The sequence below is a fragment of the Chitinibacter sp. GC72 genome (assembly GCF_009760905.1).
Classification (GTDB): domain Bacteria; phylum Pseudomonadota; class Gammaproteobacteria; order Burkholderiales; family Chitinibacteraceae; genus Chitinibacter.
In genome coordinates this window covers 1-84,205 of the sequence record NZ_VIRW01000013.1, presented here as the reverse complement: position 1 = coordinate 84,205, position 84,205 = coordinate 1, and the positions used below count along the sequence as shown (strand labels likewise).

Sequence of the window (84,205 nt, the reverse complement as noted above, 5' to 3'; positions counted from 1 at the left end):
ACGCGACAGTGCATCACCATTTTGATGAAGAGGTGGTCAATCGTTGGTTGGTGGATCATCGTTTTGTGGTGATGTACTTGCCAGCGTATAGCCCTGAGCTCAATTTGATCGAGATCGTGTGGAAACACGCCAAGCATTTTTGGCGTAGCTTCAAGTCGTGGAGCAAGGATAAATTGGTCGAAGAAGTCCACACCCTTTTATCCGGCTTCGGTTCGAAATTTAAAATTAGTTATGCGTGATTACTTAGCTCCGATAGAGCATAGCGAAATCGGAGGCAAGCGCGTAATCGTACGAATGAAACCGCCAATTTTGGCGGTTTTTATTTGCCTGCGATGTTTAATTCACGGGCATTGGCGGCTATGCGCCGCGGCACTTACTTCTCTTGCTTCGCCAAGAGAAGGTAAGCAAGAGAAGGCGACCCCTCATCTGCGTCCCGCTACGCGGGATTCCCTCACTGCGGACAGTCGAGGCGGCGGTTGCGCTTAACAAAACAGGCGCAACCGAATTCCCGCCCCGCCTGTTCCTCGCTCGGCGCTGATGCAGGGGGATCCGCGCGTCCAACGATATTCGTACATACATGTCATGGTGTCACTCTGTAGACCAATTATGGATTGATTTTCACGGGTATACCTACGTAGAACCGGCTTTGGTCGACATTTTTGTGATTGACCTTGGTCGGCTAAAGCCGGCTCTACGTTTTGATTTTCAAATTCGTTTTATTAGTGAAATACGCTGGTCGAGCTGATGCTTGCTCCCCTTTCATCAAGCCGAGCGAGGAACAAGCGGGGCGGGGTTTCGCTTGCGCCTGTTTTGTTAAGCGCAAGCGCCGCCTCGATTGTCCGCAGCGAGGGCATTTCGCGCAGCGAAACTTGATGAAGGGTCGCCTTTCTTTTACTTACTTTTCTTTTGGCGGAGCAAAGAAAAGTAAGTGCCGCGGCGCATAGCCGCCAATTCAAGAGAGAAAAATCGCAAGTGGCTTGTCGGAACGCTCATCCCAAAAACTGGCGGCGTAGCTGCTTAAAACGTGGGTGTAATTCTCCACTTTCACCCCGGTATGTTGGGCTAGGTAGCTTGGCGCCAAGCACAAATACTTTCAGCTTCGGGGTCTTAGTTACCCAAACACGCAGGCACACAACTTGCTCGCTCCAAGCTATCTCCTCAGCTCAATCGGACTAGCCAATGCGCATCATCGTTGACGATCTCAGCCACCCCAAAGTCGCCGCATTATTGAATGAACACCTTGCGGGCATGTATGCCAGCTCGCCTGCCGAGTGCGTGTATGCGCTGGATATTGCAGCCCTCAAAGCGCCGGAGATTACTTTTCTCACGGCGTGGGATGGTGATGAGCTGCTCGGTTGTGGTGCATTCAAATTGCTGGATGCACACCATGCGGAGATTAAATCGATGCGTACGGCGGCGGGGCATTTGCGCAGGGGCGTTGCCCGGCAAATTCTGCACGCAATTGAGCAGATGGCGGCTCAGCGGGGCGTGCGTCGGATCAGCTTGGAGACTGGTACGGGCGATGCTTTTCTGGCCGCCCATCGACTCTATCGGGATTTTGGCTTTCTTGATTGCGGCCCGTTTGCCGATTACCGGCTAGACCCTTTTAGCCACTTTATGAGCAAACCATTGCCTGCCGCGCACCCAGCGGCCTGCGCGGCGACCTAAACGCCATATCTTGCCGTTCCCCGCCGCTGGAGTTTGATCCAGATACAAAGCGCTGCAATCAGCAATAGGTGGGCATTTGCCCCGGTGTATGATGGGCGCTGTGTTGACTGGGATGCCAAAAGCTCGGAAATTCGGGCCATTTGGCATCCCGCCAGATGGGCGCTAAGTACCCGTACGAAAATTTTATGGCAAGGCGTCGAAGCCGCAGGCAGTACTGAAGTACGACAAGGCGAGACAACGATGCAAGAAAAATTTTGTCTATCTACTTAAAGGGATTTTTATGAGCAAGCTTGCCGATTCTTCTAACCGATTATCCAGCCCCGCGCTGGCCTTGCTGTGGTTTGGCGCTGCCGTGTCGCTGGCCGAAATCATGACTGGTACTTTTCTGGCGCCGCTGGGCTTTGAGCAGGGTGTGAAGGCCATTTTGCTCGGCCATGTCATCGGCGGCGTGCTGTTCTGGCTTGCGGGTTACATCGGCGCTAAAACGGGCAAACCGGCGATGGAGACAGTGAAACTGTCTTTTGGACAACGCGGCAGCCTGATTTTTTCGCTGGCCAATGTGGTGCAGCTGGTCGGTTGGACGGCGATTATGGTCGCCTCCGGCGCGGCGGCCGCCAAATATCTGGTGCCGCAGCTGGGGCTGGCGGCGTGGTCGCTGGTGATCGGTGCGCTGATCGCGCTGTGGATTGCGCTGGAATTAAAAAACATGTCGCGCCTGCAATCGGCGATGGCTGTGTTGCTGTTGCTGCTGACCATTGCGCTCAGCTTTGTGATTTTCTCGGCGCAGGCAGTGGCTTTACCAGTGGAGGCAGCACAAACGCTGTCGTTTGGTGCTGCGGTTGAATTATCGGTCGCGATGCCGCTGTCGTGGTTGCCGCTGGTTAGCGACTACACCCGCTCGGCACGCCGTGCTGGCTGGGGAACGACCAGTGCGACGCTGGCGTATTTTGTCGGTAGCTGCTGGATGTTCATTATCGGCTTGGGGGCGGCGCTGTTTGCCGGATCGGGGGACGTGGCGGTGATCATGGCCTCGGCAGGCCTGGGGGTCGCGGCGGTTCTGATTGTGGTGTTTTCTACCGTCACCACGACCTTTCTGGACGCCGCTTCGGCTGGTATTTCCGCCGCCAGCATCAGTCCCAAATTGAACGAGCGCCACGCCGGTATTACCGCCGTTGCGCTGGGCACCGCGCTGGCGATTTTTGCGCCGGTGAATAACTTTATGGATTTTCTATTCCTGATCGGCTCGGTCTTCGCACCCATGATCGCCATATTGTGCGTGGATTTTTTCCTGCTCAAACAGGACGCCTCGCAGCAAAGCGTGAACTGGCGCAATCTGGCCTTGTGGCTGGGCGGCTTTGCGCTGTATCGCTATTCGATGACTTGGGATTTTGTGCTCGGCAATACCTTGCCAGTGATGCTGATCGTCGCCACCGCCACGCTGGCGATTGGCCTGCTGATGCGCAAATTGCGGCCAGCAGGTGAGGTGGTGTTGGCGGGGCAGGATTAATCTGGCGCGAACAGCTGTCGCTAAGCCTGCTGCGCAGGCGATAAACCGGCCGTTTCGCCGGCCAGACGAGCAAGGGGAGGTCTTGCTCGTCCCCTTGCAACCCCAGCGCGCCCGATCGCCGCGAAACCCCGCTTGAAAAAGCCACGGCGAGGCGCCGCTACAACTCGCGTTGCGCTAACGTCGCGACGCTCAAACACTACGCGGCTTAAAACCTCGCCGAGTCATTTTCAATCGGCGCGGCTCCACGGGCAATCTGTACTAATCAGCAGTAACCGTAGGGTCGGCTAAAGCCGATCCTACAAAAATGGCATGGGTATATCGATGAAGATCAATACCAAATTGATCTCCAGAGCAACACATAGCCATGTATATACCGCAATGGTTGGCCTGCATGGATTCCCCTGCAGCTGCGCCGAGCGAGGAACGGGCGGGGCGGGGTTTCGGTTGCGCCTGTTTTGGTAAGCGCAACCGCCGCCTCGATCCGTCCGCAGTCGAGGGCATCAGCGCAGCCGACGCGGATGCCGGGGGCTGCTTTGGGGTGAAGGGGTATTTGCAGAAGCAAATACCCCTTCCCGTCAGCGGAGCGGAGACCAACGGAAATCCCCTTGCGGGAAACGCGCATAAAAACACCGTGCCGAAGGCACTGAAAATCATTACAATCGTTGAAATCAAGCGACTGGCGGCAATCGGCCAGAAGCGGACCTTGGCGCATTGATATTCCATAGGATTCACGGCACGATGCACCGATGAACCAACTTTTCAAATGGCTTAATTAGTGCTCGCATGTTGAAAGTTCTTCAAATCATCAAAATTACCTTGGCCGCCTTTGTGGCAGTCATTCTTGCTGTCGGTAGCTACATCGCTTGGTCGTTCTATTACGGAGTAACTGCGGAGCGCACCACGTTTTCACCGACAGCCTGGAAAGAAAAAGCAAATGTGTATGAACATAGCAGCGACCCCGGCTGCGTTCGTGGCGGCATGGCAATCGACATCGTTACTACCAATCTACTTCGAGATAAGTCAATCACCGAAGTCAAATTGCTGCTTGGTGAGCCAGACGTAACAAAGGAAGCGAAGGTCTACTATGAGCTTGGTCAATGCTCCGGTCACGGATGGCACAACTCAGTATTACTTGTCAGCTTTCAGGACAACCAGCAGGTTTCCAGTGCAGCTATTCTGCGGAACTAGCCAATACGGTGCTCAACCTTGTTCGCTCTGGTGCTGGACGGGCTGAGTAAAGCCGTACAGCGTCGATTGGCTTTACGCTGAAGGTCCGCTTTCCTGAGCGGCGAGCTGCCGCTTTGGGTCGAAAGCCGCCTCATTCCAATTAACTCCAAAAAGCCCACCCCATGCTCGCTATCACCGCCATCAATCATCAACTCCAACTCACCGACCATCCCATCCCAAACCCAGCTTCGACGCAGTTGCTGGTGAAAGTGGCTGCGGCGGGGGTGAATCGTGCTGATCTGATGCAGGCGCAGGGCAAGTATCCGCCGCTGCCGGGGGAATCGGAGATTCTGGGGCTGGAGGTGGCTGGTGAGGTGGTGGGCATCGGTGAGGCGGTAAGCGATTTTAAACTTGGTGATCAGGTTTTTGGCCTGGTGGCCGGTGGAGCTTATGCGGGGTATTGCTTGCTAGAGCAATCACTATCTATTCTGCAGCCCAATACCCTTGATGCCGTCTCAGCAGCCAGCTTGCCGGAAGCGTGGATGACAGCGTGGTTGAATCTGGTCGAGATCGGCCAGTTGCAGATTGATCACCACCAAGCGGGGCTGCCCGCAAAGCGGGTGCTGATTCATGCCGGGGCCAGCGGGGTGGGCGCGGCGGCGATTCAGCTGGCCAAATCGCTGGGTGCCTGGGTGGCGGTGACGACGAGTTCGCCGCACAAGCAGGCGTTCTGCCGCGAGCTGGGGGCCGATCTGGTGATTGATTATCGCGCGGCGGATTTTGCCGCCGAGGTGAGAGCCGCTGGTGGCGCGGATCTGATTCTGGATACCGTGGGCGGTAGTTATCTGGCCGCGAATCAGCGCTGCCTGAATCGTGACGGCCTGATGGTGGTCATCGGCCTGCTTGGCGGTGTAGAGGCGCAGCTTAATTTAGGCGTGCTGCTGGTCAAGCGCCAGCGGATTGCCGGATCAACGCTGCGCAGCCAGCCGCTGGAAAGCAAAGCAAGGCTGGCGCAGGCTTTGCGCGAGCAGATTGTGCCGCGCATTGTGAGCGGTGAGTATCGCGTCACGCTGGATCGCACTTTTGAGCTGGCGCAGGCGGCGCAGGCGCACGCCTATGTGGCGGACAATCAGAATCTGGGCAAGGTGGTGCTGCGCGTTGCAGAGTGAGGGCTGATCGCTGCCCATGAAAAAAGCCACCCGCTGGTGTGCGGTGTGGCTTGGGCTAAGGGCTGCGCTTGCGTTTAGCGCGATTTACGCAAGGCGGCAATTTGCCGGGCGAATAGACCCCGGCGGATCAGTTCAAGTTGCATCAGGCTTTTCAGGCGGCGGGCGGTTTGGTAGAGGTAGCTTTGTGGTTGGGCTTGCTGCATTACTGCTGTGCTTTGTTCTTCAATGGTAATCAGCTCGATTGGTTCCAGAGATTTAGGGTTCATCGCGCACTCCAAATTAATGACGGTACGCTTAAGTATATGAATGGATTCTGTTTTGTTGGTGTAAGCCGATGTGCGGTGACGATGCACACCGGCTGTCGGAGATCTGGGCCCAGGAGTGAAAAAAGCGTCGCTCGGGTAGATCAATCGCCACCATCGACCTTGACGCGGGCTTTATCAGCGTTTAGTCATCGTTCAGCGCTAAATTGCTTGCCATCCACCAGCCTTGCCACCGTTTTCAATGGCCCATCAGGCCGTGGTGCTCAGGCCCACTGTATCGCCAGTGGGCAGGCCTTCTTTTTCCCAGCGATCAAATTCGCCCATGATGGCTTCATAAGTTTTCTGGCTGATTTCCGGCAAAGTGCCGCCCAGCACCTCTTTGGCAGAGTCAAAGCCTTCCTGCACGGCGGCGCGGATTTTTTCCAGATTGGCCGGGTCATCGCCAATGGCGAATTTGGCAAAGCTTAAAATCCGTTCGGCGACTTTTTTCACGCCAAACTCGCCATCTTCGCCAATCGCTGCTTTGGCCGCGTCAATGGTGGATTGATCGGCATTCAGTTTTTGCTCGCCGCTGACCACCAGTGTGAAATCCAGTCCTTGTTCTTCAACCAGATTGCGCACCAGGTTGATCAGGCTTTCGGCTTGCTTTTGCGATTGCGCCAGCAGGGTTTCCAGATCGGGCGGCACAATGCGCGGGTTTTTGCTATTGGCACTGCCGGGTTTGTCGTAAGTCAGCGCCTGAGCGGGCTCGCCATTGAGCTCTACTTTTTCCTGCTCAACCGGGCTTTCCTTGGTGGCCGAGCTGGTCTGGCTACTGCGCAGCGTAACAGTGTTGCTGCTACTGACATTCACGTTGAGATTGCTGATTGTGCTGCTCATGATGACACCTCATCGATATGGCTTGGGTTCTCTGTGATTATCGGCAGTTTTAGGAGCAAACTAAGGCTGAAATTGGCTAGGCCGGTCTTATTTGCTGCTTTTTGGCGATTTGTTCTGACCAGCGGCAAGCGGGTGGTTCAGAATGCGTTGAACTTCAAAGTCGGGCAGGTAGCGCCCCAGAATCCGCTCCAGTGTGCCATCGTCGCGAATCTCGCGCAGCAGCGCGTTCCATGCCTGAATATCCTGGGTGCTGAAATGCTGTTTAGAAAAAACCAGCCTGGCCGCAATGCCCCGATCGGCGGGTGCCCAGTCACGAATCGCCGGGCGGTGATCAAACGGGATATGACGCAAATAATAGGTATAGGCAGCAGGATGGGCTAAAATGCCTTGCACCTTGCCTGCTCTGAGCCATTCAAACAGCTGCTGGCTGTCTTGCGCTTCATCAATCCGCTGCTGGTTGGTCAACTGGCGGATAAATGGCTCAAGCTGCTCGCCGTGCAAAAAAGACTTCACCTTGCCCCAGCGCAGCTTGGGCGCGGCCAGAAAATCTTTCGGCTCGGGGTATTGCGCTGCAATTGCTGCGGGCAGCACGGCCATGTTTTTCTGGATCAGATAGGGTTCGCTAAAGTAAACAAACTGCTCACGGTCTACCGCTTGCAGGCCAGACACGCTCATCATCAAGCTGCCATTTTTAAGTTCGTGCCAGATCTGTGCGCGGATCAGTACCTGGATATTGAATTCACAACGGCTACGGCGGGCCAGCTCCTGTACCAGATCGGCGTCAATGCCTTTGTTTTTATGAAAAAACAGGCCAAATTCATGCAGCCCAATGCTGATGGCTTGCGGGCAGCGCGGCTGCGCGCCAAGCAAGCTGGAATATAGCAGGATGATTAGGGGTATATAGGTGCAGGCTTTATTTATCATGGCTTTCCTTGATATACATCCCGGTGTATTTGCCGTGTGCCGCGAAACTATTTCACTATAGATTCAAGACCTTGGCCGGGAAAATGCCGATCCGCTGTAAGGTCGGTGCTGCTGCGCATCCAGCTTGCTCAATTTGTAGAACGAACGTACACTTTGATGTTGTGGCGTATCGGCTGAGACAGGAGGAGTGGTGCGCAAAATTATTCATATCGACTGCGATTGCTTTTACGCGGCGGTGGAAATGCGCGATCGCCCCGAGCTGCGCGAATTGCCGATTGCCATTGGCGGCGCGCCCGAGCAGCGCGGCGTGATTTCAACCTGTAATTATCCGGCGCGCAAATTCGGCATTCACTCGGCGATGCCGACTAAATGGGCACTACGGCAATGCCCGAATCTGATTTTGCTGCCACATTCATTCGAGCGCTATCGCGATGCTTCGCGCCGCGTGCACGCGATTTTTGCTGATTACACCGAGCGCATCGAGCCGCTGTCGCTGGATGAAGCCTACCTTGACGTCAGTGGTCTGCCGCATTGCCACGGCAGCGCCACGCTGATGGCGCAAGAAATACGCGCGCGGATTGAAGCTGAAGTTGGCATTACCGCCAGCGCGGGGATTGCGCCCAATAAACTGCTGGCCAAAATCGCCAGCGATTGGCGCAAACCGAATGGGCAATTTGTGATTACGCCCGATGAAGTTGCCGCATTTATGCCCAGCTTGCCGGTGGGCAAACTCTGGGGTATTGGCAAAGTGACAGCGGGCAAGTTGGCCAAACTGGGCCTCAATACCTGCGGTGATGTGCAAGCGTGGTCGCATGCCGATTTGCTGCGGGTGTTGGGGCGCTTGGGCGAGTCGCTGTATTGGCAATGCCGCGGCATCGACGAGCGGCCAGTGGCGCGTAGCGACAAGCGTAAATCGCTGTCGGTGGAGCATACCTACCATCAAGATCTACCCGATTTAGCCGCCTGCATCGCCAAGCTGCCCTCACTGTATGCCGATTTTAGCCAACGCCAGAGCCGCTCACAGCGCGATACCCCGCATAAAGCCTTTGTTAAAATCAAGTTTCACGATTTTACCCAGACGACGATGGAATGCATTTGCCCCACGCCCGATCCGGCGATTTTCGCCTCACTGCTCAATCAGGCCTGGCAACGTGGCGCCAAGCCGGTGCGTCTGCTGGGGGTTGGTGTGCGTTTTGCCGAGCAGCGCGCCGCTGCGCCACAAAATCTAAGCTTGTGGTAAGCGCTGTGTGGCTGGCTGGTAGATTAAACTCAGCGCGCACAGCAGGCTGCTGGCGAGCAGATAGCCCGCGATGACGTCGGTAAAGTAATGCACGCCCAGTACCAGCCGGGCAGCGCCGGCTGCCATTGTCCAGCTGGCGGCCAAGGCCCACCACAACCATCGTTGCTGCGGCCAGTGCCGATTCATGATCAAGGCCAGGGCGAAAGACAGCGTTAGCGCTGCCATCGCATGCCCGCTGGGCAGCGAATAGCCGCTGGCATACACCAGATGCTCCCAGGTCGGGCGGCTGCGCTCGTAATGATTTTTCAGCAGCGAGTTGAGCAGCCAGCTGCCCAGCCCGGCGGCCACCAGAAATGCCACGCCGCGCGTATCCCGATATTGGCGGCCAAGCAGGGCGCTTGCCGCCAGTATCAGCAAAACACAGCCCACACCGCCGCCAATCTGGCTAAGCCAGCGGCTCAATTGCACGGCTGCATGGCTGTGCGCATACGCCCATTGCCCCAGCAGAGCGTCGAGCTGGGCCAGTGAGGTGTAATGCTGTAAGAGCAGCCAGCAAGCCAGCGCAGTGCTGGCGCTGGCAATCAGGCGGCGGGGTGGGTAGAGCGTGGTCACGGTGAAGTCTTCGGCTGGGAATGGGCGCAAAAATTAACTGCTTTTGCGCGATTTGACCCGGTATTTTTCACGCCTGAATAATGAACACGGTCGGGCGCTTGTTGATATTGGGCTCAGCGCGTTTTTTCCACTGGGTGGCTTCCAGCGTCAGGATTTCCTGTGCTGGCAAGGTCATATCGCACGCCACCGTGAGGCGGGTGCTGCCTTTTAGCCCATCACGCAGCGCTTGAAACAGCGCCAGATTGCGGTATGGCGTTTCGATAAAGATTTCAGCCTGATTCTCTTTGGCCGAGCTCGCTTCCAGCTGGCGCAGCGCTTGCAAGCGGCCTGCGGTATCGGATGGTAGATAACCATTGAAACGGAATTTCTGCCCGTTTGCGCCCGAGCCCATCAGCGCCAGCAGCAAGGACGAAGGGCCAACCAAGGGGGCGACTTGGATGCCGCGCTGATGTGCCAGCTGCACCAGCCGCGCGCCCGGATCAGCCACGCCAGGGCAGCCCGCTTCGCTCATCAGGCCGACGTCAAAGCCTTCAAGCAGCGGCTTGAGCAGCGCCGACACTTCATGATCCTTGGTGTGCTCGGATAGTTCCTGCATCCACAGGCTGCGCAGCTCGTGCGGTGTGTCGAACATTTTCAAATGCGCACGCGTGGTTTTGGCGTTTTCAACGACAAAGTGTGTTAATTGCCTAGCGGTTTGAATCACGTCAGCGGGCAGAATATTACTCAAGGTGTCGCCGCCCATCGGAACGGGGATTAGGTATAAAGTACCGGCCATGAAAATCTCATTGTTGAATGTTGGGTATATGCATGAAGTCGTTGAATGACATTGGTTTCATGGCAATACCTATGTGTTGTATGTAAAAGCTTTGCCGGATTATAAAATGGCAAAACCTTCCTTGTTGAGCATCGTCACCAGTGCCATCAGCGGCAGGCCGATAATCGCGCTTGGGTCGGTCGATTCGATTTTCTCTATCATCACAATCCCCAACCCTTCGGTTTTGGCGCTGCCCGCGCAGTTATAGGGCTGTTCGCGCTGCAAATAGCGCTCGATCTGCTCGTCGCTGTAGTTGCGCATGGTGACGCGGGTCATATCGACGATGCTCTGGTGGGTGTCGCTGGCGGTGTTGTACAGCGCCAGCGCGGTATGAAAATCAATGCTCTGGCCGCGCATGGCCTGCAGCTGCCGGACCGCACGTTCATGGTTGCCCGGCTTGCCCAGCTGTTCGCCATTGAGCAGTGCGACCTGATCCGAGCCGATGATTAAACTATCTGGAAACTGCCCGGCCAGTGCGCGGGCTTTGGCAATCGCGAGGCGTTCGCTGGTTTGGGCGGCGCTCTCACCGGCGAGCGGTGTTTCATCCAGATCAGGTATCGCCACGCTGAACGCAAGCCCCAGGCGGGAGAGCAGTTCTTTGCGATAGGGCGAGCTTGAGGCCAGCACAAGGCTTAAATGGTGAGTGGCTTGTTTTTTCATCAGAAATTAATGCTTCCCGCGGTTGCGCTGCAATTGACACAAGTAGGCGGACGATTATATCATGCGCGGTTTCCGGTTCTACGCCCCAGCCTATATGACTGTGATACATAGCGCGGAATTTGCGCAAGAAGCTAGAGAACTCAAAGGCTCTATACCGCTTGCCCAACTTACCCGGCTTGCCGATCAGTTGGCCGATACGTCAGGCGAAGTATTCTGGCATATCGAAAGTGGTGTAGATCGCTTGCAGCGCCCTTGGCTTTATTTGGAAGTAAAGGGAGCCCTGCAGCTGGTGTGTCAGCGTTGCCTTCTGGGCGCGCCCTGGCAGCTCCACAGTGAAACCGTGTTGACTCAGTTTGCCAGCGAGGAACAAATCGACGAAGCCGAAGCGCTCGACGAAGACCTTGAAGGCATCTTGATCGATCCGGAGCTGGATATTGAAGCACTGGTTGAAGATGAGATTTTGCTCGCTTTACCCGTAGCGCTGACGCATGAAGTATGTGGTGGCGACGAAGCGCTAGCCAAATTGGCGAGCGATAAACCTAATCCGTTTGCAGTCCTGGCTCAGTTGAAAACCAGGAAAGCGGAATGACAACTGAGTATTAAGGAGTTTTAACATGGCAGTTCAACAGAATAAAAAATCACCTTCAAAACGTGGCATGCACCGCGCTCACGACTTCCTGTCTGCACCAGCTTTGTCTGTAGATGCTGCGACTGGTGAAGTTCATCGCCCGCACCACATTTCTCCAAACGGCTTTTACAAAGGCCGTCGTGTGATCAAGGCCAAAGGCGAGTAATTCTGTCGCGAATCATTCGCGCTTTAGTGCCTCTCTAAGCTTTGCTTAGCCTTGCGGCGCAAGTGAGACCCCTCGCTTGCGCCGTTCGTCGTTTTAGGATCAGAAATGGATATTACCGTTGCAGTTGATGCCATGGGTGGCGATCACGGCGCGCATGTTACCGTGCCGGCAGCCCTGCGTTTTTTGCGCGATAACCCCGATGTGAATATTGTCCTGGTGGGCTTGACCGATGCGCTGGAGGCTGAATTGAAAGCCCGCCAGGCGCAAACCGGGCCGCGCTTGCGTATTCATGCGGCATCCGAAGTGGTGGCGATGGATGAATCACCGCAGCTGGCGATGAAAAATAAGAAAGATTCATCAATGCGTGTGGCCATCAATCTGGTGAAATCCGGCGAAGCCAATGCCTGCGTCTCGGCGGGTAATACTGGCGCGCTGATGGCGACCGCGCGATTTGTGCTCAAGACGATTCCGGGTATCGACCGCCCGGCCATTGCCAGCCTGATGCCGACCATGAAAGGCAGTCAGACGCTGATGCTCGATCTGGGCGCGAATGTCGATTCGACGCCAGAGCAGATTACCCAGTTTGCCATTATGGGCTCGGCCATGTTTGCGGCGATCAAGCAAAAAGACGCGCCGACTGTCGGCCTGCTCAATGTCGGCTCGGAAGACATCAAGGGCAATGAGGTGGTTAAAGCTGCCGCCGAAATGGTGCGCCAGACCCGGCTGAACTTTGTCGGCAATGTTGAAGGCAATGACATCTACAAAGGCACGGTCGATGTGGTGGCCTGTGATGGCTTTACCGGCAATATCACGCTTAAGGCTTCGGAAGGCGTGGCGCAGATGTTCAATACCGCGATGAAGGCCGAATTTACCCGCAACTGGTTTACCAAATTGCTGGCGCTGGCGGCGATGCCGGTATTGAAAAGCTTTAAAAACAAACTGGATCCGCGCCGTTTTAATGGGGCGTCTTTTCTGGGTTTGCGCGGCATTGTGGTTAAAAGCCACGGCGGTGCAGATGAAGTTGCGTTTTACTGGGCGCTGGCTCAGGCCGTTGAGGAAGCCCGCTCCAGCCTGATTCAGCGTATTACCGATCAAGTGCAGCATGAATTGCGGCATTTTGAAGCCACAGATGCCGGTGAGAAATCGGCAGCGGAACAGTCCGCCTGATTGGGCGCGCCAAGCGCCGATTGATAATCAGGCTAAGGAGTGGGTTGTGATTTATTCGCGTATTGCAGGCACTGGCTCGTATTTGCCAGAGCGTATTTTGACCAATGATGAATTGGCAAAAATGGTCGACACCAGCCACGAGTGGATCGTGAGCCGTACCGGCATTTCTTCGCGCCATATCGCCGCCGACGATCAGTTAACGTCTGATCTGGCGCTCATCGCCGTCGAGCGTGCGATCGAAAGCGCTGGGGTTGCAAAAGAAGATATCGATTTGCTGATCGTTGCCACGACCACGCCGGATAATATTTTTCCGTCGACCGCGTGTTTATTGCAGAACAAACTCGATGTGCATGGCTTTCCGGCCTTTGACGTGCAGGCCGTCTGTGCCGGTTTTGTCTATGCGCTGACCACTGCCGATGCGATGGTAAAAAGCGGTGCAGCTAAATGTGCCGTGGTGGTTGGGGCGGAAAAGCTATCCAATCTGATCAATTGGCAAGATCGTGGCACCTGCATTCTGTTTGGCGACGGCGCGGGTGCAGTGGTACTCACTGCATCGGACGAGCCGGGCATTCTGGCGACCAAACTCAAAGCCGATGGCCGCTACAACGGCATTTTGAAAACTGCCGCACGCCCTAAACAGGGCGTGCTCGATGGTGAGCCGTGGATTTATATGGAAGGCAATGCGGTCTTCAAATTTGCCGTGCGCGCACTAGCCGATATTGCCGAAGAAACACTGGCTGAAGCCGGTCTGGAAAAAACCGATATTGACTGGCTGGTGCCACATCAGGCCAATGTACGCATTATCGAATCGACCGCCAAGCATCTGGGCATGGCGATGGATAATGTGATCGTGACGCTGGGTGAGCAGGGCAATACCTCGGCGGCATCGATTCCGCTGGCGCTCGATCACGGTGTCAAGTCGGGCAAGATTCAGCGTGGCCAGACCATTCTGATGGAAGGAATTGGTGGTGGCTTTGCTTGGGGTTCTATTCTCGCCAAGTTTTAACAGGTTGATCAAAACGGCGCAGACAGCGCCGTTTTTATTGCAGTGAAACAAGTGTTTTAGGAGTTTGCGATGTCGTTAGCATTTGTATTTCCCGGTCAAGGTTCACAATCGATTGGCATGATGAATGGCTGGGCTGATTCAGCGCATGCTGCGCTGGTCAAAGCCACTTTTGACGAAGCTTCCAGTGTGCTGGGGCAGGATTTGTGGGCCATGGTGAACGATGGCCCGGCCGATGAGCTGAATGCCACCGTGAACACCCAGCCGGTGATGCTGACCGCCGGTGTTGCGGCATGGCGGGCTTATCTGGCCAGCGGCGGCGCAATGCCGGTGGTGATGGCCGGACACAGTCTGGGCGAATACACCGCGCTGGTGGCGGCGGAAGCCATCAGTTTTGGCGATGCTTTGCAGCTGGTTCGCCTGCGCGCCGAAGCGATGCAGCAAGCCGTGCCAGCGGGTACTGGTGCGATGGCGGCGATTCTGAATCTGGCCGACGAAGAAATCATCGCTGCGTGTGCTGAAGCGGCGCAAGGTGAAGTGGTGCAGGCGGTCAATTTCAACTCGCCCGGTCAGGTGGTGATTGCCGGTAGCAAGGCCGCGGTTGAGCGTGCGTGTGAAGCGTGCAAGGCGCGCGGTGCGAAACGTGCTTTGCTATTGCCCGTGTCGGTGCCATCGCATTGCGATCTGATGAAGCCTGCAGCAGAAAAGCTGGCGGCCAAACTGGCAACCCTCACGATCAATGCGCCGATTGTGCCTGTCTTGCACAATGCCGATGTGGCTGCGTATAGTGACGCCGCTGCCGTGCGCGATGCTTTGGTGCGTCAGCTATATCAGCCAGTGCGCTGGGTAGAAACCGTGCAGAAAATGGTGGCTGATGGCGTCAGCGTGGTGGCCGAATGCGGCCCAGGTAAAGTGCTGGTGGGTTTGAATAAACGCATCGCTGCCGATTTACCTTCGTTTGCGCTGCTGGATGCATCCTCGCTGGATGCGGTGAAAGCGGCCATTTAATCAGAATGTATTAATAGGGGTATATGCTTGTAGAGAATAGCTGATAGGCGCTCTAGGCATATACCTGCTAATCATTGAGAGGTGTTTATGAGTTTGCAAGGTAAAGTGGCGCTGGTAACGGGTGCATCACGCGGGATTGGTCAGGCAATTGCACTCGAGCTGGCTAGCATGGGCGCAACTGTGATTGGTACGGCGACCAGCGACAGTGGCGCTGTCGCGATCAGCGACTACCTGAAAGCGGCTGGCGCAACTGGCGCGGGCTTGCGTCTGAACGTGACCGAAGAGGGTGCCTGTGACGCCATCGTGGCGCAAATCGAGAAAGAATTTGGCGCGATTGCGATCCTGGTCAATAACGCCGGTATTACGCGTGATAACCTCTTGATGCGCATGAAAGACGAAGAATGGGATGCCATTATGGATACCAATCTGAAACCCGTGTACAAATTATCCAAAGCCGTGATGCGCAATATGATGAAAGCGCGCTGGGGCCGGATTATTAATATTGCCTCCGTGGTGGGCGCTACCGGTAATGCCGGTCAAACCAACTATTCGGCAGCCAAAGCGGCTTTGTTTGGTTTTACCAAATCATTGGCCAAAGAGATCGGCAGCCGTGGCGTGACCGTCAATGCCGTCGCACCAGGCTTTATCGATACTGATATGACCAAAGGCCTGCCGGACGAGCAAAAAGCACACCTGGTGGCTAATATTGCGCTGGGCCGCTTGGGCGATCCGCAAGACATCGCCGACGCTGTAGGCTTTTTGGCCTCGGATAAGGCGGCGTACATCACAGGCAACACCATCCATGTAAATGGTGGGATGTTTATGAATTAATCGGGTAAAATCGCCAGCGATTGCGATTTTGCCGGATCGGTGCAGTAAAAAAAACCGCTCGCGCGGTAGCAAAATTACTCAAAAACAAGTAAATTTGCGCTTTATTGCACCATGTAACTGTTTGCACCGCCAAATTATTGGTAGAATGCGAACGCATTTTTCAGAAATTAAGCTAACAAGGCTTGGGAACTAAATCCATGGAAAACATCGAACAGCGCGTGAAGAAGATTGTTGCTGAGCAACTGGGCGTGCCAGAAACTGACGTTAAGATTGATTCTTCGTTCGTTAACGACCTCGGCGCCGACTCACTCGACACCGTTGAACTCGTTATGGCCCTCGAAGAAGAATTCGAATGCGAAATCCCTGACGAGGACGCTGAAAAAATCACTACCGTTCAACAAGCTGTTGACTACGTTAACGCTCACCTGAACAAGTAATCTCGGTGATTCCAGACCTCCGCTATGGCTTGCTGTAGCGGGGGTTTTATTTTATCTGGCGCAGCTAAAACATCTGTTTGAAATAGCGCTTTGCACACTGGCAAAGCCCGTTTTCACAGCTGATTTTGCCTAGGCGCCGGTTTTGAAGCGGAGTACCCCCACGTGTCTAAACGCAGAGTAGTTGTTACCGGTTTGGGTCAAGTGTCCCCCGTCGGCAATGATGTTGCCACTGGCTGGGCCAACCTGCTTGCTGGCAAGTCTGGCATTGGCATGATTACCCGATTTGACGCGAGCGACCTGGCTTGCCAAATCGCCGGTGAAGTAAAAGATTTCGATATTGCTCAGTACATCAGCCCGAAAGATGCGCGCCGCATGGACGTATTTATTCATTACGGGATTGCTGCAGCTTTGCAAGCGGTAGCTGATTCTGGCCTGGACGACGTGGCCAATCTGGATAAAACCCGCGTTGGCGTGAATATCGGCTCAGGTATTGGTGGTTTGCCACTGATCGAAAACACCGGTGTTGACGTTGTTCACGGCGGCCCACGCAAGATTGGCCCGTTCTTTATTCCCGGCTCATTGGTCAATCTGATTGCTGGCCATGTGTCGATTATCAAAGGCTATCAAGGCCCGAGTTACGGCATCGTGTCGGCGTGTACGACTGGCGCGCATTGTATTGGCGACTCGGCACGGATGATTCAGTACGGTGATGCCGACATTATGGTTGCCGGTGGTGCTGAAGGTGCAATCTCCAAACTGGGTATTGGTGGTTTTGCTGCGATGAAAGCGCTGTCAACGCGCAACGATGATCCGGCAACATCATCGCGCCCATGGGACAAAGGCCGTGATGGCTTTGTGATGGGCGAGGGCGCCGGCGTATTGGTGCTGGAAGAGTACGAACACGCTAAAAAACGCGGCGCGAAAATCTACGCTGAGCTGGTTGGTTTCGGTATGAGCTCGGACGCGCACCATATCACTGCACCGAATGCAGATGGTCCGGCACGCGGCGTGCAAAATGCTTTGCGCGATGCAGGCTTGAACGCCGATGCGGTTGATTATGTGAATGCACACGGTACATCAACACCACTGGGCGACGCGAATGAAACCAATGCGCTGAAAATCGCTTTGGGCGATCACGCCAAGAAAGTCGTTGTCAATTCAACCAAGTCGATGACCGGCCACTTATTGGGCGGCGCGGGTGGTGTTGAAGCGATTTACTCGATTCTGGCGCTGCACAATCAGGTTTCGCCACCAACGATCAATCTGTTCGAGCAAGACATCGAAGCGGGTTGCGATTTGGATTACTGCGCCAATACTGCGCGCGATATGAAAATCGACGTGGCAATCTCGAATAGCTTCGGTTTCGGCGGCACGAACGGTACTCTGGTGTTCAAGCGCGTATAAATATTCCGTGCTTTTAATGCCAAAAAGCCACGCCCTGAACGGCGTGGCTTTTTTACGTCTTCAAATCGCTTATTTACCAAGAAAACGGCCACTCTGTAGCTAAAAATATGCCATTGGTCGGCTTGCACTGATCTTGATCGCGTCTTTGTCAGGAAATCCTTACAATGTGTTCCACTAAAAATAGAAACAAGTTCGCCGTATCTGCTTAAATGATGTGAGCCGAACTTTGCGCAAAAAATTGGACAATTTATGGATCGGAATGACTTGCTCACGGCGACACGTGGGGCGTTTTTACGCGCCTTTAATGCCGTATTGCCAAACCTAGTTTCTCACAGCGCAGATACACTTTTTCTGCGCGCTGACCGCGCGGCCAACCTGAGCGAGCAAAGGCAGATGCTCGACGCCCGTGCCGCGCTGATGACCCGCGAGCAGGGCTGGCTGCAAGAGCTGGCCGATGGTATGGACAGGCTGCTCAACCGCAGCTACCAAACCGCCTACAGCACTTTCCGCCCCTCATTTAGCGAATCTTTTTCTGCCGACAGCCTGTCGCTGGTTGATGCCAGCGAGTTTGACGGCGAGCTGAAAATCGACGAACTAACCGCTAGGCTCAGAAACGCGGCTGAAGAGCAATTGCGTGATCTGAATATCCGCATGGCCATTCTGTTTGATCAGGACGATATCAATGAGCGGGAAAATCCTTTCCGGCCTTATCTGATGTCGCGCTGTCTGAGCATGGCCGCCGAGCGCCTGAATATCGAGCCTGAGTTGCACGAGCTATTGTGCGAAACGCTGGCCGAGCAACTGCAGCAGCATGTGATCGGCATTTATCAGTCTTTGAATCAGCTACTGGCGCAACACGGCATCGCAGCGCAGCTACAATTGCGGGTCAGACAATTGCCCGACCCGAGCACGCTGCGACATATGGTGGCCGATCCGATGGAAGAAATCCAGAATTCGGCACAGGCGCACAGTGATTACATTGACACCAGCGCTGCAATGGCCGCAGTGCCAGCCAACGAAGTCATTCACCCGCTTGGGCGACTAGGGCAGTGGTCCGCACTGATTCGACAGCAAGCCGTGCAGGGGAGTGATGAAGCCTGGGATGCTGAAGAGCCCACCGGATTGGCCGCGCCCAACGCTGCGGCACATGCTGGCTGGCTGGGTACGGTCAAACAGGTCGGATCGGCGATTCGCCAGCTGTTTCGCGGTCAGGCCAGCGTGCAGGTTCAGCCGCAAGTACTGAGCCAGGGCTTGTCGCAATCGATCGATCAGATGAGCCAGCCGCATCTGCAGGGCGTTCAGCTCGATGAGCGCGGCCAGGTGCGTAATCTGATTCTGGAGCAAAGGGCTGAGCTCAATGCCGCCAGCAATGACATCAACGAGCAGATGATTGTTGATATTGTCGGCATGCTGTTCGAGTTTATCCTGCGCGATGGCCAGGTGCCGGCCGAGATTCGCGCCCAGCTCGGCCGCTTGCAATGGATCGTGCTCAAAACCGCGCTGCAAGACCCGGCTTTGTTTTCACAAAAACATCATCCGGCGCGCATGCTGGTGAATCGCATCGGCTCCATTGCCCAGGGTTTGCAGCAGCTGGACCCCAAAGCCGAGCGAATGACGGCGGAAATCCGCCGGATTATCGAAGCCTTGTTGCAGGAAGAGGAAGAAAGTGCCGCGCTGTTTTCCCGCATGCTCGACGAGCTGGATCGCTTTATCGCACGCGAGCTGCGCGCCGCCGACGAGCAATCCGAGCTGGCGTCGCAAGCGATGGAAAACGCCGAAAGCCGCACCCTGCGCTTTGCCCGGATTACCGCGCAGACGGCGCAGGCACTGGCCGAGTTCACGCTTGATAATCTGCTGCATGACTTTTTCATCAATACCTGGCCGTACGCGATTGAATGCGCCGAGCGCCAGGATCAGGTGCAAGCGCTGCGCTTTCGCATGTTTGTGCCAGAGCTGATCTGGAGCATTGCGCCCAAAGCCGAGCGCGCCGAGCGCCAGCAATTGCTGGGCATGATTCCGCGCCTGATTGCCGTGCTGAACGAAGGGCTGAAATTTACCCCCTGGGACGCCACTCAGCAGCAGCAATTTAAAAGCTATATGATCGATGCGCACCGCACGGCGATTGCCGGCTTGGCGGCCAGCCAGATCGAAGTGCCCAGCATGGAAATGTTGCGCGCGCAGCTGGCCGAATTTATCGGTGCCGTTGCGGCCGATCCCGATGCCAGCCAGCTGGCCGCGCTGGATCAAATCAACCCGGTGCTACTCGATCGGGCCATCAGCGAATTGAAAGTTGAAATCGGCTTTATTGATCGCCAGGTGGAAGCCGAGCTGGCACAGCCCGGCACCGCCGCGCTGCATGACGATACTGCTGCGCCAATGAGTAATGAAGCTCTGTTTGAACGGCTGCGCAGCGGTGTGCCGATTGAAGTGAATCTCACCGGCGAATTGCGCCCGGCACGCCTGTGTTGGATGAGCCCGAATGAAACGCGGCTGATGCTCAAACTGGAAGAAGACGCCGCGCCATCGGTGATTAGCGTCAGCGTCTTCAAGCGTCTGCTGCAGAGCGGGCGCGCACGCTGGACGGAGCAAGCTTTGCTGTTCGAGCGGGCGATGGAATCGCTGCTCAATTCCGCCGATATTATGGATGCTCAGGCTGCCTGATGGGTATGGCGCTACAGGCCAATCATAGTATGGTTTGTAGCGCTATACCTGCTTATTGCTGTCGAGTGTAATCAAGCTGGCGTAGATCATAGCCCTGATCAATCGCGGCTTTTTGCGCGGCTTGCAAGGCGGGTTCTGACAGTTTGGGCGTGCGTGACAAAATCCACAGATACTTGCGCTCCGGATTGCCCACTACCGCCCATTGGTAGTCGGTATCGAGCCCGATAATCCAGTAGTCCGATTTAAACGGCCAGAAAAAGCTCACTTTCAATTGCGAATTTTGCGTGTTGTCCACCGCGGTGGCTTTGCCTTCGGCCTGTTGATATTCGCCCGATTCCTTGCGGCAGCGATTCACGACTTTAATACTGCCATCGGGATTTTTGCTGTAATTGGCCGTGGTATCGGCCACGCAATTGCGCTGGAAATACATCGGAAATTTCGCGATTTCATACCATTGCCCCAGATAGCGGTTCAGGTCGACTTCCGCCACGGTGCGTACCGGCGCTGCAGGTGTTGCATCCGCCGCCCAGCTGGCGCAGCTGATCAGCAGCGCACTGCATACAGTGATTGTTTTGAGCATTAATTGATCGTCCTTTTATGTCCAAGCATGAATCAGTCCAGGCCCGCAAGCTGCGGGATCAAGCCATATCGTGTTTGCACCCGATTGCCATTACAATGCGCAAATGCCTAAATATCTTACCTCGACTCTCGATTTTGTTCCTGACTTGATTGCGCTTGCTGCGACGCAGCCGCAGGCTTTTCCTAGCCTGCTGCAATCTGCACGCACGCAAGGCTGGGATATTTTATTTGGATTGCCGCAAACCCAGCGCATCTATCGTGCTGATGAAGGCGCCGCTTTTGTCGCTGACTTGGCCGCGCTGCTTGTTGATCCGGGTTCAATTGCCTCCGCCTCCGGCGACGTCTTGGATGAGGCCGAATTTCCATTTCATGGTGGCTGGCTGATGTATGCCGGCTATGAGCTCTTGGAGACTTTCGAGCCCACAGTGCCGCCGCGCTTTAATCGCACTGAAGCGGAGCAAGCCACAGGTGCGATCCGAGATTTTCCGCTGGCGGCCTTGATTCGTTGCCCAGCGGCGGTGTTGTTGCAACGCGAAACTCAGCAAGCCACGCTGATTGCCGAAACCGCCGAGCAATTGGCGCAGCTGCAGGCTTTGGTGAAGGCCGATGTGGCCTGGTCGCCTGCCGCCTTGAAAATCGCCGCGATTTCCGAAGACGAGCCGCAGGCTTTTCTCGCCGGTGCTGCGCGGGCCAAACAGTATATTTATGACGGCGACGTGTTTCAGGTGAATTTATCGCGCGGCTGGGACGTGACGCTGGAGCAAGGTGAGCCGCTCGACGTGTTTGCGCATTTGCGTCAGGCCAATCCGGCGCCGTTTTCGGCTTATGTGAATTTGGGCGACGACGTCGGCCAGATCGTCAGCAGTTCGCCCGAGCGTTTGGTCAGCGTGCGCGATGGCGTGGTGCAGACCCGCCCGATTGCCGGCACGTTTGCCCGCTCGCTAGATCCGATCGAAGACGCTGCGCTGAAAGAGCGACTACTTAATACGCCGAAAGAGCGCGCCGAGCATATTATGCTGGTCGATCTGGAGCGCAATGATCTGGGGCGGATTGCGGTGCCCGGCACGGTGAAAGTTGACGAGCTGATGGCCGTTGAGACGTATGCCTTTGTACATCATATTGAATCTAATATTCGTGCGCATACCCGTGAGGGTATTAATGCGGCCGATGTGCTGCGGGCGCTGTTTCCCGGCGGTACGATTACCGGCTGCCCGAAAGTGCGCTGCATGCAGATTATTCGCGAGCTGGAAGATCGCTCACGCCTCGCTTACACCGGCTCGCTGGGCTATATCAATCGCGATGGCAGCATGGATACCAATATTTTGATTCGCACTTTTGTGCAGCAAGGCTCGCAGCTGTATTTCCGCGCTGGCGCAGGCATCGTCGCTGACTCTGATCCCGAACGCGAATTGCAGGAGACACGCCATAAAGCGCGCGGTTTGCTGCGCGCCTTGGGAGATCATCAGGCATGAGTGTCAGCAAGCTCGTCAATGGCCAGCCCGCCGAGACGATCAATCTGGCCGACCGCGGCCTGCAATTTGGCGACGGCGTTTTTCGCACGATTAAAGTGCTCAATGGCGAGCCGATTTGGTGGGCGCGGCATTACGCTAAGCTCGCGCATGATTGCGCGACGATTGGCATCGTCGCGCCGACCGAGGCGAGCTTGCTCGCCGATATTGAGCAGCTTCACCCTAACAACAACACGCTCAAAATCATTGTCACCCGTGGCGAAACTGCGCGCGGCTATATCGCGCCAGCCGATTTACCGCCCAATCGCATCGTGCAGATTGCACCCTTGCCCGCGTATTCGCCCGATTTGGCGACGCAGGGCGTTACGCTCAGAACTTGTGCAACCCGCGCCAGTTGGCAACCCGCGCTGGCGGGCATCAAACATTTAAACCGGCTGGAAAATATCCTTGCGCGGCGTGAATGGTCTGATCCGAGTATTTTTGATGGCTTGATGTTTGACCGCGACGATCATCTGATCGAGGGCGTGATGAGCAATGTGCTGGTGCTGCTCGATGGCGTACTGTGTACGCCGGATTTATCCGAATCTGGTGTAGCTGGGGTATGCCGTGATATGACCTTGCTGGCAGCGGCTCAGCTGGGTATACCAACGGCAGTATGTAAAATCAAACGCGAACAACTATCCACAGCTAAGGCGCTGTGGGTATGCAATAGTCTCGCTGGCCTGCTGCCGGTGGTCGCGCTTGATGATTGGTGCTGGCCGGTGTCGCCGCTGCAGCACGATTTGCGCACTACATTATTTGCACTCAAGGATTAACAGATGAATATCGGTCTTGGAATGGCCATCTTATTACTGGCCGCGGCGGCGAATGCCGAGCAATACTATCAACCCGATCCGGCCAAGCTGGCCCGGCTGGAAGCCGAGCGCTGCGCCAAGCTGCAAAAAGAAGACAGCCTGATCACCCGTCGTCTTGGCGGCGGCAGCAATAAATCCTACGACATTGAAAAAATGAAGGCGCGGCAGAAAGTCGTGCAGGGCGATTATCAGCGCTTCTGCAGCAAGAAATAAGGCGTGTCGGCGGCTTTGCCCGCTGGCGCTGCCGTCTGGATTGCCGTGATGCAATCCGGGCTTGAAGCATGCGGTGGTGTATCTACACTGAAACCTTCTGAAAGGGGGTGGAGATGGAAATGGCTACGGATGATGTCGCTCAACGTTTGCTCGAACTGCTCGGACCCGCCGATTTGCCCTTGCATCTGGCGGAAAAATACCCGCATCTGGCCGAAAGGCTGCTCAATAGCTGGGGAACGCCAGCGCTCAATATTTTTCTGAACGATTTGTTTTTTGATCGCCGGGGTGGCCGACAAGGCTTTGAGCCCGAGGTCATGCACGAATTGTTCAGCATCTCGAGTCGGCATAACCAGCTTTTTCCCCAAAATGAACGCAGCGAAATCTGGTCAGAAAATGAGCTTGGTGTTGAAGAGCAACGCGCCGATCAGCGGATTTTTGATGCCCCCACGCTGATGGAAGCGGCCAAGGTCGGCAATTTGGCGCTGATCAGCGATGCGCTGGCATCGGGTATCCCTATCCCGATTGACAGGCTCGATAGCGACGGGCTGTCGATGCTGTGGTGGGCGTGCCGCTACGGGCATCGCGAGCTGATTCTGACCCTGCTCAGGGCACGGGCCTCGGTCGAGGTGGCCGATGAATTTGCATGCCGTCCGCTGCATTGGCTGGCAGCACAGGACCTGGTGAGTACCATCGAAGAATTGCACCGCTATGGCGCAAAAATCGATGTGCAGGATATCGATGGCATGAGCCCGCTGATGTACGCTGCGAGGCGAAACAGGGTTGCCGCAGCGGGCTGTTTACTGCAACTGGGAGCCCAAGTGAATCTGCAAGACGCGAAAGGTTGGTCAACATTACACTATGCGGCTGAAGCCGGATCGGCTCGTATCTTGGAATTATTGATCGCCTATCACGCTGACAAAAGCTTACGGGATCATCAGCAAAGAACAGCCGAGGACATTTTGCGCTACAAGCCCGGGGCCGAGCGTTTGATCGCCTATCTAAACTGAGATCATGATCTTGTCCGATAAAAAACCCCTGCTTGTTCAGGGGTTTTTTACTAGCTCGGCAGAATGCTTTTTTTGCCGCATTAAATTAAACATTTTGAAAGTATTTAGTTAATTATTCTTTCTTGCTACTGTCTTTTTGTGCTTTGTTTTACGCTGTTTTTGCTTAAATATTAGACAATTCTGATGCCGAAAAAGCATTTTTTGTTTGTAGTTTCAATGAGATGCAGGCACAATGCGCCCATTCTTACAAAACACTAGGTCGGCATGAAGAGATTTTTGGTCGCGCTTTCTACGCTCTTATTATTTGCCTGTGGCGAGTCGGATCAGACCCGCGCACAGCAGGTATTGCCGTGGGCAGAAACCAAAGAACTGGTGGTGCTGGTGCAAAATGGCCCGACGGCGTTGTATGTGAATGCCGCTGGTGATTATGCAGGTCTGGAATACGATCTGATCACGCAATTTGCCCAGCGCAACAATCTGAAAGTCAGATTTCTGGTGAGCAGCAACTACACTGAGATGCTGGCCCGCCTGAAGCGTCGCGAGGCGCATCTGGCTGTGGGTGGCCCGCGCGATGATGTGGCTGGCCTGATTTACGGTGCCAGCTATCAGGATGTGGATGCGCGGCTGGTCTTCTCGGCCAAAACCAGCGAAGCCACTGCACTGAAGGCGCTCAAGGAAGGGCTATCGACGCTCAATACCTTGCCGCAATACGTTTCGGCATTGCACAAATTGCAGCAGGCCTCGCCAGCGTTAAGCTGGCAGGTGATTGACAATGGCGATAGCGAGTCGCTGATCGAGCAGGTCTCGCAAGGCAAGCTTGAATTTGCACTGGTTGACTCGCACGCCGCCGAAGTGGCGCAAAACTACTACCCGAATATCGCCACCTCCAGCGTGATTTCCAGCCAGCAGCAGCTGGCCTGGGCCATGCCGGACAATGATATCCAGCTGCAAATCCTGATTGGTGCTTTTTTCCAGCAACAGGTGGCCGATGGCTCGCTGCGTCGTTTGCTCGACCGCTACTACGGCCATGTAAACCGGGTTGACCAGCTCGATGCGCTGGCCTATCTGGGGCGCATTCAATCGACTTTGCCGCGTTATAAAAACTGGTTTCAGGAAGCCGAGCAGCGCACGGGGCTTGATTGGCGGCTGATTGCTGCGCTGTCGTATCAGGAGTCACACTGGAACCCCGATGCGGTGTCGCCCACCGGCGTGCGCGGCATGATGATGCTGACCAATGAAACGGCGCAGCGCATGAATGTTGATCGCACCAATCCCTATCAGAGCATTATTGGCGGCGCCAAATATATCCAGCTGCTGAAAGACACGCTGGCTGATCGCGCGCCCGAACCTGATCGCACCTGGCTGGCGCTGGCCGCGTACAACGTCGGCATGGGTCATCTGATCGATGCGCGTACTTTGGCGGTGCGGATGAAAAAAGATCCGAACAGCTGGGCCGATGTGAAATCGGTGCTGCCTTTGCTGCGCAAGCCTGAATATTTCAGCACGCTCAAGTATGGCTACGCCCGCGGTGGCGAGCCGGTGATTTTTGTTGAAAGCCTGCAATCGTATTACGACATTTTGGCGCGCTTTCAGCCGCCGAGTAAAACGGTGCTGCCAATGACGTCCGATTCGGTCATCGTGCACAATCCGGAAAATCTGCAGCTGGAAATCAATAGTGTGCTCAACCCGATGGCAGTTGAAAAGCTGGCAGCTGCCTGGTAGGTATATCCCGCTAGCCCAATCCTGATCTGCTCTAGCGGCAAATACATGGCCTGTGTATTTGCCGTTTTTGCTAAGGTCTGTGGACCTTGCCGCATCGAAAAATTCGTGCCAGCGCGACGGCAAACCAAAGGTCAACAGACCCCAAGGTCTGCGTTTTCAGGCATTTACGGTACAATGGCGCTTTCGCTATTTAGCCGGATTTGCTCGATGACTGTTCGTACCCGTTTCGCCCCTTCACCTACTGGTTTGCTGCACATTGGCGGCGTTCGTACCGCGCTGTTTTCTTGGGCCTATGCCAAAAAACACGGCGGCCAATTTATCTTGCGGATTGAAGATACCGACCTTGAGCGCTCGACGCCTGAATCGGTCGCGGCCATTCTGGATGGTATGCATTGGGTGAATATGGGCTATGACGAAGGCCCGTTCTACCAAATGCAACGGATGGAGCGTTATAAAGAAGTCATCGCGCAATTGCTCGCTAATGGCACTGCTTACTATTGCTATTGCAGCAAAGAAGAGCTCGAAGCCCAACGCGCGGCGGCTGAAGCCAAAGGTGAAAAGCCACGTTACGATCGTACTTGGCGCCCAGAGGAAGGCAAAACCTTGCCCGCGATTCCTGCCGACATCAAACCCGTCGTGCGTTTCAAAACGCCGATTGGTGGCTCGGTCGTCTGGGAAGACCAAGTCAAAGGCCGCATCGAGATCAGCCATAACGAGCTCGACGATCTGATCATTGCCCGCCCCGATGGCACACCAACGTATAACTTCTGTGTGGTGGTCGACGATGCCGACATGCGCATCAGCCACGTGATTCGCGGCGACGACCATGTGAATAACACGCCACGCCAGATCGTGATCTACGAAGCGATGGGCGTACCAGTGCCGGTGTTTGCGCATCTGCCGATGATTTATAACGATCAGGGCGTGAAACTCTCCAAACGCCGCGACGCGGTATCGGTGGTCGATTACGATACGCAAGGTTTTCTGCCTGAAGCGCTGCTCAATTATCTGGCGCGTTTGGGCTGGGGTCATGGCGACGACGAAATTTTCTCGTTGGCGCAATTTGTTGAATGGTTCGATCTGAAAGACGTCAGCGGCAGCCCAAGCCGGATGGATCGCGATAAATTGCTGTGGACCAATGCGCAATACATCAAGGCGGCTGATCCGGCGCGTCTTGCTGCGCGCGTTGCGGGCTTCCTGGCTGACAAAGGTATTAACACCGAGGGTGGTCCAGCGCTGGCGGATGTGTGCGCCTTGCTGAAAGATCGTTGCCAGACCTTGGTCGAAATGGCCGATCAGGCTGAATATTTCTATCAGCCACTGACGCCAAGCGCCGAGATCGTCGAAAAGCACCTCGATCCGGAATCGGAAGAACGCCTGAAAGTATTTGCCGCTGAAGCGGCGAAGTTGGAGAGCTGGGATGCTGCGACGATTGGCGCTTTCATCAAGGATTTCGTCAAAGCGCAAGGCGTCAAAATGCCGCAAGTGGGCATGCCGCTACGCGCCAAAGTCTGCGGTATCACCAACACGCCATCGGTCGATGCGGTATTAGCCTTGATTGGCCGCGAAGAAGTTTTACGTCGTTTGGTGGGATAAACGGCTGCACGGCGGCACTTAATAGGATCATCATGCATTGCGGGTCTCGGCAAAGCCGAGCCCTAGATGCTTGGGGGTAAAGCCCGCCGCCTCATGTTTTATACCCACACCCCCCGCCCTCTCCTTGAGAGGGAGCCTCGCTACGCGAGTGGCTGCTTTAATTACAGTTACTAAGGGTACTCTGGCGACTATGCAAATTTCCTCTGAACTCCGTGCGCAAATCGGCCAGCTGGTGATGGTTGGCTTCGATGGTTTTGTGCCCAATACCCATATTGAAAGCCTGATCCGCGAGCAGCGGGTGGGCGGGGTGATTCTGTTTCGCCGCAATATTGAATCGCCCGCGCAAGTGGCGGCGCTGTGCCGTCGCTTGCAGGAAATCAATGCCGAAGTCTCGGACATTCCGCTGCTGATCGGCATCGATCAGGAAGGCGGCATGGTGATGCGGATTGAAGAGGGTGTCACGCCGTTACCGTCGGCGATGGCCTACGCTTCGGGCTATGCCTCGCATGCCGTGGCCGGTTGCAGCCCAGCGGATTGCGAACAATTGCACCGCATCGGCGCGGATGAACTGCGGCAGATGGGCATCAATATCAATTTCGCGCCCAGTCTGGACATTAACAATAATCGCAATAATCCGGTGATCGGTGTGCGCTCGTTTGGCGAAAATTCACCGACTGTCACCGTGTATGGTCTGGCGGCAATGCGCGGCATTCAGGCGGCGGGGATTGCGGCGACGGCCAAGCATTTTCCGGGGCACGGCGATACGGCCAGCGATTCGCACTACGCCTTGCCGGTGATTGCCCACGATAAATCGCGGCTTGACGCGGTTGAGCTGGCACCATTCAAGGCGGCGATTGCCGCAGGCGTCGATGCCATCATGACGGCGCATGTGGTTTTTCCTGCGATCGAGCCCGATACCGCCACGCCCGCCACTTTGTCGCACAAAGTGCTCAGCGGCCTGCTGCGCGAGGAGCTGGGTTTTAGTGGCGTGATTGTCACCGATTGTTTGGAAATGGACGCGATTTCTGATGTGAGCAAAGGCGGTGCCGGTACGGCGCAAGGCGCGGTGAGGGCGATTCGGGCGGGCGCGGATATTGCGCTGGTCTCGCATCGGATTGACCGCCAGCGCGAGGCGGTGCAAGCGATTGCCAACGCGGTTGAGCAGGGGTATTTGTCGGTAGATCAGGTAAAGGCTGCTGTTGAGCGAATTACCCATATGAAGTATGTCCGAGCCATGCAGCACTGGCGTGATTTACCGCTGGTGCCGCAAAACCTGCAGGCCGAGAGCGCAATGGCGCTAGCCAGACAGGTGCAGGCACTGGCGATTCGCCATCAGGGCGCGCCGCTCGATCGCACGCAGCCGGTGCTGCTGGTGACAGTCGAGCTGTTGGCTCGCACCGAAATCGATGAAGTGGCGCTGGGTGCGTCGATCAGCGCGCGCGGTACTTTGCTGCCGTTCTTGCAGGCGGAGGGTCTGGCCGTTAGCGAAATGATCGTTCCGCCCCAAGTTGGCGAGGCTGATTTTGCGGCGGTGCTCGCGGCGGCCAATTCGGCGCCGCAAGTGGTATTCCAGAGCTATAACGCGACGCGTTTTCCTCGCCAGAGCGAGCTGATTGCTGCGATTGATCCGGCCAGACTGACCTTGATCGCCGGGCGTAACCCTTATGATTTTGATCTGGTACCCAATGCACGTGCGCGCCTGGCTGCGTGCAGCAACCGCCCGCCGGTCTTGCAATTGATGATGAAGTATTTACTGCCTAATTAGGGGTATATGGCTGTAGACTAATTAAATATTGCTCTATATGGCTATACCCATGGTTATATTTAGGTGTTCTTCAATTGACGGCGATACCGCTCGGGTGATACACCGGTGTGCTGGCGAAACATGGCGATAAATGCCGATGGGTTGCCATAGCCCAGCTGCCAGGCAATATCCTGAATGCTGCCGCCGTCTTTGAGCGCGGCTTGCGCGTTCAAGAGGCGCAGGCGGTTGCGCCATTGCACAAAGCTGAGCCCCATCTCGCGCTGGAAATGCCGGGCCAGGGTGCGCTCGGTGGTGTGCACTTGAGCCGCCCATTGGGTCAGCGTGGTGGTGTCGCCCGGATTGTGCCGCAGTGCGTCCAGAATCGGGCGCAATTGTTTGTGCTCGCTTTCGGGTAGATAGCAGCGCTGATGGTCGGCGGCGAGCAGCAACTCAAGCAATAAACGCGCTTGCGTTTGCTCGCCATCGCTGCAGGCGTGGATTTGCCGCGCGGCAAAATCGTCAAACAGCGCACGGATTAGCGGCGTTTGCGCAATCAGGCAAGCGTAATCGGGTAGACGCTGCGCCCATGTGTCGCTGACATAGGCCGAGGTGTAGGCCAGTGCCTGCCGGATATAGGCCGCGTGCGCGAGCTCCGCTGGCACCCAGACGATGTAATCGGCCGGCGCAACCAGATTAAGCTCGCCCGCGCTGATTTCCAGTAGCCCCAGATTGATCCGGTTAAGCTGCCCCCACGGATGCCGGTGCGGCGCATAGCCGGTGTGCGCGTCAACTTGCTCGTAGCGAAAATACAGCGGCGCGGGTTCGGGCAGCTGTGCGTCCTGTGCGCTATAGGGTACGTTCATCGGGGCTCCAGTCGGAAGACAAGCTGTGATCACAATGCCCGCAGCAATCTGTCCGGATTTCGTGATTGGTTTGTCTGTTTTGCATTATAAACATCGAATCGGACGGAGATACACTGCTGGTATCGAATTTACTCCCCGGAGGCCATGATGAACTGGCTTTTTCCTGTACTTGCCGTGCTGATCTGGGCGGCCAATACCGTGGTGTCCAAGGCGGCCGCAGCGGTGATCGACCCGGCAGCAATTTCGCTATATCGCTGGCTGATTGCCGCACTGGTACTCAGCCCGGTGATGGCGCCACAATTGCGGCGGCAATGGCCGCAGCTTCGGCCTTATCTGGCCAAATTTGCTGTGCTTGCTTTGCTGGGCATGGTGCTGTATCAGTGCCTGGCTTATTTTGCCGCGCACAGCACCAGCGCGACCAATATGGGCGTGATTTGTGCGCTGATTCCGCTGCTCGGTGTGCTGCTCAATAGTCTGCTCTTCAATTTCAAACCCGCGCCAGCGGCAGTGCTGGGTGTGCTGGTTTCGCTGGCGGGTGTGCTGTATTTGCTGGGGCAAGGGCATCCGGCCAGCTTGCTTGCTCACGGGGTTAATCGTGGCGATGCGCTGATGCTGGTCGGCTCAAGCGCTTACGCGCTGTATGGTATTTTGCTGCGCCGCTGGGCGCTGCCTTTTGCGCCGTGGCTGATTTTATATGTGCAGGTTTTGCTCGGTGTGCTGATGCTGATTCCGGTGGCGGCCAGTGCGCACAGTCTGGCGATTGTGCCTTCGGCGATCGGCTTGGTTTTGTTTGCCGGTATAGCCTCGTCCGTGTTGGCAGCATATTGCTGGATGATCGGCGTGCAGCAACTGGGCAGCGAGCAGGCGGCGATTTTCATGAATATGCTGCCGCTATTTACCGCCCTGATTGCCTCACTGGTGCTGAGCGAAACCATCCATGCCTATCACTGGCTGGGTGGTGGCCTGATATTGTCCGGCGTTGTGCTGGCGCAGGGCAGAGGGTGGATATTGCGGCGGCAAGCGGCTTAGAGCTTGAAGCGCCCAATCATCTGACGTAATTGTTCGGCCAGCTGATTCAGATTGCCGATCACATCGCGCGCTGCCTGCAGTGACTGATTGCCATCCTGCGCCATGCTGCTGATGCGCTCGGCTGATTTGGCCATATCGGTGGTGGCGCTCGATTGTTCGTGCGTGGCTTCGGCAATATCCTGAATTCGCGCCACGACTTCCTGCATTTGCTGCTGGATCTGGCTGATGTCGCTGGCGGCTTGCTGTGCTCGCTGTACGCTATTGTGTACGGCGTCGTGCGTATTACCCATATCATGACTGGCGCGGTGCGATTGCTCGCGCATCGCACCAATTTTGGCGCTGATTTCCACCGCAGCCTGGCCCGAGCGTTCGGCCAGTTTGCGCACTTCATCGGCGACAATCGCAAAGCCCCGGCCTTGCTCGCCAGCTCGGGCTGCTTCAATGGCGGCGTTGAGCGCCAGCAGATTGGTCTGGTCGGCGATTTTCTTGATGACGCTGACAATGCTGCTGATCTGCACCGAATGCTGCTCCAGTTCGTCCATCGCCCCGGAGAGCTGGCTCACCTGCCGGGCAATATCGTTAACTTCATTGGCCGCATTGATCACCGATTCGGCCGCGGCCTGCGATTGCCGGCCGGTGTTTTGCACGACGTTTTCCGCGTCCTGCGTATTCTGGGCGATGTGATTGATGCTAACGGTGATTTCCTCGATGGTGGCCGCAGTGGCGGTGGCCATTTCACTTTGTTGCTGGGCGTCGTGACTGAGGCGCTGGGTCATCTGGTCGATGGTGTGTACTCCGCTGGTCAGTTTGACCGTTTCATTGTGTACCGTTAAAAACATCTGCCTGAGCTGGCTCATAAAGGTGTTGACGTGCGTAGCGATCTGGCCGATTTCGTCGGCCGATTGCACTGGCAACTGTATGGTCAGATCGCCCTGGCCGGTGGTCAGCGAGTGCATCATGTCGCGCAGGCGGCGCAGCGGTTGCGCAATCATATTGCCCAGCAATAGCGAGACCATGATCGCAATGATCAGCATCACCAGGCCGGTGGCGGCAGCGGACCACATGGCTGCATGCACTTGCTGGCGCACAACATTGGCGTCAACGTCCACGCCGACAACATACACCTCGCCACCGGGGCTGGTCACCGGCATCAGAATAGAGCGCAAAAAACCATACTCCGGGTTGTCGTTTTCGCTGAACTGCGCCTGCCCGCTTTGTTTGGCCAGCCGGGTGGCCGGATCGGTTTCCGGTACATCGCTGGGCTTGAGGTAGAAATCGACAGTCGGGTCGCGCAATTGCTCGTCGGACAGCGAGGCGGTGGTATAGATCACTTGCTGCTCACGCACAATAAACGAATAAAGGTAATTCACACCCATCTGCCGCGCAGCCTGCGTTAGTCTTTCGGCTTCGCGGCGCTTTTCGCGCAGATCAACATGATCGCGCGCAGGTAGCTGGTCGTGATACTGGCTGCCGATAATATGAATGTAAGCGCGCGCGGCGGTTTCCAGCTTGGCGTTGATCGTGGCCAGCGCGTGCTGCTTGGCGCTGAGGATGGATTGAGTGGTAAAAACGGCGATGGTGAGTAGCGAGACCAGCAGAAAGGCGCTCTGCAATTTGAGTCTGATATTGAGGCCTTGAATGAAAGTCATGACAAATTCCGCTGGGCTGATTTCTTACTTATTGTATGTCATTCGTCGGGCATCACAAGCCTGACGTTTCCACGCAAAAAAAACGCCACATGGTTACCCATGTGGCGTATGTCTTCGCAGATCAGGCTGGATAATTACTTCAGAGTAATACCCCAGTTGGCTTCCACACACTTGGTGTATTGGCCGTCGATCAGTGCATTGTATGGCGTCTGGTAGCTGACGAGTTGACACTTGTTATCGCCGCCCACTTTCCAGTCTTTTTCCCAGTAAATATTGAACGCGGCCGATGAACCACCATCGAAGCGACCCATGCCTGAGCATTTCATCGATTCTTTGTTGATGTCCCAGCCCAGATCGCGCGCAAACTCGGTGTAGTAGTTGATGCGGTTTTGCGCAGCCGGTTTGGTTGGGGTGTCCTGGCATTCAGCATTGATAATCTGGATCGTCGTTGGGAAGTCATTGCCCAATTGACGCGATTTATCAAACTCGTTTGGCACCCAAGTACCGTCAATCACGTGCAGCATGGATGGTTTTGGTGGCTGTGGGTAAACAAAGAAGAACACTGCTGACGCGAGGTTCAACCAGCTTTCCGCTACCAAGTCTGGGTTTTTCAGCAACACAGATTGGTCGCCATCAAACATGGCTTGGCTAAATGGGCCGTAGTTGTAGTTGTAAGACAACTGTTTCGCGCCACGACCGAAGTACTTCAGGTAGCCGCCTTTCGCATCGGTGCCGCAAGTCCAGACTTTGTTAAATACCGGGTCAGCACATTCGCCGTTGTAACCGCAGTTGGTGCCTGAGTCGGTACAACCCATTTCGCGTACATGTACCAGCGCTTGCAGCCATTCCGGATTGCCGTATTGCTCTACGCTATGGCCACCAGTTTCTTGGGCGAAGTGCGCAAACGAAGCGGCCAGTGAGCGGCGGCAGATTTCATCGGCATTGCGGCCATCAGTGTAATCACCACAGAACGCTGGGAATTTAGCCGTGGCTTGCAAGAAACGGGTGTAGGTGTAGCTTGGGTGCGCTTTCGAGAAGTAGTAATCCCACTTCGCTTTTGGCAAGATCGCTTCAACGCGTTTCACGTTACTTGGGTTAGTCATCAGGCCAGGCGCAACGGCTTCCACCACTGAGTTTGGCATTGTGCGAACTGATGCTTTGACTTTGCGGAAGATATCGCTATTGGTCAGTGTGGCTGCGTAGGCATCGGCTTCGGCTTTGGTCGGTACGCCGCCCGTGCTGCCGCCACCGCCCGGCGGTGGGGTGGTCATGCCTGTTGCGTCACAGGCACCAGCTGCATTCCATGCGCCATCTTTGCCTGGTTCGGCACCGGCATTGGCCCACCATTTGGCCGTGTAATTCACAGCGTTAAAGCTGACTTTTGCGCCGCCAGCATAAGAGCTGCCAGCGTTCCATGCGGTATCACATTTTGGCAAGCCTGAACCTGGTGTAGTGGTTACGCTTGGCGTTGGAGTCGGCGTAGGTGCAGTGGTCGGTGCGGCGGTGACCACGGGTGTTGCGCTTGGCTTGGCCGTTGGTGCAGCAGTCACCACTGGCGTTGCAGTCGGCTTGGCAGTTGGTGCTACGGTTGGTTTTGCAGTTGGCGCCACTGTTGGCGCGATGGTAGGTGCTGCGGTTGGGGCCGTGGTTGGTTTGACTGTTGGCGCAGGTGTCGCGCCGCTAGCGCCAAGCAATTGCCACGGACCCCACTGGCTGGCACCTGGTGCTTCACCGGTCGTCCACCATTTGGCTTTGTAATCTTTACCTTGATAGGTAACGACGTCGTTGGCCAGATAAACCGACGAGGCATTCCAGTCTGCTGCCCATACGCCTGCGCTCAGACATAAAGCTGCCACCAAAGCCGAGATTTGAAACTTGGTATTCATAGTCCCACTCCATCGAGGATTTTGGCCGGTCAAGAGCTGCGCTTTCCCCATTAACGCCGCTGGCACTTTTATGTCCACTGACTGCTAAGCGGTCTCAGTGGTTGTCTTCAATCCTGAAACTGGTATTAAAGGATTTCCGTAATCCTACCATTCGTAGTCTGGGCGTCAATCACTACAAGCTAGGGAAATCACGTATTTATGACAAATAATTTTTAGGGAAAGGAATATTTGATTTAATTGTAATTAAACTTTCCTATTGCTGACTTTTGTCTTCTTTTTGCTCTGTTTTTAAGCGTTTTCTAATGTTTAAATATCCTTTTGACGCTGTCAGGGCGGGGTATAATGTGCGGCGCAGTTTTGATGATGAAAAAGGTTGAATCGGGATGCAGAATTTTTTGCGAAGCATGGCAGTTTTTGTGAGCTCAGTGGTATTAGCAACCAGCACAGTGTGGGCTGAAGATGCACCATTACCATTTGATAGCCCTGACGCAGCACCACCGATTGCCAAGCGTGCGCCTGCTGCCAGCTCGCAACGTACGAATGTACAATCTGCGCCCAAAGCCAAGGCCGCCAAGGTCAGCAAGAATAAAAAAACCAGATACAAGAAAACGGCTCAAAGCGTGAAGCGCAGCAAAGCCGCCAGCAGCAAAAAAGCCCGGACGCAAAGCGTGCAAAAAGGGAAAAAAGGCAAGGTCAGGGCGGTGCCATCGGCCAAGACCAAAAAATCCCGTGTGAACACCACGAGCAAGCAGCGCAATTTGAAAAAAGCCAGCCAGAAGCGGCAGAAGGCGGGTGCTGTGAAATCCGGCAAAGCCGGAAAAGCAGCGAAGTCACGCCATAAAGCGCGGGCAAGATAAGCAAAACCGCCCCAGCTTTAGGCCATTCAAGTCAACTTGAGCAGTCTGAAGCTGGGGCGGTTCTGGCGGCATTGCGCGCAATGCCGGGCGGCCCGGGCTATTGGATACTCAGGCTTTGTTGATGCGCGAGAGCTCTTCAAAGTAAGTCGGGAAAGTTTTAGCCGTGCATTTCGGATCATTAATCCGCACCGGCACGCCACCCAGCGCCACCAGCGAGAAACACATTGCCATGCGATGATCGTCGTAAGTGTCGATTTCGGCGTTGGCGATCAGCTGCTCAGGTGGTGTCACCGAAATCCAGTCCTGACCTTCCTCGACCAGCGCACCGACTTTGCGCAATTCGGTCGCCATCGCCGACAGGCGATCAGTTTCTTTTACCCGCCAGCTTTCGATATTGCGAATGGTCGTTTTGCCGTTGGCAAATAGCGCGGCAATCGCAATCGTCATTGCCGCATCCGGGATGTGGTTCAGATCGACGTCGATGGCTTGCAGTTGGCCATTGCTTGGCGGCGCCGCTTCAATCCAGTTTGGTCCCCAGGTGATTTGCGCGCCCATCTGCTCCAGCGTCTCGGCAAAGCGTTTGTCGCCCTGAATTGACTCGCTACCGACGCCCGTAACGCGAACGGCATCGCCACCACGGCCTGCGCCAGCAATCGCTCCGGCGGCAAGGAAATACGACGCGCTCGACGCATCGCCTTCTACAAAAATCTCGCCCGGTGATTGGTACACTTGGCCAGCAGGGATAAAGAATTCGTTCCAGCTTTTCTTCTCGACTTTCAGTCCGAATTTGGCCATCAGGTTGAGCGTGATTTCGATATACGGTTTGGAAATCAGCTCGCCGACCACTTCAATCGTCGTATCGCGATTACTCAATGGCAAAGCCATCAATAAGCCGGTCAGGAATTGGCTAGACACATTGCCTTTGACTTGGACCTTCGAAGCTGTCTCTGCAGCAACGACGCCCGGCTTGATTTGCAGCGGAGGGAACCCTTCATTGCCCAGATAATCGATCTGGCAACCCGCTTGGCGTAGCGCATCGACCAAGTCGCCAATCGGGCGCTCGTGCATGCGGGCCACGCCGTGCAGATGATAGCTGCCGTTCGATAGCGCCAGCGCTGCCGTGAGTGGACGGAAAGCCGTACCGGCATTGCCCAGAAACAGATCGGCCTCTTTATTCGGGAAGTTGCCAGCGCAGCCATGCACGATGAAATCGCGGCTATCACCTAGCTGCTCAACTTTGACGCCCAGTGTATCCAGCGCCTCCAACATCCGTTGTGTATCGTCCGACGCGAGCAGCCCACGCACCGTGGTTTGGCCTGCGCACAAAGCGGCGAGCAGCAAAGTGCGGTTGGAAATGCTTTTCGAGCCGGGCAGCGCAACAGTGCCAGCGACTTTGGCGATGGGGGCGAGGTCTAAAAATTCCATGCTGATTATTCCTTGGTGATTTCTTTTAGCGCCTTCATCACATAATCCGGCGTCAGTTTATTGAGGCAATCCATATGCCCAAGCGGGCATACCCGCTCGAAACATGGGCTGCATTCCAGATCGAGCGTGACAATTTTGGCTTTTAAGGTCAATGGGGGCGTAAACGATGGTGAGCTGGAGCCAAAAACGGCGACCAGCGGCCGACCCAGCGCCGCCACCACATGCATCAGCCCCGAATCATTGCAAACGGCCACGTGCGATAAGGACAGCAAGTCTATCGCCTCGGCTAGGCTGGTTTTGCCCGCCAGATTGATCACCTGCGGGGTCAGGGCTGCAATTTCGGCACAGATTTCATTGTCCTTGCCCGAGCCAAACAGCCACACCTGCGCGCCATCGGCGATCAGCTGACTGGCCAGCGCGGCCGCGTGTTTTGCTGGCCAGCGCTTGGCTGGGCCGTATTCGGCGCCGGGGCAAATTGCAATCATCGGTTTGTCGGTGCTCAAGCCCAGTTTGGCGAGCGCAGCCGCGCGTGAGTCTTCGCTAATCGTCAGCACCGGATGCGGAATCACGCTGATGCGCGGGGCGTCTTTCTCGTCCGCGAGCGAATAAAACCGCTGCACCATTTGTGGCAGTTTGATTGGGTCCAGCGTGCGAATATCGTTAAGCAGGCCGTAACGCATTTCACCTACCCAGCCGGTCCGTACCGCAATACCGGCAAAGGCGGGCAGCAATGCCGACTTGATCGAATTGGGCAGCACAATCACTTGATCGTAGCCACGTGCTTTCAATTGCCGTGCCAATTTCCAGCGCTCGCGCAATTTCAGCTCGCCATGGCCGAACGGTGCATCAATGGCTTCGCTGATTTCGCTCATGCGCGCATGCAAAGGGCGAGTCCACGCCGGAGCGAGTACGTCGATCTGTGCAGATGGGTAGCGCTGCTTGAGGCGCGCATACATCGGCTGCGCCATGATGGCATCGCCCACCCAGGCCGGGGCGACAATCAGAATTTTGTTCAAGAAATACTTCCTGATAATTAAGTGCTCGTGCAAAAGTTTTATGGCAAGGCATCGAAGCCGCAGACAGTACATCGAGTACGACAAGGCGAGACAACGATGCAAGACAACTTTTGCTTAACTACTTACACCGAAAAAAGCAGAAAAGCGGCGACCAGGATATTCTGGTTCGCCGCTTCTTGTGTTTGGCTCAATTAATGGCCTTTGATCACTTCGCCTTCTTTCAATTTGTACTGCGTGCCACAGTATGGGCATTGCGCTTTGCCAGTTTTCGCGATGTCGAGGAAAACGCGTGGGTGCGAATTCCATTTCAACATGTTCGGCATCGGACAGTGCAAAGGCACGTCGTGCGCGGTCACTTCGATTTCTTTTTGGGTGTTGTCGATCAGGCTCATAGTGTCCTCTTTTGATTCTCGTAGGGTGGGTTAGCCGTAGGCGTAACCCACCAGTTATCAGCCACGGTGGGTTACGCTGCGCTAACCCACCCTACGGTTTTTATACCAGTGTCAGCCAGTCTTCGTGTTTCGGATCCAGCCCCTTTACGCAGTCGAAATAACGTTTTTGCAAACGCTCAGTGATCGGGCCACGTGTGCCAGCGCCAATTGGGCGATTGTCCAGCTCGCGGATTGGTGTGACTTCAGCAGCCGTGCCGGTGAAGAACGCTTCGTCAGCGGTGTAGATTTCATCGCGCGTGATGCGTTTTTGCACCACGGTAAAGCCTTCTTCAGCGGCCAAAGTCAGCACCGTATTGCGCGTGATGCCGTCCAGACATGAGGCTACGTCTGGTGTGTAGATGATGCCTTTTTTCACGATAAACAGGTTCTCACCCGCGCCTTCGGATGCGTAGCCTTCGGTGTCGAGCAGCAGCGCTTCATCGTAGCCGTCAGCCGCCGCTTCCTGATGCGCCATGATCGAATTGATGTAGTAACCGCTGGCTTTGGCACGCACCATCGACACATTCACGTGGTGACGGGTAAAGCTCGATGTTTTAACGCGAATGCCTTTGGTCAGGCCGTCTTCGCCCAGGTAAGCGCCCCAAGGCCACGCAGCCACGATGGTGTGGATGGTGTTATTGGTCGCGGCAATGCCGAGCTTTTCGCTGCCGATAAACGACAATGGGCGCAAATAGCAAGATTTCAGCTTGTTCTCGCGCACGACGGTTTTTTGTGCTTCGTTCAGCTCTTCTGCGCTGTAGCCAATATTCATCTGGAAAATCTTGGCCGAGTTGAGCAGACGCTCGGTATGGTCTTGCAGACGGAAAATCGCAGTGCCTTTGGGCGTTTCGTATGCACGTACGCCTTCAAATACACCCATGCCGTAATGAAGGGTGTGCGTGAGGACGTGGGTCGTCGCGTCGCGCCAATCTACCAGTTTGCCATCGTACCAAATGACGCCGTCGCGATCTGCCATTGACATGCTGAAGTCTCCTGCTGCTGTATTCGGGAAAACGACGATTGTAACCGAAGTTGTGCGTTTTCTGTTGGACTTAGTGCATGCACTACAGCGCCGCTGGTGCGGGCGCTGCAGCGGCTTGCAGCAGTATTACGGAGGTATATTTCAGGCCGTTTCGGGTAGTGGGTTCAGCAGCTTTTCCAGCGCCGGATGCAGGATTTTTTTCGGGCTGTAAATGGCATGATACTGCGCATCGACGCCGCTCAGCTCGCCGACGATATGCAAGTCATTCACAGGTATTGCTCTGGAGGGGATGACAGGTGCTGGCTGCAGGCCGATACCTGCCTTGGCAAAGGTGTGCATTAATTCACTGTCGGAAAATTCGCCCACAATATCAGGGTAGATTTGCCGCTCGGCAAACCAGGCATCCAGCTGCAGGCGCAGCGCAGTATTGCGCGTTGGCAGCAATAAGGGCGCACCGCTCAGGCTGTGCGGGAAGTGCGGCTGGTATTGTTCAAGCAGTTCGCGCGTGCCTTGCAGCATGATGGGCGCGGTGGTCAGCGGCTGGCTACGCAGCTGTAGCGCTTCGGCGTTGAGCAAAGGGCGGTCGGCCAGAATCAGGTCAAACTGGTGCAAAGTCAGTTTGGCCAGCAATTCGTTCAGATCGCCATCGACCTGGCACACCAACTTGATCGTGCTGTGCGACGATGGCGATGTTTGCGACGATTGAAGCAGCGGGCTTAAGAGCTGCAGCGCATTGCTTTTGGGGATCATATCAACGATGCCGATATTCAGCCGCGCCCGCAAGCTGTCGCCGCGTTCCATCGCTTGCTGCAATTCCTGGCCGAGCAGAAAAATCTGGTCGGCATAGTGCAGCATGGTGCGGCCCGCTTCGGTGAGCTGCAGATTGCGCCCCACCTGGCTAAACAGGCTTTGGCCCATATCCTGTTCGAGCAAACTCACCTGGCCGCTAATCGTTTGCGCCGTAATCCCCAGCTTGCGTGCTGCGGCGCTAATGCCACCTTCTTTGGCGACGACCCAGAAATAATGCAGGTGTTTGTAATTGAGCGCTTGCATGGCCATCTTTCGAGAAAAACTGAAGGTTTGTCAATGTAAGCCTGATGTTTGATGCAGTAAAGTTTTTTATACTGCGGGTAGCGTTGCTTGCGATTAGCGCGGCGGAACTTCAATCGCATCAACGATATCTAAGCAGTCAACAATGTGGCATTGCGTGCACACGCTGCAAAAGCATACTGTGGCGCCAAGCGCCTCACTTATAATGAGCGCAAATTTTACAAGGAGTGACAAGTGAAACGGACGATTCTATTAATTGCGACCAATATCGCCATTATGGTGGTGTTGGGTATTGTGGTTAGCGTGCTGGGGCTGAACCGTTTTATCAGCGCCAACGGGCTTAATTTGCCGATGTTGCTGATGTTTGCCGGCGTGATGGGTTTTGGCGGTGCTTTCCTGTCACTGGCCATGTCCAAAACCATGGCCAAATGGAGCACTGGCGCACAGGTGATCGAGCGCCCACGCAATCAGGATGAGCAATGGCTGTTTGATACCGTCGCCCGCTTGGCGCAGCGCGCGCAAATCGCGATGCCCGAAGTGGCGATTTACGAAGGCGAGCCCAATGCCTTTGCCACAGGCCCTTCCAAAAACAACTCGCTGGTGGCCGTGTCAACCGGCTTGCTCTACACCATGACGCACCGCGAAATTGAGGCAGTGCTGGCGCACGAAGTGGCACACGTGAAAAACGGCGATATGGTGACGCTGACGCTGATTCAGGGCGTGGTGAATACTTTTGTCTTCTTCCTAGCTCGCGTGGTGGGTTATCTGGTCGATTCATTCCTGAGAAAAGACAATGAAGAATCGTCCGGCCCCGGCATTGCCTATATGGTGACGGTGATTATCTGTGACATTCTGTTTGGTATTTTGGCTAGCGTGATCGTGATGTATTTCTCGCGTCAGCGCGAATTCCGGGCCGACGCCGGTGCTGCGCAACTAATGGGCGATACTGCGCCGATGGTTGATGCTTTGCGCCGCCTGGGCGGGATGGAGCCGAGCGCCTTGCCAAGCAATATGGCGGCCTCGGGTATCGCCAATAAATCAGGCTGGATGTCTTTGTTCAGCTCGCACCCATCAATGGAAGAGCGCATTGCTGCTTTGCAAGCGATGCGTTAATCGCTAGGGGTATGGCTCCGCGAACAAGAAAGGGTATTGCCTGCCGGGCAATACCCTTTTTTTTGGCCATATTCAAAATTCATCGCTAAATCATCCTATTCGGCCATCTCACCTCTCAATCTGAATATTGCACTTTCACTATGGGTATGTGCTTGAAGTAACTGTTGATATTGATTTTTGGATCAATACATTGGAGGTGTATGAGCGGCTGATTTCAATCGGCTGCCAAAGTGAATGCCAAGACTTGTCATCCAATTGTAACCAGGCCAGTCTACAGTCCTTGCCATCGATGGTTTTTCCGATGGTATCCGTATGAAAATTGCAGCACAGCTCAAGCTAGGTAGTGTGCTTACAGGTCTGGCTCTGGGTCTGGCCGTTTTGCTGGCTGCGGGCAATCTGCAGCGGCTCAAGCACAGTTTTGATAGCTACCGCGACGCGCAGCGCTCGGCCGAGCAGCTGGTGCGGCTGAAGGTCGATATGCTGACCCTGTCGCGGCTGGATGTGATGCAGCCCGATATTGGTAATCAGCTGACGCAGTACGAGCAAAGCATCAAGCAATCAGCCGCTGCTGTGCAGCTGCCTGCAACGCAGCAAACGCAGTTTAACCAGGCGATGGGCGAACACTGGGCACGTTACCTGACGCAATTTCGCAATGCGGTGCTGATTGCCGAAACCTCGCCCGAAGACGCGTTGGCGATACCCGAGCAGATTTATCGCAACGATCTTTCCCCCTTGCTGCTGGTACTGGAAAAACTGATGGTCAGCGAGGGTGCGCGCGCTAGCGACGCCGAATCGGTGTTTGGGCAGCAGTTGGCGCAAACATTCTGGCTGGTGCTGATACCGCTGTTGCTAGCGGCAGCGATGATTATTGGCTTGTCGCTGTTTTTCTCACGCCGATTACAAGCCAGTCTGGCCGAAATGGCCGAAGTGGCGCAGCGCCTCTATGCGGGCGATCTGACCATGCGCATGCCAGAAGGGCAGGACGAGCTGGGCGGGCTGGGCAAGGCGATTAATCACTTTTTGCTGCAATTGATGCAGATTCTGGCGCAGGCCAAATCGGCAGCCCAGCACACGCGCCGTGATGCGGTGCATATTACCGAGCTGGCTAATCAGGCCTCGCACAATATGGGCGAGCAATCCAATCGCGTGGGCGAAATCAGCCTGGCGATGCATGAAATGACCGAAACCGTGCATTACGTCGGCGAATTGGCGCAGATTGCCGCCATTGCCGCCGGGCAAGCCAAGGCCGCGACCAAGGAGGCCGATCAGGCTGGGGCGACCACGGTGCAAAATCTGCAAGCGCTGTCGGTGCATTTTGCTTCGGTAGAACAAGCCATGAACGAGCTGGGGCTGTCGTTTGGCAAAATCGTCACGGTCAGCGGCACAATCAAGGACATTGCCGATCAGACCAATTTGCTGGCGCTCAATGCCGCCATCGAGGCGGCCAGAGCGGGCGAGCATGGCCGTGGTTTTGCTGTTGTGGCCGACGAAGTGCGCAAGCTGGCGCAAAGCACCAGCGATTCAACGCGGATGATTGCCAATATTCTGGATGGCACGCGGCAATCGACCGAGCAAACCGGCAAGGCCGTACTGGCGGCCGGGCAGTATCTGTCGGCGTGCAATCGCGACGGTGAAGTGGTGGCGCTGGCGCTGAACCGCATTCATGGCATTAGCGAGACAGTGGCCGAAAAAATGAACGGCATTGCCACCACGGTGGACGAGCAAAGCCGCTCGGCCAGCGCCATCAACCAGCAACTGGCCGATATTGCCCAAGGCCTGAATCAGACCTCACAAGGTAGTAACAGCATTACGCAGGACATGCGCCAATTGCAGGATGTGGCCAACCGGTTGGAAAGCAGCATGGCCACACTGCGCACGGCTTGATCTACTTGCTAGGGTATTGCCCTAAAGTGCTTGCTGGATATTGAGTGCAGGCCAATACCCCAATATCTGTGCGTATTTAGAGTAATTGAACAAGTTTTTCGCACTCGTTCCCCTTTCATTGAAGGGGGCTAGGGGGGCATCAAGAGCAATATTTGAGTACTCAAATAGAGCGAAATCCCCCCTAATCCCCCTTTTACAAAGGGGGAAACGACTGCGCGAGCACAACTTGCTCTGTTTTAAGCCAGCAGTGGCGTTGTGTAGATATTCATACCCTTAAGAGCGAAGAAGTGGCGGCGGCGATCCATTAACCCTATCAACACCAATTGCGAACATGCCAACAATGAAGCGGGCTATTTCGACTATTTGCCCTTCAGCGCTTTGCCCAGGCTGCCCAGTAGCGTGAAGTCGGCGTCGTCCTGGGTGATTTCCCAGATCATGATGCCGCCGAGTTTCTGCTCTTTCACGTATTTGGCTTTTTCCGCCAGCGAAACAGGGTCGTCAAAGCTAATCAGCTCTTTTTTGTCGGCGTGATACAGATACGGCGACTGGCCTGATTCCTTATTGCGGTAGGCTTTCCAGCCCGGTGCTTTGGTGTATTTGGCTTGCAGATCAGCCCAGCTCACCACGCCCGGTTCGGCTTCGCCTTTCAGCCCCGGCCCGGACATGCTTTGCGCCAGTCCATCCCCTTTGGGCCCAGCGGCCACATTGCCCAGTCCGCGCGCGTAAAACGGCACGCCCAAGACCAGTTGGGCGGGCTTGGCGCCCAGCGACAGAAAATAATCCACTGCCTTGCTGCTCGATAAAATCTGCCCATCCGGATCGTTGGGCACGCTGTGCAGGCTGGCGTGCAGCGTGGCCGTTTTGCTCCACCCGCCGCTGCGGTCGTAGGCCATCAGATTGACCCAATCCAGCAGCGGAAAAGCATTTTTCAAATCGTAGCCCTGCATCACCCAGCCGCCGTTATTGGCTGGTACGGCAACGCTGAGCCGATATTGTTTCTTATCGGTTTTGCCCGCGGCATCGAGTGCCTGGCGAAAATCGCGCAATAGGCTGACCCAGTTCTGCAGATCGGCCGCGCTGGCATCGGCAGCGTATTCGCCCCCCGTCACCGGGTGTTCCCAGTCCAGATCAAGGCCGATGCAGCCTGAGTCGCGCATAATCGCCACCGAAGTTTTTACCAGCTTGGCGCGACCCGCTTCGGTTTGCGCGGTTCTGGCGATATTTTTAGAGCCTGTCCAGCCGCCAATCGCCCACATGCACGCAAAGTTCGGATTGCTCTTTTTGGCGGTTTTAAATTGCGCCTGCCACAAAGCAGCACCGGCCTTGGTCGCCGCAGGTAAATACGCTTCACCGCTGGCGTTGACTTCGATAAACGACAAAATACCGTAATCGAGCTTGGCCAGCTGCGGCCCGGTTTTGCTCACCACGCTGGCGTCTCGCCAGGTGGGCAGATAGGAAATCAGTGCATCGTTGGCAAAACTGCTGCCGGGCAGGGCGAGTAGGCACAGGGTGGTGGCGATGTTTTTCATCAGTCATCCTCGTTGGGGGTGTGATCGGCGATGACTGCCGACTTGTCCACGCAGTATACGACTGCGGCGAAGGTGGGGAAATGGCCGAAACTGCTCTCGGCCTTGTCCTTTTCTTGCATCGCGCAGCGGTGGTTTGTTACGAGGATTGCTCGATGATGAGTTGGATTGGCTTGGGTATATGTCTGAAAGCTATTTACAGATTGCCCTGCAGAGTAATACCCTTGTAGATAATAAAAATGCCCGCCGAAGCGGGCATTGCAGATGGATCAAATCCGGGCTTATTCTTTCTCGAACCACGCGATGCTTTCCACATGCGCGGTGTGCGGGAACATATTGATAATGCCTGCCGATTTGAGCGTGTAGCCTTTGACATTCACCAGCACATCGGCGTCGCGCGCCAGCGTGGACGGGCTACAGGAGACGTACACAATCCGTTTCGGGCCGTTTTCTGCCGAAATGGCGTTGCACAGCGAAATAGCGCCATCACGCGGCGGATCGATCAGCATTTTGTCGAAATGCCCCAGTTTTTCCAGCCATTCAGGTTTCATATCGAACAGATTGGCCATGGTGAAGTCGGTTAGATGATCTAGGCCATTGTGTTTGGCGCTCTCAAAAGCGCGCTCCACCAGCTGTTGGCTGCCTTCCATGCCCAGCACCTGGGCGCCGCTACGTGCAATCGGCAGCGTAAAATTGCCCAGACCACAGAACATGTCGGCAATGCGCTCGCCCGGCCGCGGGTCTAGCATGTTGATGGCGCGCTCGACCATCACGCGATTGATGCCGTGGTTCACCTGGGTAAATTCGGTGGGTTTGAACGGCATTTCAATATTGAATTCGGGCATTAGATAGCTGAGTTTGGGCGCGTCCAGCGGGTAGAGCGGGTAGGCGCTATCCGGGCCTTTGGGTTGCAGCCAGATCTGTACTTTCCACTCGTCGGCGTAGGCTTTGAACAGCGCAAAATCAGCATCGTTGATGTCTTCCATATTGCGAAACACCAGCACGGTGATATTCGCGCCCACGGCCAGCTCGATTTGCGGCATCCGGTCGAAAATCGACAGGCTTTTGACCAGCTCGCGTAGCGCAGGCAATTGCGCTGACACATGCGGCACCAGCACATGGCATTCGCGCATATCGGCAATAAAGCTGCTGCGCTTTTCATGAAAACCAACCAGCACCGTGCCTTTTTTGGCAACATTTTTGGCCGACAGGCGCGCACGGTGGCGGTAGCCCCAGGCAGGGCCGTAAATGGCGGGCAGGATGGATTGGGCTTTAACGTGGCCAATGCGCTCCAGATTGTCCTCCAGCACGCGTTGTTTGGCGGCAACCTGCGCGCCAAATTCCATGTGTTGTAATGAACAGCCACCACAGACGCCGTAATGCGGGCATTTTGGTTTTACGCGCATAAAGCTGTCATTATGCACGCTGATCGCTTGCGCATTTTCAAAGCTTGGTTTTTTGCGAAAGCTACTGTAAGTTACGGTTTCGAAAGGCAGCGCGCCATCGATAAAAATCGTTTTTCCATCGACATGTGCAATGCCATGGCCTTCGTGACTGAGTGATTCGATCTGGGCGGTAGGATTGTTCATCTTGAGTCAATCAATATATATAAGCAATTGGGCGCAATTATAACCGAGCCGGACAGTGTTGACGCTGTGTTTGCAATCGGTAAAGCAAACGATGGTCAGCCTGCACACTGGCAGCACCCATGCACCACTTTGCCATTTAGGTTTTCTTATGAAGCTCGAATCAGTACTGCACCTTTCTACTTTGCTCAAGGCTCAGACGTGGGACGCGTTTGCCGAGGCGCTGGTTGGCGCTGTGCGTGATTCGTTTGATGCCAAGCGCACTTTTCTAGTGCTGCCTGACGATGACAAAGGCCTGCTGATTCATGCTCAGGCGGTCGTTGGGCTACGCTCGCTGTGTTTTGCCGAGCCGCAAAACCCCGATGCATTTTTTGGTCTGGCGGTGGAAGAGCTGCACTGGCAACTGAGAGAGCCCGCTTTGTCGGTACGCCCGGTGGATTTTCAGGTGGAGGACATCTGGGAAGTCGAGGGCGACAGCATTCCGCAACTGGTGCGCTGGATTTTGCCGCTGGAATACCACGGCAAACTGATTGCCTTGCTGTACGTTGAGCTGGCCAACGTGTCGCGTTTGAAATCCTATCTGGAAACCGCGTCATTCCGGGTTGAATGCGAGGCACTCGCGGGCATGCTGGCCGATCGGATCGAAGCCTTGCTGACCGGGGGCGTCGTCGAGCGCGACGAAATGACCCGCCGCTTGCAAAGCAGCTTGCAGCGCGCCGAAGAATACCGCGAGCTGCTGCAAAAATTGCACGAAGTCACTTTGCGCCTGACGCAAACCCCCGATCTGGACACCTTGCAGCGCGAGGCGGTGAACGCGGCGATTACCGATCTGGGAATCGATCGACTGGGTTTGTTCGCGGTTGATCACGACAAGGGGCTGATGCTGGGCACCTATGGCACTGACAATGATGGTCGCCTGACTGACGAGCACTGGTACAGCACGACCATTCCGCAGCACCAGATTTTTGCCGCCGCAGCCGAGCAGCCGGGCGAGGTGATCGTCAAGGAAGACGCGCCCATTTATTACAATAAAGTCGTCGTTGGCCGGGGCTGGAATTCCCTGGTGGGGCTCTATGCCGACGGTATTCATCTGGGCTGGATGGCGGCCGATAATTTCCTGCGCCGCCGCACCCTGATGCCGTATCAGCGTGAGGTGATGAAGCTGTTTGCCGCAATTGTGGCGCAGCTGATCCGTGCCAAGCAGGTGCAGCAGGAAATGCATTTGCTTAATGCGCGGCTATCGCAGCAAACAGCAGCGCTGGCGCATGCCAAAGATCAGGCTGAGGCCGCCAGCCGGGCCAAATCGGATTTTCTGGCCACCATCAGTCATGAAATCCGCACCCCGCTCAATGGCGTGCTGGGCTTTGCCCAGTTGCTTGCCGATACGCCGCTGAATAAAGAGCAGGGCGAATACGTGGGCAATATCCGCAAATCGGGCGATTCGCTGGTGCTGCTGGTGAATGATTTACTGGATTATTCGAAAATCGAAGCGGGCAAATTCGAATTGACGCCGGATTTTTTCAATCTGCAGGAAGTATTGGAAGACTCGTGCAGCATGCTCGCCTCGCGGGCTGTCGAGCGCCGGATCGAGCTGGTGCTCGATATCGCGCCGGTGTTTCCGGTGCGCTACTTTGGCGATGGCTTGCGCTTAAAGCAGGTCATCACCAATCTGGTGTCCAATGCGCTGAAATTTACCGAACAAGGCGGGGTTTATCTGAGCGCCAGTGTGCAGGGCGGTGCGATTGAATTGCGGGTGAAAGACAGTGGCATCGGGATTAGCAAGGCGCAGCAGGCGCTGCTGTTCCAGCGTTTTTATCAAGCCGATTCGGGCTCGACGCGTCGTTACGGCGGCACCGGGCTGGGGCTGGCCATTTGCAAACTGCTGCTTGAATTAATGGGCGGTACGATTACCGTTGAATCGGCGCTGGGGCAGGGCTCGTGTTTTATCGTCCGTTTGCCGCTAGGGGCTGATGACACGGTACGCCAGCGTGTGTTGCCGACGCTGGCCAGCTTGCAGGGGAAAAAAGTAGCCTGGCTGGGTGATGGTGGCTGGAGCCAATCGTGGATCAAGCGCCTGCTTACCGCCTCTGATGTCTGCTGGCTCGATGCCAGCCCGGCTGCATTGTGCGAGGCCGAGCTGCTGATTGTCGATGAAGACTCAAGCAATCTGGCCGCGTTGAATGTCGATTGCCCCGCGCTCTTGCTCGGCTGGCATTCGGCGCAGCAGGCGCTGCGCGGCGCTGGCGCGCGAGGCTTTCTGGGTAAACCGGCCTTGAGCGAAGTGGGGCTGATTCGTGGCCTGCGCAAATTGCTGGATGTACGCAGTACTTTGCTGCCGCAGCAAGCCGGCTGTGTGCGTTTTCATGGCCATATTCTGGTGGCCGAAGATAACCCGATGAATCAGCGGGTGGTCAGCGCCTTTCTGGCCAAGCTCGGCTGCACGGTGCGGATTGCCCACTCGGGCCAGGAAGCCGTGGCGCTGGCGCAGCAGGAAGCGTTTGATCTGGTGTTGATGGATTGGCAAATGCCGGAAATGGATGGCATTGAGGCGACGCGTCTATTGCGCAGCCAGCCGCAATTTCAGAATCTGCCGATTATCGCGCTGACGGCGAACGCCTTCGAGAGCAGTGAAGAGCAGTGCCTCAGTGCCGGAATGGATGGATTTTTGTCCAAACCGCTGGAGTTTGCCCGTCTGCAGGATATGCTGGCCTACTATCTGGTCGAGCGCGTCGACGAGAATTCCTGCCTGCCGGGCTAGTTGGGGAAATCAGCGGGCGGCAAGCTTGCCATTTTCCCGTATCCTGAAACGCCCCGTATTGCGATTGGTTGAAAAGAATGACTTCGAAGTTCAAAGACGCCCGCCTGCTGGGCCATTTGCTGGTGCTGTTCTGTGTGCTGGTTTGGGGTATTACCTTTGTATCGACCAAAATCCTGCTGCAATGGCGCAGCCCGGTAGAAATTGCCCTTGATCGCTTTGTGCTGGCCTATCTGCTCTTGTTGCTGATGCAGCCGGTTTTCAAACGGCCAAACTGGCGCGAAGAGCTGTATTTTTTCGGCCTTGGCCTGTTTGGCGTCACGCTGTATTTCCTCACCGAAAACATCGCGCTGCAATATACGCAAGCCTCCAGCGTGGGTTTGCTGGTCTCGTCCGCGCCCTTGCTAACAGCCTTTTTTGCCCATTTCACCACGCATGACGAAAAGCTCAGCCGGCGCCTGATTATTGGTTCGCTGATGGCGCTGGCTGGCGTCGCGCTGGTGATGTTTAACGGCAGCGTGATTTTGCAGCTCAATCCGCTGGGCGATATTCTGGCGCTCTCCGCCGGGGCTGCGTGGGCGGTGTACTGCCTGCTGCTCAAGCGGGCAGGGCAACGCTATGGCTATCTGTATCTGACGCGGCAGATCTTTTTCTACGGGATTTTCACCTTGCTGCCCGCCGCTTGGCTGATGCACTATCGCTTCGATTTATCCCTGTGGCTCGATCCGCTGCAAGGCGGCAATATGCTGTTTCTGGGCATTGTCGCTTCGGCGCTGTGTTATGTGGCCTGGAATAAAGCCGTTGGGATTATTGGCGCGGTCAAGGCGAGCAACTACATCTATCTGATTCCGCTGGTGACCATGCTCACCGCCGTGGTGATTTTGAATGAGCGCATCACCCTAGTGGGCGCATCAGGCGCTGCCATGATCTTGCTTGGGGTATACTTCGCGGAGCACGGCCTGGGCTTGCCTGGCAGGAATTAGAGGGGTAGGGTATTTTGACCTGCTTGATCGCCGCGTGCGAGAGATTGCAGGTCAAAATGCACCGGAAGGAATTAAAACTATGAAGCTGATTGTCGTCACCGGCGCACAAAAAAGTGGCAAAAGCCGCTACGCCGAAAACCGGGCACTGGCCCTGTCTGCACGTCCGGCTTATCTGGCTACCTCGCGGGTATGGGACGACGATTTTGCCGAGCGTATCGCGCGGCACAAAAGCGCGCGCGACGAGCGCTGGGTGAATCTCGAACAAGACACCGATCTGGCCGCGCACGGTTTTGACGGCGACGTAATCGTGCTCGATTGCATCACCTTGTGGCTGACCAATCTGTTTACCGATTGCGAATACGATCGAGACGCCACGCTGCTTGATGCCAAGAAACGCTGGGCTGAATTTGCCGCCACCACCACCCAGACCGTCATCGCCGTGGGCAATGAAATCGGCTGGAGTCTGCACGCCGAAACCCAAATGGGCCGCCATTTTGTCGATCTGCACGGCAGCTTTATGCAGTACATTGCCGCACAGGCAGAAGAAGTGGTGCTGATGGTGGCGGGCTTACCGCTGAAAGTGAAGTAGGGGGTATTACTCTGCAGCGATTTGCTGAGTGGTGCTGCAGAGTAATACCCCTGGATTTTGTGCAATATTCATTAATGCGTGTTGATCCGAACCTCGCTGGAGGATCTAGGGCTTGAAATCCCCTGTCGCCCATCGCCGAGCGAGTGGAGCGAGACAAACAGCTTTATCGTTTGGCTCGCGACCGACCGAGGGAAGCCCGGAGGGCCGCAGGCGGGGGTCGCCTTCTCTTGCTTACTTCTCTTGGCGAAGCAAGAGAAGTAAGTCCCCGTCGCGGATTGCGACTGTAAAACAGCGCGCCGAAGGCGCTAAAAACGACCAACACGAATTCAGAACATTGTAGTTCTTTAGATTATTTCTTTTAAAGCATTAATCAGCGCTGTGCATTCCGCATCTGTGCCAATCGAAATGCGCAGGAATTGCTCGATCCGTGGCGCTTTGAAGTGGCGAACCAGAATGGCGCGTTCGCGCAGGCCTTGGGCCAGGGTGGCGGCATCATGCTGCGGGTGGCGGGCGAAGATGAAATTGGCTTTGGATGGCAAGACTTCAAAGCCCAGTTCAACGAGATGCCCACTTAGGGTATCGCGACTAGTGTTAATCGCTGCGCAGGTTTGCGCGAAATACTCCTCGTCTTCAAAGGCAGCTACTGCACCGGCTAGTGCCACGCGATCAAGCGGGTAGGAGTTGAAGCTGTTTTTAACGCGCTCCAGACCGGCGATCAGATCAGGGTGACCTGCGGCAAAACCGACGCGCAGGCCAGCGAGCGAGCGTGATTTGGACAGCGTTTGCACGACCAACAGATTATCGTAGCGCTGGATCAGGCTGATGGCGCTGTCCCCGCGACTGTCACTGAAGTCGACATACGCTTCATCCACGACCAGCACCTGATCGGGATGCGCTTGCAGCAGCGCTTCAATCTGTGCCAGCGGCAGCAAAATGCCGGTGGGGGCATTCGGATTCGGGAGAATAATCGCGCCGCCGCCAACGTAATCGGCCGTGTCGATTTCAAACGCGGCGTTCAGCGGCACCGTGCGATAGTCAATGCCGTACAGGCCGCAGTAAACCGGGTAAAAGCTGTAGCTGATGTCCGGGAATAGCAGCGGTTTGTCGTGCTTGAGCAGTGCCTGGAAAGTGTGTGCCAGCACTTCATCCGAGCTATTGCCAACAAAAACATGAGCGCGGGTTAGCGCATGTTCGCGGTGATAGTGCGCAATCGCGTCCTTGAGTACGTCGCCATTCGGATCGGGATAAAGGCGCAAATGATCATTCACTGCCGCCTGCATGGCCGCAATCGCTTTGGGCGACGGACCGTACGGGTTTTCATTGGTGTTGAGTTTGATCAGATTGGTGATCTTGGGCTGCTCACCCGGGGTGTACGGGGTGAGTGTGTGTACGACAGGGCTCCAGAAACGGCTCATGGCAATGATCTTTGGTGAGTTGATCGAGGCAAAGATCGATTTTATCAAGAGCGCCTGTCTTATGGGGAGATTGGGCGAAAAATAGCCGCTTTAAGTGCTAAGCCAAAAATGCTCATGCATCGCAACTTTGCTGTGTCCTACTTCTTTGTACGGTCTTTCGCTCAGTGCTTTGCCTGAAAATTGTCCACCCACTTACTCTGTTGCCGCGGGTAGATCCTGCTCCTGATCCCAAGGCAGCGGTACGGCAATATCGTTCAGAATGAATTTTCCGCCCTTCAGTGAGGCCTTGGCCGACAGCAGATCACCCTCTACGCGGATCAGGTTCTGATCGGACAGTTTATTGATCTGACCTTCGACAAACTGGCTGGCCAGAAAATCAATGTCTTCATGATTGATCTGGCTTTCCTCGGCACCGGCAAACATATTGCGCGCCTGCCACATCACCAGCGTTTCAACGACTTTGCGCGGAATGGCAAAATCGGCTTGCGCGTCGAGCTTGCTCACCAGCGAAACCGGTTTGTCCAGATCGGCCTCGACAAAACCTTTCAGCCCCACCGAGCCGGCAAAGTGGATTTTGCCGTCTGGTAGCTTCACTTCGAGCTTTTTGATGGCAAATTCGGGATCATTTTGCAGCAAGGGCAAGCCATGCTCTTTGGCCAGCTTGCTCAGCGCCTCGGTCAGCTGCTCGCGATTGAGCTTCTGTTTTTGCAGCAGCGTGATTTCATCGCTGATTTTGGCCAGTGTTTTGCCATGCAGGTGGTTGGCCTCGGCAATCATGACCGCCGGGCCGTAGGGTTTGTCATTGAGCAGCAGCTTGCTCAGATCCAGCTGGGCGCTGCCGTTAATAAACTGGCCATCTTCATTCACTTTGCCTTGATAAACCAGATTTTCCAGTTTGAGCTTCAGCGGATTGCCTTCCCGCATGTCGAGGTCAAACTGGGCGACTTTGGCCGTATTGGTGCCGATCATAATGCCATTGGCGCCTTTGCTCTGGTTCAGGCTGACGCTCAACCCCTGCAGGGCAAACGAGCCTTTTTCCTTGGCCTGACCCGACAGACCGGGCACGCTGGCTTCAAACTGGACGCGGTTAAAGTCGCCGCCATATGAGAGCGTGGCGTCCAGCCCCTGCCATTTGGCTTTTACGCCAGATAAGGCTTCTTCATAATCAAAGCTGGGCACATTGATTTTCATTACGCCATCGTCGTTAAATGCGATGCGGTTTTCAATGGTGATCGGTTTTTGTTCACCAAAGAATTTGGCCAGAAACTTCTCGGTATCGGCCGAATATTTGAATTCGGTGCTCACCACCGCCTTGTATGGCAGCGGGTTAAAGCGCAGCAGCAAAGGCAGTGGCCCGTGCTGGATATGATTGGTGTAGGTCACCTCGAAGGTCTGCAGCTTTTCGCCTTCTTTTTCCAGCAAAAAGCGATACAGCTCGGGGTTAACCTGCAGCGTGGTGACTTCGGTCGAGCTCAGCCAGTTGCGCTGGTAGCTGTGCGATTTAACGATAAAGTAGGGCAGCTTGCTGATCCACTCGTGCTGCTTGAGCATGGTTTGCTCAACGGCTTGCCCAGCATAATAGCTGCCACCTAAGTAGCCTGTAGCCAGAACAATCAGGCCGAGTGCGCTGCCAGCGATTACTTTACGTTTCACCGTGAAACTCCAAATTGAATAGTCATTTTACCGTCGTTGATTATATCTGATCGACGTAAAAACAGGCGCCGAAGCGCCTGTGATTATTCAATAAATGCAGTAAAAAGCACATCGAGAGAAGCGAGGCTCCCTCTCAGGGAGAGGGCGGGGGGAGTGGGTATAGAACATGAGGCAGGCCAATTGCCCTATCGTGGATCTAGGGCTCGGCTTTGCCGAGACCTACCATCATGTTCAATCCACTGAGCGCCTGCCGTTAAATGCGGCGCGCAAGTTCCTCGGCGGTGCCAAGGTAGCTGCTTGGCGTCAATGCTTTCAGGCGATCTTTAGCGTCTTGCGGGATTTCCAGCCCGTCGATAAACACCGCCAGCGCTTCCTTGCTGATGCCGGTTTTGCCGCGCGTCAGCTCTTTGAGCTGCTCGTACGGGTTAGGTACGCCATAGCGACGCATTACCGTCTGGATCGGCTCAGCCAGTACTTCCCAGTTATTGTTCAGATCCGCCATCATCGCGTCGCGATTGGCCATCAGTTTGTTCAGGCCTTTGAGCGCCGCTACAAACCCAAGCAATGAATAACCTAGGCCAACACCCATATTGCGCAATACGGTCGAATCGGTCAGGTCACGCTGCCAGCGTGATACCGGCAGTTTCTGGCTCAGGTGGAACAAGACGGCGTTAGCAATACCCAAGTTACCTTCGGAATTTTCGAAGTCGATCGGGTTTACTTTGTGTGGCATCGTTGAAGAGCCCACTTCGTTCTTGTTCACTTTCTGCTTGAAGAAGCCCAGAGAGATATAGCCCCAGATGTCGCGGTTCATGTCGATCAGAATCGTGTTCGCACGCGCGAAGTCGTCGTACAGCTCGCTCATGTAGTCATGTGGCTCGATCTGGATGGTGTACGGGTTAAAGGTAATGCCGAGGCTTTCCACAAAGCGGCGGCAGAAGCCTTCCCAGTCGAGTTCCGGATACGCCGACAAATGCGCGTTGTAGTTACCTACCGCGCCATTGATTTTGCCGAGCAATTCAACATTGGCAATGCGGCTCAGTTGGCGTTCCAGACGGAAAGCCACGTTGGCCATTTCCTTGCCCATCGTTGTTGGCGTGGCTGGCTGGCCGTGCGTGCGGCTCATCATTGGCGCGTCGGCCAATTCGTGCGCCAATTCTTTCAGTTTGGTGATGATTTCGGCCAGTTTTGGCAGCATCACACCTTCACGCGCGCCTTTGAGCATCAGTGCGTGCGACAGATTGTTGATGTCTTCTGAAGTGCAGGCGAAGTGGATAAATTCGCTGGCGGCTGAGACTTCGGCATTGCCCGACAGACGCTCTTTGAGCCAGTATTCAACGGCTTTCACGTCGTGGTTGGTGGTGCGCTCGATGGTTTTCACTTCCAGCGCGTGTTCGGTACTAAATTGCGCAACCACGGCGTCGAGTTCGGCAATCGTGGCGGCCGAGAATGGTTTGATTTCTGTCAGCGCAGCTTCGCTGGCCAGCGCTTTGAGCCAGGCCACTTCGACGGTAACGCGATTTTTAATCAGCGCGTATTCACTGAAATGGGCGCGCAAATCGGCCAGTTGTTTTTCGTAGCGGCCGTCTAGCGGCGAAAGCGCGGTCAGTGCTGAAAGTTCCATAATGCCAACCCGTCCGTAGGTCTTAAATCGATCAAAGGCGAGATTCTAGCACAGCCCTTTGTGACTGACTTAGCTGATTGCCTATCACGATCACCACAGATCGACTAGTCTTTTTAGCATTGTGGCAAAAGGCTTGTGACGTTCGTGACGAATCTGGGCTTTTGCGTGTAAGAAAGAGTGACAAGGCCTCTTTTCACATGAATAATGTAAACACCTTACAAAGTGCTCGCGACCCGGATTTACAGGGCGACGAGGCGAACACGCCCGGTTCTGTTGGCCTTGAGTCGATCATGTACCGCGGCGATCCGCAAGACAATGGATGGAGAGGCGTATTGCAATGAGCGGTTTTACCCAAATCACCCCCGAATGGCAGGACTGGATTATCGAAAACCTGCAGCGCGGCTGTCAGGCGCAATCGATTGTGGAAATCATGATCGAAAAAGGTTTCGATCCGATGTTTGCCAATGCGGTGGTCTTCCACTTCTCGAGCAGCCCAACCGAGCGCTATGCTGAATCTGCCAAAGGGGCCGATTCGGCAGTGTGAGTTGCCAACATGCAGTGAAGGCCAGTAAAGGCGATATACCCAGTTAGGTATATCGCCTTTTTTATTGTCTAGTCTGCCCTGGCGGGCAATACCCCTTCTTTATTTACAAGCCCAATTCGGGCTGCTGGACTATCCCCTGGCGGACTTCAACGCTAATTTTCTCGTCGGCAAAACGGATATTCAGCGCATCGCCTGCGCGCACTTCCAAGGCGCTGCGCACCAGCTGGCCATTGGGGCGGCTCACCAGCGCGTAGCCGCGCGATAGTACTTGCTGCGGATCCCACGGGCTGAGCTGTAGCTGCGCCTGTTTCAGGTGTTGCTGCTCTTGCTCGAGCTTGCGCTGCATGGCTCTGTGCAAACGCTGCTGCTTTTGCTGCAGCAAAGGTAATAGCTGCGCGACGTGTGGACGCACATGCTGCAGCTGCAGCGCCCGCCGCGACAAAGCCTGCACACGCTGTTGCTGGCTAAAGCGCAGACATTGCTGCAAACGGCGCGCCTGATTGCTCAGCGCGATTTTCTGTTGGCCCAGTCTTTGCCCCGGATGAATCAGCCGCCGCGCCAGCTGATCCAGCCGCTGCATGCGTTGTTGCAACTGCTGCTGCAACACCCGGCTTTGCCGCTGTTTCAGCTGCTGCAGGCGCTGCAATAATTCGCTGCGATTGGGGCTGACCAGCTCGGCTGCTGCCGTGGGTGTGGGCGCGCGCACGTCGGCGACAAAATCGGCCATCGTAAAATCGGTTTCGTGGCCAACACCGCTCACGGTCGGAATCGGGCAGGCGGCAATCGCGCGGGCGACGATTTCTTCGTTAAACGACCACAAATCTTCTAGGCTGCCGCCACCACGGCAAATAATCAGTGTATCGACTTCATTGCGGCTGGCGGCCTGGCCGATGGCGCGTGCAATCTGTTTGGCCGCATCGGCCCCTTGTACGGCAGTGGGATACAGAATGACTTCAATATTGGGCATGCGGCGGGCCAGCGTGGTGAGCACATCGCGCAATGCGGCCGCGGCGGGCGAGGTGACAATGCCGATCCGGCGTGGAAAGTGCGGCAGCGCCTGCTTGCGCTCGGCGGCAAATAGCCCCTCGGCGGCCAACTGCTTCTTCAACGCTTCAAAGCGCTCGAACAAAGCCCCTTGCCCGGCGAGGCGCATGGCCTCGATGGTGAGCTGAAAATCGCCTCGCGCTTCGTACAGCGACACCACGGCGCGCACTTCCACCTGCAAGCCTTCGCGCGGCGCAAAGTCCAGCAGCGCCGCCCGGCCACGAAACATCACGCAGCGTACCTGCGCATTGGCGTCCTTTAGGCTGAAGTAGCAATGGCCCGAATCATACCGCTTGAAATTGGAGATTTCCCCGGCCACCCACAAGCTGGGAAAGCCGGTTTCTAGCAACAATCTCACATCACGATTCAGTTGTGTGACAGACACTACAGCTTTTGAGGGGCTTGACAAATCAAGATTCACGCCGAAAACACCTTGAGTAATCCACAAAATCCAGCTTCTAAGCCCTGTGTAGGCATGATTGAAAGTTGTAGTTGATAAAAATTATTTAAGTGTTTGAAAATAATAGAGAATATATTTTTGCTATAAGCCGGTAAAAACTGATTATATGCAGCATTCATGCCGCCTTTGGCCGGGTTTTACGCACTTGCTCACAAAGTTATCCACAGTTGTGTGGGCGAAAACATTGTGCGGTCGCCAATCTGTTGCTTGGCTTGTCCGGCGTAATCATAACCTCTTCCCCCGGCTGCAAATAGCGGCTAAAGTTACGCGGTTTTCTCGAAAGACTTCAGATTCACTTTTCACCTAAGGTTCAAACCACTATGTACGCCATCATCCAGGCTGCTGGCTGGCCGATTTGGCTGATTATCGCCGCCTCTGTCGCCACTGTAACCATCATCATCGAGCGCTTGCTGTCGCTGCGTAAATCCCAAGTGTTGCCGACAGGCCTGCTTGCCAAAGTGGTACAGGATTTTCGCGCCCAGGGCGTCAATGCCGAGGGGCTGAACAAACTGGCGGCCAATAGCCCGCTGGGCCGCGTACTGGCTGCGGGACTGAAAAACGTGAAAAGCTCACGCGAAATCATGAAAGAGTCAATCGAAGAAACCGGCAGCGCCGTCGCGCACGACCTGAACCGCTATCTGTCTACCCTAGGCACGCTGGCCGCAGTGACGCCGCTGCTGGGTCTGTTTGGTACTGTCATCGGTATGATTGAAATTTTCGGCTCGCAATCGCCCACCGGCGGCGGCAACCCGGCTGCGCTGGCGCATGGTATCTCGATTGCGCTGTACAACACCGCCTTTGGCATTATCGTGGCCGTGCCTGCGCTGATGTTCTACCGCTACTTCGCGAGCCGCGTGGATGACTTCGTGGTCGAGATGGAGCAGCAGGCGATTAAGCTCGTTGAAGTCGTTCACGGCGAGCGCCACCATTAAGTCCAACGGGCTACGAAGCCCAAATACTGCGTTATGAAAGCGGCTCAAAATCCTCATTTACTACTCGTAAACTCCGATTTTTCGCCGCTTTCAACCTTGTCTTTGGGCTTCTCGCTCCGTTCTTGAGGCCTGTTGAGGTTAGAAAATATGAAATTTCGTAAAGGGCGCGAACGCGTCGAACCCGAAATCAACTTTATCCCGCTGATCGACGTTTTGCTGGTGATTTTGATTTTTCTGATGGCCACCACCACGTATTCCAAATTTGCCGAGCTGAAAATCAATCTGCCAACGGCCGATGCGGAAAAGCAGGTCGAGCAGCCTCAGACCATTCAGGTCGCCATTTCGGCCAATGGCCAATATGCGATCAACGGTGAAACCACCGTGTTCGCCAGCCCGGATGATTTCTCCGTCCAGCTGCGCCGCGCCGCGGGGAATAATTCTGACCCGATGATTGTAATTAACGCCGACGCACAATCTAGTCATCAGGCGGTGGTGAATGTGATGGAAGCGGCCAGAACGGCAGGGTATGGAAAGTTGACGTTTGCGACGCAGACGACTGGGAAGTGATTGGATTGATTAAAAAACGGCGCGTAGGCGCCGTTTTTGTTTTCTCAGATTGTTAAGAAAATGTGATGAAAGGCTTTATTGTGAATGAATATCAAACTGATCTTGAACAATACGAGTTGCTTCAGTTAGCCCTCACAGGTGAAGGGCCTCTAAGTATAGGCGCAGAAATTCGTTCTTTTCCGAGGCAAGCAAAGAAATGCATGGATAATCAGCTTTATTTAGCGGCGTGCCTTTGTTTTGTAACTGGAATTGAATCTGGATTGAGGTATCTTCTCAATGGCTTCGATGATGATGGAACTATTGCGAAATTAAGCAGTGGGAATATTAATAACTGTCTAATAAAAAAAGTTGGTGAGCTTGGTGTCGATATTTCAGTTTTAAAGCTTGTTGGGTATGAATATTTTGATTCACTTTGTAATGATGCGATAGAGTTTAATAAAAATATCAATGATGCAACCAGCAGTAAGGTTAATGGATCCAGTAAGCCTGTTGGAATTGTTAAATTAAGGAATGATCTCTGTCATGGCAATTTAGAATTTGTGCAAAAATATCATTCGCATGATACTGCGAGCAGTAGAAGCTGTGCGAAAACAATTGAAATGCAGAGCTTGGAGGCTATGGCCAACCTTTTAAATAACATATCTGACGCCTTTATTTCCGAGATAGAGAAGCTACGCTGCCCTGACTTTTTCGAGCCTTGTGCAGAGAATCAACTTATCTAGCTGTAAATTGGGCTAAGCAAAGCGCAGCCCGTCATCACAATGTGATTGGAACCAATGAGCAGGCATTGGCGGCTATGCGCCGCGGCACTGACTTTCTTTGCTTCGCCAAAGAAAGTCAGCAAAGAAAGGCGACCCCCGCCTGCGGCCCTCCGGGCTTCCCTCAGTCGGTCGCGAGCCAAACGAAAAACTGTTTGTCTCACTCCACTCCTTCGGCGATGGGCGACAGGGGATAAAAGCCCCAGACCACAGAGCGCGAACTAAACGAGCATGGGTATATCGTTAAAGAGCAGCATCATAATGACACATAGAGCAACACCCAGGCAGGTATATACCACCATCGTCGGTCTGCACTGTGCCCCCTGTATCAGCGCCGAGCGAGGAATAAGCGGCAAGGGGTAAGCGGCGGGCTCTGTTTTGTTAAAGCCCGCCGCCTTGCCGATTATCCGCAGTGAGGGCATCGGCGTAGCCAACGCAGATGCGGGGTTGCCTTCTTTTGCTTACTTTTCTTGGGCACTGAATTTATAAAGTCCCAAGAAAAGTGAGTCCCCGTCGCGGATTGCGACTGTAAAACAACGTGCCGAAGGCACTAAAAACATGAAGATCGCTGAAGCGGAAACACAAACAGCAGCGTAGGGCGTAGTTGCCGTAGGCACTACGCCGCAATTTAATTGATTACTTTCCGGCGTATTGCCGCTGCGCAGCGAATGCGCCCAACATTATTTATGAACCTCGAATCCCTCATTCACCGCATCTGGTATCACCGCCGCCTCTCGGTGGGGGCGGCTTTGCTGTGGCCGCTGTCGCTGCTGTTTGCCGCCATCGCAGCGCTCAATGCCGCGCTATTCAAGCTTGGGGTTAAGAAATCGATTCGGCTGTCCGTGCCGGTGGTGGTGGTCGGCAATATTACGGCTGGCGGCACCGGCAAGACGCCGTTGACGATTGCGCTGGCGCGGCGTTTGAGCGGGCTGGGCTGGCGGGTGGGGATTATTTCGCGGGGTTACGGGCGAGCCGATGATGACGGTGTGGCGCGTGCGGTTGAGTTGGCTAGTTTGCCGCGCGAGGTGGGTGACGAGCCGCTGTTGATGCGGCGCTCGCTGGCTAATTTGAATGTGCCGGTGTTTGTTGCGCGCCGCCGCGCAGAGGCGGGTAGGGCGCTGCTGGCGGCGTATCCGGCGGTGGATTTGCTGCTGTGTGATGATGGTTTGCAGCACTATGCGCTGGCGCGCGATTTCGAGATTTGTGTCGTCGATGCAACGCGTGGCCTCGGCAATCACTTGCGCTTGCCCGCCGGGCCATTGCGTGAAGGTGTGGCGCGGCTGGCTACGGTGAATGCGGTGGTGACCAATGGGGTATTGCCCGCTGTGCAAGATAATGATTGCTCTATAGAGCAATACACTGATGGGTATGTATCACACCATCAAATGCAGCTACTGGCCGAGCGCTGCTATCGGCTGGATGATCAGCACGACACGCGCACTGCGGCTGATTTTGCCACGTCTTTGCATGCGGTGGTCGGCATTGGTAATCCGCAACGCTTTTTCAATACGCTTGCAAGCTTGGGGTTTAGCTACCTTGAGCAGGTTTTTCCTGATCATCATGCGTTTAAGCTGGCCGATTTGCCTGCCGCTGGCGAGATCATTGTCACTGAAAAAGACGCGGTGAAAATTGCTGCGCTGCTTAGCGCGGCTGACACCGAGCGCGCATGGGGTGGTAGAATCTGGGTTTTGCCGGTTCAGGCGGTGATTTCACCCGACCTGGCGCAGCGCATTGATATTCATTTGAAAAAATTGAACCCAAAAAGGTAAATCATGGACGCCAAATTGCTCGAGATTTTAGTCTGCCCGGTATGCAAAGGCCCCCTGGTCTACAACAAGGCGACGCAAGAGCTGATTAGCAAGGGCGCCCGTCTGGCGTATCCGATCAAGGACGGGATTCCGGTGATGTTGGAAAGCGAAGCGCGCCAACTGGCCGCCGATGAAGAAGTTTAAATCTACCCGCCCCCGAGATCGCCGCCCATGAGTTTCATCGCCATTATCCCCGCCCGCCTGAAATCGACCCGCTTGCCCAATAAACCGCTGGCCGATATTGGCGGCCAGCCTATGGTGGTGCGGGTGGTCGAGCAAGCGCTGAAATCGCAGGCCGCACAGGTGGTGGTGGCCACCGATGAGCAGGCCGTGCTCGATGCCGTGACGCAAGCGGGCTATCACGGCCAGCTGACCCGCAGCGACCATCCCTCTGGCACCGATCGTTTGGCCGAAATGGTTGAGCTACTGCAATTGAGCGACGAGGCGATTGTGGTCAATGTGCAAGGTGATGAGCCGCTGATTGATCCGGCGCTGATTGATGCCGTTGCGGCGCAGCTGGCGGCCAATCCAGCGTTGGCGATGGCCACCGCTAGCCACACCATTGAGAGCGCCGAAGACTTCTTTAACCCCAATGTGGTTAAAGTGGTGTGCAATGCCGCGGCCGAGGCAATGTATTTCAGCCGCGCGCCGATTCCGTGGGATCGCGATTCTTTTGCCGATGACAATAGCGATGAAGACTGGGTATTGCCCGCCCAGCTAGATGCACAAAGGCATATCGGCCTATACGCCTATAGGGCGGGTTTTTTGCGCGCCTACGCGCAGCTGGCGGCATCCAAATTGGAAGACATTGAAAAGCTCGAACAGCTACGGGTGCTCTGGCATGGCTATAAAATCGGCGTTTACCGCGCGGCGCAAGCGCCAGCGGCGGGCGTCGATACACCCGAAGATTTAGCACGTGTGCGGGCAGTATTTGCGCAGGCGTGATGAAGCAAAAATACAATTAAAACAGCAGCAGATCACGGTTTTAAGTAGATAGACAAAAGTTCGCAGGCTAGGTGATAGGTGAGACAGCCAAGCAGGGGAACTTTGGGTTTTATATTTATTTTTTATGACACGATGGGGAACAAGCAATGCGATTAATCCTTCTGGGCGCACCAGGCGCTGGTAAAGGCACTCAAGCTAACTACATCCGCGAAAAATTCAATATTCCACAAATTTCGACCGGCGACATGCTGCGCGCTGCTGTGAAAGCGGGCACACCGCTGGGTCTGGAAGCGAAAGCGATTATGGATGCGGGTGGTTTGGTGCGCGATGACATCATCATCGGCCTGGTGAAAGAGCGCATTGCGCAGCCGGATGCGGCCAATGGTTTCCTGTTCGACGGTTTCCCACGCACAATTCCACAAGCTGAAGCGATGATCGCTGCGGGCGTGGATATTGATTATGTCGTTGAAATCGACGTACCGGACGCGAACATCGTTGATCGTATGGCAGGCCGCCGTGTACACGTGGCGTCTGGCCGCACTTACCATGTGAAATACAATCCACCGAAAGTGGAAGGTAAAGACGACGAAACCGGCGAAGAGCTGATCCAGCGTGATGATGATAAAGAAGAAGTGGTACTGAAACGCCTGGGCGTTTACCACGAGCAAACTGAAGTACTGGTCGGCTTCTACGGCAAAATGGCCGCGTCTGGCGCAGCAAATGCACCGAAATACATCAAAATCGACGGCACCCAAGCGGTTGAAGCCGTGCGCGACGAAACACTGAAAGCACTGGGCGCGTAATTAATTCGCTCCGCCAGAAAAGCCGCATCAAATGATGCGGCTTTTTTTATCTGCGGCAGCTGAGGGCATGTCGCACAGAAATCGCTGATTTTTAGTGCTTTTCTAGCTAAAAAGGAGAAACTGCGGAGGTCGCCATGTACCTGGGTCTCACTTATATCAGCCATTCAAAAAAGCACCTGACCGAAGACATGCGCATGCAATTAATGCGCGAGTGTCAGGTGCGCAATGCCCACAACAATATCACCGGCTTGCTGCTCTATCAGCAAGGCTTTTTCCTGCAATACATCGAAGGTGAGCCCGAGATGGTGCGCACCGTATTTGCCCGGATCGAGCGCGATCCGCGCCATGAAAATGTCGAACTGATGAGTGAAGACGTGCTGATGGCGCGGCGCTTTCCCAATTGGACGATGTTTTTTCGCGATTACGATTTTATCTACCCGCATATTCGCCAGGATTTTGCCGAGCTGACCACGCTGGCGCTGATGGTTGAAGCGCTGGACGACAACCCGGAGCTGCAAAACACCATGTTTGCTTTTCTGCAGATCAGCCATGATCAGGCGCTTGAATAAAGACAGAGCACTCGCCAGCGAAAGCAATCGTTAATTTCAGCATTGAGCCCTTTATACCCCTTGCCGTATGATGCTGTAGCTCAATCCTGCCAACTCTAGTGGGGCAATACCCATGGAAAAAGTCATCTTTGAAATGTTTGCCACGGTGCTGGCCACCATATCGGCGCTACTGCCGATTGCCAACCCGCTGATGACAGTGGCTATTTTGCCCGGCATGGCTGCACACCTGTCTGACGCCGAGCGCGAAGTGCAGGTCAAGCGCGCCTGCATCTATATGGCCGGCATTCTGGTGACGTTTTTGCTCGCTGGCGCGCTGATTATGGATTTTTTCAGTATTTCCATCCCCGGCCTGCGCATTGCTGGCGGGCTGATTGTGAGCTACTTCGGCTTTGACATGCTGTTTGCCGAGCCGGGCGAACATGACGTGGCACCGGACGATAAAGGCAGCGGCAAAGGCAAGCGCGATATTTCGTTCACGCCGCTGGCGATGCCATCGCTCTCGGGCCCCGGCTCGATTGCCGTGGTGATTTCAATGTCTACGGGCGTGCACACGCAAACGGCTTTGCCAGTATGGCTGGGCTATATCACCGTGGTCTGCGGCATTTTGCTGGTGGCGTATATCTCGTGGCTAACCTTGCGCGCATCCGGCAAGCTATACCGCTTTCTGGGTGAGGACGGCATTAACGCCATCTCGCGCATTATGGGCTTTTTGCTGATCTGCATCGGCGTGCAGTTTGTGATTAACGGCATCGGCAATCTGCTACACGACCCAGCCTTCTGGCCCTTGGCGCGCTAATTGCAGCGCGGTGGTGAAAACAGGGCAGGTTGATCGCTTGCCCTGATTTTTCTGACGCTGCTTACGGTAAAAATGTGCGAACCAGCTTGAGTGCCTCTGCAGACATCTGTGTACCGCTGCAATCGATGGTCTGCAATTGTTCCATGCTGCGCAGCCAGGTCATCTGCCGTTTCGCCAGTTGCCGGGTCGCGGCGATGCCTTTCTCTCTACTGGTTTTCAAGTCTATTTCGTCATCCAGATATTCCCAGGTCTGGCGGTAGCCGACACAGCGCATTGAGGGCAGATCGAGATTGAGCGCATATTTTTCGCGCAGCATGTTCACTTCATCAATCAGGCCTCCGGCCAGCATCGCGTCGTAGCGCGCCTCAATGCGCTGGTGCAGCACGGCGCGATCCGATGGTAGCAAGGCGATTTTCAGCAGATTGTAGGCCAGCGTGTCTTGCGCCGGTTCAGCCAGTATGGCCGACATTGGGCGGCCGGCCAAAATGCAAATTTCAATCGCGCGCTCGATGCGTTGCGAATCATTGGGCGACAGGCGCGCGGCGGTAATCGGATCAAGCGCAGCCAGCTTTTCGTGCATTTTCGGCCAGCCAATCGCCAGCGCTTCGGCGTGCAGGCTGGTCCGCAGCGCTGCATCAGCCTCGGGCAAATCGTGGATGCCCTGTTCCAACGTATTGAAATACAGCATCGTACCGCCGACCAGCACCGGTATTTTGCCGCGCGCAGTGATGTCATCCATCAGCGCTCGCGCATCAGAGCGAAACTGCGCTGCAGAATACACTTCGGTCGGGTCAATGATGTCGATCAGATGATGCGGCGCACGCTGCAATTCCTCGCGCGTCGGCTTGGCCGTGCCGACATCCATATCGCGAAATACCAGCGCCGAATCGACCGAAATCAGTTCGACCGGTAAGCCCGATTCAAGCAAATGCATTGCCGCAGCGGTCTTGCCGCTGGCGGTCGGGCCCATGATGAAGATGGCGGGGGGCAGTTTATTCATGTGGTAATTCCAAAGCGCGGCGTTGCGCGATCAGATGCAGGCTGGCGGTGCAGCACACGGCGGCCAGCAGGGCGGGCAGTAGCGCGGCAAAACCTAGTTGGCTAATGCCGAGCGGCCACAATAAAAAGCACACGGCAAAGCCGATTAAACCGAGCACAAAACCGCGCAATTGATGCAGCAAGGCGTTGCGACCGTACAGCGCCAAGGTAAATGCGGGCAAAATCAGTGATGCGACTGGAAAGCCGGTAAAGATGCCGCTGTAGCTGGTGCCAACGCTGGGCGCGGCGAGGCTTAACGCCAAAATCAGCGTAGCAGCCAAGCCCATGCGCAGCAGCAATTCAATTTTTGGCAAGGTGGTTTTGAGTTGGCTTTTGGCCTGCTTGGGTATTGCCTTGTAGGCTAATGCCAGAAATATTAACGAGCAAATACCATTGTAGGGTATTTGATGAGCGGAAAATTTGACTAATAAAATCGCCATCGCCACATAACCGATGATGGCTACCAACAAAGTACCGAGCACCTTAAAAAAACGGCTCGCGTACGCCAGCAGCAGGATATATAGCGTATTGGCGAATAGGCCAATCGGCGCGTATTCGATCACGTCGCGCGTAAATTCGCTGCCTTGCTCCAGCCATAAAATGCCGATAATTAGCAGCGCTAGGGTGGGAAGCCCGGCCAGTACGCCCGCCATTTGCTGCCCCCAGCGCTGCCCAGCCACGCTGGTTGCGCCGATGACGAGCGGGCCAGCCAGTAATTTGGCGACAACGACGCTGAGCATTATTGGCCCCGCATAAACAGTTTATCGAGGTCGTTCATACTCAGGCGAAACCACGTTGGGCGGCCATGATTGCATTGGCCTGAGCGTTCGGTGACTTCCATTTCACGCAGCAGCGCGTTCATTTCGGGAATGGTGAGCGAGCGATTGGCGCGCACCGAGCCGTGGCAGGCCATCGTCGCGAGCAATTCATTGCGCCGCCCCGATAGCACTTGTGAGACGCCGACTTGGCGAATATCGCGCAGCATCGCTTGCGCGAGTTCCACCGGATTGCTGTTTTTCAGCAGCATCGGCACCGCGCGCACCGCCAATTGTGTTGGCGACGAGACCGAAATTTCCAAACCAAGCCCCGCCAACTCTTCGGCGTGATCTTCAACTGTGGCGACGTCAAGCTTATCGGCGGCGAACACGTGCGGAATTAGCAGCGGTTGCATCGGCATCGCTTGCAGGTCGAGCGCGGCTTTGAGCTTTTCATACACGACACGTTCGTGCGCAGCGTGCATATCAACGACGATCATGCCATCCTGTGCCTGGCTCAGAATATATACGCCGTGCAGTTGCGCCATCGCGAAACCCAGCGGCGGAATCGCGCTGTCGTCGGCTTCAGGCAGCGTTTCGTTGCGGGCACTACCCGCGGGCAAAAAGCCGGTCGGGATGAATTCATTGCTGGCTGATGAAGAAGAAGTCGGCGCCGGGCGTATCGCTTCGAGCTGCTTCATCCACGCCGGTTGTGCGACGTCATTGCGGTTGCTGTTCGATTCATTGCCACGCAAATCGCCGTACATCTTGTCGTACAGCGCCAATGGTTCCGCCGCCATAGGCAGTGGCATTGCTTGTTGATGGCGATAAGCCATCTGAGCGTAATCTTGTGGTTTGAATTCGGGATTGCTACTGAGGGGTATTGCTGTAGGGGCTAATACTTCTCCTGTTTCTGGGTCAATACTTTGCGGGGTATCTTGCGTCGCTGCGCCTGCCGTGGTTTTCGCCAAAGCCTTTGACAAGCTGGTAATCAGAAAGCGGTAAATCGCCTGACTTTCACGGAAACGCACTTCGATCTTGGTCGGATGCACATTGACGTCGACGCCTTCGGGGTCGAGCTCCAGAAACAGGCAGAAGGCCGCGTGCATATTGTGATGCAGTACGTCGCGGTAGGCTTCGCGTAGCGCATGCTGGACGACTTTATCGCGCACAAAGCGGCCATTCACAAAGAAGAATTGCGATTCGCGGCTCGATTTGCCCAGCGTTGGCGATCCGGCAATGCCGTAGAGCTTGAGCGAACCAAAGCCTTCATCCACCGGAATGCCGGTTTTAACAAATTCTTCGCCAATAATTGCCGCCGCGCGCTTGTTCAAATCGCCCGCCTGCCAGCGATTTTTGGCGCTGCCGTTGTGAATCACAGTAAACGCAACGCTTGGGTTGGCCAGCGCGATACGTTCGATCATCGCCGCGCAATGCGCGTATTCGGTGCTGTCCGACTTCATGAACTTTTTGCGCGCGGGCACTTGGTGGTAGAGCTCGTGCACTTCAATCGTTGTACCAGCGGCGAGCGCGGCGGGCTCCGGATCGAGCAGGCGGCCATGATCGGCCTCAACGCGCCATGCGTGCGGTGATAACTGATCGCCATCTTTGAAGCGGCTGGTTAAAGTCAGGCGCGAGACCGAGGCGATCGACGCCAAACCCTCGCCGCGAAATCCCAGTGTGCCGACGCGCGCCAGATCGTCCATGCTGGCGATTTTGCTCGTTGCGTGGCGATGCAGTGCGAGCTCAAGCTCGTCTTTGGCGATGCCGCAGCCATCGTCGATGACTTTAAGGAGCTTGGTGCCACCCGCCTGCAGCTCGATTTGCAGAGTCTTGCTGCCCGCGTCGATGCTGTTTTCCAGCAATTCCTTGAGCGCCGAAGCCGGGCGCTCGACCACTTCACCGGCGGCGATTTGATTAACCAGATGATCAGACAGCAATTGAATACGTGGCATGGGGCAGGCTTGGTCTAAGATAAAGCAGGGTAGGTTTGCCAGTATAACAGCCCGCTATATTCATTCAGATACCGGATATACTTTGATGCCGACTAAAAAAATCAGCTGCGTGATAATTGATGACGATTCTATGGTGCGCAGTCTTATCTCCGCAATGTTGCGCCAACTGGAGTTTGAAGTACTGGCTCAGGTGGGGCATGCACACGAAGGATTAAAGCTGTGCATGGATTTATCTCCCCGCGTGATTTTGCTCGATATTCATCTGCCCGAGTCCGACGGGCTGGAATTGCTGCCACAGCTGCTCAAGCTCACTCCGCAACCGAAGGTGATTATGGTTAGCGGCGAGGCCACCGGCGAGAAAGTCCGCGAAGCCATCAGCCTTGGCGCTAGCGGCTTTGTTGTCAAGCCATTCACACCGGCGCGCCTGCTCGATGCCATCGGCAACGCGCTAGGGGTGAAACTTTAAATATATTGTCTTGGGGCAGCCCTAACGCTGCTGATTGTGCAGATGTTGCGTTGAGCCGAGATAAACGACTTGCAATCGCATAGCGATTCTGAGCGCATTCGGCTGACTAATTTCCCCGGATAATTCAAGCGTTGCAGAACGCAGTGTATAAGACGACGGTAGTGCGATCTACGCCTAGCTTCTTCGAAAATTCGCATCAACACGACGGCAATCCATACCTCAATAGGCCGTATTCATCGGGTGCATATCAATCCTGAACAGGTACAATGCGGGCTTGATATGAGGTCTGAACATGTTTGAAACTGATGTAGTGATTATTGGCGCTGGCGCAGCGGGGCTGATGTGTGCAGCGACGGCTGGGCAACGCGGGCGGCGGGTGGTGCTGATTGACCATCGCATCAAGCTGGCAGAAAAAATCCGTATTTCTGGCGGCGGGCGCTGCAATTTCACCAATCTAAATATTCACCCTGATTGCTACATTTCGAATAATCCTCATTTTGTTAAATCGGCACTCAAGCAATATACCCAGCATGATTTTATTGCCATGGTATATAAGCACGGGCTGAGCTTTCACGAAAAAACACTGGGTCAGTTATTTTGCGACCAAAACTCGGAAGGCATTATTCAGATGCTCAAAGATGAAGTAATGCAAGGTGATGTGACCTGGCGCATGGGCACAAGTATTAACCGCGTTGCGCGCACAGAGTCTGGCGCATTTATTGTTGAAACCAGCCAGGAAACGTGGCAATGCCAATCAGTGGTGATCGCCAGTGGTGGGCTGTCGATTCCGCAAATTGGCGCCACTGCGTTTGGTTATGAAGTTGCCAAGCAATTTGGTTTGAATATCGTGCCACAAACGGCAGCGCTGGTGCCGCTGACCTTTCAGCCGGAGGATTTATGGCCCGAATTGGCTGGTGTAGCAATCGAAGAAGCGGTGGTGTCATGCCAAAACCAACAGTTTCGTGAAGCGATCCTGTTTACCCATAAAGGCGTCTCCGGCCCGGCGATTTTGCAGATTTCTAGCTATTGGCAGCCTGGCGAAGTGATTGAAATTGATCTGATTCCGGATCTGGATTTGCAGGCTATTTTTGCCAATGCCAGCCGGGATGCGCTACTGTCAACGGTGTTATCCGACGTTTTGCCCAAGCGATTTATACAGGTATGGCTCCAGACTCAGGGTGAAATAAAACCTTTGAAGCAATACTCTCCTAAGGTATTACAAGAGCTTGAGCGCCAGCTGCACCACTGGCAAGTTAAGCCATCCGGCACGGTTGGCTATAAAAAAGCCGAGGTGACACGTGGCGGGGTTGATACTGATGAGCTGTTGTCCAAAACGATGATGGCGCGCAAAGTGCCCGGTTTATACTTTATTGGCGAGGTGGTCGATGTGACCGGCTGGCTGGGTGGATACAATTTTCAATGGGCCTGGTCGTCTGGATATGTTGCAGGATTGAATATTTAGGACTAGAGTAACACTACAGCAACAAAACAGGAGGCCAGTTTGGGATTCGATGAGTTGTTGTTAAAAACTGAAGCACAGGAGGCCAATTTGAAAAATTGTTTTCTGGATGTTTTAGTACCCAGCCGCAAAGGCTAACCCTGATCAATACATTGATCGAGAAGCAAGTGGTTTTCGGTATAAGGCAGTCAAGGTACTCGCCTCAATCAATAAAATACCGAGCCAGCCACGGGATGTCGATCTGGCAACCCGTTGATCTTTAGATGACGTTCTTTCGTAGTGGCATGTGTCGTAGATCGTGTTGTGCAGCATCTTTGCTGTGATTGCAGTACTGTTTAGATCCAAGTTAATCACTAACTTTTAACAGTTTTAAATGCATTATTGGTAGTTTGATCTACGAGAAATAGCAGGTATGTTGTAGGAAAGAGCGAATAGTCAGGTGTTGAATTTCCAAACTGATTATTCATTTCATCGAAGGGAAAAACAAAAAGCGAGGCCGTTTCCGACCTCGCTTTTTTACATTTGTAATGACTATCGCAAGTATTGGTAAATTCAATTCAAACCCAGAACGTCCTGCATATTGAATTGCCCAGCCGTTTTACCCGCCAAAAAGCGTGCCGCCCGCAAGCTGCCTTGGGCATAAATAGTGCGGTTGCTCGCTTTGTGGGTGACTTCTACACGTTCGCCTGCGCCGGCAAATACCACCGTATGATCACCGATTACATCGCCACCGCGTAGTGTTGCAAAACCAATCGTGCCATCCTGGCGCTCGCCAGTGATACCTTCGCGCGACCAAACGGCCACATCTTTGAGCGCTTTATCCCACGCTTTGGTGACCGCTTCGCCCATGGCAATGGCCGTGCCTGATGGTGCATCTACCTTGTGCTTATGGTGCATTTCAACGATTTCAACGTCGTAACCCTGATTCAGTACGCCAGCGGCTATTTCCAGTAATTTGAATACCAGGTTAACTCCAACACTCATATTGTAAGCCGATACAATCGCGATTTTTTCACTCGCGGTGGCAATGCTGGCGCGGCCTGCTTCATCAAAGCCTGTAGTGCCAATAATCATGTTGACGCCGTATTCCAAGCAGGCTTTAAGATGTTCCAGCGTACCTTCGGGGCGGGTGAAGTCGATAATTACATCTGCGCCATTGAGTGCAGCGAGATCGCTTGAAATCAGCACCCCGCTGTTTTTACCCAAAAAAGCCGCGGCATCATTACCGATGCTGGCGCTGCCAGCACGATCCAGTGCGGCAAATAATTGGGCTTCAGGTGCATTGATCACCGCTTCGATCAGCATTTGCCCCATGCGCCCGCTGGCACCGGCAATGGCGATTTTCATCGTCATTTAAAATCCTTTATCTATCAGTGGTTTGACTTCAATGTCTTTGCTGCCAGGATTTGCAGGGTCAGCCTGGGTGCGCATCAAATTCTCTGCGACTGGCGCACTGGCTTTATTTTTCAGCGCTTTGCGTGCCGCAGGCTCAGGCAGCACATCGCCTTCCCATTTAGTGACCATATTATTTTCAAAGAAAACCGTAAATCGTTTCTGCTCTTTGACTTGGCCGCCACGCTGCTCGCGATAAATGTATTCCCAATTATTTTGATGGAATGGATCAACCAGTAGCGGTGTGCCCAAAACAAAACGGACCTGCGTTTGCGTCATTCCGACTTTCAAATTTTCGATCTGATCGGCTGTCACTTCATTGCCTTGCGGGATATCCAGCTTATAAGGCGTCATGACATTGACAACGCTGCAGCCTGCCAAAAACAGGCTGCTACTGATGATTACAGTTAAGATTCTAGCCTTCATGCTCGTACGCTTCACTGTGAGGGTCGGTGCGCGGCACCGAAAAACGCTATATGATAACCGTATTGCGCCGACACCGCACATCTGGAAAGTGGGAAAATTAAAATGAGCAAAGCCGCTGAATTAAAAGGCATGGGTTTAAAGGCCACAGGCCCGCGTTTAAAGATTCTGAATTTGTTTGAAACCAGTGTTGAACGCCATCTGACTGCTGAAGATGTTTACCGTTTATTGCTGGCTGAAGAAATTGATGTGGGTTTGGCCACGGTGTATCGGGTGCTGACTCAGTTTGAGCAGGCTGGTATTCTGGTTCGTCACCATTTTGAAACCGGCAAATCGGTTTTTGAGCTCAATCACGGCGATCACCACGATCATCTGGTTTGTGTAAAGTGTGGCAAGGTCGACGAATTCTTTGATCCGGAAATTGAAGCGCGTCAGGATGCGATTGCCGAAAAACACGGGTTCCAGATTCAAGAGCACGAGATGTACTTGTATGGTATTTGTTCCGACTGCCAGCTCAAGCTCAAAAAATAATCGAGCGCTGCCCCAGCATGATTCCGTGGCTTGATCACCGCCATCAATTTCCGCCCTTATCGCAAGCATTAACCGAGCCAAACGGCCTGCTGGCCGCAGGTGGAGATCTTGCGCCCGGCCGGATTCTGGCGGCCTACCGCCAGGGCATTTTTCCCTGGTTTATGCCGGGTGAACCCATCTTATGGTGGAGCCCGGACCCGCGCATGGTGTTGTATCCGGCGCAATTGCATATCCATCGCTCTCTTGCCAAAACACTGCGCAACAAATCCTATCGGGTCACTTTTGATACTGAGTTTGCTCAGGTGATGAGCCTGTGCGCTGCGCCTAGAGGAGAGCAGCCAGGCACCTGGATATCTGCTGACATGCTTGCTGCATATATTGCTTTGCATGAGGCTGGTTTTGCGCACAGTATCGAATGCTGGATGGATGACGAGCTAGTTGGCGGGCTTTACGGCATGGCGATCGGAAAAATGTTCTATGGTGAATCCATGTTCGCTAAGCGTGCCGATGCGTCAAAAATTGCGTTTGTTCACGCCGTGCAATGGCTGCAGGCGCAAGGCTTTGGGCTGATTGATTGTCAGATGTATACCGATCATTTGGCTCGGTTTGGTGCACTGGAAATTGATCTTGCTGAGTTTATGCGGCAATTGCAACAACTGACCGCCCAGTTTGATGTATTGGGCCCTTGGTCTTATCACTATGAATCACGAGGCTCTGGCTAGCCCTTATCCGAGGTTGCTATGAACGATACGTTTCGCAAGCACACGGTGCAACTTCAGTTTTATGCCACGGCACCTTATCCCTGTAGTTATCTGGACGGTCAGTTAGCCCGCTCGCAGGTGGCGGTGCCTTCCGATCTGATTGATTCTGATATTTACAGCCAGCTGGTCGAGCAAGGCTTCCGGCGTAGCGGGCTGTTTGTCTACCGTCCCTGGTGTGACCATTGTCAGGCCTGTGTGCCGGTCAGATTGCTTGTGAATCAATTTGTGCCTAATCGCACCCAGCGTCGTGTGGCGCAACGAAATCAGATTTTGCGGGTGCGGCTGATGGAGCTGGCTTTTCGCGAAGAGCACTTTAGCCTATATCAGCGCTATCAGCAGTCGCGCCATCCCGGGGGGGGCATGGATCAGGATAATCGTGAGCAGTACGAGAGTTTTGTCTTGAAAAGCAATGTCGCCAGCTTTCTGGCTGAATTTCTGGAAGACGGCGTCGTGCGCATGGTGAGCCTGATTGATCAGCTGGAAGACGGAATTTCTTCGGTTTACACTTTTTTTGACCCGGATTTGGCGCCGCGTAGCCTAGGGGTGTACAACGTGCTCTGGCAGATCGGGCTGGCCAAACAGCTGGGTTTGCCTTATGTCTACCTTGGTTACTGGATCAAGAATTGTCGCAAAATGTCGTATAAAACCCAGTATCAGCCTATTGAGGGGCGGATCAAGGGGCAGTGGCAGTTGCTGCAAGAATAGATAGGGTATATTGATAGGAGCTAATCAGATATTGCTCTCTAGCAATATACCCTGTGTTTTGATTAAGCCTTGATTTTGTTCGACCAAGCAGTCAGCGCAATCAATTGGGCGCGAATATTGTCGCGGATTTTCTCGTCGGTCACATTGCCATCACCATCAAAGCCACCGGCAAATGCATTGGCAAAAACCTCGGGTTTGTTCAAGGGGTGAAGGTCGACAAAAACACACACCTGCCGTAAATGATACTGCGCCCTTGATGTTCCCATTCCACCGCCAGAGCCCATCAAGGCGGCGGCCTTGCCGCCTAGAATATGATTGTTTTCCGCACGCGACGCCCAGTCGATGGCGTTTTTCAGTGCCGGTGAAATCGAGTAGTTGTATTCGGGGCCGCCCAGGATAAACGCATCGGCAGCAGCCATTTGCGCGAGCAAAGTCTTGACTGCGGCTGGCGGCTCGGTGATGTCGGCATTGTAAAAAGGGATGGCCGACAAATCGGCAATCTCAATCTCCATGCCTTCAGGCGCATTGGCTTGCGCGCAGCGCAGCATGCCTTTGTTAGTAGATTTCTCACGCAGGCTACCGCAGATGGCCAGAACTTTCATAGTGTGTATTTCCTATTGGATTAATCGCCTGTTTAGCTTAGCTTCAAGTTCTGCTGCCGCAAAGCGCAATTCTCTGCCCGACTTGTTCAGTTTTTCTGCGCAAGCCAGACAGTCAATTGATCCAGTACCCAATCAGGGGCGTCTAGCGGCAAATCGTGTCCGGCATAAGGATGGGTTTTCAGTGGACATTGCCAGGCTAGGGCGATGCTGGCAGAGCAAGCAGGATCGACAAGCCGGTCTTGCGTACTATTGAGCAATAATGTCGGGATAGGGGGAGGGTAGCGATCACCGCGGTACTGGCTGGCAGCCCATAATTGCCGAAGCACATTGGTAAAGTACACTGGGCATTCTTTGGCGTATTGCTGCCACGCCCTTAATGCTGCTGTGTCGCGCTGATTGCTGCATAAATCAAAAATGACGCGTTCGCGCTCAATTGGCCCCAGCAAGGCCAGTGCCAGCAGCCGATGCCAGTTGTGCGCTCGCAAGCGTTGATGGGCTGGGTTAAAGGCTGCTAGGCTGGTGTTGATGAGCGTGCAGCTGGCCACATCCGCAGGGCGCAATCGTACCCATTCCAGTGCGGCCATAGCACCCATCGAAATCGCGATCACATGGTATGGCTGGCTAGCCCCTTGCTGAATGAGGCTTTGCTTGCAATACCCTGCCATTTCTTTGATGCTGTTCAGGCTTTTTTGCCGATACAGTAAGCCATTGCCCGGCCATTCAAGGCAAATCACCTGATCATCCGGGAAGCGTGTTTGCAATTGCTGCGGAAAATCGCCCCAGTGGCGGGTTTCCCGCATCAGCCCGCGTAGCAAGATCCATGTACTCATTGGCGATACCAGTGTTGAAGTGCCTGTTGCTGCAATTGTGTCCGGTTTGCCTGCTGCGGTAGCCAGCGAGCCGCATCATGTACGGCCCGCATCATGAATTCAAACAGCAGTAAATGTTTGCGCAGCACCCTTTGTTCCCGGTGTGGAACGACCGGATTAAACAGCCCACCTAGCGAGAAAAGCTGGCGCGGATTTTTTTTGATCCAGAGCCAGGAGCCGAGTTCGAGAGTGAGCGGCAAAAACACCCGCCCGCTGTGTTGTAATTGCTGCTGATACAGATGATCCCAGATATCGCCGTGCGTGATGTATTGCCGGGCTTGCGGCTCAATCACATACGGGTGATGCGGGTAGCTTTCCTGAAACAGCTGGCTTAGTGCAAAAATTTCAGCCAGATGCGGAATCGGTTGTCGGGTATGGGCATACGGAAACCATAATCGGTCCCGCAAGCCAAAACCGGAATGGCAATCGAGGGCGATACTGAGCGGGCTATTGAATAATTGTTCGGCCACAAAACGGCATAAAGCCTGGTTTTCCTCGGCCATCGGGGCATTTTCCACGCCACGATACCAGGGCAGGTGTCGGCTGATGCGGTGCCCGCCAAGCAGAAACGGGACGCGCTGCCCTGCCTCAATAGGTGCGTTTCGCATCAGATCAACGCCATGGGCGTTGCTGCGCCAGCCTTTGGCCATGCCGGCCGGATTGAGTAGCGGCATAAATACCAGGCGCATGCTTTGCAATTTGTAATGCAGGCTGCTATCCCAGCGCATACGCACAAACAGGCTACCCAGTAGTGCCAGCAATATTTGGCAGCCTATCCGTTCCAGCCCATGGATGCCGCCAAAAAAGCCCAATACGGCAGCACCGCTGGAAGGATTCCCCATGCTCAGGCTGTAAATCGGATATGTTCCCTGTGTCGCCTGAATCTGCCCATGGGTCTGCACGGTGACTTCTGCCGGAGCTTGCGCTATCAGCTCTTCCAGTTGTTGTAATTCTGGTAGCGTATGCATGCCTTGCCCTTTATGCCATTTGCCAAACTATAGGCGAGGCATGTCAGACTTATGTTACAAACCGCCGCTGCGGTATTATTGCCTATGCGGATGTTACCGATTGCATTCGGGTGATACAGCAGGCTGAATGGGATGCAATTAACCAAGGGTTTTCATCAATGACGATCCATGTTTCTCTGTTAAACACGGTGGCAGGCCGACAAATTGGCTGTTTGGCCTTGAGTGCACCAGAGCGGATTAATGCCCAGAATCTGGCTATGGTCAGGCAAATGGCGGCCGCCTTGGCGGCATGGGAGCAAGACGAGCGGGTGGTTGCCGTGGTTTTGCTCGGCGCGGGGGAGCGCGGGTTTTGTGCCGGTGGTGATTTGAAATCTTTGCATCAAGCCATGAGTGAACCAGCGCAGATTGCACAGGGCGATGCTTTTTTTGCCGAAGAATATCGCTTATGCCAAACGATCAGGGAATGGCGCAAACCGATTCTGGCCTGGGGGCACGGTATTGTGATGGGCGGTGGCTGGGGTTTATTTGCTGCCGCCAGCCACCGGGTGCTCACTGAATCGAGCCGCTTGGCGATGCCGGAAACCGGTATTGGTCTGTTTCCCGATGTCGCCGCCAGCTGGTGGTTGCCACAATTGCAGGGTGTTGGGCGCTTTCTGGCGCTGAGCGGTGCTGTGCTCAATGCAGCAGATGCGCTGCACTTGGGGGTCGCCGACTGGGTTTGCCACGATACAGAGCGCCATTCGATCTTGCTGGCCATGGCCAATTTGCCTTGGTTTGCAGAGGCTGACAGGGACGTATTGTTACTGAGCGACTTTCTGGATCAGCAGTTGCCCCCCGACTTGCCGCAAGCCAATCTGATCCCGTATCAAGCGCAGATTAGCCGTTTGTGCGAGGGCAGCTTTGCTGACGCGATTGATGGCTTGCTCGCCCTGGCTAGTACCGAGCAGAGCAGCTATTTACAGCATGCCGCACAACGCTTGACTGCCGCCTCGCCAACGTCGCTCTATCTGAGCTGGGCTCTGCAGCAGCGTTGCGAAACATTGAGTTTGGCGCAAACTGTTGAGCTGGAAACCAGAATGGCTGCATGTGCTTTGCGCTACGGTGATTTTAAAGAAGGTATATATTGCACCCTGTTTAACCGGCAGCAACAGCCCCGCTGGCGTCAGTCTTCCTATGCAAATTTGGATGTGGCTGCGATTGAAGCCCATTTTGTGCCGTTATCTGAACAATTGGGTTGAGAAAAGCAGGTGACTTGCAAACTTTACTTGAAACTTTTTGTGTTTCACCGCATCTTATCGCGTACGGATAGGCGCGTTGGCGTCGATTGAATGATAAAGACTAGGAGAGCCTGATCATGCAATACAATACTGCAACGTACGGGAGCGCGACACTGTCGGCGGAACGCAACCGCGTGCTGCGAAATACTTATTTCCTGCTGGCATTATCAATGCTGCCCACTGCCGCAGGCGCGATGCTTGGCATTTCAATGAAATTTGCGATGGGCTCATGGATGGGGCTGATCGTTTTTCTGGGCGTCAGCTTCGGTGCTTTTTACGCCATCGAGAAAACTAAAGAATCAGGTGTTGGTGTTGCTATTTTGCTAGCCTACACCGGTTTTATGGGTTTATGGTTAAGCCAGATTTTGCAATCGGCACTGAAATTCAGTAATGGTGCGCAATTGATCGGGATTGCGGCTGTAGGTACTGCGGCAATTTTCTTTACGCTCGCAAGTATTGCGACGGTGACCAAGAAAGATTTTTCTTTCATGGGCAAATTTCTGATGATTGGTCTGGTGCTGGTGCTGCTGGCGGCTGTTGCAAATATCTTTTTCGCCATTCCAGCACTGTCATTAACTATCTCTGCTGTTGCGATCTTGCTCTTTTCAGGTTTTATCCTGTACGACGTGAGCCGTATTGTGAATGGTGGTGAGACCAACTATATCTCCGCCACTTTGAGCCTGTATTTGAATATCTACAATCTGTTTACCAGCTTGCTGCATCTGCTGATGGCATTCTCTGGTAATAGCCGTGATTGATTGAATCACTGTTGTAATAAAAAAAACCGCAGCTCTTGAATGACTGCGGTTTTTTTATTTCCTCTCTACCTGCTTTAAACCCTGGCTTGCGCTAGAGTGCAGCTCACTCCTTGTAACGGTGCTGCCATCATATCCAGTTGTTCCCATGTGTGTTTGCACAGCAGGCAGGGTTGCAGATTCACCAGATACTGCGCAGCTTCTTCTGCCGAGCTGTGTCCAAGAGGCTGGATGAACTGTTGAATGAAAAAAATGCGGTTGATGCCTTCAATCAGCGGCAGCAAGGATCTGAGCAGCTCGATCGGGATATCCCGCGCTAGATACCAGTGATGATCATGTACAATAAGCGCATTGAAATGTGAGCCCCAGGCGAAGCCTTTTACAATGTTTTGCGGCGAAACGGCCAGTATGCTGCAGACCATTTCCGGTTCATGGATCAAGGCACTCAGTTGCACTAATGTACGCGCTATCTGGCTGTGCTGTAGTTCAATCAGGTTGGGTTTCACGGCAGGGCTTAGTGATTAAATCAGACCTTTGAATTCTTATTGAAAGCAACGGTAAAGCAAGTAATAAACTGCGGATTAATTGACAAACGATGAATGAAAGAAAAGTAACCCGGGTGGCCGCAGGCATTTTGCAGCAAGCAGACGGACAGTTTTTGCTTGCCAGCCGACCCGTTGGCAAGCCGTATGCGGGTTATTGGGAGTTTCCCGGCGGCAAGCTGGAGCAGGGCGAAACTCCTTTGGCCGCGTTGCAGCGTGAACTGGCTGAAGAGCTGGGCATCGAGGTGCAGCAAGCCAGGCCTTGGTTATGTCAGCGCTTTGACTATCCGCATGCACTGGTTGAGTTGTATTTCTATCGCGTTACCGCATGGTCCGGGGCGATTGTTTCGCATGAGGGGCAAGAATTTGCCTGGCAAAGGGCAGGGCAACTGAATGTCTCGCCTATTTTGCCAGCCAATGGCCCTATTTTGCGCGGCTTAAGCCTGAACGACACGCTGATTTTCTCGCCTGCTGGTTTGATTGATGATGCCGAACTGATTCGCAAAATGGCGGCTTACTGGCATGCTGGTCCAGCCTGGCTGGTGCTGCGCGAACCTCAACGCACTCCGGATGAATATACCCAGCTGTGTCAGCAACTGGCGCAGTTGCCACGTCCGCATGGCGGCAAATTGATCGGCCATGGCGATCTCAGTTATTTACGAGCCTTGGTGCTAGATGGCGTTCACCTGACCTCACGCCAGTTGATGGCATCAAATGGTCGCCCACATGGCTTTGATTGGGTCGGTGCGTCGACTCATCATCTTGAAGAGCTACAATATGCCAATGCACTGGGGCTGGATTACACCGTTCTAGGCCACGTGGCGGTCAGCAATAGCCATCCGGCCGAGCCGCCTTTGGGTTGGGAGCGGTTTGCCCAGCTACTCGCGCAGGGATGGTCCAGCCCGTGTTATGCAATTGGTGGGCAAAGTTTGGGTACTTTGGCTCAGGCCCAGGCGCTCGGAGCGCAAGGGGTCGCCATCTTGAGTGCGGCATGGTGAGCAAGAAGTACCGTCTGCCTGCCGGGGGCGTGTTGTTGATATTGCTTGGACTGGGGTTTTGGGCGGCAAATTGGTACGATGCAAAACCTCAATCCATACATCAGGTGGCGTGTCCAAATCTGCGGCAAGCCTGCCAGTTTGTGATTGGCAATGAAACCTATGTGATTCGCGCTGATCAAGCCATTAGTACAAATAAACCATTCCAGGTATTGCTCAGTGCCAAGGCTGAGCGGGTACGGGGGCGCTGGGAAATGACTGGGATGGCAATGGGGCCGAATGAATATCGCTTTCAGTCGGCCGATAGCCTTAACTGGCAAGCCCGTATGGCATTGCCACTGTGCACTGAGGCCAGGCATGACTGGTTGCTTGTGTTAGAGATTGATCAAAGCACGGTGCAGATCAAGACCTCGTCAAAAATCAACTAAGATGCTGATACGGTTTGGAGTCTGCTGTGTTGAAACGGAATAATCAGAATGAAAAAAATATCCTTGAGTTTGCTTCTGTTGGCAATCGCTACAAGTCCGGTTTTCGCGACCAAAGTCTATCAATGGCGGGATGCCGAAGGCCGCGTTTTTTATTCTGACCAACCGCCCGCAGTTTCAGGGGTCAAGGAGCGCAGCATCCGGCCCAACATAATCGGCAACGCCAGTCAGGTACAAGTCAAGCCTGTCGTCAAGGATGAGGTTGTGCTGTGGGTGAGTGCCAGTTGTGAGCCTGCGTGTAGTCAGGCTTTGGCGATGCTGGATTTGCGCCAAGTGCAATATGAAGTGCGCAATGTTGATCCTGCCAATGAAAAAACCATGCTGGCTTTTTTTACTGCCGTCGGCACTATGCAGGCAAGGCCGCCAGTATTAATGATTGGTAAAGAAGTCCTCAAGGAATGGAATAGCCCGGTTTGGCAGGCTGCACTGAGCAAGGCTGGCTATCCTTTGCCAAGAAAATAGCAGCGACATTCTATATTGGCGCTTGTGGCGTTTTGAGCTTGCGGCGAATCCCTGCGTTGAGCTCTGTATATTGGCAATATTCAGCCTGCCTTTGTCTTCTGTCTATCGAGCTTGCTGCATGCAGATTTTAGTTCTCTTGCAAGCGCAAACCTGCTGTTACAATTTGCTCCCGGATGACTGTCGAGCGACAACCATGAAAATTGCGACCTGGAATGTGAACTCCCTGAAAGTACGCCTGGATCAGGTGCTGGAGTGGATGAACAATAACCCGGATCTAACGGCTTTGTGCCTGCAGGAAACCAAAATGGACGACCCGGTTTTTCCTGCCGAGGCGATTCGTGCCGCCGGTTTTGAAGTGGCCTTCGCCGGACAGAAAACTTATAACGGTGTGGCCATTATTGCCCGCTCGGCGATTGAAGACGTGGTGATCAATATCCCCGGTTTTGAAGATCCGCAAAAACGGGTGATCTCGGCGACGATTGATGGTGTTCGGCTGGTTGGCGCTTATATCCCGAATGGTCAGGATCTGGAGTCAGATAAATACCAGTACAAGCTGGCCTGGCTTGCTGCCCTTCATGGGTGGTTGGCACAGGAACTGGAAAGCTATCCGCAGCTGGCATTGCTGGGTGATTACAATATAGCGCCCGAAGATCGTGATGTACATGACATCCGAAAATGGCAAGGTGGTGTATTAGTATCCCCGCCAGAACGCGCGGCATTTCAGGGCTTACAGGCTTTGGGGCTGATCGATGTGTTCCGGCAATTTGAGCAACCCGAGAAATCATTCAGCTGGTGGGATTACCGCGGCTTTTCTTTCAAGAAAAATGCCGGTCTGCGTATTGATCATATTCTGATGTCACCCGCACTGGCGGTACGCTGTAGCGCCTGCCAGATCGACATCGAACCACGCAAGCATGAGCGTCCATCGGATCATACCCCTGTGATTGCTACTTTAGATTGAGCTAGAAAATGGATAAAGCGAAATTACTTTCAGGCAGCAGCCTGTTTTGCCAACTCAGCTACCAAGAGCTGGCCGAACTGGCGTTGCATGCCCAATCGCGCCTGGTGCGTGCCAAGCAGGTAGTTCTGGCACAAGGCGAATTGAGTGACGAGATGTATGCCGTCATTCACGGGCGGCTGAAGGTAATGCGTAGCAATTCGGAAGGGCGCGAGCTTACTCTGGCCATTCTGGAAGCTGGGGAAGTTTTTGGCGAGCTGGCCATGCTTGACGGCGGCCCCAGAACGGCGACCATCGAAGCGCTGGAAGATTGCGAGTTGCTGGTGCTGCAGCGAGCCATGGTTGATCAGTACCTGAATGCGCACCCGTTGGTCATGCGCTCAATGATTCAAACGCTGTGCGAGCGTTTGCGCAGCGCCGATGAGCTGGTGCAAGACACACTGTTTTTGCCTTTGCCGCAGCGTTTGGCCAAAGTACTGCGGCAGTTGGCACAAAATCATGGTGATGAAACCGCTGAAGGCATTCGCATTGATCTGAAATTGACTCAGCAGGAGTTGGCCAACTTTGTCGGTGCGACGCGGGAAAGTGTCAATAAACAGCTCAGCGCATGGGAATCGCAGCAGTGGTTAAACATGCGCGGGGGGTATATCCTGATAAGCAACTTAGATAGCTTGCCTTAGGTCGATCCCCAGTACTGTATTTGAACTTGTTGCTCCAGCATGCATTGATCATCCTTGATAAATGACTACAGCTCAACTTTGCGTTTTATTCAAACCCGGCCTTTAAAGTCGGGTTTTTTTGCGCTTTGGGCAAGGCATTATTTCAATGAATTTAATGAATTACCGTTTGTCTGGAAAAATGTTGTTTTTTTCTCTAAATATTTGAAAGTGTTGTAACGCTACAATTGATTAGAAACTGTATTTTCATTGATTTGACTACATAAAAGCTAATCATGCCTAATGGCGTCAGTAAGTTAATGCACTGGCCCAGTTCAGGAATATAAGGGAATCATAATGTTTCGTAAGAGTATGCTTGCTTCATGCTTGGCATTGAGCTGCCTGTTTGCGGCTCCCGCCATGACTTTTGCATTTAATCCAAGCTCTAATTTGCCGGTAAATGTAGATAACAAAGGTGTGGCTTTGCGTGGTTATGATCCGATTTCCTATTTTTCCGGTAAACCGGCACAAGGCGATTCGGATTACGCATTCAGTTACGAGGGTGGTACGTATTACTTTGTTTCTAAAGCCAATTTGGAGAAATTTAAATCCAATCCAGCTCAGTATGCCCCGCGTTTTGGCGGTTTCTGCGCCCAGGCAGTAGCCAAGGAAAAGAAAGTCGATAGCGACCCGCTGTCGTACAAAATCGTAGATGGCTATCTGTTTCTAACGGCGAAAAGCGCTTACAAAGATTGGACTGTGAATGTGGATGGCTACGTCAAACAAGCCTACGTTCGCTGGCCAGACATCAAGAATGTGCCACCAAAAGGGCTGTAGTTATCGCGACTGCAATTAGTATTTATGCCTAATAAATAAAATAGGGTGATTTCTCTACAGAAATCACCCTATTTTTTTGTGAACTACATCACGCTGTATGCTTTGAGGAATGTATGCGTACGGCGTGACCGCCTCGCCAGTTGCATCGAAATGAACTAGCCGCGCAGCGGCAACAACTCATCAATCCTGCTATTCGGCCAGGTAGGGAGTTTTTCCAGCGTGTCCTTCAGCCATTCTGATGGCTCAATGCCATTCAGTTTAGCCGTCGCCAATAAACTTTGGATGGCGGCTGCGCGTTTGCCGGCGCGTTCGCTGCCCGCGAATAGCCAATTCTTTTTGCCAATCGCAATCGGCCGGATGGCGTTTTCGATTGGATTATT

The 84,205-nt window shown here is 54.5% G+C and carries 85 protein-coding genes; 53 read left to right on the top strand and 32 right to left on the bottom strand.

Annotated features, from left to right (window positions below; translation table 11 throughout):
- The 6 genes from FLS37_RS11710 to FLS37_RS11685 form a co-directional block, all read left to right on the top strand.
- On the top strand, positions 1-239 hold a 239-nt coding region (locus tag FLS37_RS11710; RefSeq protein WP_198314540.1), incomplete at its 5' end, for a transposase.
- Between the two features lie 940 nt (positions 240-1,179).
- Entirely contained in the window at positions 1,180-1,668 is a 489-nt protein-coding gene (locus FLS37_RS11705) for a GNAT family N-acetyltransferase (protein WP_157670126.1), read from the top strand.
- Between the two features lie 280 nt (positions 1,669-1,948).
- The gene (cytX, locus tag FLS37_RS11700; RefSeq protein WP_157670124.1) at positions 1,949-3,175 is read left to right on the top strand and encodes a putative hydroxymethylpyrimidine transporter CytX; all 1,227 of its coding nucleotides are present in this window, start codon (positions 1,949-1,951) and stop codon (positions 3,173-3,175) included.
- A gap of 391 nt (positions 3,176-3,566) precedes the next feature.
- Positions 3,567-3,890 (top strand): hypothetical protein, encoded by a 324-nt coding sequence (locus FLS37_RS11695; RefSeq protein ID WP_157670122.1) that lies wholly within the window; start codon positions 3,567-3,569, stop codon positions 3,888-3,890.
- Positions 3,891-3,958: 68 nt separating this feature from the next.
- Entirely contained in the window at positions 3,959-4,363 is a 405-nt protein-coding gene (locus FLS37_RS11690) for a hypothetical protein (RefSeq protein WP_157670120.1), read from the top strand.
- A 161-nt stretch (positions 4,364-4,524) separates the two neighbouring features.
- Positions 4,525-5,511, top strand: a complete 987-nt coding sequence (locus tag FLS37_RS11685; RefSeq protein WP_157670118.1) for an NAD(P)H-quinone oxidoreductase — start codon at positions 4,525-4,527, stop codon at positions 5,509-5,511.
- Between the two features lie 74 nt (positions 5,512-5,585).
- On the opposite strand, the gene FLS37_RS11680 is transcribed toward FLS37_RS11685, so the two are convergent.
- The 3 genes from FLS37_RS11680 to FLS37_RS11670 form a co-directional block, all read right to left on the bottom strand.
- Positions 5,586-5,777, bottom strand: coding sequence for a hypothetical protein (locus FLS37_RS11680; RefSeq protein WP_157670116.1), 192 nt, complete (start codon positions 5,775-5,777; stop codon positions 5,586-5,588).
- 246 nt (positions 5,778-6,023) lie between these two features.
- The gene (locus FLS37_RS11675) at positions 6,024-6,653 is read right to left on the bottom strand and encodes a hypothetical protein (RefSeq protein WP_157670114.1); all 630 of its coding nucleotides are present in this window, start codon (positions 6,651-6,653) and stop codon (positions 6,024-6,026) included.
- Between the two features lie 87 nt (positions 6,654-6,740).
- Complete coding sequence (locus FLS37_RS11670; protein WP_157670112.1) at positions 6,741-7,577, bottom strand: ABC transporter substrate-binding protein; 837 nt, start codon at positions 7,575-7,577, stop codon at positions 6,741-6,743.
- A 190-nt stretch (positions 7,578-7,767) separates the two neighbouring features.
- Between FLS37_RS11670 and dinB the strand changes: the two genes are divergently transcribed.
- Positions 7,768-8,817 carry a DNA polymerase IV gene (dinB, locus tag FLS37_RS11665; protein WP_157670110.1) on the top strand — a complete coding sequence of 350 codons (1,050 nt, stop codon included), beginning with the start codon at positions 7,768-7,770 and terminating at the stop codon, positions 8,815-8,817.
- Here dinB and FLS37_RS11660 read toward each other — a convergent pair.
- From FLS37_RS11660 to FLS37_RS11650, 3 genes are all read right to left on the bottom strand, one after another.
- Positions 8,803-9,459, bottom strand: a complete 657-nt coding sequence (locus FLS37_RS11660; protein ID WP_157670107.1) for a phosphatase PAP2 family protein — start codon at positions 9,457-9,459, stop codon at positions 8,803-8,805. The two genes, dinB and FLS37_RS11660, sit on opposite strands and share 15 nt — an antisense overlap.
- Positions 9,460-9,496: 37 nt before the next feature.
- Positions 9,497-10,204, bottom strand: a complete 708-nt coding sequence (locus FLS37_RS11655) for an SAM-dependent methyltransferase (protein ID WP_157670105.1) — start codon at positions 10,202-10,204, stop codon at positions 9,497-9,499.
- A gap of 99 nt (positions 10,205-10,303) precedes the next feature.
- Positions 10,304-10,903: a nucleoside triphosphate pyrophosphatase gene (locus tag FLS37_RS11650; RefSeq protein WP_157670103.1), complete on the bottom strand. Its 600-nt coding sequence runs from the start codon at positions 10,901-10,903 to the stop codon at positions 10,304-10,306.
- A gap of 61 nt (positions 10,904-10,964) precedes the next feature.
- Between FLS37_RS11650 and FLS37_RS11645 the strand changes: the two genes are divergently transcribed.
- The 9 genes from FLS37_RS11645 (at position 10,965) to FLS37_RS11605 (ending at position 20,208) form a co-directional block, all read left to right on the top strand.
- A complete protein-coding gene (locus FLS37_RS11645) occupies positions 10,965-11,492 on the top strand; it encodes a DUF177 domain-containing protein (RefSeq protein WP_198314598.1) in 528 nt (175 codons plus the stop codon).
- Positions 11,493-11,517: 25 nt separating this feature from the next.
- Entirely contained in the window at positions 11,518-11,697 is a 180-nt protein-coding gene (rpmF, locus tag FLS37_RS11640) for a 50S ribosomal protein L32 (RefSeq protein ID WP_157670101.1), read from the top strand.
- A 105-nt stretch (positions 11,698-11,802) separates the two neighbouring features.
- Complete coding sequence (gene plsX, locus FLS37_RS11635) at positions 11,803-12,864, top strand: phosphate acyltransferase PlsX (RefSeq protein ID WP_157670099.1); 1,062 nt, start codon at positions 11,803-11,805, stop codon at positions 12,862-12,864.
- Positions 12,865-12,910: 46 nt separating this feature from the next.
- On the top strand, positions 12,911-13,870 hold the full coding sequence (locus FLS37_RS11630; protein WP_157670097.1) for a beta-ketoacyl-ACP synthase III: 960 nt from the start codon (positions 12,911-12,913) through the stop codon (positions 13,868-13,870).
- A gap of 69 nt (positions 13,871-13,939) precedes the next feature.
- Positions 13,940-14,875, top strand: a complete 936-nt coding sequence (gene fabD, locus FLS37_RS11625; RefSeq protein WP_157670095.1) for an ACP S-malonyltransferase — start codon at positions 13,940-13,942, stop codon at positions 14,873-14,875.
- Between the two features lie 87 nt (positions 14,876-14,962).
- Positions 14,963-15,706, top strand: a complete 744-nt coding sequence (gene fabG / locus FLS37_RS11620; RefSeq protein ID WP_157670094.1) for a 3-oxoacyl-ACP reductase FabG — start codon at positions 14,963-14,965, stop codon at positions 15,704-15,706.
- A gap of 197 nt (positions 15,707-15,903) precedes the next feature.
- Positions 15,904-16,143, top strand: coding sequence for an acyl carrier protein (acpP, locus tag FLS37_RS11615; RefSeq protein ID WP_028449818.1), 240 nt, complete (start codon positions 15,904-15,906; stop codon positions 16,141-16,143).
- A gap of 162 nt (positions 16,144-16,305) precedes the next feature.
- Positions 16,306-17,547 (top strand): beta-ketoacyl-ACP synthase II, encoded by a 1,242-nt coding sequence (fabF, locus tag FLS37_RS11610; protein ID WP_157670093.1) that lies wholly within the window; start codon positions 16,306-16,308, stop codon positions 17,545-17,547.
- 249 nt (positions 17,548-17,796) lie between these two features.
- Positions 17,797-20,208 carry a DUF1631 family protein gene (locus FLS37_RS11605; RefSeq protein ID WP_157670092.1) on the top strand — a complete coding sequence of 804 codons (2,412 nt, stop codon included), beginning with the start codon at positions 17,797-17,799 and terminating at the stop codon, positions 20,206-20,208.
- A gap of 52 nt (positions 20,209-20,260) precedes the next feature.
- Here FLS37_RS11605 and FLS37_RS11600 read toward each other — a convergent pair whose 3' ends face one another.
- On the bottom strand, positions 20,261-20,788 hold the full coding sequence (locus FLS37_RS11600; protein WP_157670091.1) for a lipocalin family protein: 528 nt from the start codon (positions 20,786-20,788) through the stop codon (positions 20,261-20,263).
- Positions 20,789-20,891: 103 nt separating this feature from the next.
- Between FLS37_RS11600 and FLS37_RS11595 the strand changes: the two genes are divergently transcribed.
- From FLS37_RS11595 to nagZ, 7 genes are all read left to right on the top strand, one after another.
- The gene (locus FLS37_RS11595) at positions 20,892-22,259 is read left to right on the top strand and encodes an aminodeoxychorismate synthase component I (RefSeq protein WP_157670090.1); all 1,368 of its coding nucleotides are present in this window, start codon (positions 20,892-20,894) and stop codon (positions 22,257-22,259) included.
- On the top strand, positions 22,256-23,071 hold the full coding sequence (gene pabC / locus FLS37_RS11590) for an aminodeoxychorismate lyase (protein WP_157670089.1): 816 nt from the start codon (positions 22,256-22,258) through the stop codon (positions 23,069-23,071). The genes FLS37_RS11595 and pabC overlap by 4 nt, the downstream gene beginning before the upstream one ends.
- Before the next feature lie 3 nt (positions 23,072-23,074).
- Entirely contained in the window at positions 23,075-23,323 is a 249-nt protein-coding gene (locus FLS37_RS11585; RefSeq protein ID WP_157670088.1) for a hypothetical protein, read from the top strand.
- A 113-nt stretch (positions 23,324-23,436) separates the two neighbouring features.
- Positions 23,437-24,330, top strand: a complete 894-nt coding sequence (locus FLS37_RS11580; protein ID WP_198314597.1) for an ankyrin repeat domain-containing protein — start codon at positions 23,437-23,439, stop codon at positions 24,328-24,330.
- A 264-nt stretch (positions 24,331-24,594) separates the two neighbouring features.
- The gene (mltF, locus tag FLS37_RS11575; protein ID WP_157670086.1) at positions 24,595-26,052 is read left to right on the top strand and encodes a membrane-bound lytic murein transglycosylase MltF; all 1,458 of its coding nucleotides are present in this window, start codon (positions 24,595-24,597) and stop codon (positions 26,050-26,052) included.
- A 207-nt stretch (positions 26,053-26,259) separates the two neighbouring features.
- The gene (gltX, locus tag FLS37_RS11570; RefSeq protein ID WP_157670085.1) at positions 26,260-27,648 is read left to right on the top strand and encodes a glutamate--tRNA ligase; all 1,389 of its coding nucleotides are present in this window, start codon (positions 26,260-26,262) and stop codon (positions 27,646-27,648) included.
- Positions 27,649-27,838: 190 nt separating this feature from the next.
- Positions 27,839-29,413 (top strand): beta-N-acetylhexosaminidase, encoded by a 1,575-nt coding sequence (gene nagZ / locus FLS37_RS11565; protein WP_157670084.1) that lies wholly within the window; start codon positions 27,839-27,841, stop codon positions 29,411-29,413.
- Between the two features lie 59 nt (positions 29,414-29,472).
- On the opposite strand, the gene FLS37_RS11560 is transcribed toward nagZ, so the two are convergent.
- Positions 29,473-30,255 (bottom strand): helix-turn-helix domain-containing protein, encoded by a 783-nt coding sequence (locus tag FLS37_RS11560; RefSeq protein WP_157670083.1) that lies wholly within the window; start codon positions 30,253-30,255, stop codon positions 29,473-29,475.
- A gap of 144 nt (positions 30,256-30,399) precedes the next feature.
- Between FLS37_RS11560 and FLS37_RS11555 the strand changes: the two genes are divergently transcribed.
- Positions 30,400-31,284, top strand: a complete 885-nt coding sequence (locus tag FLS37_RS11555; protein ID WP_232522582.1) for a DMT family transporter — start codon at positions 30,400-30,402, stop codon at positions 31,282-31,284.
- Here FLS37_RS11555 and FLS37_RS11550 read toward each other — a convergent pair.
- The 3 genes from FLS37_RS11550 to FLS37_RS11540 all read right to left on the bottom strand — a co-directional run bounded on the left by FLS37_RS11550 (position 31,281) and on the right by FLS37_RS11540 (position 35,423).
- The gene (locus tag FLS37_RS11550; RefSeq protein ID WP_157670082.1) at positions 31,281-32,933 is read right to left on the bottom strand and encodes a methyl-accepting chemotaxis protein; all 1,653 of its coding nucleotides are present in this window, start codon (positions 32,931-32,933) and stop codon (positions 31,281-31,283) included. The two genes, FLS37_RS11555 and FLS37_RS11550, sit on opposite strands and share 4 nt — an antisense overlap.
- 134 nt (positions 32,934-33,067) lie before the next feature.
- A complete protein-coding gene (locus FLS37_RS11545) occupies positions 33,068-34,819 on the bottom strand; it encodes a glycoside hydrolase family 19 protein (protein ID WP_198314596.1) in 1,752 nt (583 codons plus the stop codon).
- A gap of 253 nt (positions 34,820-35,072) precedes the next feature.
- Entirely contained in the window at positions 35,073-35,423 is a 351-nt protein-coding gene (locus FLS37_RS11540; protein ID WP_157670080.1) for a hypothetical protein, read from the bottom strand.
- A 16-nt stretch (positions 35,424-35,439) separates the two neighbouring features.
- Between FLS37_RS11540 and FLS37_RS11535 the strand changes: the two genes are divergently transcribed.
- Positions 35,440-35,676 carry a hypothetical protein gene (locus tag FLS37_RS11535; protein ID WP_157670079.1) on the top strand — a complete coding sequence of 79 codons (237 nt, stop codon included), beginning with the start codon at positions 35,440-35,442 and terminating at the stop codon, positions 35,674-35,676.
- Between the two features lie 108 nt (positions 35,677-35,784).
- Here the strand turns inward: FLS37_RS11535 and aroA are convergent, their stop codons facing one another.
- From aroA to FLS37_RS11510, 5 genes are all read right to left on the bottom strand, one after another.
- Positions 35,785-37,101 (bottom strand): 3-phosphoshikimate 1-carboxyvinyltransferase, encoded by a 1,317-nt coding sequence (gene aroA / locus FLS37_RS11530; RefSeq protein ID WP_157670078.1) that lies wholly within the window; start codon positions 37,099-37,101, stop codon positions 35,785-35,787.
- Positions 37,102-37,106: 5 nt separating this feature from the next.
- Complete coding sequence (waaF, locus tag FLS37_RS11525; protein WP_232522583.1) at positions 37,107-38,069, bottom strand: lipopolysaccharide heptosyltransferase II; 963 nt, start codon at positions 38,067-38,069, stop codon at positions 37,107-37,109.
- Between the two features lie 239 nt (positions 38,070-38,308).
- The gene (locus FLS37_RS11520) at positions 38,309-38,509 is read right to left on the bottom strand and encodes a zinc-finger domain-containing protein (RefSeq protein ID WP_157670077.1); all 201 of its coding nucleotides are present in this window, start codon (positions 38,507-38,509) and stop codon (positions 38,309-38,311) included.
- A gap of 100 nt (positions 38,510-38,609) precedes the next feature.
- The gene (locus FLS37_RS11515) at positions 38,610-39,530 is read right to left on the bottom strand and encodes a branched-chain amino acid transaminase (protein ID WP_157670076.1); all 921 of its coding nucleotides are present in this window, start codon (positions 39,528-39,530) and stop codon (positions 38,610-38,612) included.
- Positions 39,531-39,671: 141 nt separating this feature from the next.
- A complete protein-coding gene (locus FLS37_RS11510; RefSeq protein ID WP_157670075.1) occupies positions 39,672-40,583 on the bottom strand; it encodes a LysR family transcriptional regulator in 912 nt (303 codons plus the stop codon).
- A 231-nt stretch (positions 40,584-40,814) separates the two neighbouring features.
- On the opposite strand from FLS37_RS11510, the gene htpX reads away from it, so the two are divergent.
- Positions 40,815-41,693: a protease HtpX gene (gene htpX / locus FLS37_RS11505; protein WP_157670074.1), complete on the top strand. Its 879-nt coding sequence runs from the start codon at positions 40,815-40,817 to the stop codon at positions 41,691-41,693.
- A 312-nt stretch (positions 41,694-42,005) separates the two neighbouring features.
- Complete coding sequence (locus FLS37_RS11500; RefSeq protein WP_157670073.1) at positions 42,006-43,577, top strand: methyl-accepting chemotaxis protein; 1,572 nt, start codon at positions 42,006-42,008, stop codon at positions 43,575-43,577.
- A gap of 359 nt (positions 43,578-43,936) precedes the next feature.
- Here FLS37_RS11500 and FLS37_RS11495 read toward each other — a convergent pair whose 3' ends face one another.
- Positions 43,937-45,106 (bottom strand): glycoside hydrolase family 18 protein, encoded by a 1,170-nt coding sequence (locus FLS37_RS11495; protein ID WP_157670072.1) that lies wholly within the window; start codon positions 45,104-45,106, stop codon positions 43,937-43,939.
- Between the two features lie 278 nt (positions 45,107-45,384).
- Positions 45,385-46,692 carry a 23S rRNA (uracil(1939)-C(5))-methyltransferase RlmD gene (rlmD, locus tag FLS37_RS11490; RefSeq protein ID WP_157670071.1) on the bottom strand — a complete coding sequence of 436 codons (1,308 nt, stop codon included), beginning with the start codon at positions 46,690-46,692 and terminating at the stop codon, positions 45,385-45,387.
- 148 nt (positions 46,693-46,840) lie between these two features.
- On the opposite strand from rlmD, the gene FLS37_RS11485 reads away from it, so the two are divergent.
- The 3 genes from FLS37_RS11485 to FLS37_RS11475 all read left to right on the top strand — a co-directional run bounded on the left by FLS37_RS11485 (position 46,841) and on the right by FLS37_RS11475 (position 51,016).
- The gene (locus FLS37_RS11485) at positions 46,841-49,447 is read left to right on the top strand and encodes an ATP-binding protein (RefSeq protein WP_198314595.1); all 2,607 of its coding nucleotides are present in this window, start codon (positions 46,841-46,843) and stop codon (positions 49,445-49,447) included.
- A gap of 77 nt (positions 49,448-49,524) precedes the next feature.
- The gene (locus FLS37_RS11480; protein WP_157670069.1) at positions 49,525-50,427 is read left to right on the top strand and encodes a DMT family transporter; all 903 of its coding nucleotides are present in this window, start codon (positions 49,525-49,527) and stop codon (positions 50,425-50,427) included.
- Between the two features lie 79 nt (positions 50,428-50,506).
- Positions 50,507-51,016, top strand: a complete 510-nt coding sequence (locus tag FLS37_RS11475) for a bifunctional adenosylcobinamide kinase/adenosylcobinamide-phosphate guanylyltransferase (RefSeq protein WP_157670068.1) — start codon at positions 50,507-50,509, stop codon at positions 51,014-51,016.
- A 344-nt stretch (positions 51,017-51,360) separates the two neighbouring features.
- On the opposite strand, the gene hisC is transcribed toward FLS37_RS11475, so the two are convergent.
- From hisC to purB, 3 genes are all read right to left on the bottom strand, one after another.
- Entirely contained in the window at positions 51,361-52,431 is a 1,071-nt protein-coding gene (gene hisC / locus FLS37_RS11470) for a histidinol-phosphate transaminase (protein ID WP_157670067.1), read from the bottom strand.
- 192 nt (positions 52,432-52,623) lie between these two features.
- The gene (locus tag FLS37_RS11465) at positions 52,624-54,084 is read right to left on the bottom strand and encodes a YdgA family protein (protein ID WP_157670066.1); all 1,461 of its coding nucleotides are present in this window, start codon (positions 54,082-54,084) and stop codon (positions 52,624-52,626) included.
- Positions 54,085-54,337: 253 nt separating this feature from the next.
- A complete protein-coding gene (gene purB, locus FLS37_RS11460) occupies positions 54,338-55,708 on the bottom strand; it encodes an adenylosuccinate lyase (protein ID WP_157670065.1) in 1,371 nt (456 codons plus the stop codon).
- Positions 55,709-56,045: 337 nt separating this feature from the next.
- Here purB and FLS37_RS11455 point away from each other — a divergent pair, with 337 nt between their 5' ends.
- Positions 56,046-56,252 carry a hypothetical protein gene (locus FLS37_RS11455; RefSeq protein WP_157670064.1) on the top strand — a complete coding sequence of 69 codons (207 nt, stop codon included), beginning with the start codon at positions 56,046-56,048 and terminating at the stop codon, positions 56,250-56,252.
- 103 nt (positions 56,253-56,355) lie between these two features.
- On the opposite strand, the gene xseA is transcribed toward FLS37_RS11455, so the two are convergent.
- Positions 56,356-57,681 carry an exodeoxyribonuclease VII large subunit gene (gene xseA, locus FLS37_RS11450; RefSeq protein ID WP_232522581.1) on the bottom strand — a complete coding sequence of 442 codons (1,326 nt, stop codon included), beginning with the start codon at positions 57,679-57,681 and terminating at the stop codon, positions 56,356-56,358.
- Between the two features lie 395 nt (positions 57,682-58,076).
- Here xseA and FLS37_RS11445 point away from each other — a divergent pair, with 395 nt between their 5' ends.
- The 9 genes from FLS37_RS11445 (at position 58,077) to FLS37_RS11405 (ending at position 64,934) form a co-directional block, all read left to right on the top strand.
- Positions 58,077-58,688: a MotA/TolQ/ExbB proton channel family protein gene (locus FLS37_RS11445; RefSeq protein ID WP_157670062.1), complete on the top strand. Its 612-nt coding sequence runs from the start codon at positions 58,077-58,079 to the stop codon at positions 58,686-58,688.
- A 147-nt stretch (positions 58,689-58,835) separates the two neighbouring features.
- The gene (locus tag FLS37_RS11440; protein WP_157670061.1) at positions 58,836-59,255 is read left to right on the top strand and encodes a biopolymer transporter ExbD; all 420 of its coding nucleotides are present in this window, start codon (positions 58,836-58,838) and stop codon (positions 59,253-59,255) included.
- 65 nt (positions 59,256-59,320) lie between these two features.
- Positions 59,321-59,977 carry a hypothetical protein gene (locus tag FLS37_RS11435; protein ID WP_157670060.1) on the top strand — a complete coding sequence of 219 codons (657 nt, stop codon included), beginning with the start codon at positions 59,321-59,323 and terminating at the stop codon, positions 59,975-59,977.
- 722 nt (positions 59,978-60,699) lie between these two features.
- On the top strand, positions 60,700-61,782 hold the full coding sequence (lpxK, locus tag FLS37_RS11430; RefSeq protein WP_157670059.1) for a tetraacyldisaccharide 4'-kinase: 1,083 nt from the start codon (positions 60,700-60,702) through the stop codon (positions 61,780-61,782).
- A 3-nt stretch (positions 61,783-61,785) separates the two neighbouring features.
- On the top strand, positions 61,786-61,965 hold the full coding sequence (locus tag FLS37_RS11425; protein ID WP_157670058.1) for a Trm112 family protein: 180 nt from the start codon (positions 61,786-61,788) through the stop codon (positions 61,963-61,965).
- A 27-nt stretch (positions 61,966-61,992) separates the two neighbouring features.
- A complete protein-coding gene (gene kdsB / locus FLS37_RS11420) occupies positions 61,993-62,766 on the top strand; it encodes a 3-deoxy-manno-octulosonate cytidylyltransferase (RefSeq protein ID WP_157670057.1) in 774 nt (257 codons plus the stop codon).
- A 146-nt stretch (positions 62,767-62,912) separates the two neighbouring features.
- Positions 62,913-63,569: an adenylate kinase gene (gene adk, locus FLS37_RS11415; protein ID WP_157670056.1), complete on the top strand. Its 657-nt coding sequence runs from the start codon at positions 62,913-62,915 to the stop codon at positions 63,567-63,569.
- Positions 63,570-63,703: 134 nt separating this feature from the next.
- Entirely contained in the window at positions 63,704-64,138 is a 435-nt protein-coding gene (locus FLS37_RS11410) for a BLUF domain-containing protein (protein WP_157670055.1), read from the top strand.
- 112 nt (positions 64,139-64,250) lie between these two features.
- Complete coding sequence (locus FLS37_RS11405) at positions 64,251-64,934, top strand: MarC family NAAT transporter (RefSeq protein WP_198314594.1); 684 nt, start codon at positions 64,251-64,253, stop codon at positions 64,932-64,934.
- Between the two features lie 61 nt (positions 64,935-64,995).
- Here FLS37_RS11405 and miaA read toward each other — a convergent pair whose 3' ends face one another.
- From miaA to mutL, 3 genes are read right to left on the bottom strand one after another with little or no spacing between them, the layout of a single operon-like run.
- On the bottom strand, positions 64,996-65,934 hold the full coding sequence (gene miaA / locus FLS37_RS11400; RefSeq protein WP_157670054.1) for a tRNA (adenosine(37)-N6)-dimethylallyltransferase MiaA: 939 nt from the start codon (positions 65,932-65,934) through the stop codon (positions 64,996-64,998).
- Positions 65,927-66,712, bottom strand: a complete 786-nt coding sequence (locus FLS37_RS11395; protein ID WP_157670053.1) for a hypothetical protein — start codon at positions 66,710-66,712, stop codon at positions 65,927-65,929. The genes miaA and FLS37_RS11395 overlap by 8 nt, the downstream gene beginning before the upstream one ends.
- Positions 66,712-68,682: a DNA mismatch repair endonuclease MutL gene (mutL, locus tag FLS37_RS11390; protein WP_157670052.1), complete on the bottom strand. Its 1,971-nt coding sequence runs from the start codon at positions 68,680-68,682 to the stop codon at positions 66,712-66,714. Before mutL ends, FLS37_RS11395 begins: the two co-directional genes overlap by 1 nt.
- On the opposite strand from mutL, the gene FLS37_RS11385 reads away from it, so the two are divergent.
- Both FLS37_RS11385 and FLS37_RS11380 read left to right on the top strand, forming a co-directional pair.
- Positions 68,681-69,148 (top strand): response regulator transcription factor, encoded by a 468-nt coding sequence (locus FLS37_RS11385; RefSeq protein WP_308418762.1) that lies wholly within the window; start codon positions 68,681-68,683, stop codon positions 69,146-69,148. The genes mutL and FLS37_RS11385 overlap by 2 nt on opposite strands.
- A gap of 292 nt (positions 69,149-69,440) precedes the next feature.
- Positions 69,441-70,610 (top strand): NAD(P)/FAD-dependent oxidoreductase, encoded by a 1,170-nt coding sequence (locus FLS37_RS11380; RefSeq protein ID WP_157670050.1) that lies wholly within the window; start codon positions 69,441-69,443, stop codon positions 70,608-70,610.
- A 549-nt stretch (positions 70,611-71,159) separates the two neighbouring features.
- On the opposite strand, the gene dapB is transcribed toward FLS37_RS11380, so the two are convergent.
- Together dapB and FLS37_RS11370 are read right to left on the bottom strand one after the other, a co-directional pair.
- Positions 71,160-71,960 carry a 4-hydroxy-tetrahydrodipicolinate reductase gene (gene dapB, locus FLS37_RS11375; RefSeq protein WP_198314593.1) on the bottom strand — a complete coding sequence of 267 codons (801 nt, stop codon included), beginning with the start codon at positions 71,958-71,960 and terminating at the stop codon, positions 71,160-71,162.
- Positions 71,961-72,425, bottom strand: coding sequence for an outer membrane protein assembly factor BamE (locus tag FLS37_RS11370; protein WP_232522580.1), 465 nt, complete (start codon positions 72,423-72,425; stop codon positions 71,961-71,963).
- Positions 72,426-72,527: 102 nt separating this feature from the next.
- Between FLS37_RS11370 and fur the strand changes: the two genes are divergently transcribed.
- Genes fur through FLS37_RS11355 form a run of 3 tightly spaced genes read left to right on the top strand, consistent with a single transcriptional unit; the run spans position 72,528 to position 74,419 of the window.
- Complete coding sequence (gene fur / locus FLS37_RS11365; protein WP_157670049.1) at positions 72,528-72,953, top strand: ferric iron uptake transcriptional regulator; 426 nt, start codon at positions 72,528-72,530, stop codon at positions 72,951-72,953.
- A 17-nt stretch (positions 72,954-72,970) separates the two neighbouring features.
- Positions 72,971-73,675, top strand: a complete 705-nt coding sequence (gene aat / locus FLS37_RS11360; protein WP_157670048.1) for a leucyl/phenylalanyl-tRNA--protein transferase — start codon at positions 72,971-72,973, stop codon at positions 73,673-73,675.
- Between the two features lie 18 nt (positions 73,676-73,693).
- Positions 73,694-74,419, top strand: coding sequence for an arginyltransferase (locus tag FLS37_RS11355; RefSeq protein ID WP_157670047.1), 726 nt, complete (start codon positions 73,694-73,696; stop codon positions 74,417-74,419).
- 62 nt (positions 74,420-74,481) lie between these two features.
- On the opposite strand, the gene FLS37_RS11350 is transcribed toward FLS37_RS11355, so the two are convergent.
- The 3 genes from FLS37_RS11350 to FLS37_RS11340 all read right to left on the bottom strand — a co-directional run bounded on the left by FLS37_RS11350 (position 74,482) and on the right by FLS37_RS11340 (position 76,858).
- On the bottom strand, positions 74,482-75,021 hold the full coding sequence (locus FLS37_RS11350) for an NADPH-dependent FMN reductase (RefSeq protein ID WP_157670046.1): 540 nt from the start codon (positions 75,019-75,021) through the stop codon (positions 74,482-74,484).
- An 86-nt stretch (positions 75,022-75,107) separates the two neighbouring features.
- Positions 75,108-75,851 carry an alpha/beta fold hydrolase gene (locus FLS37_RS11345; protein WP_157670045.1) on the bottom strand — a complete coding sequence of 248 codons (744 nt, stop codon included), beginning with the start codon at positions 75,849-75,851 and terminating at the stop codon, positions 75,108-75,110.
- Complete coding sequence (locus FLS37_RS11340) at positions 75,848-76,858, bottom strand: M14 family zinc carboxypeptidase (protein ID WP_157670044.1); 1,011 nt, start codon at positions 76,856-76,858, stop codon at positions 75,848-75,850. The genes FLS37_RS11345 and FLS37_RS11340 overlap by 4 nt, the downstream gene beginning before the upstream one ends.
- Before the next feature lie 158 nt (positions 76,859-77,016).
- On the opposite strand from FLS37_RS11340, the gene FLS37_RS11335 reads away from it, so the two are divergent.
- Together FLS37_RS11335 and FLS37_RS11330 are read left to right on the top strand one after the other, a co-directional pair.
- Complete coding sequence (locus FLS37_RS11335) at positions 77,017-78,096, top strand: enoyl-CoA hydratase/isomerase family protein (RefSeq protein WP_157670043.1); 1,080 nt, start codon at positions 77,017-77,019, stop codon at positions 78,094-78,096.
- 116 nt (positions 78,097-78,212) lie between these two features.
- The gene (locus FLS37_RS11330; protein WP_157670042.1) at positions 78,213-78,893 is read left to right on the top strand and encodes a Bax inhibitor-1/YccA family protein; all 681 of its coding nucleotides are present in this window, start codon (positions 78,213-78,215) and stop codon (positions 78,891-78,893) included.
- Between the two features lie 74 nt (positions 78,894-78,967).
- Here the strand turns inward: FLS37_RS11330 and FLS37_RS11325 are convergent, their stop codons facing one another.
- Positions 78,968-79,396 (bottom strand): hypothetical protein, encoded by a 429-nt coding sequence (locus FLS37_RS11325; RefSeq protein ID WP_157670041.1) that lies wholly within the window; start codon positions 79,394-79,396, stop codon positions 78,968-78,970.
- 89 nt (positions 79,397-79,485) lie between these two features.
- On the opposite strand from FLS37_RS11325, the gene FLS37_RS11320 reads away from it, so the two are divergent.
- The 6 genes from FLS37_RS11320 to FLS37_RS11295 all read left to right on the top strand — a co-directional run bounded on the left by FLS37_RS11320 (position 79,486) and on the right by FLS37_RS11295 (position 83,825).
- Entirely contained in the window at positions 79,486-80,430 is a 945-nt protein-coding gene (locus tag FLS37_RS11320) for a Nudix family hydrolase (protein ID WP_198314592.1), read from the top strand.
- Positions 80,424-80,855, top strand: coding sequence for a hypothetical protein (locus FLS37_RS11315; protein ID WP_157670040.1), 432 nt, complete (start codon positions 80,424-80,426; stop codon positions 80,853-80,855). Before FLS37_RS11320 ends, FLS37_RS11315 begins: the two co-directional genes overlap by 7 nt.
- A gap of 48 nt (positions 80,856-80,903) precedes the next feature.
- Positions 80,904-81,374: a DUF4124 domain-containing protein gene (locus tag FLS37_RS11310; RefSeq protein WP_157670039.1), complete on the top strand. Its 471-nt coding sequence runs from the start codon at positions 80,904-80,906 to the stop codon at positions 81,372-81,374.
- Positions 81,375-81,567: 193 nt separating this feature from the next.
- Positions 81,568-82,335 carry an exodeoxyribonuclease III gene (gene xth / locus FLS37_RS11305; protein WP_157670038.1) on the top strand — a complete coding sequence of 256 codons (768 nt, stop codon included), beginning with the start codon at positions 81,568-81,570 and terminating at the stop codon, positions 82,333-82,335.
- Between the two features lie 8 nt (positions 82,336-82,343).
- Positions 82,344-83,012 carry a Crp/Fnr family transcriptional regulator gene (locus FLS37_RS11300; protein WP_157670037.1) on the top strand — a complete coding sequence of 223 codons (669 nt, stop codon included), beginning with the start codon at positions 82,344-82,346 and terminating at the stop codon, positions 83,010-83,012.
- 396 nt (positions 83,013-83,408) lie between these two features.
- Complete coding sequence (locus FLS37_RS11295; protein ID WP_198314591.1) at positions 83,409-83,825, top strand: YHS domain-containing (seleno)protein; 417 nt, start codon at positions 83,409-83,411, stop codon at positions 83,823-83,825.
- A gap of 155 nt (positions 83,826-83,980) precedes the next feature.
- Here the strand turns inward: FLS37_RS11295 and FLS37_RS11290 are convergent.
- Positions 83,981-84,205: transposase domain-containing protein (locus FLS37_RS11290; RefSeq protein ID WP_157670035.1), on the bottom strand; the 225-nt coding region annotated here is incomplete at its 5' end.

Excerpts from the sequence above, each read along its gene's own strand:
- FLS37_RS11550 (WP_157670082.1), bottom strand. The coding sequence starts at position 32,933 with ATGACTTTCATTCAAGGCCTCAATATCAGACTCAAATTGCAGAGCGCC.
- FLS37_RS11385 (WP_308418762.1), top strand. The coding sequence starts at position 68,681 with ATGGGGCAGGCTTGGTCTAAGATAAAGCAGGGTAGGTTTGCCAGTATA.
- FLS37_RS11600 (WP_157670091.1), bottom strand. The coding sequence starts at position 20,788 with ATGCTCAAAACAATCACTGTATGCAGTGCGCTGCTGATCAGCTGCGCC.
- rlmD (WP_157670071.1), bottom strand. The coding sequence starts at position 46,692 with ATGAACAATCCTACCGCCCAGATCGAATCACTCAGTCACGAAGGCCAT.
- mutL (WP_157670052.1), bottom strand. The coding sequence starts at position 68,682 with ATGCCACGTATTCAATTGCTGTCTGATCATCTGGTTAATCAAATCGCC.
- FLS37_RS11335 (WP_157670043.1), top strand. The coding sequence starts at position 77,017 with ATGACGATCCATGTTTCTCTGTTAAACACGGTGGCAGGCCGACAAATT.
- FLS37_RS11680 (WP_157670116.1), bottom strand. The coding sequence starts at position 5,777 with ATGAACCCTAAATCTCTGGAACCAATCGAGCTGATTACCATTGAAGAA.
- aroA (WP_157670078.1), bottom strand. The coding sequence starts at position 37,101 with ATGGAATTTTTAGACCTCGCCCCCATCGCCAAAGTCGCTGGCACTGTT.
- FLS37_RS11685 (WP_157670118.1), top strand. The coding sequence starts at position 4,525 with ATGCTCGCTATCACCGCCATCAATCATCAACTCCAACTCACCGACCAT.
- kdsB (WP_157670057.1), top strand. The coding sequence starts at position 61,993 with ATGAGTTTCATCGCCATTATCCCCGCCCGCCTGAAATCGACCCGCTTG.
- waaF (WP_232522583.1), bottom strand. The coding sequence starts at position 38,069 with ATGGCGCAGCCGATGTATGCGCGCCTCAAGCAGCGCTACCCATCTGCA.
- FLS37_RS11555 (WP_232522582.1), top strand. The coding sequence starts at position 30,400 with ATGATGAACTGGCTTTTTCCTGTACTTGCCGTGCTGATCTGGGCGGCC.
- FLS37_RS11670 (WP_157670112.1), bottom strand. The coding sequence starts at position 7,577 with ATGATAAATAAAGCCTGCACCTATATACCCCTAATCATCCTGCTATAT.
- FLS37_RS11350 (WP_157670046.1), bottom strand. The coding sequence starts at position 75,021 with ATGAAAGTTCTGGCCATCTGCGGTAGCCTGCGTGAGAAATCTACTAAC.
- pabC (WP_157670089.1), top strand. The coding sequence starts at position 22,256 with ATGAGTGTCAGCAAGCTCGTCAATGGCCAGCCCGCCGAGACGATCAAT.
- FLS37_RS11695 (WP_157670122.1), top strand. The coding sequence starts at position 3,567 with ATGGATTCCCCTGCAGCTGCGCCGAGCGAGGAACGGGCGGGGCGGGGT.
- FLS37_RS11585 (WP_157670088.1), top strand. The coding sequence starts at position 23,075 with ATGAATATCGGTCTTGGAATGGCCATCTTATTACTGGCCGCGGCGGCG.
- xth (WP_157670038.1), top strand. The coding sequence starts at position 81,568 with ATGAAAATTGCGACCTGGAATGTGAACTCCCTGAAAGTACGCCTGGAT.
- FLS37_RS11510 (WP_157670075.1), bottom strand. The coding sequence starts at position 40,583 with ATGCAAGCGCTCAATTACAAACACCTGCATTATTTCTGGGTCGTCGCC.
- FLS37_RS11480 (WP_157670069.1), top strand. The coding sequence starts at position 49,525 with ATGACTTCGAAGTTCAAAGACGCCCGCCTGCTGGGCCATTTGCTGGTG.
- FLS37_RS11580 (WP_198314597.1), top strand. The coding sequence starts at position 23,437 with ATGGAAATGGCTACGGATGATGTCGCTCAACGTTTGCTCGAACTGCTC.
- FLS37_RS11300 (WP_157670037.1), top strand. The coding sequence starts at position 82,344 with ATGGATAAAGCGAAATTACTTTCAGGCAGCAGCCTGTTTTGCCAACTC.
- FLS37_RS11310 (WP_157670039.1), top strand. The coding sequence starts at position 80,904 with ATGAAAAAAATATCCTTGAGTTTGCTTCTGTTGGCAATCGCTACAAGT.
- FLS37_RS11645 (WP_198314598.1), top strand. The coding sequence starts at position 10,965 with ATGCGCGGTTTCCGGTTCTACGCCCCAGCCTATATGACTGTGATACAT.
- mltF (WP_157670086.1), top strand. The coding sequence starts at position 24,595 with ATGAAGAGATTTTTGGTCGCGCTTTCTACGCTCTTATTATTTGCCTGT.
- FLS37_RS11650 (WP_157670103.1), bottom strand. The coding sequence starts at position 10,903 with ATGAAAAAACAAGCCACTCACCATTTAAGCCTTGTGCTGGCCTCAAGC.
- FLS37_RS11380 (WP_157670050.1), top strand. The coding sequence starts at position 69,441 with ATGTTTGAAACTGATGTAGTGATTATTGGCGCTGGCGCAGCGGGGCTG.
- FLS37_RS11495 (WP_157670072.1), bottom strand. The coding sequence starts at position 45,106 with ATGAAAAACATCGCCACCACCCTGTGCCTACTCGCCCTGCCCGGCAGC.
- adk (WP_157670056.1), top strand. The coding sequence starts at position 62,913 with ATGCGATTAATCCTTCTGGGCGCACCAGGCGCTGGTAAAGGCACTCAA.
- FLS37_RS11705 (WP_157670126.1), top strand. The coding sequence starts at position 1,180 with ATGCGCATCATCGTTGACGATCTCAGCCACCCCAAAGTCGCCGCATTA.
- FLS37_RS11545 (WP_198314596.1), bottom strand. The coding sequence starts at position 34,819 with ATGAATACCAAGTTTCAAATCTCGGCTTTGGTGGCAGCTTTATGTCTG.
- FLS37_RS11320 (WP_198314592.1), top strand. The coding sequence starts at position 79,486 with ATGAATGAAAGAAAAGTAACCCGGGTGGCCGCAGGCATTTTGCAGCAA.
- FLS37_RS11690 (WP_157670120.1), top strand. The coding sequence starts at position 3,959 with ATGTTGAAAGTTCTTCAAATCATCAAAATTACCTTGGCCGCCTTTGTG.
- FLS37_RS11330 (WP_157670042.1), top strand. The coding sequence starts at position 78,213 with ATGCAATACAATACTGCAACGTACGGGAGCGCGACACTGTCGGCGGAA.
- FLS37_RS11520 (WP_157670077.1), bottom strand. The coding sequence starts at position 38,509 with ATGAGCCTGATCGACAACACCCAAAAAGAAATCGAAGTGACCGCGCAC.
- plsX (WP_157670099.1), top strand. The coding sequence starts at position 11,803 with ATGGATATTACCGTTGCAGTTGATGCCATGGGTGGCGATCACGGCGCG.
- FLS37_RS11395 (WP_157670053.1), bottom strand. The coding sequence starts at position 66,712 with ATGCTCAGCGTCGTTGTCGCCAAATTACTGGCTGGCCCGCTCGTCATC.
- FLS37_RS11340 (WP_157670044.1), bottom strand. The coding sequence starts at position 76,858 with ATGCATACGCTACCAGAATTACAACAACTGGAAGAGCTGATAGCGCAA.
- FLS37_RS11435 (WP_157670060.1), top strand. The coding sequence starts at position 59,321 with ATGAAAGGCTTTATTGTGAATGAATATCAAACTGATCTTGAACAATAC.
- FLS37_RS11605 (WP_157670092.1), top strand. The coding sequence starts at position 17,797 with ATGGATCGGAATGACTTGCTCACGGCGACACGTGGGGCGTTTTTACGC.
- aat (WP_157670048.1), top strand. The coding sequence starts at position 72,971 with ATGATTCCGTGGCTTGATCACCGCCATCAATTTCCGCCCTTATCGCAA.
- FLS37_RS11440 (WP_157670061.1), top strand. The coding sequence starts at position 58,836 with ATGAAATTTCGTAAAGGGCGCGAACGCGTCGAACCCGAAATCAACTTT.
- cytX (WP_157670124.1), top strand. The coding sequence starts at position 1,949 with ATGAGCAAGCTTGCCGATTCTTCTAACCGATTATCCAGCCCCGCGCTG.
- FLS37_RS11455 (WP_157670064.1), top strand. The coding sequence starts at position 56,046 with ATGAGCGGTTTTACCCAAATCACCCCCGAATGGCAGGACTGGATTATC.
- FLS37_RS11445 (WP_157670062.1), top strand. The coding sequence starts at position 58,077 with ATGTACGCCATCATCCAGGCTGCTGGCTGGCCGATTTGGCTGATTATC.
- FLS37_RS11425 (WP_157670058.1), top strand. The coding sequence starts at position 61,786 with ATGGACGCCAAATTGCTCGAGATTTTAGTCTGCCCGGTATGCAAAGGC.
- FLS37_RS11295 (WP_198314591.1), top strand. The coding sequence starts at position 83,409 with ATGACTTTTGCATTTAATCCAAGCTCTAATTTGCCGGTAAATGTAGAT.
- nagZ (WP_157670084.1), top strand. The coding sequence starts at position 27,839 with ATGCAAATTTCCTCTGAACTCCGTGCGCAAATCGGCCAGCTGGTGATG.
- fabG (WP_157670094.1), top strand. The coding sequence starts at position 14,963 with ATGAGTTTGCAAGGTAAAGTGGCGCTGGTAACGGGTGCATCACGCGGG.
- FLS37_RS11515 (WP_157670076.1), bottom strand. The coding sequence starts at position 39,530 with ATGTCAATGGCAGATCGCGACGGCGTCATTTGGTACGATGGCAAACTG.
- FLS37_RS11475 (WP_157670068.1), top strand. The coding sequence starts at position 50,507 with ATGAAGCTGATTGTCGTCACCGGCGCACAAAAAAGTGGCAAAAGCCGC.
- FLS37_RS11500 (WP_157670073.1), top strand. The coding sequence starts at position 42,006 with ATGAAAATTGCAGCACAGCTCAAGCTAGGTAGTGTGCTTACAGGTCTG.
- acpP (WP_028449818.1), top strand. The coding sequence starts at position 15,904 with ATGGAAAACATCGAACAGCGCGTGAAGAAGATTGTTGCTGAGCAACTG.
- purB (WP_157670065.1), bottom strand. The coding sequence starts at position 55,708 with ATGGAACTTTCAGCACTGACCGCGCTTTCGCCGCTAGACGGCCGCTAC.
- dapB (WP_198314593.1), bottom strand. The coding sequence starts at position 71,960 with ATGACGATGAAAATCGCCATTGCCGGTGCCAGCGGGCGCATGGGGCAA.
- FLS37_RS11315 (WP_157670040.1), top strand. The coding sequence starts at position 80,424 with ATGGTGAGCAAGAAGTACCGTCTGCCTGCCGGGGGCGTGTTGTTGATA.
- hisC (WP_157670067.1), bottom strand. The coding sequence starts at position 52,431 with ATGAGCCGTTTCTGGAGCCCTGTCGTACACACACTCACCCCGTACACC.
- FLS37_RS11655 (WP_157670105.1), bottom strand. The coding sequence starts at position 10,204 with ATGGCCGGTACTTTATACCTAATCCCCGTTCCGATGGGCGGCGACACC.
- FLS37_RS11405 (WP_198314594.1), top strand. The coding sequence starts at position 64,251 with ATGGAAAAAGTCATCTTTGAAATGTTTGCCACGGTGCTGGCCACCATA.
- rpmF (WP_157670101.1), top strand. The coding sequence starts at position 11,518 with ATGGCAGTTCAACAGAATAAAAAATCACCTTCAAAACGTGGCATGCAC.
- miaA (WP_157670054.1), bottom strand. The coding sequence starts at position 65,934 with ATGAATAAACTGCCCCCCGCCATCTTCATCATGGGCCCGACCGCCAGC.
- FLS37_RS11355 (WP_157670047.1), top strand. The coding sequence starts at position 73,694 with ATGAACGATACGTTTCGCAAGCACACGGTGCAACTTCAGTTTTATGCC.
- fabD (WP_157670095.1), top strand. The coding sequence starts at position 13,940 with ATGTCGTTAGCATTTGTATTTCCCGGTCAAGGTTCACAATCGATTGGC.
- FLS37_RS11370 (WP_232522580.1), bottom strand. The coding sequence starts at position 72,425 with ATGAAGGCTAGAATCTTAACTGTAATCATCAGTAGCAGCCTGTTTTTG.
- FLS37_RS11595 (WP_157670090.1), top strand. The coding sequence starts at position 20,892 with ATGCCTAAATATCTTACCTCGACTCTCGATTTTGTTCCTGACTTGATT.
- FLS37_RS11410 (WP_157670055.1), top strand. The coding sequence starts at position 63,704 with ATGTACCTGGGTCTCACTTATATCAGCCATTCAAAAAAGCACCTGACC.
- FLS37_RS11560 (WP_157670083.1), bottom strand. The coding sequence starts at position 30,255 with ATGAACGTACCCTATAGCGCACAGGACGCACAGCTGCCCGAACCCGCG.
- lpxK (WP_157670059.1), top strand. The coding sequence starts at position 60,700 with ATGAACCTCGAATCCCTCATTCACCGCATCTGGTATCACCGCCGCCTC.
- FLS37_RS11485 (WP_198314595.1), top strand. The coding sequence starts at position 46,841 with ATGAAGCTCGAATCAGTACTGCACCTTTCTACTTTGCTCAAGGCTCAG.
- fur (WP_157670049.1), top strand. The coding sequence starts at position 72,528 with ATGAGCAAAGCCGCTGAATTAAAAGGCATGGGTTTAAAGGCCACAGGC.
- gltX (WP_157670085.1), top strand. The coding sequence starts at position 26,260 with ATGACTGTTCGTACCCGTTTCGCCCCTTCACCTACTGGTTTGCTGCAC.
- FLS37_RS11345 (WP_157670045.1), bottom strand. The coding sequence starts at position 75,851 with ATGAGTACATGGATCTTGCTACGCGGGCTGATGCGGGAAACCCGCCAC.
- FLS37_RS11675 (WP_157670114.1), bottom strand. The coding sequence starts at position 6,653 with ATGAGCAGCACAATCAGCAATCTCAACGTGAATGTCAGTAGCAGCAAC.